The organism is Litchfieldia sinesaloumensis, assembly GCF_900156865.1.
Lineage (GTDB): Bacteria > Bacillota > Bacilli > Bacillales > Bacillaceae_L > Ferdinandcohnia > Ferdinandcohnia sinesaloumensis.
The window spans coordinates 1,796,764-1,912,106 of record NZ_LT732529.1; the positions used below are offsets into that span (position 1 = coordinate 1,796,764).

127 protein-coding genes, 1 pseudogene and 2 riboswitches (2 of these 130 only partly in view) are annotated in these 115,343 nt (G+C 37.3%); of the genes and pseudogenes, 12 read left to right on the forward strand and 116 right to left on the reverse strand.

Features of this window, described 5'->3' with window-relative positions:
* From CZ490_RS08905 to CZ490_RS08920, 4 genes are all read right to left on the reverse strand, one after another.
* On the reverse strand, positions 1 to 292 hold the 5' portion of the coding sequence (locus CZ490_RS08905; protein WP_077618557.1) for a YppG family protein. The gene continues 101 nt to the left of window position 1, outside the view; the window shows 292 of its 393 coding nt (coding positions 1-292); the start codon lies at positions 290 to 292; its stop codon lies off the left edge, out of view.
* Between the two features lie 110 nt (positions 293 to 402).
* Positions 403 to 765, reverse strand: coding sequence for a YppE family protein (locus CZ490_RS08910; protein ID WP_077618558.1), 363 nt, complete (start codon positions 763 to 765; stop codon positions 403 to 405).
* A gap of 29 nt (positions 766 to 794) precedes the next feature.
* Complete coding sequence (locus CZ490_RS08915) at positions 795 to 1,052, reverse strand: hypothetical protein (protein ID WP_077618559.1); 258 nt, start codon at positions 1,050 to 1,052, stop codon at positions 795 to 797.
* 332 nt (positions 1,053 to 1,384) lie between these two features.
* Complete coding sequence (locus tag CZ490_RS08920) at positions 1,385 to 2,410, reverse strand: DUF2515 domain-containing protein (protein ID WP_077618560.1); 1,026 nt, start codon at positions 2,408 to 2,410, stop codon at positions 1,385 to 1,387.
* Positions 2,411 to 2,598: 188 nt separating this feature from the next.
* Between CZ490_RS08920 and recU the strand changes: the two genes are divergently transcribed.
* Together recU and CZ490_RS08930 are read left to right on the forward strand one after the other, a co-directional pair.
* Positions 2,599 to 3,198 (forward strand): Holliday junction resolvase RecU, encoded by a 600-nt coding sequence (recU, locus tag CZ490_RS08925; protein ID WP_077618561.1) that lies wholly within the window; start codon positions 2,599 to 2,601, stop codon positions 3,196 to 3,198.
* 93 nt (positions 3,199 to 3,291) lie between these two features.
* Entirely contained in the window at positions 3,292 to 5,841 is a 2,550-nt protein-coding gene (locus CZ490_RS08930) for a transglycosylase domain-containing protein (RefSeq protein ID WP_234987210.1), read from the forward strand.
* Between the two features lie 29 nt (positions 5,842 to 5,870).
* On the opposite strand, the gene CZ490_RS08935 is transcribed toward CZ490_RS08930, so the two are convergent.
* The 17 genes from CZ490_RS08935 to CZ490_RS09020 all read right to left on the reverse strand — a co-directional run bounded on the left by CZ490_RS08935 (position 5,871) and on the right by CZ490_RS09020 (position 21,526).
* Positions 5,871 to 6,206, reverse strand: a complete 336-nt coding sequence (locus CZ490_RS08935; protein ID WP_077618562.1) for a YpoC family protein — start codon at positions 6,204 to 6,206, stop codon at positions 5,871 to 5,873.
* Positions 6,207 to 6,216: 10 nt separating this feature from the next.
* Positions 6,217 to 6,876 carry an endonuclease III gene (gene nth, locus CZ490_RS08940; protein WP_077618563.1) on the reverse strand — a complete coding sequence of 220 codons (660 nt, stop codon included), beginning with the start codon at positions 6,874 to 6,876 and terminating at the stop codon, positions 6,217 to 6,219.
* A 58-nt stretch (positions 6,877 to 6,934) separates the two neighbouring features.
* Positions 6,935 to 7,645, reverse strand: coding sequence for a DnaD domain-containing protein (locus CZ490_RS08945; RefSeq protein WP_077618564.1), 711 nt, complete (start codon positions 7,643 to 7,645; stop codon positions 6,935 to 6,937).
* A gap of 139 nt (positions 7,646 to 7,784) precedes the next feature.
* Positions 7,785 to 9,077: an asparagine--tRNA ligase gene (asnS, locus tag CZ490_RS08950; RefSeq protein ID WP_077618565.1), complete on the reverse strand. Its 1,293-nt coding sequence runs from the start codon at positions 9,075 to 9,077 to the stop codon at positions 7,785 to 7,787.
* Between the two features lie 134 nt (positions 9,078 to 9,211).
* Positions 9,212 to 10,393 (reverse strand): pyridoxal phosphate-dependent aminotransferase, encoded by a 1,182-nt coding sequence (locus CZ490_RS08955; RefSeq protein WP_077618566.1) that lies wholly within the window; start codon positions 10,391 to 10,393, stop codon positions 9,212 to 9,214.
* A gap of 16 nt (positions 10,394 to 10,409) precedes the next feature.
* Entirely contained in the window at positions 10,410 to 10,802 is a 393-nt protein-coding gene (locus CZ490_RS08960) for a cell wall elongation regulator TseB-like domain-containing protein (protein WP_077618567.1), read from the reverse strand.
* A 95-nt stretch (positions 10,803 to 10,897) separates the two neighbouring features.
* A complete protein-coding gene (locus CZ490_RS08965; protein ID WP_077618568.1) occupies positions 10,898 to 11,068 on the reverse strand; it encodes a YpmA family protein in 171 nt (56 codons plus the stop codon).
* A 296-nt stretch (positions 11,069 to 11,364) separates the two neighbouring features.
* Positions 11,365 to 14,142, reverse strand: coding sequence for an ATP-dependent DNA helicase DinG (gene dinG / locus CZ490_RS08970; protein WP_077618569.1), 2,778 nt, complete (start codon positions 14,140 to 14,142; stop codon positions 11,365 to 11,367).
* 51 nt (positions 14,143 to 14,193) lie between these two features.
* Positions 14,194 to 14,577, reverse strand: a complete 384-nt coding sequence (gene panD, locus CZ490_RS08975) for an aspartate 1-decarboxylase (RefSeq protein WP_077618570.1) — start codon at positions 14,575 to 14,577, stop codon at positions 14,194 to 14,196.
* Positions 14,578 to 14,615: 38 nt separating this feature from the next.
* The gene (gene panC / locus CZ490_RS08980) at positions 14,616 to 15,461 is read right to left on the reverse strand and encodes a pantoate--beta-alanine ligase (RefSeq protein ID WP_077618571.1); all 846 of its coding nucleotides are present in this window, start codon (positions 15,459 to 15,461) and stop codon (positions 14,616 to 14,618) included.
* Positions 15,462 to 15,463: 2 nt separating this feature from the next.
* Positions 15,464 to 16,297 (reverse strand): 3-methyl-2-oxobutanoate hydroxymethyltransferase, encoded by an 834-nt coding sequence (gene panB / locus CZ490_RS08985; RefSeq protein WP_077618572.1) that lies wholly within the window; start codon positions 16,295 to 16,297, stop codon positions 15,464 to 15,466.
* A gap of 315 nt (positions 16,298 to 16,612) precedes the next feature.
* The gene (locus CZ490_RS08995; protein WP_077618574.1) at positions 16,613 to 17,611 is read right to left on the reverse strand and encodes a biotin--[acetyl-CoA-carboxylase] ligase; all 999 of its coding nucleotides are present in this window, start codon (positions 17,609 to 17,611) and stop codon (positions 16,613 to 16,615) included.
* Positions 17,584 to 18,768, reverse strand: a complete 1,185-nt coding sequence (locus tag CZ490_RS09000; RefSeq protein ID WP_077618575.1) for a CCA tRNA nucleotidyltransferase — start codon at positions 18,766 to 18,768, stop codon at positions 17,584 to 17,586. Before CZ490_RS09000 ends, CZ490_RS08995 begins: the two co-directional genes overlap by 28 nt.
* Before the next feature lie 15 nt (positions 18,769 to 18,783).
* A complete protein-coding gene (gene bshA / locus CZ490_RS09005; RefSeq protein ID WP_077621011.1) occupies positions 18,784 to 19,917 on the reverse strand; it encodes an N-acetyl-alpha-D-glucosaminyl L-malate synthase BshA in 1,134 nt (377 codons plus the stop codon).
* 26 nt (positions 19,918 to 19,943) lie between these two features.
* On the reverse strand, positions 19,944 to 20,363 hold the full coding sequence (gene mgsA, locus CZ490_RS09010) for a methylglyoxal synthase (protein ID WP_077618576.1): 420 nt from the start codon (positions 20,361 to 20,363) through the stop codon (positions 19,944 to 19,946).
* A 14-nt stretch (positions 20,364 to 20,377) separates the two neighbouring features.
* The gene (dapB, locus tag CZ490_RS09015; RefSeq protein ID WP_077618577.1) at positions 20,378 to 21,178 is read right to left on the reverse strand and encodes a 4-hydroxy-tetrahydrodipicolinate reductase; all 801 of its coding nucleotides are present in this window, start codon (positions 21,176 to 21,178) and stop codon (positions 20,378 to 20,380) included.
* A gap of 12 nt (positions 21,179 to 21,190) precedes the next feature.
* Positions 21,191 to 21,526 (reverse strand): nucleotide pyrophosphohydrolase, encoded by a 336-nt coding sequence (locus tag CZ490_RS09020; protein WP_077618578.1) that lies wholly within the window; start codon positions 21,524 to 21,526, stop codon positions 21,191 to 21,193.
* Between the two features lie 148 nt (positions 21,527 to 21,674).
* Between CZ490_RS09020 and CZ490_RS09025 the strand changes: the two genes are divergently transcribed.
* A complete protein-coding gene (locus tag CZ490_RS09025; protein WP_077618579.1) occupies positions 21,675 to 22,541 on the forward strand; it encodes a YitT family protein in 867 nt (288 codons plus the stop codon).
* Between the two features lie 113 nt (positions 22,542 to 22,654).
* Here the strand turns inward: CZ490_RS09025 and CZ490_RS09030 are convergent, their stop codons facing one another.
* From CZ490_RS09030 to CZ490_RS09220, 38 genes are all read right to left on the reverse strand, one after another.
* The gene (locus CZ490_RS09030) at positions 22,655 to 23,332 is read right to left on the reverse strand and encodes a zinc metallopeptidase (RefSeq protein ID WP_077618580.1); all 678 of its coding nucleotides are present in this window, start codon (positions 23,330 to 23,332) and stop codon (positions 22,655 to 22,657) included.
* A 109-nt stretch (positions 23,333 to 23,441) separates the two neighbouring features.
* Positions 23,442 to 24,242 (reverse strand): sporulation protein YpjB, encoded by an 801-nt coding sequence (gene ypjB, locus CZ490_RS09035; RefSeq protein WP_142255358.1) that lies wholly within the window; start codon positions 24,240 to 24,242, stop codon positions 23,442 to 23,444.
* Between the two features lie 197 nt (positions 24,243 to 24,439).
* Positions 24,440 to 25,030, reverse strand: a complete 591-nt coding sequence (gene lhaT / locus CZ490_RS09045; RefSeq protein WP_077618583.1) for a lipoprotein heptaprenylglyceryl N-acetyltransferase LhaT — start codon at positions 25,028 to 25,030, stop codon at positions 24,440 to 24,442.
* A gap of 101 nt (positions 25,031 to 25,131) precedes the next feature.
* Positions 25,132 to 25,899 (reverse strand): menaquinol-cytochrome c reductase cytochrome b/c subunit, encoded by a 768-nt coding sequence (locus CZ490_RS09050; protein WP_077618584.1) that lies wholly within the window; start codon positions 25,897 to 25,899, stop codon positions 25,132 to 25,134.
* A 154-nt stretch (positions 25,900 to 26,053) separates the two neighbouring features.
* On the reverse strand, positions 26,054 to 26,728 hold the full coding sequence (gene qcrB / locus CZ490_RS09055) for a menaquinol-cytochrome c reductase cytochrome b subunit (protein WP_077618585.1): 675 nt from the start codon (positions 26,726 to 26,728) through the stop codon (positions 26,054 to 26,056).
* 4 nt (positions 26,729 to 26,732) lie between these two features.
* Entirely contained in the window at positions 26,733 to 27,242 is a 510-nt protein-coding gene (locus tag CZ490_RS09060; protein WP_077618586.1) for a QcrA and Rieske domain-containing protein, read from the reverse strand.
* A 194-nt stretch (positions 27,243 to 27,436) separates the two neighbouring features.
* Positions 27,437 to 27,895, reverse strand: coding sequence for a YpiF family protein (locus tag CZ490_RS09065; protein ID WP_077618587.1), 459 nt, complete (start codon positions 27,893 to 27,895; stop codon positions 27,437 to 27,439).
* A 141-nt stretch (positions 27,896 to 28,036) separates the two neighbouring features.
* Positions 28,037 to 28,573, reverse strand: a complete 537-nt coding sequence (locus tag CZ490_RS09070) for a ReoY family proteolytic degradation factor (protein WP_077618588.1) — start codon at positions 28,571 to 28,573, stop codon at positions 28,037 to 28,039.
* Positions 28,574 to 28,693: 120 nt separating this feature from the next.
* The gene (locus CZ490_RS09075) at positions 28,694 to 29,947 is read right to left on the reverse strand and encodes a tetratricopeptide repeat protein (RefSeq protein ID WP_077618589.1); all 1,254 of its coding nucleotides are present in this window, start codon (positions 29,945 to 29,947) and stop codon (positions 28,694 to 28,696) included.
* Positions 29,948 to 29,989: 42 nt separating this feature from the next.
* Positions 29,990 to 30,910, reverse strand: coding sequence for a hypothetical protein (locus tag CZ490_RS09080; RefSeq protein WP_077618590.1), 921 nt, complete (start codon positions 30,908 to 30,910; stop codon positions 29,990 to 29,992).
* 122 nt (positions 30,911 to 31,032) lie between these two features.
* Entirely contained in the window at positions 31,033 to 32,331 is a 1,299-nt protein-coding gene (aroA, locus tag CZ490_RS09085) for a 3-phosphoshikimate 1-carboxyvinyltransferase (RefSeq protein ID WP_077618591.1), read from the reverse strand.
* 55 nt (positions 32,332 to 32,386) lie between these two features.
* Positions 32,387 to 33,499: a prephenate dehydrogenase gene (locus CZ490_RS09090; protein WP_077618592.1), complete on the reverse strand. Its 1,113-nt coding sequence runs from the start codon at positions 33,497 to 33,499 to the stop codon at positions 32,387 to 32,389.
* 170 nt (positions 33,500 to 33,669) lie between these two features.
* Entirely contained in the window at positions 33,670 to 34,767 is a 1,098-nt protein-coding gene (hisC, locus tag CZ490_RS09095; protein ID WP_077618593.1) for a histidinol-phosphate transaminase, read from the reverse strand.
* Positions 34,768 to 34,783: 16 nt separating this feature from the next.
* Complete coding sequence (gene trpA / locus CZ490_RS09100) at positions 34,784 to 35,593, reverse strand: tryptophan synthase subunit alpha (protein WP_077618594.1); 810 nt, start codon at positions 35,591 to 35,593, stop codon at positions 34,784 to 34,786.
* Positions 35,556 to 36,788, reverse strand: coding sequence for a tryptophan synthase subunit beta (trpB, locus tag CZ490_RS09105; protein ID WP_077618595.1), 1,233 nt, complete (start codon positions 36,786 to 36,788; stop codon positions 35,556 to 35,558). The genes trpA and trpB overlap by 38 nt, the downstream gene beginning before the upstream one ends.
* Positions 36,772 to 37,425 (reverse strand): phosphoribosylanthranilate isomerase, encoded by a 654-nt coding sequence (locus tag CZ490_RS09110; RefSeq protein WP_077618596.1) that lies wholly within the window; start codon positions 37,423 to 37,425, stop codon positions 36,772 to 36,774. The genes trpB and CZ490_RS09110 overlap by 17 nt, the downstream gene beginning before the upstream one ends.
* A complete protein-coding gene (trpC, locus tag CZ490_RS09115) occupies positions 37,406 to 38,185 on the reverse strand; it encodes an indole-3-glycerol phosphate synthase TrpC (RefSeq protein WP_077618597.1) in 780 nt (259 codons plus the stop codon). Before trpC ends, CZ490_RS09110 begins: the two co-directional genes overlap by 20 nt.
* On the reverse strand, positions 38,175 to 39,200 hold the full coding sequence (gene trpD, locus CZ490_RS09120; RefSeq protein ID WP_077618598.1) for an anthranilate phosphoribosyltransferase: 1,026 nt from the start codon (positions 39,198 to 39,200) through the stop codon (positions 38,175 to 38,177). The genes trpC and trpD overlap by 11 nt, the downstream gene beginning before the upstream one ends.
* A complete protein-coding gene (gene trpE / locus CZ490_RS09125) occupies positions 39,193 to 40,710 on the reverse strand; it encodes an anthranilate synthase component I (protein WP_077618599.1) in 1,518 nt (505 codons plus the stop codon). Before trpE ends, trpD begins: the two co-directional genes overlap by 8 nt.
* A gap of 333 nt (positions 40,711 to 41,043) precedes the next feature.
* Positions 41,044 to 41,418 carry a chorismate mutase gene (aroH, locus tag CZ490_RS09130; RefSeq protein WP_077618600.1) on the reverse strand — a complete coding sequence of 125 codons (375 nt, stop codon included), beginning with the start codon at positions 41,416 to 41,418 and terminating at the stop codon, positions 41,044 to 41,046.
* Positions 41,419 to 41,448: 30 nt separating this feature from the next.
* Entirely contained in the window at positions 41,449 to 42,528 is a 1,080-nt protein-coding gene (aroB, locus tag CZ490_RS09135) for a 3-dehydroquinate synthase (protein ID WP_077618601.1), read from the reverse strand.
* A complete protein-coding gene (aroC, locus tag CZ490_RS09140) occupies positions 42,528 to 43,700 on the reverse strand; it encodes a chorismate synthase (protein ID WP_077618602.1) in 1,173 nt (390 codons plus the stop codon). The genes aroB and aroC overlap by 1 nt, the downstream gene beginning before the upstream one ends.
* Before the next feature lie 217 nt (positions 43,701 to 43,917).
* Positions 43,918 to 44,691, reverse strand: a complete 774-nt coding sequence (locus tag CZ490_RS09145; protein WP_077618603.1) for a CheR family methyltransferase — start codon at positions 44,689 to 44,691, stop codon at positions 43,918 to 43,920.
* Between the two features lie 76 nt (positions 44,692 to 44,767).
* Complete coding sequence (ndk, locus tag CZ490_RS09150; protein ID WP_077618604.1) at positions 44,768 to 45,214, reverse strand: nucleoside-diphosphate kinase; 447 nt, start codon at positions 45,212 to 45,214, stop codon at positions 44,768 to 44,770.
* A 125-nt stretch (positions 45,215 to 45,339) separates the two neighbouring features.
* A complete protein-coding gene (gene hepT / locus CZ490_RS09155; protein WP_077618605.1) occupies positions 45,340 to 46,302 on the reverse strand; it encodes a heptaprenyl diphosphate synthase component II in 963 nt (320 codons plus the stop codon).
* A gap of 40 nt (positions 46,303 to 46,342) precedes the next feature.
* Complete coding sequence (locus tag CZ490_RS09160; RefSeq protein WP_077618606.1) at positions 46,343 to 47,047, reverse strand: demethylmenaquinone methyltransferase; 705 nt, start codon at positions 47,045 to 47,047, stop codon at positions 46,343 to 46,345.
* 2 nt (positions 47,048 to 47,049) lie between these two features.
* Positions 47,050 to 47,841 carry a heptaprenyl diphosphate synthase component 1 gene (locus CZ490_RS09165; RefSeq protein ID WP_142255359.1) on the reverse strand — a complete coding sequence of 264 codons (792 nt, stop codon included), beginning with the start codon at positions 47,839 to 47,841 and terminating at the stop codon, positions 47,050 to 47,052.
* A gap of 164 nt (positions 47,842 to 48,005) precedes the next feature.
* Positions 48,006 to 48,236, reverse strand: a complete 231-nt coding sequence (gene mtrB, locus CZ490_RS09170) for a trp RNA-binding attenuation protein MtrB (RefSeq protein WP_077618608.1) — start codon at positions 48,234 to 48,236, stop codon at positions 48,006 to 48,008.
* 104 nt (positions 48,237 to 48,340) lie between these two features.
* On the reverse strand, positions 48,341 to 48,907 hold the full coding sequence (gene folE, locus CZ490_RS09175) for a GTP cyclohydrolase I FolE (RefSeq protein WP_077618609.1): 567 nt from the start codon (positions 48,905 to 48,907) through the stop codon (positions 48,341 to 48,343).
* A gap of 143 nt (positions 48,908 to 49,050) precedes the next feature.
* Positions 49,051 to 49,323: an HU family DNA-binding protein gene (locus tag CZ490_RS09180; RefSeq protein WP_077618610.1), complete on the reverse strand. Its 273-nt coding sequence runs from the start codon at positions 49,321 to 49,323 to the stop codon at positions 49,051 to 49,053.
* A gap of 298 nt (positions 49,324 to 49,621) precedes the next feature.
* The gene (gene spoIVA / locus CZ490_RS09185; RefSeq protein WP_077618611.1) at positions 49,622 to 51,100 is read right to left on the reverse strand and encodes a stage IV sporulation protein A; all 1,479 of its coding nucleotides are present in this window, start codon (positions 51,098 to 51,100) and stop codon (positions 49,622 to 49,624) included.
* A 260-nt stretch (positions 51,101 to 51,360) separates the two neighbouring features.
* On the reverse strand, positions 51,361 to 52,080 hold the full coding sequence (locus tag CZ490_RS09190; RefSeq protein ID WP_077618612.1) for a hypothetical protein: 720 nt from the start codon (positions 52,078 to 52,080) through the stop codon (positions 51,361 to 51,363).
* 27 nt (positions 52,081 to 52,107) lie between these two features.
* Positions 52,108 to 52,308 carry a DUF2768 domain-containing protein gene (locus CZ490_RS09195; RefSeq protein ID WP_077618613.1) on the reverse strand — a complete coding sequence of 67 codons (201 nt, stop codon included), beginning with the start codon at positions 52,306 to 52,308 and terminating at the stop codon, positions 52,108 to 52,110.
* 498 nt (positions 52,309 to 52,806) lie between these two features.
* Positions 52,807 to 53,847: an NAD(P)H-dependent glycerol-3-phosphate dehydrogenase gene (locus CZ490_RS09200; protein ID WP_077618614.1), complete on the reverse strand. Its 1,041-nt coding sequence runs from the start codon at positions 53,845 to 53,847 to the stop codon at positions 52,807 to 52,809.
* 15 nt (positions 53,848 to 53,862) lie between these two features.
* Entirely contained in the window at positions 53,863 to 55,173 is a 1,311-nt protein-coding gene (der, locus tag CZ490_RS09205; protein WP_077618615.1) for a ribosome biogenesis GTPase Der, read from the reverse strand.
* A gap of 279 nt (positions 55,174 to 55,452) precedes the next feature.
* The gene (locus CZ490_RS09210) at positions 55,453 to 55,644 is read right to left on the reverse strand and encodes a capping complex subunit for YIEGIA (RefSeq protein ID WP_077618616.1); all 192 of its coding nucleotides are present in this window, start codon (positions 55,642 to 55,644) and stop codon (positions 55,453 to 55,455) included.
* Positions 55,641 to 56,537 (reverse strand): YIEGIA family protein, encoded by an 897-nt coding sequence (locus tag CZ490_RS09215; protein WP_077618617.1) that lies wholly within the window; start codon positions 56,535 to 56,537, stop codon positions 55,641 to 55,643. The genes CZ490_RS09210 and CZ490_RS09215 overlap by 4 nt, the downstream gene beginning before the upstream one ends.
* Complete coding sequence (locus CZ490_RS09220; protein WP_419095751.1) at positions 56,538 to 57,161, reverse strand: YphA family membrane protein; 624 nt, start codon at positions 57,159 to 57,161, stop codon at positions 56,538 to 56,540.
* A gap of 149 nt (positions 57,162 to 57,310) precedes the next feature.
* Here CZ490_RS09220 and CZ490_RS09225 point away from each other — a divergent pair, with 149 nt between their 5' ends.
* Positions 57,311 to 57,454: a YpzI family protein gene (locus tag CZ490_RS09225; RefSeq protein ID WP_077618619.1), complete on the forward strand. Its 144-nt coding sequence runs from the start codon at positions 57,311 to 57,313 to the stop codon at positions 57,452 to 57,454.
* Between the two features lie 49 nt (positions 57,455 to 57,503).
* Here CZ490_RS09225 and rpsA read toward each other — a convergent pair whose 3' ends face one another.
* The 8 genes from rpsA to prsW form a co-directional block, all read right to left on the reverse strand.
* Positions 57,504 to 58,640 carry a 30S ribosomal protein S1 gene (rpsA, locus tag CZ490_RS09230; protein WP_077618620.1) on the reverse strand — a complete coding sequence of 379 codons (1,137 nt, stop codon included), beginning with the start codon at positions 58,638 to 58,640 and terminating at the stop codon, positions 57,504 to 57,506.
* A gap of 305 nt (positions 58,641 to 58,945) precedes the next feature.
* Positions 58,946 to 59,527, reverse strand: coding sequence for a lysophospholipid acyltransferase family protein (locus CZ490_RS09235; RefSeq protein WP_077621012.1), 582 nt, complete (start codon positions 59,525 to 59,527; stop codon positions 58,946 to 58,948).
* A gap of 5 nt (positions 59,528 to 59,532) precedes the next feature.
* Positions 59,533 to 60,204 (reverse strand): (d)CMP kinase, encoded by a 672-nt coding sequence (gene cmk / locus CZ490_RS09240; protein WP_077618621.1) that lies wholly within the window; start codon positions 60,202 to 60,204, stop codon positions 59,533 to 59,535.
* Positions 60,205 to 60,438: 234 nt separating this feature from the next.
* A complete protein-coding gene (locus tag CZ490_RS09245) occupies positions 60,439 to 60,621 on the reverse strand; it encodes a YpfB family protein (protein ID WP_077618622.1) in 183 nt (60 codons plus the stop codon).
* Between the two features lie 77 nt (positions 60,622 to 60,698).
* Entirely contained in the window at positions 60,699 to 61,370 is a 672-nt protein-coding gene (locus CZ490_RS09250; protein WP_077618623.1) for a flagellar brake protein, read from the reverse strand.
* Positions 61,371 to 61,488: 118 nt separating this feature from the next.
* The gene (ypeB, locus tag CZ490_RS09255) at positions 61,489 to 62,844 is read right to left on the reverse strand and encodes a germination protein YpeB (RefSeq protein WP_077618624.1); all 1,356 of its coding nucleotides are present in this window, start codon (positions 62,842 to 62,844) and stop codon (positions 61,489 to 61,491) included.
* Between the two features lie 18 nt (positions 62,845 to 62,862).
* Entirely contained in the window at positions 62,863 to 64,023 is a 1,161-nt protein-coding gene (locus CZ490_RS09260) for a cell wall hydrolase (protein WP_077618625.1), read from the reverse strand.
* 145 nt (positions 64,024 to 64,168) lie between these two features.
* Positions 64,169 to 64,804 (reverse strand): glutamic-type intramembrane protease PrsW, encoded by a 636-nt coding sequence (gene prsW / locus CZ490_RS09265; RefSeq protein WP_077618626.1) that lies wholly within the window; start codon positions 64,802 to 64,804, stop codon positions 64,169 to 64,171.
* Between the two features lie 138 nt (positions 64,805 to 64,942).
* Here prsW and CZ490_RS09270 point away from each other — a divergent pair, with 138 nt between their 5' ends.
* Positions 64,943 to 65,914 (forward strand): asparaginase, encoded by a 972-nt coding sequence (locus CZ490_RS09270; RefSeq protein WP_077618627.1) that lies wholly within the window; start codon positions 64,943 to 64,945, stop codon positions 65,912 to 65,914.
* 231 nt (positions 65,915 to 66,145) lie between these two features.
* Here CZ490_RS09270 and CZ490_RS09275 read toward each other — a convergent pair whose 3' ends face one another.
* The 4 genes from CZ490_RS09275 to CZ490_RS09290 all read right to left on the reverse strand — a co-directional run bounded on the left by CZ490_RS09275 (position 66,146) and on the right by CZ490_RS09290 (position 70,316).
* Entirely contained in the window at positions 66,146 to 67,111 is a 966-nt protein-coding gene (locus tag CZ490_RS09275; RefSeq protein ID WP_077618628.1) for a YpdA family putative bacillithiol disulfide reductase, read from the reverse strand.
* Between the two features lie 194 nt (positions 67,112 to 67,305).
* Entirely contained in the window at positions 67,306 to 68,586 is a 1,281-nt protein-coding gene (locus tag CZ490_RS09280; RefSeq protein WP_077618629.1) for a Glu/Leu/Phe/Val family dehydrogenase, read from the reverse strand.
* Between the two features lie 247 nt (positions 68,587 to 68,833).
* Entirely contained in the window at positions 68,834 to 69,424 is a 591-nt protein-coding gene (locus CZ490_RS09285; protein WP_077618630.1) for a genetic competence negative regulator, read from the reverse strand.
* A 118-nt stretch (positions 69,425 to 69,542) separates the two neighbouring features.
* Positions 69,543 to 70,316, reverse strand: coding sequence for a metallophosphoesterase (locus CZ490_RS09290; RefSeq protein WP_077621013.1), 774 nt, complete (start codon positions 70,314 to 70,316; stop codon positions 69,543 to 69,545).
* Positions 70,317 to 70,557: 241 nt separating this feature from the next.
* Between CZ490_RS09290 and CZ490_RS09295 the strand changes: the two genes are divergently transcribed.
* From CZ490_RS09295 to CZ490_RS09305, 3 genes are all read left to right on the forward strand, one after another.
* Positions 70,558 to 72,624 (forward strand): catalase, encoded by a 2,067-nt coding sequence (locus tag CZ490_RS09295; protein ID WP_077618631.1) that lies wholly within the window; start codon positions 70,558 to 70,560, stop codon positions 72,622 to 72,624.
* Between the two features lie 128 nt (positions 72,625 to 72,752).
* Positions 72,753 to 72,938, forward strand: a complete 186-nt coding sequence (locus tag CZ490_RS09300) for a hypothetical protein (protein WP_077618632.1) — start codon at positions 72,753 to 72,755, stop codon at positions 72,936 to 72,938.
* Positions 72,935 to 74,326, forward strand: coding sequence for an amidase (locus CZ490_RS09305; RefSeq protein ID WP_077618633.1), 1,392 nt, complete (start codon positions 72,935 to 72,937; stop codon positions 74,324 to 74,326). Before CZ490_RS09300 ends, CZ490_RS09305 begins: the two co-directional genes overlap by 4 nt.
* 108 nt (positions 74,327 to 74,434) lie before the next feature.
* On the opposite strand, the gene CZ490_RS09310 is transcribed toward CZ490_RS09305, so the two are convergent.
* The 5 genes from CZ490_RS09310 to CZ490_RS09330 form a co-directional block, all read right to left on the reverse strand.
* Positions 74,435 to 74,899 (reverse strand): YpbF family protein, encoded by a 465-nt coding sequence (locus tag CZ490_RS09310; RefSeq protein ID WP_234987211.1) that lies wholly within the window; start codon positions 74,897 to 74,899, stop codon positions 74,435 to 74,437.
* Between the two features lie 108 nt (positions 74,900 to 75,007).
* Positions 75,008 to 75,673, reverse strand: coding sequence for a LysM peptidoglycan-binding domain-containing protein (locus CZ490_RS09315; protein WP_077618634.1), 666 nt, complete (start codon positions 75,671 to 75,673; stop codon positions 75,008 to 75,010).
* Between the two features lie 2 nt (positions 75,674 to 75,675).
* Entirely contained in the window at positions 75,676 to 76,272 is a 597-nt protein-coding gene (locus CZ490_RS09320) for a CPBP family intramembrane glutamic endopeptidase (protein ID WP_077618635.1), read from the reverse strand.
* A gap of 6 nt (positions 76,273 to 76,278) precedes the next feature.
* The gene (locus CZ490_RS09325) at positions 76,279 to 77,790 is read right to left on the reverse strand and encodes a RecQ family ATP-dependent DNA helicase (protein ID WP_077618636.1); all 1,512 of its coding nucleotides are present in this window, start codon (positions 77,788 to 77,790) and stop codon (positions 76,279 to 76,281) included.
* Positions 77,777 to 78,853, reverse strand: a complete 1,077-nt coding sequence (locus tag CZ490_RS09330) for a YpbB family protein (protein WP_077618637.1) — start codon at positions 78,851 to 78,853, stop codon at positions 77,777 to 77,779. The genes CZ490_RS09325 and CZ490_RS09330 overlap by 14 nt, the downstream gene beginning before the upstream one ends.
* A gap of 295 nt (positions 78,854 to 79,148) precedes the next feature.
* On the opposite strand from CZ490_RS09330, the gene CZ490_RS09335 reads away from it, so the two are divergent.
* Entirely contained in the window at positions 79,149 to 79,397 is a 249-nt protein-coding gene (locus tag CZ490_RS09335; protein WP_077618638.1) for a 4Fe-4S domain-containing protein, read from the forward strand.
* 101 nt (positions 79,398 to 79,498) lie between these two features.
* Here CZ490_RS09335 and CZ490_RS09340 read toward each other — a convergent pair whose 3' ends face one another.
* The 19 genes from CZ490_RS09340 to CZ490_RS09430 form a co-directional block, all read right to left on the reverse strand.
* Positions 79,499 to 80,311, reverse strand: coding sequence for a histidinol-phosphatase (locus CZ490_RS09340; protein ID WP_077618639.1), 813 nt, complete (start codon positions 80,309 to 80,311; stop codon positions 79,499 to 79,501).
* Positions 80,312 to 80,421: 110 nt separating this feature from the next.
* Complete coding sequence (locus CZ490_RS22665; protein ID WP_077618640.1) at positions 80,422 to 81,114, reverse strand: peptidoglycan DD-metalloendopeptidase family protein; 693 nt, start codon at positions 81,112 to 81,114, stop codon at positions 80,422 to 80,424.
* Positions 81,115 to 81,320: 206 nt separating this feature from the next.
* Entirely contained in the window at positions 81,321 to 82,544 is a 1,224-nt protein-coding gene (locus CZ490_RS09350) for a hypothetical protein (protein ID WP_142255361.1), read from the reverse strand.
* On the reverse strand, positions 82,522 to 83,070 hold the full coding sequence (sigX, locus tag CZ490_RS09355) for an RNA polymerase sigma factor SigX (RefSeq protein ID WP_077618642.1): 549 nt from the start codon (positions 83,068 to 83,070) through the stop codon (positions 82,522 to 82,524). Before sigX ends, CZ490_RS09350 begins: the two co-directional genes overlap by 23 nt.
* A 109-nt stretch (positions 83,071 to 83,179) precedes the next feature.
* Positions 83,180 to 83,683 (reverse strand): ECF transporter S component, encoded by a 504-nt coding sequence (locus CZ490_RS09360; RefSeq protein ID WP_077618643.1) that lies wholly within the window; start codon positions 83,681 to 83,683, stop codon positions 83,180 to 83,182.
* Positions 83,683 to 84,102, reverse strand: coding sequence for a DUF4430 domain-containing protein (locus CZ490_RS09365; protein WP_234987212.1), 420 nt, complete (start codon positions 84,100 to 84,102; stop codon positions 83,683 to 83,685). Before CZ490_RS09365 ends, CZ490_RS09360 begins: the two co-directional genes overlap by 1 nt.
* Before the next feature lie 167 nt (positions 84,103 to 84,269).
* A riboswitch (cobalamin riboswitch) is annotated at positions 84,270 to 84,488 on the reverse strand.
* Positions 84,489 to 84,594: 106 nt separating this feature from the next.
* On the reverse strand, positions 84,595 to 86,376 hold the full coding sequence (locus CZ490_RS09370) for an ATP-binding protein (protein WP_077618645.1): 1,782 nt from the start codon (positions 86,374 to 86,376) through the stop codon (positions 84,595 to 84,597).
* On the reverse strand, positions 86,373 to 87,089 hold the full coding sequence (locus CZ490_RS09375; protein WP_077618646.1) for a response regulator transcription factor: 717 nt from the start codon (positions 87,087 to 87,089) through the stop codon (positions 86,373 to 86,375). The genes CZ490_RS09370 and CZ490_RS09375 overlap by 4 nt, the downstream gene beginning before the upstream one ends.
* Before the next feature lie 181 nt (positions 87,090 to 87,270).
* On the reverse strand, positions 87,271 to 88,443 hold the full coding sequence (gene ccsB / locus CZ490_RS09380) for a c-type cytochrome biogenesis protein CcsB (protein WP_077618647.1): 1,173 nt from the start codon (positions 88,441 to 88,443) through the stop codon (positions 87,271 to 87,273).
* Between the two features lie 2 nt (positions 88,444 to 88,445).
* Positions 88,446 to 90,107 carry a cytochrome c biogenesis protein ResB gene (gene resB / locus CZ490_RS09385; RefSeq protein WP_077618648.1) on the reverse strand — a complete coding sequence of 554 codons (1,662 nt, stop codon included), beginning with the start codon at positions 90,105 to 90,107 and terminating at the stop codon, positions 88,446 to 88,448.
* Between the two features lie 12 nt (positions 90,108 to 90,119).
* The gene (gene resA, locus CZ490_RS09390; RefSeq protein WP_077618649.1) at positions 90,120 to 90,650 is read right to left on the reverse strand and encodes a thiol-disulfide oxidoreductase ResA; all 531 of its coding nucleotides are present in this window, start codon (positions 90,648 to 90,650) and stop codon (positions 90,120 to 90,122) included.
* 217 nt (positions 90,651 to 90,867) lie between these two features.
* The gene (gene rluB / locus CZ490_RS09395) at positions 90,868 to 91,602 is read right to left on the reverse strand and encodes a 23S rRNA pseudouridine(2605) synthase RluB (protein ID WP_077618650.1); all 735 of its coding nucleotides are present in this window, start codon (positions 91,600 to 91,602) and stop codon (positions 90,868 to 90,870) included.
* A 127-nt stretch (positions 91,603 to 91,729) separates the two neighbouring features.
* Entirely contained in the window at positions 91,730 to 92,260 is a 531-nt protein-coding gene (locus CZ490_RS09400; protein WP_077618651.1) for a spore maturation protein, read from the reverse strand.
* Positions 92,257 to 92,856, reverse strand: coding sequence for a nucleoside recognition domain-containing protein (locus CZ490_RS09405; protein ID WP_077618652.1), 600 nt, complete (start codon positions 92,854 to 92,856; stop codon positions 92,257 to 92,259). The genes CZ490_RS09400 and CZ490_RS09405 overlap by 4 nt, the downstream gene beginning before the upstream one ends.
* A 2-nt stretch (positions 92,857 to 92,858) precedes the next feature.
* Positions 92,859 to 94,004: a D-alanyl-D-alanine carboxypeptidase family protein gene (locus CZ490_RS09410; RefSeq protein WP_077618653.1), complete on the reverse strand. Its 1,146-nt coding sequence runs from the start codon at positions 94,002 to 94,004 to the stop codon at positions 92,859 to 92,861.
* A 247-nt stretch (positions 94,005 to 94,251) separates the two neighbouring features.
* Positions 94,252 to 95,130 carry a superoxide dismutase gene (locus CZ490_RS09415; RefSeq protein WP_077618654.1) on the reverse strand — a complete coding sequence of 293 codons (879 nt, stop codon included), beginning with the start codon at positions 95,128 to 95,130 and terminating at the stop codon, positions 94,252 to 94,254.
* Positions 95,131 to 95,296: 166 nt separating this feature from the next.
* Entirely contained in the window at positions 95,297 to 95,713 is a 417-nt protein-coding gene (locus tag CZ490_RS09420; RefSeq protein WP_077618655.1) for a hypothetical protein, read from the reverse strand.
* 73 nt (positions 95,714 to 95,786) lie between these two features.
* Positions 95,787 to 96,377 carry an SMC-Scp complex subunit ScpB gene (gene scpB / locus CZ490_RS09425; protein ID WP_077618656.1) on the reverse strand — a complete coding sequence of 197 codons (591 nt, stop codon included), beginning with the start codon at positions 96,375 to 96,377 and terminating at the stop codon, positions 95,787 to 95,789.
* The gene (locus CZ490_RS09430) at positions 96,364 to 97,161 is read right to left on the reverse strand and encodes a segregation/condensation protein A (protein WP_327078407.1); all 798 of its coding nucleotides are present in this window, start codon (positions 97,159 to 97,161) and stop codon (positions 96,364 to 96,366) included. Before CZ490_RS09430 ends, scpB begins: the two co-directional genes overlap by 14 nt.
* Positions 97,162 to 97,357: 196 nt before the next feature.
* On the opposite strand from CZ490_RS09430, the gene CZ490_RS09435 reads away from it, so the two are divergent.
* Positions 97,358 to 97,447: a YjcZ family sporulation protein gene (locus CZ490_RS09435; protein WP_077618657.1), complete on the forward strand. Its 90-nt coding sequence runs from the start codon at positions 97,358 to 97,360 to the stop codon at positions 97,445 to 97,447.
* Positions 97,448 to 97,571: 124 nt separating this feature from the next.
* Positions 97,572 to 98,111, forward strand: a complete 540-nt coding sequence (locus tag CZ490_RS09440) for a DUF309 domain-containing protein (RefSeq protein WP_077618658.1) — start codon at positions 97,572 to 97,574, stop codon at positions 98,109 to 98,111.
* A gap of 11 nt (positions 98,112 to 98,122) precedes the next feature.
* On the opposite strand, the gene CZ490_RS09445 is transcribed toward CZ490_RS09440, so the two are convergent.
* The 6 genes and pseudogenes from CZ490_RS09445 to CZ490_RS09470 all read right to left on the reverse strand — a co-directional run bounded on the left by CZ490_RS09445 (position 98,123) and on the right by CZ490_RS09470 (position 102,695).
* Positions 98,123 to 98,500 carry a GNAT family N-acetyltransferase gene (locus CZ490_RS09445; RefSeq protein WP_077618659.1) on the reverse strand — a complete coding sequence of 126 codons (378 nt, stop codon included), beginning with the start codon at positions 98,498 to 98,500 and terminating at the stop codon, positions 98,123 to 98,125.
* A gap of 189 nt (positions 98,501 to 98,689) precedes the next feature.
* The gene (gene ribH / locus CZ490_RS09450) at positions 98,690 to 99,157 is read right to left on the reverse strand and encodes a 6,7-dimethyl-8-ribityllumazine synthase (RefSeq protein WP_077618660.1); all 468 of its coding nucleotides are present in this window, start codon (positions 99,155 to 99,157) and stop codon (positions 98,690 to 98,692) included.
* A 60-nt stretch (positions 99,158 to 99,217) separates the two neighbouring features.
* Positions 99,218 to 99,838, reverse strand: a pseudogene (gene ribB / locus CZ490_RS09455) (3,4-dihydroxy-2-butanone-4-phosphate synthase); the annotation flags it as partial.
* 16 nt (positions 99,839 to 99,854) lie between these two features.
* Positions 99,855 to 100,511, reverse strand: coding sequence for a riboflavin synthase (ribE, locus tag CZ490_RS09460; RefSeq protein WP_077618662.1), 657 nt, complete (start codon positions 100,509 to 100,511; stop codon positions 99,855 to 99,857).
* 4 nt (positions 100,512 to 100,515) lie between these two features.
* Positions 100,516 to 101,592: a bifunctional diaminohydroxyphosphoribosylaminopyrimidine deaminase/5-amino-6-(5-phosphoribosylamino)uracil reductase RibD gene (gene ribD / locus CZ490_RS09465; protein WP_077621016.1), complete on the reverse strand. Its 1,077-nt coding sequence runs from the start codon at positions 101,590 to 101,592 to the stop codon at positions 100,516 to 100,518.
* 199 nt (positions 101,593 to 101,791) lie between these two features.
* Positions 101,792 to 101,985, reverse strand: a riboswitch (FMN riboswitch).
* Between the two features lie 275 nt (positions 101,986 to 102,260).
* Positions 102,261 to 102,695 (reverse strand): peptidylprolyl isomerase, encoded by a 435-nt coding sequence (locus CZ490_RS09470; RefSeq protein ID WP_077618663.1) that lies wholly within the window; start codon positions 102,693 to 102,695, stop codon positions 102,261 to 102,263.
* A 190-nt stretch (positions 102,696 to 102,885) separates the two neighbouring features.
* Between CZ490_RS09470 and CZ490_RS09475 the strand changes: the two genes are divergently transcribed.
* Positions 102,886 to 103,755 (forward strand): DUF1002 domain-containing protein, encoded by an 870-nt coding sequence (locus CZ490_RS09475; protein WP_077618664.1) that lies wholly within the window; start codon positions 102,886 to 102,888, stop codon positions 103,753 to 103,755.
* Between the two features lie 54 nt (positions 103,756 to 103,809).
* Here the strand turns inward: CZ490_RS09475 and lysA are convergent, their stop codons facing one another.
* The 15 genes from lysA to deoB form a co-directional block, all read right to left on the reverse strand.
* Positions 103,810 to 105,129: a diaminopimelate decarboxylase gene (gene lysA, locus CZ490_RS09480; protein ID WP_077618665.1), complete on the reverse strand. Its 1,320-nt coding sequence runs from the start codon at positions 105,127 to 105,129 to the stop codon at positions 103,810 to 103,812.
* 176 nt (positions 105,130 to 105,305) lie between these two features.
* Positions 105,306 to 106,736, reverse strand: coding sequence for a spore germination protein (locus CZ490_RS09485; RefSeq protein ID WP_327078409.1), 1,431 nt, complete (start codon positions 106,734 to 106,736; stop codon positions 105,306 to 105,308).
* Positions 106,726 to 107,346: a stage V sporulation protein SpoVABEA gene (spoVAEA, locus tag CZ490_RS09490; protein WP_077618666.1), complete on the reverse strand. Its 621-nt coding sequence runs from the start codon at positions 107,344 to 107,346 to the stop codon at positions 106,726 to 106,728. Before spoVAEA ends, CZ490_RS09485 begins: the two co-directional genes overlap by 11 nt.
* A gap of 5 nt (positions 107,347 to 107,351) precedes the next feature.
* Complete coding sequence (gene spoVAE, locus CZ490_RS09495; protein WP_077618667.1) at positions 107,352 to 107,702, reverse strand: stage V sporulation protein AE; 351 nt, start codon at positions 107,700 to 107,702, stop codon at positions 107,352 to 107,354.
* A 2-nt stretch (positions 107,703 to 107,704) separates the two neighbouring features.
* Positions 107,705 to 108,721 (reverse strand): stage V sporulation protein AD, encoded by a 1,017-nt coding sequence (gene spoVAD / locus CZ490_RS09500; protein WP_077618668.1) that lies wholly within the window; start codon positions 108,719 to 108,721, stop codon positions 107,705 to 107,707.
* A gap of 22 nt (positions 108,722 to 108,743) precedes the next feature.
* On the reverse strand, positions 108,744 to 109,205 hold the full coding sequence (gene spoVAC / locus CZ490_RS09505; protein ID WP_077621018.1) for a stage V sporulation protein AC: 462 nt from the start codon (positions 109,203 to 109,205) through the stop codon (positions 108,744 to 108,746).
* 46 nt (positions 109,206 to 109,251) lie between these two features.
* A complete protein-coding gene (locus CZ490_RS09510) occupies positions 109,252 to 109,671 on the reverse strand; it encodes a stage V sporulation protein AB (RefSeq protein WP_077618669.1) in 420 nt (139 codons plus the stop codon).
* A complete protein-coding gene (locus CZ490_RS09515) occupies positions 109,661 to 110,281 on the reverse strand; it encodes a stage V sporulation protein AA (RefSeq protein WP_077618670.1) in 621 nt (206 codons plus the stop codon). The genes CZ490_RS09510 and CZ490_RS09515 overlap by 11 nt, the downstream gene beginning before the upstream one ends.
* Positions 110,282 to 110,293: 12 nt before the next feature.
* Positions 110,294 to 110,425 (reverse strand): hypothetical protein, encoded by a 132-nt coding sequence (locus CZ490_RS22910; RefSeq protein WP_268762070.1) that lies wholly within the window; start codon positions 110,423 to 110,425, stop codon positions 110,294 to 110,296.
* A gap of 102 nt (positions 110,426 to 110,527) precedes the next feature.
* On the reverse strand, positions 110,528 to 111,286 hold the full coding sequence (sigF, locus tag CZ490_RS09520) for an RNA polymerase sporulation sigma factor SigF (protein WP_077618671.1): 759 nt from the start codon (positions 111,284 to 111,286) through the stop codon (positions 110,528 to 110,530).
* A 12-nt stretch (positions 111,287 to 111,298) separates the two neighbouring features.
* Positions 111,299 to 111,739, reverse strand: coding sequence for an anti-sigma F factor (gene spoIIAB / locus CZ490_RS09525; protein WP_077618672.1), 441 nt, complete (start codon positions 111,737 to 111,739; stop codon positions 111,299 to 111,301).
* Entirely contained in the window at positions 111,739 to 112,089 is a 351-nt protein-coding gene (gene spoIIAA, locus CZ490_RS09530; RefSeq protein ID WP_077618673.1) for an anti-sigma F factor antagonist, read from the reverse strand. Before spoIIAA ends, spoIIAB begins: the two co-directional genes overlap by 1 nt.
* A gap of 343 nt (positions 112,090 to 112,432) precedes the next feature.
* Positions 112,433 to 113,596, reverse strand: coding sequence for a D-alanyl-D-alanine carboxypeptidase family protein (locus CZ490_RS09535; protein ID WP_077618674.1), 1,164 nt, complete (start codon positions 113,594 to 113,596; stop codon positions 112,433 to 112,435).
* 162 nt (positions 113,597 to 113,758) lie between these two features.
* Complete coding sequence (locus tag CZ490_RS09540) at positions 113,759 to 115,060, reverse strand: pyrimidine-nucleoside phosphorylase (RefSeq protein WP_077618675.1); 1,302 nt, start codon at positions 115,058 to 115,060, stop codon at positions 113,759 to 113,761.
* A gap of 38 nt (positions 115,061 to 115,098) precedes the next feature.
* A protein-coding gene (gene deoB / locus CZ490_RS09545) for a phosphopentomutase (RefSeq protein ID WP_077618676.1) crosses the window boundary here: on the reverse strand, positions 115,099 to 115,343 show its final stretch. The gene runs 946 nt beyond the window's last position; the window shows 245 of its 1,191 coding nt (coding positions 947-1,191); the start codon falls outside the window, past its right edge; it ends in the stop codon at positions 115,099 to 115,101.

A 115,343-nucleotide genomic window follows, 5' to 3' on the forward strand; every position in this document is an offset into this window, starting at 1 on the left:
AGGTTCCATCCTTGTTTTTAAACTGGGTTAGAATACTCCCCGCCCCTTTTTGTTTCATTTGACCCATACCGGTTGGATATGGCGTTGAATATGGCGGTTGCTGTCCATAGGGCTGGAAATTTGGGTAAGCATTTGGTGCAAATTGCTTGTGGGTATTTGGAGGGTACTGATTCCAGTTATAATGATATTGATTTCCTCCACCATAATATTGTTGATAGGAATGCTGACCATAGTAAGGCCACGGAGAGCCGAAGGGGCTAACAGCTTGGTTCCTTCGAAAATGTTGATACATGTGGAACAAACCTCCTGTGATGTTCTTTTTCTATAAGTTATGTAAAAATGGGGTTAGGTGTTCAAAAAAAAAGATACCTTTCTCTAAGGATATCTTTTAGTAGAGGGTTGTTATTTTGTTGTTACCTTTTCAAGGATACCATCAAGTACGTATTGGATTGATTCATACATATTCTTGAATCGCTTTACTTTTGTATCCTGATAAAAGCTTTGGATAGAAATCAATTGAATATTTTCATGAGTAGCATCAATTTGATTTGGATGAAGATTTTTAGGAAATTCTCGTTTAATCCAAGCTATCGCTAAATCTCTCCAACTGTCTGCTATTTCCATTGTATCATCCACAAATGGCTTTACTTCTTTGTAAAAATCAGCCTCATATGTTTCTCTCTGCTTCACATCCTCTAAACGACTCAATGATTGAACACAGAGCTCTTTAAGTAAATTTGTCTTTGCGAGTAGTTCCGTATACATTCTCTCACCTCTACAACTATCATACCGCTTTAATAGCTTAATGTTAAGTGATAGGAATGATTCTTTTCGCTAGTTTGTACTTCCTCGTGTTTTCTGTTTTGATACGCACTACGTATGGAGTTGATATCATTTTCAAGCTCTATTAAATGCTCTGTGGTCTGGTTCCCCACTTCTTGAATATGTTCCTCTATCTTAGATTCGACTTGTCTATCAATTTCGTTTAACGAAAAAAGCAACTGATCAAGATTTTCAAGAACATCTACTTTATTGGTAAGTCCATCCTTCATTATATCCATCCTCCCATACCTCTTTTTTATATAGATTCGTTGCCATACATTTTCCTCCTGCAAGCTTGACAAAACTAGTTTCTATTCGTCAAAGAAAGTGGAATTCCTCCACCATATGTCTCCTTATTCGACATCCATTTCATACATTTTTAGAATGGTTTTTAGGAAAATGCCAACACTACTAAGAGGAGGTGAATATTCCATGGCAAAGCAAGATAAAAAGAAGAATAAGCAAGAACGTAATGAAGAGAAGGCCCCTGGTTATGGAGACAAAAAACTAGAAGGTCCTGATCGACCATCAACATAATATAATACATACAAAGGCTGAAAGCTCAGCCTTTGTTTTTCAATAACTCCTCAATTAAAATTCCCGCCTGGATTTGCTTTTGTTTTTTCAAATACCATTTTGAAATTTCATATTGTTTTCCTAACTCAACATCCTCAAACCATCTAGCCTTCCTTTTTCCTCTATACCAATCATGTCCCCTACTTCTATCATGCTTGATAATAGGATAGGTTGTTCGTAAGAAGGGTGTATTTCGAAAACGTCTTTCAGATAAATAACGTTCATAATCAAACCGTGATCCTGTATGCTCCACTGTAACTGTAAACCTGAGGAATAAATCGTAATAATCCTTGTGAAATAATAAGGATGCAAGCTTCTTCCCAAGGTCAATCCTTTCGTCCAGTTTCGTAAATTTATGAACTGAAAATCCAAATAACCTTCCATCCATGGTCGGGAAAAGTACAGAGCTAAAATGCAAAAAATCCTGTAGATTGTAAAAATAACGTTGAAATACATTCTTTTTATAAAAAGGGTGTTCAATTACTGGCTTTTGAATTATATTTTGTTCATTTATGATTTGTGCCTTAATAAGACGATTTCCTTCACCGTATATCCAGTAATATTCCCACTCGGTTTCAATAAACCGTGACACCGAAAACATTCTTAAGAGATGAAACAATGGCCTTCCCAACCTTTTCGAATGTTCATACACTAACAACTGGGGGTAGGCATCTGCAAAAATTAGCCAATTTGCTCGTTCATACGTTTGAAATAACACGTTTCTTTCTTTTTTAGTTAGAAATTTCGGGTACCACTCCCCTTCTAAATCTGTCATATTCCATCCAGCATTTCGTGATACCATGCTTGCTAATAACGACCATCTTATCTCGTTATGTCGTTTATAATAGTTCGCGTAACTCTTTGTCCTTGAGATATTATCAAGATTTCCCTTATCGACTCTTAACTGGATCTCAGACAGTAATTCTTTTTCATCTATGGTCAATTGATAGTCCCCTTCTCTGCGCTCTTTTACAAAGGACTCTATTTTAGTAACTTTGGAAGACTTATTCATATTAACTACACCTCTTACCATATAGTGTGTCCAGCCATTTGCCCTACACGCCCCCAAAAGTATATATCCTGCCGAATAGTATGGTATAGTGAAATATAACTCTCTAGTTCTCTACACTTATGAAACAATTTCGTTAAACTTTTTATATGAAATTTTGATATAATAGGTTTCTTAAGGGGGATGAAAAAATGGAGTTGCGATATCCAAATGGGAAGGTGTATAAGCCCCAACAAGTAAAAAACACGCCACATCTCAAACAGAGAATATACGGGAATCGTGGAATGACACTAGAAGAGGACCTTAATGAGACAAATCTCTTTTACCTAGAACAGGAAATTGCGGTTATACATAAGAAACCAACACCTGTACAAGTTGTAAACGTAGATTATCCAAAAAGAAGTGCAGCAGTGATTAAAGAAGCATATTTTAAACAAGCATCTACTACGGATTACAATGGCATATACAAAGGCCGATATATTGATTTTGAAGCAAAGGAAACAAAAAACAAGACTTCTTTTCCGCTTCAAAACTTTCATGAACATCAAATTAAGCATATGTCCGATTGTATAAATCAGGAAGGCATTTGCTTTGTAATCCTTCGTTTTTCGACATTAGAGGAAGTGTATTTCCTTGATGCAAAACACTTGCTGACCTTCTGGAAACGTAAAAACACCGATGGACGAAAATCAATTACAAAACAAGAAATTGAAACTTACGGCCATCCATTAACTATTGGCTATCGCCCAAGAATTGACTATATTAAAATCATTGACAAGTTATATTTTTAACACAAGGATAATATGAAAATTCACTTACAATGAAACATTTCCTTATTATAATTCGTCAAATCGTTGGAAAGCATTTGAAAGGCAGGAAACAATATGTCTGAAAAATATCAATCACGTGAAGCGCGTAGAATGTCAAAACAAAAGAAAAAAAAGAGTAAAAAAACAAAAGGTTCAATTTTCAAACGTATCTTATTAATCTTCTTAATCATTGGAATTGTCGGGATGGTTGCGGGTGCAACTACATTTTTGGTACTTGCTAGCGGTGCTCCAGAACTAGATGAATCCTTATTGAAGGACCCACAATCCTCAAAGGTTTATGACATGAATGGTAATAAAATCTATGAATTCGGTGCTGAAAAACGGACATATGTCCCTCTCAGCGGTATTCCTGATGATTTAAAAAATGCCGTTTTAGCTGTTGAGGATGCCCGTTTCTACGAACACCATGGGTTGGATATCATTCGCCTCGGTGGAGCAGTTGTTGCCAATATAAAGGACGGATTCGGTGCTGAAGGTGCAAGTACTATCTCGCAGCAAGTAATCAAAAACTCATTCTTCGAAGAAGGACAGAAAAAAATTAAAAGAAAAGTACAAGAGCTTTGGTTAGCATTTCAATTGGAACGTGAGTATTCTAAAGATGAAATCCTTGAAATGTATTTAAATAAAATATACTACGGTGTCGGTAACACTTATGGTGTTTCAAAAGCCGCTGAATTATATTTTGATAAGTCACTCGACGAGCTTGAGCTTCATGAGGCTGCTTTTATTGCAGGTAGTGGACAAAATCCAGGTATCTACAACCCATTTGTCCACCCTGAAAGAGCAGAAAAGCGACGAAATGTTGTTTTGAACTTAATGGTTAGACATGAATTTATTACAAAAGAACAAGCAGAAGCTGCTAAAAAAATTCCAATTGAATCATCTATTGTAGAATCCAAAGAGCAATCTCAACCAATTGATTCTTTCATGGATCAAGTGAAATTGGAATTAAAAGAGTATGGAGATATTGATGTGCATGATGCAGGAGTAAAAATTTATACTACTTTTGATCCAGAAGCACAAGCACATATTGATTCACTATTAGCAAATCAAAACCCAGATATTCAGTTTCCAGACGACGAATTCCAGGCAGGAATTGCAGTTGTTGACACAAAAACTGGGGAAATTAGAGCATTGGGTGGCGGTCGAAACCAAGCTCAAAATAATCGCAGAAATTTCGCCCTTGAAACCGAAAACCAACCTGGTTCTACGATTAAGCCAATTTTTGATTATGGTCCAGCAGTTGAGTATTTAAAATGGTCAACATACCATCAAATTAAAGATGAACCATACACATACTCAGATGGTAAGCCCATTAATAACCATGACCGCAAACATATGGGACAAATGACAGCTAGACACGCATTAGCACTATCGAGAAATATTCCTGCCCTTAAAGCATTTCAAGCGGTTGGAACATCAAAAGTGAGGGAATTTTCCGAGCGACTTGGCATCCCACTGGAAGAGACAATAAGTGAACCTTATTCGATAGGTGGAATGGACGGCGGAGTTTCCCCTCTCCAAATGGCTGGCGCTTATGCAGCATTCGGAAACCAAGGAAATTATATAAAGCCACATGCCGTCAAGAAAATTGTCTTCCCTGATAATAGAGAAGTTGTTCTTGCTCCAGAACCTGAAGCTGCAATGTCTGAAGCAACAGCGTTCATGATAACAGATATGTTAAAATCCGTTATGGACTATGGGACAGGACGGAGATATGATGTTTCCGGATTACAGATTGCTGGTAAAACAGGTACAACAAATTACTCACCCGATGATTTGAAGAATTTTAATATTAAATCAGGTGTTCCAGATGTTTGGTACAGTGGCTATACACCAAGCTATTCTGTTGCAATTTGGACGGGATATAGTAGTAATCGTAATCCGATTAAATCTAATGAACAAAGCTTAGCCCTCAAACTGTTCCGTGACATTATTACCAAGCTATCTGAAGGAAAAGAGGCAGAGGATTTTGTCATGCCGAAAACAGTTGTTAAAGTAGGTGTTGAAAAAGGGTCTGACCCTGCAAAGCTCCCTAGTGAATATACACCGAAAGAGGAAATTGTGTATGAATATTTCATTAAGGGAACTGAACCAACTGAGGTTTCTGATAAATATGATAAGCTTACAACACCAACCAATCTAGATGTCATGTATGATCAAGTAACAAACCAAATCAATTTATCTTGGGCATATGCTGAAGGCGAAATAGAAGCAAACAGTTTTGAAATCAGTGTATCAATTGACGAAGGACCAGCTAAGGTGCTTACGACAACGAAAGAACTTAGCTATACAGTACCTGATGCGATTCCTGGAGCCATTTACAAATTTACTGTAACTGCAGTGAATGATAAGAATCCAGAAAAACGTAGTGAGCCTACATCAAATACAATTGAAATTCCGGAACCGGTAGAGGAGGAAATCGAAATTCCCCTACCACCTGGTAATGGTAATGGTAATGGTAATGGTAATGGTAATGGTAATGGTGGAGGTAATGGCAACGGGAATGATGGTGGAGAAGGAGATGGTCCTGGAGATGTTGAAGGCGATCCCGAAGCACCAGTCTTCCCTCCTATCCCTCCTGGCAGCGGAGATCGAGAATAGATATAAAAAATAACGCACAAAAATGTGCGTTATTTTTTATTCTTAAGTATCTTCATTTTTGCATAAATCTTTAAGAGTTCTTGATAAAGTTCGTTTAATTGGACGAATGAATGATATTGATGTGGTTTTTTTAAGATAAATTGAAATCGTTCATCTAGATTAATCGGCTTACAGCTCAACGAATTTGAGACTTTTTGGAATTCCTTCAAACTAGGATTGTCCTTTTCATTAACAAGAAATAAAACAGTCAGAAAATCATCGATAGCTTCGTTCATTGGGGCTTTAATTGCAGCTTTTTCACGATTTTTAAAAAGGCTGATGAGATATTCATTTCTAACATCCCATTTCTCCCTAATATCTGACAATAGCTCCTCATTAACCAACCTTATCTTTCGCTTTCATTCGTTTTTTACCTTCTCTACATACCTCTAATAGTGGACAAATTTCACACTGAGGATTTTGTGCCTTACAATGGTATCTTCCAAAAAAGATCATTCGGTGATGGGTTGCCGACCATTCATCCTCTGGTACCTTTTTCATTAATGTTTTTTCAACTTCTAAGACAGAATCTTTCCAACGGCAAAATCCTAGTCTTTTGCTGACTCTTTCTACATGTGTGTCCACCGCAATTGCAGGTATTCCAAATGCGACAGAGACCACGACATTAGCCGTTTTCCTACCAACACCAGGAAGTTTTGTTAATTCATCACGGTCTTGGGGAAGGATTCCACCATAGTCTTCAATCAACATTTGACATAATTTACGAATGTTTTTTGCTTTATTGCGAAACAGGCCTATAGAACGAATGTCATTTTGAAGTTCTTCAAGCGAAACGGCTAGATAATCTTCAGGTGTCTTATATTTCTCAAATAGAGATGCTGTTACTTTATTCACGAGCGCATCTGTACATTGCGCCGATAGAGAAACTGCAATGACGAGTTCAAACGGATTTCGATGGTTCAGTTCACAATGAGCATCTGGAAACATCTCCCCCATTGTATCAAGACATAATCTAATTTGTTGTTTATTTAGCATATATATCACCTTATTTTTAGTGAATGTTCACATATGAAGGATTCTCCTATTAGAACATTTAACTTTCTAACCAATTATAAAATGGAATAGTACGCTTGTACTCCCCTGGTTGTGTTTGATCAGTTTGTTTTTGTTTTTGTTGATATTGCCGGAATTTTTGTGAATGATTTTGAGCTTGGGCGATAGTGCGTATACCATTCTTTTTCCATTCAAATAAAATTCGATCAATATAGCGAAAATTAAGCTTTCCAGACATAACTGCTTCTCGTAATGCGGCCTTAATGATAGATGGGTCGTGGTGATCTTGATCGAGCCACATCGCTAAAGATTCGCATTCAAATGGAGAAAGGGGTCGTCCAAATTCATGTTCAAAAATGGTATATAAGTCTTTCTCGTGCTGTACTTCAACTTCCTTTTCTTCATCCATATTTTGTTGAACGACATACTTGAGCATTTTCTCCCAAAGTGGTCGTAAAGAATACTTTTCATAGATAAGTCGTTTTTCGTCGTTTCCTTCATTTATCTCTAAATAGCCACGTTGAATTAGTTGACGTAGGATATCCATGCATTTTTCTTCAGTTATTGTCATGCGATTTGAAATTTCGTTTGGTGTAGGAAAAGAGTTTCCACTATCCATAAAAGTTTGAATATGGAGGAGCACCATCATTTCCTCTTCGTTTAACTGTAGATGTCGATACGAGGACATTAACATTTTCGGAATAGAAATACTGCCTTGTTCGAATAAATCAATAAATTTATCCATTTTCATGTATAAACACCTCTTCATAGCTTAGTATAACATGAGAATACGCGAAGGAATAAGAAAGAAATATTTGGTTTTATGTTTTTAGATTAAATGAAAAGAGAACCTCCTCATTTATATGGAAGGTCCCCTTAGTAAGTGTTTATTAAGGATACAGACGGTTTAGTAAGCGTGGGAATGGTATTGATTCACGTACGTGTTCAACACCGCTAATCCATGCTACTGTTCTTTCAAGGCCTAGTCCAAAACCTGAATGTGGAACAGAACCATATTTACGTAATTCTAAGTACCACTGATAGGCATCGCTAGTTAGACCATGTGCCTCTAGTTGTTGTTTCATAAAGTCATAATCATGGATTCTTTCTGAACCACCAATGATCTCTCCGTAGCCTTCAGGAGCAATTAAATCTGCACATAGGACTACATCATCTCGGTCAGGTGCTGGCTGCATGTAAAACGGCTTAATATCTTTTGGATAATTCGTAATAAACACTGGCTTGTCAAAGCTTTCTGCAATAGCAGTTTCATGTGGAGCTCCGAAGTCATCTCCCCATTGTATATCGTCAAATCCTTTTTCATGTAAAAACTTTATAGCATCATCATACGAAATTCGTGGGAATGGTGCTTTTACATTCTCTAACTTAGTTGTGTCACGTCCCAATGTCTTTAATTCCAAATGACAGTTGTTCAAAACGGACTGTACAAGATGAGAAACATATTCCTCTTGTACTTTTAAGCTGTCTTCGTGCTCATAGAATGCCATTTCTGGTTCAATCATCCAAAATTCAATTAAATGACGTCTTGTTTTGGACTTTTCCGCACGGAAAGTTGGTCCAAAAGAGAATACTTTCCCTAAAGCCATTGCGGCAGCTTCCATGTATAACTGCCCACTTTGAGAGAGATACGCATCTTCATCAAAATATTTTGTGTGGAATAGTTCAGTTGTTCCTTCAGGAGCACTTCCTGTTAAAATAGGTGGATCAACTTTTACAAATCCATTATTATTAAAAAACTCATATGTAGCACGAATGATTTCATTACGGATTTTCATGACAGCATGCTGTCTTTTCGAACGAAGCCACAAATGGCGATGATCCATTAAAAACTCTGTACCATGTTCTTTTGGTGTGATCGGATAATCTACAGACTCATGAATCACTTCTATATTTGTTACCGTTAGCTCATAACCAAACGGTGATCTTTCATCTTCTCTTACAACACCCGTTACATATAGGGATGATTCTTGTGTAATTGATTTTGCTTTTTTGAAAACCTCTTCATCCACTTCAGCTTTAACAACAACGCCTTGGATAAAGCCTGTCCCATCTCGAAGCTGTAAAAAGGCAATCTTACCACTTGAACGTTTATTTGCTAACCAGGCACCGATTGTTACCTCTTCGCCTACATATTTATTAACCTCTGCAATAGTTGTTTTCACAATTGTCCCTCCAAAACCGTAAAACCTTCTTATGTAATTCAGACTTAATTATACATTTCTTGTCATAATGAAGCAAGAAAAGCATGAGGGACGTCCCATTCTGGTATAAAACCAAATAGAATCGCCCCACTTTCTCACATTTTTTCTTCAACAAATTTATGAATACGGTCTACTGCCTCTTCTAATTGTTCTAGTGACGTTGCATAAGATAGACGAATATTCTCAGGTGCACCAAAGCCAGAACCTGGGACTACCGCTACTAGAGCTTCCTCTAAAAGAGCAGTTGCAAAGTCATCCACATTGTTATATCCAGTTAATTCTGCACACTTCTTTGCATTTGGGAATAAATAGAATGCCCCTTGTGGCTTAATGCAGGAAATACCAGGAATGGTTATTAGCTTATCGTAAATTACATTTAGTCGCTGTTCAAATGCTTGCCTCATCGTTTCGACAGGATCTTGTGATCCTTCATATGCTGCAATCGCAGCATATTGCGCAATGGAAGTTGGATTTGAAATACTATGACTAGATAAGTCTGTCATGCTCTTGATAATGCCTTCAGGACCAGCAGCATAGCCAATTCTCCAACCAGTCATTGAATGCGATTTAGAAAGACCATTAATGATGATTGTTTTTGCTTTGACTTCATCACTAACCTGAGCAATTGATGAGTGTGTCTCCCCAAAATAAACAAGTTTCTCATAAATCTCATCTGATACAATCCAGATATTATGTTTTACACATAATTCTCCAATCGCCTGTAGTTCATCCTTCGAATAAAGCATGCCCGTTGGGTTACTTGGTGAATTGATGATTAGTGCAACAGTTTTGTCAGTGATAGCTGCTTCTAACTGCTCAACAGTCACCTTAAACTGGTTTTCTTCTTTCCCCTCAACATACACAGGTACTCCTTCAGCAAGTTTTACTTGCTCCGGATAACTGACCCAGTATGGTGTTGGAATAATAACCTCATCATCCTTATTTAAAAGTACTTGGAATAATGCATATAAAACAAATTTGGCACCAGTTCCCACTAATACTTCACTTGGTTTATATTCCAATTGTTGATCTGTTAAAAGCTTTTTACATATTGATTGTTTTAATGCTGGCAAACCAGCAGAAGGAGTATATTTTGTGTGTCCTTCTTTCATTGCAGTTATAGCTGCTTCAATTATATTATCAGGCGTATTAAAATCAGGTTCACCTGCACCAAGACCAATGACATTATGTCCCTGGGCTTTCAATTCTTTTGCTTTTGCTGTTATAGCGAGTGTTGAAGAAGGTGTTAAGGCCGCTACTCTGTTTGCTAATTTCATGATTTTCCCCCCATGATTATGGTTTGATTGAATTTCGATATTTTCCGTTTTCAAAATACAGTTTATGGTAAGTCAGTCGCTGATCACTACCCATATAAATAATTTCCCAAATCGGGATATTATCTTCAATTCCTAGTTTCACGGAACGTATTTCTTCTGGGTTCCGTTCATTATTTACGATAGCAAGCGCCTCTTTCTCGCTGATGCCATCTTTTTCAAATCGCGTTATGATTTCTCCCTTTTTTTCTGGAATCCATGCGATTAATCTCTGATCCTTATCGTTCTTCCCGATGACAACTTGGTAAGCGGTTGTTCCAAAATATGTATAGCTCTCTTCAATTGTTTCAATTGGTGTTTTTTCAAGGGCGATTTCATTTCCCTTTGCCTGAGCACTTTCTAGTGGCTCCATGGCGGATTGGTATATACTGATTCCTCTCCAACAAATCAACAAGAGGAAAAGGATGAGTATCCCTATTATCCATTTTTTCATTTTAATCAACTACTTTACGTACGATAAATTGTAAAAACTGCTTGATTTTCATCTTCTCGATCAAGTGCTAACCCAAACATGAGATCCTCATGTTTTAATGTTCGGTTTAATAAATCAACGATTTTATATAAATCAGAGGTATTTTGAATTTTAACTGTCGATAGAACCTCTATCTTACTTTCCAAGCAAGAGCGCTCCCTTCATTCATCACAAATTTTACTATTCATACGATTATCTATTACGGCAACAATAAGAGTACTACAACATTACAGTTGAAGTTGACTAACGTTACCTTACATCATTATAACAGGTGGAATACCATTCACAATACCATTTCGACAAAAAATTAACTCCTAATCCCATGCCTTAACCTGTCTTTTGACAGGTCTTTTTTAAGTCTATTAGAGCTACTGTTCTTCCGCTCCAATAATTAGGTTTGCACTGAAGACCAATCCCTAAATAAATGCAGCTTTCTTCTATTTTAGAGCCATTCTTCAATTTGTTCGACTAACTCGGTTAGTGGTTTGTGAATGAATTTCATATTCGGAATAGAGCGAATAAACATTTTCCCATAACGAGTTGTTATAATCCGTCGATCCAAAATGAATATAATGCCTTTATCTTGTTCCGAGCGGATTAACCTACCTATACCCTGTTTAAAACGAATAATTGCTTCGGGTAAAGAAAGATCCTTAAAAGAATCGCCCCCTTTAGCTTCTACTTCCTTCTTCCTCATTGCAAAAATTGGATCATTAGGAGGAGCAAATGGAAGTCTGACAATGACAAGTGCGGTTAAATCCTCACCAGGGATGTCCACACCTTCCCAAAAGCTACTAGTTCCTAGTAGGATAGCTTTGTCAAAGGCTTGAAAATTTTTAGTTAATTTTGCCCGACTACCACCACTTATACTCTGAGCAATTAATACAAATTGTTCAAGTTGCACCATGTTCTTTAAATTTACATACGTTTTTTGCAGCATCTCATAAGAAGTAAACAAAACAAGCATGCGACCTTTGGTTTTTTTCGCAATTTCAGCTATATGGATTGCAATGGAATCCACAAACTCATCAGGTGAGACCATATTTACCAACGGTACATCTGTTGGGACCATCATCGCTGCTTGTTGTTCAAAATCAAAAGGTGATGGAATCTGTAATGTAATAGGTTGAAAATCCAATAATCCCATTTTTTCAATCATATAGGTAAAGGAATCATCAACCGTTAATGTTGCAGAAGTTAAGACTACACTTTTCTTGAAGGTGAAAAATCGGTCTGCTAAATAATCAGATACTTCCATTGGTTCAGCATAAATAGTTGCGGAATTCACAGGTCCCTTTGGATCAACCTCTATCCAAGTAATTCGCTTTTCAAAAGTTTCATTATCAAATAAGGTGTTGATAACTGTACATTTCTCCATTAACAAATCAATGCTTAACACGTAATCATTAAATAAACCGAGTTGTAACGGCGTTAATAAGGATTTGTTTTGTAGGATAATTTGATTCTGATACTCAAGCTTATTGGAAAGCTCCTTAATTAAAACATTTATCTTGGCGAGCTGTTCGGTTGCTTCCCGCCAATATTCACTTGTCTCACGATTTGATTCAAATAAGTATTGAATCCTATTCGTTTCACCTTCAGGAAGCATATGAGTTAGAACATGACCTCGAACCATTCTGAAAAAGTCGCTAATCGATGCCTTCATATCCTTTAGGGTTTGATTTACACGCCCAAACGTATCATCTGTGTCGAACCCAATTCGTTTCATGAGATCAGCTGATTTTGATAATAAATCGTCAGACTCTAGGAGTCCTATTCTCGTTAAGACAGAATGAATCGCCAAATAATGAATACTTAAGCCGACTTGCCTTTTAGCTAATGCTTCAAAATGATGGGCTTCATCTATAATTAAATAATCGTATGATGGAAGTATTTCAAAATCATGATGTACATCCTGTAAGAGTAAAGCATGATTAATAATTAATATATCAGCATTTTCAGCAAGTTTCCTGGCTTTTTGATAAAAGCATCTAGATTCCCAAATTGAGTCATTGTATTCTATACTGTCATATGTGCTTTTTACACGCTCCCATAATAACTTTCCGCCCGATGGTAAGTTAATTTCATCAATGTCTCCTGTTTCTGTTTCCGTTAACCATACTAGAATCTGTGCTTTAGTTAGAACTTCATCATAGTTATCAGTGTCTTCATAAAGTGACTGTTCAAACTTTCTTAACGAAAGATAATTTCCTCTTCCCTTTAGAAGTGCCACTTCAAAATCAAATGGCAAAATTCTCCTAATTTTCTCAATATCACGTTCTACTAGCTGCTGCTGAAGCTGAAGTGTGTTCGTACTTATCATACACCTGCCCTTTGTCTTTGATATATAAATGGCTGGGAGTAAATAAGCAATCGATTTTCCGATTCCTGTACCCGCTTCAATTACAGCATGTTGATTTGTTTCCAGTGCATGTTGAATAGTTTGTACCATTTCAAGCTGCCCTTGTCTAAAAGGAAAATCTTGTATCACTGATTGAAACTCTTCTGTGTATGTATTTCTTTTTTTCGTTTGTTTTACATTTCGTTTGGATGCTTTGCGTAGTGCAATTCCACGATAAATATCAAACCCCACTTCCTTGTTCGCTTTACTTACTTTTTCATCAATCATCTCTCGCAATATTTCACGAATATCACTTTTGAAATAGGATGATAGGGAATAAAGCTTCTGTATCGTAACTAGCGGTAGCTGCTTCATTTTACGTATGATTTTCATGAGAATTTCAGCAGTAACCTCTGCATCGCTATCAGCCTGATGAGGATTTTCATGTGTTAGGGAAAGGGATTCAGCTAGTTGTCCAAGCTTGTAACTATCAGCAAGTGGGAGCATAACTCTCGATAATTCGACTGTATCGACCGTTAGGCAGTGGAAATTATCGTACCCACATTGAGCAAGCTCTTCCTGTAAAAAGGAATAATCAAAGGGGACATTGTGAGCAACAAAATATGAATCTTTAAACATTGAGATAATTTCAGGAGCCACAATTGAAAAATCAGGAGCATTTGCAACAACCTCATCTGAAATACCTGTAAATTGTTCGATAAAAACAGGGATGTCTTGTTTGGGATTAACGAAGGTCGCAAATCTTTCGATGATTTCTCCGTCCTCAATGACAACTGCTGCAAACTGTATAATTTTATCACCCTTTTTTGGAGAGTTTCCTGTTGTTTCTAAGTCTACTACGACAAAGCGTTTGTTCATATGGTGCACCTCCTAACACAAACGCCCCCAATTTGGGGGCGTTCCACATTTTTAAAGTACAGTTGCTGCTGGTTCTTCATGAATTAATTCTTTAATTTCATTATATTCATTCATAATGGCTACCTTTGGCTTGTGTTCTGCAAGTTTTTCCTCAGGTACAATTGCATATGAGATGACAATAATGACATCCCCTTGTTGGACAAGACGAGCGGCTGCACCGTTTAGACAGAAAACACCGCTTCCTCTTTCACCAGGAATAATATATGTTTCGAGACGAGCCCCATTGTTATTATTTACAATTTGTACTTTTTCATTAGCAACCATTCCGACTGCATCTAGAATATCTTCATCAATCGTTATACTTCCTACATAATTTAAGTTTGCTTCTGTTACACGGGCTCTATGGATTTTTGCATTCATCATTGTACGGAACATGATGATCCCCCTATAATCTGTAAGATTCAATAAAATATCTATACATCAAAAGTAATATTATCAATAAGTCTAACTTTTGTAAACTTGACTGCAATTGCAATAATGATTTTTCCAGTTAGCTCAGATAGTTCTTCAAGCTCTGGATAACGATACATTTCAACGTAATCGATTGTTCCTGATGTATGAGTTGTAATATGCGCTTGGATAAGGTCTTCAATCACTTTTGGGTTCCGTTGACCTTCGTCTATCTTTTGCTTTGCCATTTGAAGGCTTTCAAATAATCTTGGAGCTTCCGCTCGCTCTTTAGCGGTTAAGTTAATATTACGTGAGCTTTTCGCCAACCCATCCTCTTCTCGAACAATCTCAACCGGCACTAGGGTGATTGGAAAATTAAAGTCAGTTATTAGACCATCGACAACTGCAACTTGTTGAGCATCCTTCAATCCGAAGTATGCTCGGTCTGGTTGTACGATATTAAATAATTTAACAAGAACTGTTGCAACACCATCAAAATGTCCATTTCGTTGTCTCCCACACAGTACATCAATTCTTGAGTGAACATTGGCAGTCACCGACATTTTGTTGGGATACATTTCTTCAGTAGATGGGTGGAACACTACATCTACCCCATTATTTTCCGCAAGCATAAAATCTCGATTAAAATCTCTTGGATAAGAGTCAAAATCTTCGTTTGGACCAAATTGAAGTGGGTTCACGAAAATACTTACAGCTAAAACATCATTTTCGTTTCTAGCCTTATTCATTAACGTCAAGTGACCTTCATGAAGATACCCCATCGTTGGTACAAACCCAATTGTTTTACCTTCATTCTTTTGATTCTTAATGTATTTCTGCATTTCCTTAATCGATGTGATGACCTTCATTTTTATTTTCCCCCGTAAAGTCCAGCAAGTTCTTCTTCTTTCATCGTATATGAATGCTTTTCCTCGGGAAAGGCACGAGTTTTCACATCAGTTACATACGTTGAAAGTCCCTTTACGATTGGTTCATTCACAGATGCATACTGTTTAACAAACTTAGGAACACGGTCTACACCAAATGAAACGACGTCATGGAAGACAAGAACCTGTCCGTCTGTATGGTTACCAGCACCAATACCAATTGTAGGGATTGAAATATTTTTTGTGACCTCTTCTCCCAACTGTTTCGGCACACATTCTAATACTAAAGCGATTGCCCCTGCTTCCTCCACTTTTTTCGCATCCTCAATAAGCTGTCTTGCACTATCAGCATCTTTCCCTTGTACCTTATAACCACCTAAGACTCCAACAGTTTGCGGCGTTAACCCTAAATGTCCAACAACTGGTACCCCAGCATCTGTTAGAGATGCAATTGTATATATAACATCCTTTGCTCCTTCGACTTTAACAGCATTTGCACCCGATTCTTGCATAATTCGAGCGGCATTTGTTAAGGCTTGGGTGCGAGAGACATGGTAAGACATAAACGGCAAATCCGTCACAACAAACGTATTCTTGGCACCACGTTTTACGGCTTTTGTGTGATGAATCATATCATCCACTGTCACTGGAATCGTAGAATCATAGCCTAATACCACCATTCCTAGTGAATCACCGACAAGAATCATATCAACCCCCGACTCCTCTGCCAGTTTTGCAGTTGGATAATCATAGGCCGTTAACATAACGATTGGTTCCTTACTTTTTTTCATTTTCATGAAATCCGTTGTTTGTTTCATCCTTTTTCCTCCTTTTGGCTTTTAAACTCACCTTTACCAGGCTTTTTCTTGAGTTTTCCTAAAGAGGAGATGAAAGACCGATTCGTGGTTTGTTTTTCATAAATAAAGTAAAAAATCCCTCTTTCTATACAGAGAGAAAGAAGGATTAAAACATAAATGAGTTCGGCAAATTTCATCCCTCTGTCCCAGTCCATTGGATCAAGGCAGAATATAATTGTAAAAAACATAGGTAAAAATGTAGTGCATGGTGTAGTTCCAAAATGGATACCACCCATTACATTGAATTATATAAAAAATTCAATCTTATTTCTACATTTAATTTTTAGGCAGTTCAATATCCGCAGAATAAATATGATGTAATTGTCCTGTTGCATCCTCTAGAAGCAACACACCTTCTTCATTTATTCCAATTGCCTTCCCTTCCATCGAGCCTGAAATAGTTCTAGCAATGATTTGTTTTCCGATACTTGTCGCATAGCTTTCCCATAATAGTTTTACAACCTTAAAACCATGCTTTAAATATTCTTTATATAGCTTTTCGATTTTCAATAGAATTACCTGAATTAATTTTGCCCTGTCCACTTTTTCCCCTGTTTCAATCGCAAGTGAGCTAGCAATCGAATGTAAACTTTCAGGAAAATGGCTTAATTCCTGGTTCACATTAATGCCGATACCAATAATTACAGAATTGATACGATCGGTTTCTGCTTGAAGCTCTGTTAAAATACCTACGAGCTTCTTTTGATTTATTAGTATATCATTTGGCCATTTAATATCCGGCTCTAGACCTGTCACCTCTTGAATTGCTTGGACCACACCTACTGCCGCTAATAGCGTTAATTGTGGAGCTTGGGATGGTGGAATTTGCGGTCTCAAAATCATGCTCATCCAAATACCTGTATGTTTAGGCGAATACCAAGACCTGTCCAATCTCCCACGACCTGTTGTCTGTTCTTCAGCTACAACAAGCGTACCTTGTTCTGCTCCATCGTAAGCAAGACGATGTGCAATTTTTTGGGTTGAGGTAACCGTTTCTTCAAAATGAATATACCTACCCATAAATTCTGTCTCTAGTCCTAACTGTATTTCATTCCCACTTATTTTATCGGGCTTTGTTATAATTCGATATCCGAGTTTTCTAACAGCCTCTAGCTCATATCCTTCACTTCGCAAATCTTCAATATGCTTCCACACTGCAGTACGTGAGCAGCCCAGCTGATCACTTATTTTTTGCCCAGAGATAAACTCACCGTTAGCACTAGAGAAGACCTCCAACAATTTTTTTCTTATTTCGGATTGCAAGATAGAAGCCACTCCTTTATCATTTCCTGGTTATTTTCTACACTTTGTTCAAGAATGCCATTCTCAACTCTCTCAAAGGTCTCTGAGACCCATTTTCCTGGCTTTCTATCGTACCAACGTATTAAATCTGCACCGGTAATCATAATGTCAGAACGTTGTTTAATTGGTAGTTTATTGTACATTTCAGACAGCGATACTTCTTGGTATGTACCAAGAACACCCAAGACACGCTCCACTTGTTGGATACAATCTTTTCCACTATCATACAATAGCCGCTTATTCCATCCTTTTAATAGGATGGACTCCAAACATATCAAATTTTTTATGACCTGTTCAGTTATTTTATTAGGTAACTTCCATTGTCTTAGAAAACTCTTTATGTCTTGTTTGTCCAATAAATGACAAACTAGCGTCCAGTACTCAGATCTTCCTTTTAGTTGATTCCAGTTATATGTAGAAAAAGTTGCAAGACTTTTCGTTTCATTTTCAAATCCAGGTATGTATTGAACTAAATTTGTATCTACTAGAGTTGGAAAAGCTTCTTGGCAATTCGGCCCTGCTAGTATTTTTTCAAACTCAATTGTAATTCGCTCAACTGAAATTTTTTCTAATAGCTGTGCATTTTTTCTAATAGCTGACTGTGTGTCTTTACATAAGAAAAAGGATAATTGGCTTAAAAAACGAACAGCCCTCATCATCCTTAGTGCATCTTCACGAAAACGTTCGTTAGGGTCTCCTACTGTTTGGATTTTCTTCTCTTCAATCGCTTGCTTTCCATTAAATGGATCAATGATATCCCCATTAATTGTCATCGCAATCGCATTCATTGTAAAATCCCGTCTTTTAAGGTCTTCATGTAGTGATGTGACAAATTCTACATGTGAGGGTCTACGGTAATCCTCATACCCTTCCTCTGTCCGAAAAGTGGTCACTTCAAACTGCTCACCTTCATGTAATACAATCACTGTACCATGAACTGCTCCAACGTCTATTGTCTTAGGAAATACAGCCATTATTTGCCCTGGTAGTGCTGAGGTTGCAATATCGATATCGCCGATGGGCCGATCGAGGAGATGATCACGGACTGAACCACCCACAAAGTATGCTTCATATCCATTGTTATGTAGTTTCGTAAGAATTGCCTTCGCTTTTCTAAATGGTTCCTTCATCTCCATTATCCCCTATCAACGTTTATTCGAGAGAATAGAATAATATAAGTCCTCGTAATCATTAACAATTCGCTCTGAGTTAAACTTTAGTTGTACAGATTGAATCGCCTGTTTTGACATCGTTTTATGTAGTGTAGAATCGCTTAATAATTTAATTGCCTTGTTCGCAATATCAGGAATATCCCCAAGCTCACAAATAAAGCCATCCCTTCCTTCGTCAATTACCTCTGGAATGCCTCCGATATTTGTTCCAATTGTAGGAACCCCACAAGCCATGGCTTCAATAAGGACTAGGCCAAAGCTTTCTTTTTCAGATAATAGCAGACTTAAGTCACTTATGGAGTATAGTTCAGCAAGGTTCTCCTGCTTACCTAAGAGTAGTACTCGGTCCTCTATTCCCAATTCCTTTATTAGTTTACAGACAGTAGTTAACTCCGGACCATCTCCGACCAATAACAGTTTTGATTTTACTTTCTTTTGAATGAGTTCAAATGCTAGGACAACATCAGTGACACGCTTTACCTTTCGAAAATTCGAAACGTGAATGACGACTTTTTCATCCATTTCTATCCCATATTGCAGACGCAAATCCCTGACATCACGTTTGTAATAAATCTTCTCATCCACAAAATTATAAATAGTTTTGATCTCTTTTTTTGGCTCAATTAAATCGTAGGTTTGACTAACAAGTGATTGTGATACAGCTGTAACCGCATCTGATTGTTCAATTCCAAACCGAATCAAGTCTGTTAAAGACGGATCATAACCAAGAACCGTAATATCTGTTCCATGGAGGGTCGTTACAATTTTTACGTCCCCACCAACCATTTGCTTTGCCAGATAAGCACACGCTGCATGTGGAATAGCATAATGCACATGTAAAAGATCTAGCTTCTCCCGCTTTGTAACTTCAGCCATTTTACTTGCTAACGCTAGGTCATAAGGTGGATATTTGAAGACGGAATATTGATTGACTTCCACCTCATGGAAATAAATATTCGGATATATTTTATTAAGACGGAACGGAAGACTTGAAGAAATAAAATGAATTTCGTGTCCTTTTTCCGCTAGCAACTTCCCTAACTCTGTTGCTACGATACCCGAACCTCCAACTGAAGGGTAACAGGTAATCCCAATTTTTAGTTTCATTTTCGCATCTCCCATTATTGGTCCACTTATAAATTATTTCCTTCCTGTCTATCACGGATAATTTCACGCCATGAAATAAATCCTTGTTCTAATCCATGAATCAGAACCTCTGCAGTTCCCATATTTGTTGCTAATGGAACAGAGTACACATCACATAGTCTAATGAGTGCTGTAACATCTGGTTCATGTGGTTGAGCTGTAAGAGGATCCCTAAAAAAGATAACCATATCCATTAAATTATTTGCAATCATTGCACCAATTTCCTGGTCGCCACCTAATGGCCCAGATTGAAATCTGTGAATTTGGAGACCAGTAGCTTCACTAATGCGCGAGCCCGTTGTTCCTGTAGCAAATAATTCATGTCGTTCTAAAATACTTTTATAAGCCGTAGAAAATTGAACAAGATCTGTTTTCTTTTTGTCGTGAGCAATTAAAGCAATTTTCATAGTATCGTATCCCCTTATTCGATAATATTTTCTAATCCATATACTAAAACATCTAGGTTCATTACAGTGTCCACTGATAATTTCACACCAGACATGAAAGAAGCACGATTAAACGAGTCGTGGCGGATAGAAAGCATTTGACCATTGCCACCAAACATTACTTCTTGATGAGCTACTAACCCTGGCAGTCTTACGCTATGTATACGAATTCCATCGTACTCTGCACCACGGGCACCTTGAATTGTTTCTTTCTCATCAGGATGTCCTTGTTTCTTAGCTTCTCTAACTGTTGTTAAAAGCTCTGCGGTTTTTACAGCTGTCCCTGATGGAGCATCAAGTTTTTGATCATGGTGTAGCTCGATAATTTCGATATCTTGAAAATATTTAGCTGCCATTTGAGAGAACTTCATCATTAATACCGCTCCTACAGCAAAGTTAGGTGCAATAATAGCCCCAATTTTACGTTCCTCCGCTAGATTTGCCAATCGATCTAATTCTTCTTTAGTAAAACCTGTTGTTCCCACAACTGGGCGTACACCATGTTGTATAGCAACCTCAGTATGATATTTACCAGTTTCAGGTGTGGTCAAGTCAATCAACACATCTGGGTTTGTTTCTTTAAACGCTTCTCTAATATCCGTATAAATAGGAACATCTGCATTTGAAAAACCTTCAACCTCACTTAAGGTTTTTCCGTTATTTTTATGGTCAATTACGCCTACAAGGGAAAAATTCTCTGTTTCTTGTACAAGAGCAACAGCTTCCTTTCCCATTCTCCCTCTCGGCCCTGCGATTACAATTCTTATTGTCTTCATCTCGTTTCCTCCTCAGTTGTTTGTATCAATTCGAGTCCATCTGTCTTTATCTCTTGTATTAAATTTGTTCATAACTGTATTATGTGCGTCTTCAAGGTCAATGTTCAAGGAATTTGCAAGACAAATCAGAACAAACAACATGTCGCCTGTTTCTTCAGCAACCGTTTTTTGAGCTTCAGTCTCTTTCTTAGGTTTTTCACCGTGGTGGTGGTTCACTTCTCTGGCTAGTTCTCCTAATTCCTCAGTTAGTCTTGCTAGTAGTGCAAGAGGACTAAAATACCCTTCTTTAAATTGGCTTATGTATGCATCAACTTCCTGCTGAAGCTGTTTCATTGTTTTATCTGCCATATCTATCACCTCTTCATTTCTATTTCTTATGTTAGCTCAAATAATGGTATTTTGACAAACTTTTCTTTTACATGACATGATTTGTAAGTATTTTATCCATACTCTATAATAAGGTGGCAATAATTTCTATATTCGGGGGTAAATTACGTTGAAGTTATCAATTAAAAGTATCTTTTTTATTTTACTAGGTTCTGCAATTTTCTCTTTTGGGATTGTCCATTTTAATATGCAAAATAATCTTGCTGAGGGTGGATTCACCGGAATTACCCTATTGCTTTACTTTCTTTTTGAATTTGATCCATCCTACTCAAACTTAATTTTAAATATCCCACTGTTTATACTTGGATGGAAGCTACTTGGGCGTACTGCGTTCTATTATACACTTATCGGCACAATAAGTGTTTCCGTTTTCTTATGGATATTTCAACGGTATCAATTTGCAATTCCCCTTGATGGAGATTTAATGCTTGCAGCCTTGTTTGCGGGTGTTTTTATTGGAGTTGGGCTCGGAATTATCTTCCGCTATGGAGGTACAACTGGTGGAGTAGATATCATTGCTCGACTTGTCCGAAAGTACGTTGGTTGGTCGATGGGTAAGACTATGTTTTTATTCGATGCGGTTGTTATCACAGTCTCTCTCATATTTTATCTTTCACATAGAGAAGCCATGTACACATTGCTTGCCGTTTTTATTGGAGCAAGGGTGATTGATTTTATGCAGGAGGGTGCATATGCAGCAAGAGGTGCAATGATTATTTCTGAGCAAAATGATAAAATTGCAGAAAAAATCTTACATGAGATGGAACGTGGTGTCACAATATTAAAAGGTATGGGATCATACACAAAACAAGAGAAGCATATTTTATATTGTGTCGTGGGTAGAAGCGAGGTTGGCCGCTTAAAACAGGTTATCATTTCAGTAGACCCACATGCCTTTGTCTCTGTTAGTGATGTTCATGATGTACTAGGAGAAGGATTTACATTAGATGAAGAAAAAAAACCAATTGAAAGGTGAGAGATTAGCACCGTATTTACAGAAAAATTTGCTCATTGATATGAAGGTTTAAAACTCCCTTAAGTAAGCTGACAAAGAAAAACCAGTTATCTTTATCGATAACTGGTTTTTATCTATTCTTCTGAACGAGTCATTCCTGTGTACATTAAGATTAATCTTAATAGTTCAAGTACTGCTACTGCTGCTGCTGCCACATACGTTAGTGCCGCTGCGTTTAGAACCTTTTTCGTTTCACGCTCTTCATCGTTTCGGATAACACCTGCTGATACAATTTCATTCATTGCCCGTGACGAAGCATTAAATTCAACAGGTAGAGTTACTAACTGGAATAAAACTGCTGCCGCCATAAAGATAATTCCATATAGCATAAGGCTAGGTATTGTAAATATCATACCTGCAATGATTAAAATCCACGAAAAGTTTGAACCAATGTTAGCTACAGGAACTAACGCATGGCGGAAACGTAAAAATGCATAGTTTTGTTGATCCTGAATAGCATGCCCTACTTCATGGGCAGCTACTGCAGCACCCGCAACTGAGTTTCCGTAATAGTTTTCAGTTGAAAGTCGAACAACTTTTGATCTTGGGTCATAGTGGTCTGATAGCACACCAGGCGTTTCTTCGATTCTGACATCATACAAGCCATTTTGGTCAAGTATTCTTCTAGCTACTTCTGCACCTGACATACCTGATGAAGAAGGAATTTGTGAATACTTCTTATATGCGCTTTTCACTTTAATTTGCGCATAAATTGGAATGATAATGATCAAAGCAAAATATACAAGAATCATTCTTTAATCCTCCAAACTTTAATATACTTTAATTTTAGTGAGAGTCGTACGTAAAGTCAATTGTCTTGCTTACAAAAATCAAAAAAGAAAAAGTGGGTCTCACCCACCTCTACCGTTCCTCATAATCTCTTTGTTTCTGTCTTTTTTGTTTGTCGCCTTTATATTTTCTCCAACCGACGTAAATTAATGTGAGAATTATAGCACCTCCGGTGGAGATCATCACCCAAATAAGGGATGGATCGGCCTCATCCTCTTTCATACGCTCAAACAGGTTCTTAAGATCAAGTTCCATCTGATCAAGCTGTTGTATCCTAGTAGCTGTTTTTAGTTCTTCATTTCGATACTCATCTAAAAATGCAATATGTGAATCTATTTTTTGAACATCCACAGGTGTCATATCGACAGTAATGCTTGGATGAATCATATTATATTTTGATAGAAAGATAGTCAGGAGTTGATTAAAATTTTCGGTATCCCCTTCCTCTACCGTTTCTTTCATTTGACCAAATGTAGTCATGATTGAGTCTTCCAATTCCGTCCACATTGGCTGATGCTCGGATCTCATCGCGTCAATGACCAAACGAAATTGTGTCACTCGATTAATTCTCTCCTCAAAGCTAAGGGATGATGAATTAACAGCATCTAATGCTGTGTTATGAGTACTGGTGATAATACGTAGATCATCCATTGAAAATGATTGTTCCCTCTGACTCATTCGTAAAAATTCGTTAGAGAAATGTGTTAAAAATTGCTTAGCATCCTGGTATCTTTCTTGCTTCACCATTTGCAGGGCTTGATCGGAAATTTGATCAAGCTTATCCCAGTTTTCTTCGTTGGAGGCAGCTGCTATGGATATAGGATGGATCATAACTATAAAACAAATAATACATATCATTCTAGAAATTTTCATACTTGTCCCTCCTCAACATCTAGTAAAATGTATGATAGTTTGGACAAGAGTAGACCTACTTTTTATTTATATTAAGCAGAAGTATTTACTTCTGCTTAATATAAATAAAGCCTCCGGCGGATGCCACGATTTTTCAAAGGTGTTTTTCGAGCAGGCTCGAAAAAAAATCGGGCGCAAATACGCATATGCGTATTTGATTATAGTAGTTCTAATTTATACCGGTCTTTTTTAATACAAAGAAGATATGCGATTAGAATTGAGACGATACTCAACCAAAATGTAAAATAGCCGATTTGTGGTATATATTGATCCAAAACACTATATCTCGGCATCATAAAAAACACATAATCAATCACGTCATTATGTAAAGTCCATACAGCAGCAATAATTAAATGAATAGGCTTTATGCGATAATACGGGGCATAAAGCAATCCTTGAATCGCCATGCCTAAGTGAGACAGTATAAGCATGTATCCATAAATATCTAACCCATCAACAAAATAAGTAAGAATATTCATTACAACTGCCCAGATCCCATATTTAAAAAGAGTAACAATTGCGAGCGCTTCAATAAGAGGCCAATTTGTACGTAATAGAAACGCAATTAGCACAAAGCAAAAGAACAAGCTTGCTGTTGGACTATCCGGAACAAAGATTAAGTATTTTGGAGGTGTAACAGCTAACTGACTTTCATACCAAACATAGCCATAGATTGTTCCTGGAACATTTATGAGCAGAAGAATCAAAAGCACCCAACGTTGTCCCATTAAATAGGCAAACCATTTCATATATGTACCAACCTTCCATTTTTCTTACTTCAAGATTCTCTCACAGGGGTTGCTTTGTCAAGATTAAAAAAAGCTGACCCAAGAGTCAGCTTTTAGTTTGATTATTTAGAGGTTACACTTGAAATAAACTCTGCAAGTTTTTGTAATTCTTCGTCAGTTCCTTCGAATAAACCAGCAGGCATTTGCCCTTGACCATTCTTAGCGATGTCTTTAATTGCATCTGGTTCTAAACCATTATCAACTAAAGCTTTCCCTGCAGGTCCACCTTCTAGGCTACCTCCGTGACATCCGATACAACCTTTTTCTTGATAAAGCAAGTATCCTTCCGATTCTTTATCAATTTCTGCTTCTGCTACAATCTTAGAAGACTCAGCTCTTGCTTCCCAGTCTACTTGAGAAACAGATTCCCATGTTAAGTAAACTGTTGCAGCAATTGCTAATAGCATAAGACCAGTTGCAACTGGACGCTTTGCTGGTCTGCGCTCTGGACCACGATCTAGGAATGGAGCAAGTAAAAGTGCTCCAAAAGCAAGACCTGGAATTACGAGTGCACCAATTACAGTATAAGGTCCTGATGCATAAGAATACTTAAGCAATTGATATAAGAATAAGAAATACCAGTCTGGTAATGGAATATATCCTGCCGCAGTAGGGTCAGCGATTTTTTCCAAAGGTGATGGGTGTGCTGCTGTTAAACATAAAAAGCCCACTAGGAAAACAGAACCAACTAACCATTCTTTCAATAAGAAGTTTGGCCAGAACGCTTCTGTTTTTCCTGGATACTCGGAATAATCCTTGGGAATATGCTTTTTATTGCTCACAGGAACACGGGAGTCCCCAACAAATTTCATTCCTTTTCCGCGATGCATAATCGGTCCCCCTCCTTTTTAGAGAATTATCATTCAAAAGAGTTTGCACATATCTTTTCAAACAAGTTGAACAAATTCGAGTACTTTACCTCAAAGGTATTCATGTATGCTGTGCATTTAAAAGTCACTTACCATGAATGCACAGTCTTCAATCCTACAATGGACCTGAAATACCTTGACGGCGAATCATGATAAAGTGAGCAGCTAGTAAACCAAATAATGCTGCAGGTAAGAAGAATACATGAATCGCAAAGAAACGTGTTAGTGTTTGTGCACCAACAATTTCTGGATGTCCTGCTAATAGAGTCTTTAAATAAGGCCCTATAATAGGAGTAGCATCAACGATATCTAGTGTAACCTTTGTTGCGAATAACGCTTTCATGTCCCAAGGTAGTAGATACCCTGTTAAACCAAGTGCTAGCATAATAAAGAAAATTAAAACTCCAACAATCCAGTTAAGCTCACGAGGCTTTTTATATGCGCCTTGGAAAAATACACGAAGAGTATGTAAGAACATCATAACGATTACTAGACTTGCTCCCCAGTGATGCATTCCGCGGACAATTTGTCCAAACGCTACTTCATTTTGTAAATAATATACAGAATTCCACGCATTGATGATATCTGGCACGTAGTACATTGTTAAGAACATACCAGAAAGAACTTGGATGACGACGATAAAAAATGTTAGTCCTCCAAAGCAATAAACAAACGCACTAAAATGATGCGCTGGGTTTACATGCTCAGGAACCTCATGGTCCGCAATATCTGCCCAAAGAGGAGTAATATCAAGTCGTTCGTCAACCCAATCAAAAATCTTATTTAACATTTGATTACGCTCCTCCTCTTGGTTTCGCTTTTCCTAAATATAAATAACCATCTTTTACTTGACTTTCATAAACATCTAGTGGAGCCCTTGGTGGTGTACCAGGCACGTTTGTACCATCCTTTTCATATAAACCATAGTGACAAGGACAGAAGAAACGATTCGGGTTAGCTGGATCCTCAGCCCAAGATACTGCACACCCAAGATGCGTACATACTGGTGAAAGTGCTACGATGTCGCCGTTATCATTTTTAAATACCCATGCTGAAACTGAAACATCTGATTCATACCATGCATCAACTTGATTCACTTTGAAATCAAATTTTTGAGGCTCATTTGTAATCTTATCAACACTCACCACTTGTACCATGTCTTGATCTGCTGATGGCTGAAGTAATGGATCAACTGCAAAGCGGACCATTGGCATTAGCATCCCAGCTGCCATGAAACCACCTAAACCAGTTAGAGTATAGTTTAGAAATTGACGTCTTGAAACCCGTTGTTTATTCTCGCTCATTTTTTTCCCCCCTCTATGCTAAGCTAAGTCCACTCCGGACATAATTGTACACAATTAAAACTAGGACATTCTCATGATATATCAATATTTGGTGAAGGTCAATAATAGGATTTACCGAAACAATGGCAACTATGTGACTTTCTTAGGAAAAGTTAGGAATTTTTCATTATTATAGCCACATAATGTTGAAGAAATTATTTTTGCCAGATATTCGTAAATAATGTAACTAGTTGTTTCATCTGATCTTGTAGCATTGTTTGTTTATATTTTTCCTCAACATATTCTAGCGGTAATGTCGGTAGCCAAATAAGTGAGCCATTTAAATCTTGTTCTACTTGCTTCCAGCTGCTATCAGAAGTAATAAAAATGGTATGTTTCATTCCTCCATCACTAAATTCGCTTGTCCATTGATTCAAACGGGTTTTAGCCATTTGGAGTTCTTCACCAGTTGAATATGTAAAGGCCGGAAACAATATGATTCTTCCTTTAAACTGTCGTTCTACTTCATTTGAGAGGATGGTAATAAACTCTCCCATAGAAACTGTGTTTTTTAGGTTCCCTTCAAGCGAAACAGGAATTAGAGGAATAACAGCCGTGTCGACATATTCCTTCGCTTGTAAATATACGTCCATATCCTTTGTAACCCATTTCATTATGTAAGCTTCCTTTCCCATTGGCAATTTCTAACCCATCTATGTTCAGCTATTCTAGAGCTAAACTCCCAAACTACCATACCATATTTTGTACAAATAAAAAAGACTGACACGCTGTCAGCCTTAGAAAAGTAATATCTGTTATATTTGTTTAAGTTGCTCCGTTAGCCTCTTAAATTCTGTCTCGTCTTGTCTGTCGAGTGCCTCATCAATCCGTTTTAACAAATGTTCCTTCTGAAACATATGAATCGATTCCTCAAGAAACTTTTTAGCAAGCTCTTTATCTTGTTCATTCACCTGAAGATGTTTTGGCATATATGGGTTCTCTTCAAGAACAGCCACATAATTAGGAGAATGGAAGGAGGATCTGAAGTTCAGTTGGATATAGATTTCCTCATCTCTGTTTAAGCGAATATCATGAAAGGATTTTTCAGCATCCGTTGTCATGACATTTTCCTTATAAAAACGAAATGGTACATCATCTACACAATGAGTTGACATTATGATTCCTCGTGGACAGTATTGGGCTTGCTCTACAAAGTGTACATTTTTCATGAGCAGGTCATGGCTCATTAAATAGTTTAAAATCCAAACGCACTCTCTTCTCTTTAGCTGATAATTATTCAGAAACCAGCGAATGAAGTCTTTTTTCTCGTTGACAGATACAGGGGTAGTCATCGCATGCTTCCCTCCTCTGCTAGTATTGAGTATTAATGTACTGAATATACTTCAACATTCACATTAAAATATCCTTCAAAAGCATGTTAAAAAAAGTCCAGCGTTCACAAAACTTTACGATTATTCCTGTTCAGAAAGTAATTCCTCAATCTCGTACTTCATTGGGTCAAGCTTTAAGAGTTGCCTGAAAATATCAATCGCTTCTTGACGTTTACCGTCCTCCATTAAGAAATATCCAAACTCTTCTAAAAACTCTGGAGTTTCTTTAAAAGAAGTATATGCACGACGGTAATGGTTTAATGCATCCGAATATTGTTCTAATTTATTTTTTGCAAATGCAAGATCCCATTCAAATTGTTCATCAAACTCACCATAACTCATCACAGATTCAAGGGATTCCACAACATCCTCAAATCTCTCTTCACGAATCAAGTATTTTGAAAGCTGTAGAGTTGCTTCTACATAGCCTGGATCAATTGCTACAGCAGCCCGTAAGTATTTTTCCGCACTTTCTTTATCACCTAGCATCATTGAAAGTTTACCTGCGTTAAAGTTAAGTTCTTTATTTAACGAGTCTACCTCAAGTCCCTCCAATGATATCTTAAAACCTTCCTCGATCATACCTTCTTCTTCGTATGCTTTTGCAAGGTAAAGATAAAGAGAGCCGTAGTCCTGGTCAAGCTCTTTCAATCTAGTTAGGATTTCAATTGCTTTAGTAAAAAATTTAGCCTGAAAGGCAGTAACACCAAATCCAAATAGTGTATTACTATCTTCTTGTTTTTTGATGGCTTCTTCATAATAAGGAAGAGCCTCTTCAAACTTACCAATTGCACTAAAGCTTTCTGCTATTCGTGCATTCACATTTACACCTGCAATTTCATCGTTTTCTATTAGTACCTTCTCATAATAAGGAACGCTTTTCTTATATTCGCCGTGGCTTGAATACAATTCAGCTAAAGCAAAATCAATGATTGGTTCTTTATCTGTTTTTTCTTTTGCTAAAAGTAGCTTTTGTTCACTGACCTCGTGTAAACCCTGCATTTGGAATAAATCTGCTTGTAAAACAAGGGACTCCAAATAAACAGGATCATCTTCAGAAATCTGTTCCAATAACTGAATAGCCTCTTCTTCTTGATCAAGGTCAATCATCATTTCTGCTAAAAACACAAAAAGTTCACCTTCATCAGGGTAACGTGCTATTAATTCTTCTGCAATTTCCTTTGCATCCTCCACAAAGCCCCATTGATAATAGTTTTGAGCGATGGTGTACTTCTCATCATCAGTTGAGTATTCCCTGAGCTTTTTTATCGCTTTGAGACCTTCTTCAACTTTACCATCCTCAACAAGCTGTATAGCATCCTCTAATCTATTCATAAATGATTAACTCCTCTTACCTATCTCTCTTTTACCATTACATTACATCACATCGTAGGACGATACAAAAAAACCAGGCTTTTTTACTATACATTCATTTCCAAAGCCAGACCTGAAATATACTTTCTCGCCTACTTTAGTGAAATTCCCTTTATGCATGGTAATTGTCGGTATAAGATTATGATAATCGAGAGACGGCGTTTCATCAACTGAATAGCCTATAGAATCATGATCATATAGATTGTAATCCAATTCCCCTCCGACGCGTATATCCCCCTTATTCGGGTAAATTCCAATCTTTTTTAACATATCAATTGTCAGAGGCTCATCCTCATTCGGACGATCTACTATAGTAGGAATTCGATTTTCCTCCATAATTGTTTTCCAAATCTCATCTTTTCGCTTGCTGTTAAAAATCGCCTTTTCCTTTATTTTCCACTCAGGGATAATCGGTATTTGGTAGGAGTGGTAAGACTCCCTTATCCACCCCCACGGAATCTTATATAAGTCTTCCACCTTTTCTATCGTAACGATGATGACAGGTATCTTATTACGTCTACAGGTGACAAGGAATGGGGGCGTTAGGCTTTCAAGAGGAATACGAATCCCTAAATAATAGTCAATAGGGCTATTTAATAGATAATGCCTTGTATTTTTTAAAGTAGGAATAATTTCACGTTCGGTATTGACATCACTAATGACAAGCATGGTTGTACAGCCCTTCTTTAAGTAGTTCTCCGTTATTTCTGTTTTAAAGGATTGAAATGACTTTTTTTTCGAAAAAGTGTAGTTTACCATAACATGCCCTGGCGTTAATAAATAGTGTGACAAGTTCGTTTTCATAAAAGAAAGTCTTTTGAGGTTTTCTTGCATATAGTCGACACGTTTATTTTTAATTAGAATTGAACATGTGACAACTTTATTATTTTTCAAGACATTCGCTTTTTCTAATATATATGGCATCAAACCTCCCCTTTCAATACGAATCCCTTAAGACAAGCTATGCGATAAGTAGTGAATGTATGTTAGTTTTTATCCACATATGCAAAACCCCATGAAAACATAGTTTTCATGGGGTCTAATTATTAATTACCTTCAATTAACACATTAAGATGTTCAAAAAAACTTGGGTAAGAGACTGAAATTGATTCAGAATCCGTAAGGTTTACTTCACCGTTTGATATACAAGCAGCAACCGCAAGCATCATGCCAATTCGATGATCCCCGTGACTATGAACGTCGCCACCAGTTAATTGTTTCTTTTGACCTGAGATAATCATTCCGTCATCAGTCGGCTCAATGACAGCTCCTAGTTCTGAGAGTTCCCTAACGACTGTATCAATCCGGTTTGTTTCTTTTACCTTTAGCTCGCCAGCATCCTTAATGATCGTTTTTCCATCCGCTTGTGTTGCCAACAAGGCAATAACTGGGATTTCATCTATTAGTCGAGGAATAATATCGCCACCAATTTCGATTCCTTTTAAATTAGAAGTCTGTATGGTTAAGTCCGCAATCGGTTCATTATTTTCGACTCTTTCATTTTCGATTTCTAGACGTGCACCCATTTTTACCAAAACATCAATTATACCTGTTCTAGTTGGGTTCATTCCAACGTTTTTTAAAGTAATTCGACTATTTGGCACAATCGCTCCTGCAACAAGGAAAAATGCTGCAGATGAAATATCACCTGGGACCTGAATTGTTGTCCCTGTCAGTTTCTGGCCACCCTTAATCGTTACAGTTAGACCATTTTCTTCAACCTCAACACCAAAGGCACGCAGCATACGTTCAGTATGGTCTCTTGATTTATGGGGCTCTGTAACAGTTGTTGTACCTGTTGCATTTAAGCCCGCTAATAGGATAGAGGATTTTACTTGTGCACTAGCAACAGGTGATTGATAGTGAACTCCCTCTAAAGAGCCACCACGAATTGCGAGTGGTGTAAAATTCCCATCTTCTCTTCCATCGATTTTCGCGCCCATTTGTCGCAATGGTTCAGTAACCCGCTTCATTGGCCTTTTTGCGATTGATTCATCACCAATCATACATGAATGAATTGGAATACCAGAAAGAAGTCCTACCATTAATCTAGTAGTCGTTCCAGAATTTCCTGTATCTAGAACCTCAACAGGCTCACGCAGGCCATCAAATCCTACTCCTTCAATTTCAACATGATTATTATCTTGTGAAATTTTTACTCCTAATTTTTCAAAACAACTAATCGTACTTAAACAATCATCACCTAGTAAAAAATTATCCACAATCGTTTTCCCTTGTGCAATAGCACCCAGCATAATAGAACGATGGGATATTGATTTATCACCAGGAATATCAATCGATCCATTTAGTCCTGCAATATTTGTTTGTAGCTTTTGTGTATTCATAGTACCACTCCCTAATCAATTACGACCTTGGCGTTTGAAAATAAAAAAAATTAGGTCATCCATAAAATGTTTCATAATTCGTTTTGCTTTCAATACAAACCTTAGCTTTTCCACGGTCTTCTTCGCTTTGGAAGCTAATCCGTAACGCTCCATAGATTTCTTCTCTCGTCTCGATAATTCGAATATTGGTAATACTAATTCTTTCTCCTGCAAGAAGTCCAGTAATTTCTGAAACCACCCCAGGATAGTCTGGTATATCAACATATAAATCATAAAATGATGGAATTGCACCTTTTGTACGGTTTGGCAGCCCATCTCGGAAATTTTTGGCATCCATGAAATAGTTATAAATATCATCACCACTACCATTTGCCACATAATTTCGTATATATTCCATTTCGTCAATCCATTTATCAAAAAGGTCTAATAATACATTTCGATTTTGGATTAAAATATCTCTCCACATTGACGGATTACTAGAAGCGATTCTAGTAATATCACGAAATCCCCCTGCAGCTAAGGGACGAACTAACTCATTTTCATTGTCATACTTTTCAGCTTGATGAACTAAACTTGCCGCAACAATATGTGGAAAATGACTAATAACACCAGCAACACGATCATGTTCTTCAGGAGTCATAATCACAAAATTCGCTTTTGTACCACTCAATAGGCCTTTAAGTCGTTCGACACCATCCTTAGTGGACGATGTCTCTTCATGAGGCGTAAAGATATAAAAGGCATTTTCAAATAGATGTTCTTTTGCCGCAACTACCCCGCTTTTGTGAGATCCAGCCATTGGATGACCACCTATAAAAGTAACACCCAGATTACTAAAAATTGAGTCTGCAGTTTGAACAATTTGCTGCTTCGTACTACCTACATCAGTAACAATGACGTCCTCTTTAAGTTCATAGGAACTCAATTCGTGAATCATATCAACTGTTTGTTTGACAGGAACAGAAATAAAAATAAAATCACAAGTATGTATAACATCCTCTAACTTAACGACCACTTCGTCAATTACTTTTAAAGTTTTTGCGAGTGGCGGGATATCAGTATTTAGATCATAACCATAAATTGTAACATGAGGGTGTTCCTTTTTTATCGCAAGTGCAATTGAACCACCAATTAAACCAAGTCCAATTACTAAAACATTTCTTTCCATCTCATTTCACCACCGAATTTAGAAAAGCACAAGGCACATAGCTCTAGGCAACAAGAATTATGAGTAAAACCATCATTAACAGTTGTCTTAGACCTTTGAGCAAATGTCACCTTGCGCTAAACAATAGATCAAAAACACTTAATAGGGGTTGTGTTTGAACCCCCATAGTGTTAGTTCTTTTGATTTGATAGCATTTCTGTAAGTATTGCAATAAGTTCACTATTTTGATCCTCGGTACCAACTGTAATCCGTACGCTAGTTGGAAAACCAAGAGGATTACCTGAGCGAACAATAAAGCCACGCTCTAATAAATAGTGGAATACATTATCTCCAGGTTGTTCAAAGTCAATCAAAATGAAATTTCCAAACGATGGATAATAAGATAAATTGTTTTCCTCACAGAATCTATAAAATTGCTGTAAGCCTTGTTTATTTTTTTTAACATAAGAAGCAATGAAATCCTGGTCCTCTAATGCGGCGATTGCTGCTACCTGCCCAACTCGATTTGAATTAAACGGCTGCCTTACAGGTTCAATCTTATGAATAAAATCACGATTTCCAATTGCATAGCCGACGCGAAGTCCACCAAGTCCATATGCCTTCGAAAATGTTCTCAAAATAAGAAGGTTCGTATATTCATCTAGAAGCGCTACCGTGTTTGGATAATCTTTTTCATCGGCAGCGAACTCATAATATGCCTCATCCATTACGATTAAGACATGCTTTGGAACTCGTTTTAAGAAATGATGAAGACTATTAGAATCAACATACACTCCTGATGGATTGTTTGGAGAACAAACCCAAATAATTTCAGTATTTTCATCTATTCTCTGAAGCATTCCTTCAAGGTCATGATGTCCATCTATTAAATCTACTTCACGAACCTCCGCCCCCTCAATAACAGCATTATGCTTATACTGAGAGAATGAAGGATTGGCCATAACTGTGTTCTTACCAGGGGCCAGCAAGGCAGTTGTAATAATGTGAATGACGTCATCTGATCCATTTCCAAAAAGAAGTTGTGATCCATCCACACCTAAATGCTTTGCAAGCTTTTCCCGAAGCTCTGTAGCATAACCATCAGGGTATATCGCGAATGAATTTAGGCTGTTTTTCACTGCTTCTTTCGCTTTCTCTGAGCATCCATAAGGATTTTCATTTGATGCTAGTTTTACAATTTTTTCTAGTCCATATTCCTTTTTTACTTCCTCTATCGGTTTTCCTGGTTGATATGGTTTTAAATCCAATAGCTGTTCTTTGACATTCATCTGAAGCTACACCTCTTTATTTATTGATAGGATGCAATACATCACTAATGAAATTCTTAAAATGACATAAGGCGGTAGCTCTTGTTTCTTCATCCACTAATTCCGGTAGGTATTCTTCAATTTTTTGAATTAGGGCACTTCCCATAATTACACCATCACAGTGGTCTTTAAGTGCTTCTACTTGAGAGGAATTAGAGATACCAAACCCGACTGCTACCGGTATATTGCTATACCGTTTTACCTCTTGTAGAAATGAGTATACCTCTTTATTTAACGAATTTCGAACACCTGTAACACCGAGGGATGAAACGCAATATAAAAACCCTTGTGCATGTGTGGCAATCTTTTCAATTCGACTTGAAGATGTTGGAGCAACTAAGGAGATAAATTTTAATCCCTCGTTCTCACATTTCCTTCTTAGGTTTTCACTTTCTTCAAAGGGAAGGTCGGGAATGAGTAAACCGTCTATACCATTTTGTCGCGCTAAAGCGAAAAAGTTTTCTTCTCCTAATTGTAGCACAGGATTGTAATAGGTAAAGATAATTACAGGAATTTTTAGTCCTTTTTTTCTCATTATTGAAACAAGATTCATAGAATTCTTGAGTGTTACCCCATTTTTCAAAGCACGAGCGGAAGCTCTTTGAATAACAGGTCCATCAGCTAAAGGGTCAGAATACGGTATTCCTAGTTCTAGGATAGAAGCCCCTGCTTCTTGTAAGGAAAGCGCGATTTCTATTGTTACGTCAGGATGTGGGTCACCTGATACAATAAATGGGATAAATAGTTTATCAGTTTTGGGTAATCGGTTCGTAAACGTTGTGTTCATTTTTAGCTCCCCCTTCTTCTAAATGCGTCATTAGTGAATGAACATCTTTATCACCACGACCAGACAAGCATACTAGGATTGACTCCTCTGGTGACATTTCTTTGGCCATTTGAATTGCTTTTGCCATCGCATGTGCAGACTCAATCGCTGGAATTATCCCTTCAACCCGTGTTAGCATCTGTAACGCATCAAGGGCCTCTTTATCTGTAACACCCACATAGTTTACTCTTCCATTATTTGCAAGATAGGCATGTTCAGGTCCAACACCCGGGTAGTCAAGGCCTGCTGAAATAGAATAAGGTTCTGTAATCTGACCATGTTCGTCTTGCAGAAGATAGGTTAATGAACCATGGATGATTCCTCTTGTTCCCTTTGTAATTGTTGCAGCATGCAAGGATGTATCAACACCCTTCCCTGCTGCCTCTACCCCAACTAAACGGACGTCGTCATTTAAAAATGGATAGAACATACCCATTGCATTGCTTCCCCCACCTACACAGGCAACAATTGCAGAAGGTAGCTGACTTTCTGCTTTCAAGAATTGATCTCTTGCTTCATCACCAATAATTCGTTGAAAATCACGAACCATTTTCGGATATGGATGTGGTCCAACCACCGACCCAATCATATAATAGTGATCTTCACAATTTTGAACCCAGTATCGGATTGCCTCGTTCGTGGCATCCTTTAATGTTTGATTCCCACTAGTAGCAGGGATAACCTCGGCACCTAAAAGCTCCATTCGAAATACATTCAGCTTTTGTCTCTCGATATCCTCAACTCCCATAAACACCTTACATTCCAGTCCGAACTTTGCAGCTACTGTAGCAGCTGCTACCCCGTGCTGTCCTGCACCAGTTTCAGCGATGATCTTTTTCTTTCCCATTCTCTTTGCAAGGAGAGCTTGGCCAATCGCATTGTTGATTTTGTGTGCACCTGTATGGTTTAAATCCTCACGTTTTAAGAAGATTTTCGCTCCGCCTAACTCTTTCGTTAAGTGATCAGCATATGTAAGTGCTGTAGGTCGACCTGAATACTCTTTTAAAATACGAATATATTCATTATGAAATTGTTCATCTTGATATGCTTCTGCTAATGCCTTTTCTATTTCTTCTAATGGTTTCATTAATGTTTCTGGTACAAATTTTCCGCCAAAATCTCCAAATCTACCATTACCATTAGGTACGTTCAACATATTCATCCACCCGTTTCTGTATAGTGTGTATAATTGTCTGGTCTTTTTTTCCTTGGTGTTCAATACCGCTTGAAACATCAAAACCATCGATATTGTAACTTAGGAGCCGTTCAATATTTTTAGAGTCGATTCCTCCAGCAATAAAGCAAGGTACTCCTTGACTCCTCGCTTCCTGGTGGTATAGTGGAATAGCCTCCCAATTAAAAGAAACTCCAGAGCCACCCCACATATTTGCTACCTTTGTATCAACCACATACCCATCAACAATACCTGCAAATTCCTTCATTGTTTCCAAAGCTTGATCAGCATGATGGATAACCTTCCATACGTTCTTCATTGTTCGTTTTTTAACCTGTTTAATATAATCTACCGACTCTGTTCCATGGCATTGAATGATGGCTAGTGGAACGATTTCTAATACGGTTTCTATTTCTTCAAAGTTTGCATTAACAAAGATTCCTACCGTTTGTTTGCCATGTAAATCCACTTCTTGTAGCCATTGTTTCACTTCATCTGGATTAACTTTTCGTTTACTGTTAGCAAAAATAAACCCTATATAATCGGCTCTACTTTGGGAAACGACCTGTACATCCTCGCATGATTTATTTCCACAATATTTAATAAGTGGACGTTGCATTTGGAACCTCTCCAAACATTTGCTTTATTCCAATTCCAGGGGACTCTGCTCGCATGAATGCTTCTCCTATTAGAGCAGCATTTGCACCATATTTGATGATATCCTTAATATCCTGCGGAGTATGAATACCACTTTCACTTACAACTAGACTTTCGGAAGGAGCTTCCTTGGCAATCTCTTCTGTATGAATAATTGATGTCTCGAACACCTGTAAGTTCCGATTGTTAATACCCAGTATTTTAGGAGTAAATAGCTTACATACTTTTTCCAATATCTCTCGTGAATGTACTTCAACTAGACACTCCAAGCCTCGTTCATATGCCTCACAATAATATTCATGTAATTGGATAGGGTCTAACGCCTCACCAATTAATAAAATCGCATCCGCTCCGATCCTTTCACTCTGTACAATTTGCTTTGCATCAATGATAAAATCTTTACGCAGAACAGGAATGCTGACATTTTGTTTTATGTCCATTAGATATTCCATCGATCCTTGAAAAAAATTTTCATCTGTCAGTACAGAAATGGCATCCGCTTGTGCTTCCTCATATTCAGTTGCAATTGAAACAGGCTGAAAATCCTCACGTATGATTCCCTTTGAAGGTGAAGCCTTTTTCACTTCGGCAATAATCCCAAGCAAACGGTTCGGGCTAGTAAGAGCGTTGTATAAAGACTTACGTTCTACCTGACCATTTACTTCCGGGTATTGAATATTTGAAACTTCTATTTTCTTTTGCTCTAAAATTTTATTTAGCATGATACTCTACCTCACGATTTCTTAGTTGTTCAAAATGGCTTCTAGTTATCCCCATTACCATTGCTTCCCTAGCTAAATCTACACCTTCGCGAATACTGTTAACCTTTCCTGAAATATAAATAGCTGCTCCTGCATTTAGTAAAACAATATTCGTTGCACTCTGATTAGCCTTACCATATAAAACATCTCGTAGCAGGTTGGCACTTTCCAAAACAGAAGAAACTTGGATATCTTCCATATTTCCGCGTGGAAGGTCTACATCTTCAGGTGATAAAACAAATCTTCTAATCTCACCATCTTTTAATTCGACAATATCTGTTTCAGTTGTGATACTACATTCATCGAGTCCATCTCGCCCTGACACAAATAATACGTGATCTGAGCCAAGCTTTTGAAGTGCATGTGCCATCTTTTCTGCATACTCGGTTGAATACACACCCAAGACTTGTTTTTTGCACCTAGCTGGATTTGCCATTGGCCCTAAGAGGTTAAAAATCGTCCGAAAGCCGATTTCTTTTCTCGGCGTTACTGCATGCTTCATTGCTGCATGATAGATCGGTGCGAATAAGAAGCTCATATTTCGTTTATTTAACGCTTCCTTTGCTTCTTCTTGAGTTGATTGTATTTCCACACCTAAGTATTCCAAGACGTCAGCACTACCACTTTTTGAAGAAACCGCACGATTTCCATGCTTCGCAACCTTAATTCCCAAGGAAGACACGACAATCGCTGATGCAGTGGAAATATTAAAAGTCGAAGCACCATCTCCACCAGTTCCACATGTATCAATCACTTGTTCACTCTCATAATCTAGCTGCATCATATGGTCTCTCATTGCTCTTGCAAAACCGGTAATCTCATCGACCGTTTCTCCTCGGAATCGGAGGATTGATAGGAGACTAGCAATTTGACTTGCAGTAGCATTACCCGACATGATTTCATCCATCACTTGATAACTTTCTTCTTCTGTTAGAAGTGCACCATTTATACATTTATTTAAAAGTTGTTTAAACATGAATATCCTCCTTGTCGAAAGCTTCTTGTGCTAATTGAATGGTTTGAATTAATGCACTTGCCTTATTTACTGTTTCCATCCACTCATGCTCGGGAATAGAATCAGCAACGATACCTGCCCCTGCCTGAACATAAGCAATACCATCCTTAATAATTGCTGTTCGGATTGTAATACAAGAATCAATATTTCCATCAAACCCAATATAAGCAACAGTTCCCGCATATAAATTTCTTGCTGTTGGTTCAAGCTCAGAAATAATTTGCATGGCACGTATTTTGGGAGCACCTGATACTGTACCTGCTGGAAATGCAGCAAGTAACGCATCTAACGGGTCAATGTTCTCACCCAATTCACCTGTAACCTTCGATATTAGATGCATCACATGGGAGAAACGTCCAACTTCCATTAATACTGGTGTTTTTACAGAGCCAAATGTAGAAACCCTACCAATATCATTTCTTGCTAGGTCAACCAGCATATAGTGCTCTGCTTTTTCCTTTTCGTCCTGAAGCAATTCAGTTGCAAGCGCATCATCTTCTTCCTTAGACTTCCCTCTGCGTCTTGTGCCTGCAATTGGATGAATCTCTAGGTGTTTGTGGTGAATTTTAATTAACCGTTCAGGCGAGCTTCCTACAATCTCAATGTCATTTATTTTGATATAAAATAAATAAGGTGATGGATTTACCATCCGTAAAACGCGGTATAACTGGAACCCACTTACAGAGACCGGAATCTCAAAGCGCTGTGACAACACAGCCTGAAAGATATCTCCTGCGGTGATATATTCCTTAATTTTATCTACCGCATTAAGGAAATCCTGTCTCTCAAAGTTGGTTTTGATATCTGATACGTTTGGAATTTCATTTAATTTTGGAAGTAAAAGCATTTCACTCTGTTCTTTGTTTTGAATAATTCTCGATAAATACATATTAATTTTTGAATTGGCATGTTCAAATACAGCTTTTTTAATACGGTCATCCTCATCACCGTTCAGACGAATAAAATGGACGACAATCAATTCACGTGAATGATGATCTAAAGCTAAAATTGTTTCACAAAAGAAAAATTGGTAGCGCTCCATGTTTAAATCATTATTTTGATGCTCCTCGACCTTCTCGAAAGTGGATATGGCATCATAGCCAATATAACCAACTGCCCCGCCATAAAAAGGTATTTCAATATCAAGCGGCTTTAAAACAAGATACTCCTTAATCCAATTAAAGGCATCTTTTATGGTTTGCATTTTTGCCATGCTTTGCTGGTTTTCGTTCTTCACATAGAATTGGCCCTTGTTTTCATCTATAAATAGAAATGGCTTCAAACCAATAAATGAATAACGTGACCAATCTGATTCATGATCCTTACTTTCTAATAGAAAAGATGCTTCATTTTTTAAATTTTGGAAAATTTGAATAGGTGTTAACGTATCAACTAAGAAACGTTTAACAATCGGTATTGTCCTATAGTCCTTTGCATCGGACGCAAACGAGGAAAAATCATAATTATTCAATTGGCTCACTCCTCCATGTTATATGGAGAATGAGGATTTAGGAGGTGTGTTGTAAGATAGGAATCGCCTTTAATAAATAAAAAGCGATAAAAATAAACAACCCAAAGACACATCCGTATCTTTGGGTAGAAGTGTACAAATATAAACTCTGCTAACCTCAGCTAAACTCTCTCATTCTCATCTACCCTAAACTCTGCTCTAAACTATACTAATAAAACTCACTGAAAACTCACTAAACTCTAACTATAATAAATATTTAGTTTATCTTATCCTATGCCAAGTCGATTTGTCAATAAATACTTTATTAAGCTAAAAATCTATGGAAAATTTGATCTATTTTCCCTGGATTGTTGAAAGATCCGGTCTTAATACAATAGCTCCACCTTGATATACATGTTGTATTTCTTCTTGATTCGCGGTTGAATTTACAGTCATCATTACGCGAATGCACTTCGGGAGTGAGCCTGGAACAGGAATTTCTCTCATGCTCATAACTGGTACAAATGCCCAACCATCAATTTGTCTAGCAGCTGCAGCAGGAAAAGCTGCATCAATGTCCTCCGTTACCGAAAATAAGATTTGTGCAACGTCTGTTGCTTCAAGCTTATTTTCAGTAATCATATCACGCAACAGCTTTTCAGTGGCATTTAGTATCTCTTGTTTATCATTCTTATCAATCGTTGTCGCGCCACGAATCCCCCTAATCATCTATGCTCCTCCTTCCCTCTGTCTTTTTATTTAATGAAACTCATTCAAGAAACGCAGTAAGTTTGCATCATCTATATCTTGAATCGCCGTTTCTCCAATATCTTTTAATAAAACCATCCTTACCTTACCTGAAGTTGCCTTTTTATCATGTTTCATTCGTTCCAGTAATTTATTACGGTCTATTTCGTCTGGAATGCTTGTTGGGAATCCAAATAAGCTGAACCATTCTCGCAACTTCTCAGATGAAAGATTAATATTAAAAATATCCTCGCTGACCTTTAAAGCAAAAATCATACCTATCGCAACGCCATCACCGTGGGTTATTTTACCATATCCCGATTCGGCTTCAATGGCATGACCAAGGGTATGTCCAAAGTTTAAGATTGCACGTAACCCTTTTTCCTGTTCATCTTCAGAGACAACCTTAGCTTTGACAGATACACCTTTTAATACAGCATGTTGTAGCTTTTCACCTTGTAAGTCTTCTAAGGATGTAATCTCATTTGTCAACCAACGATAAAACTCAGGGTCCCAAATTAGCCCATGCTTAATTACCTCTGCAAAACCAGAACGAAGTTCAATCTCAGGCAATGTTTTCATCAAATCAATATCATATAAGACCGCATTGGGTTGATGGAATGCGCCAATCATGTTCTTTCCGAGTTCATGATTAATAGCAACTTTTCCTCCTACCGCACTGTCATGGGCAAGTAATGTAGTTGGAATTTGTATAAAAGGGATACCTCTCATAAAAGTTGCTGCAACAAAACCTGCTAAATCTCCCACTACGCCCCCACCTAAAGCAAGAATTACAGACGACCGGTCCAATCCTTTTTCTAGAGCAAAGGTTTGACACTCATAATACTTTTCAAAGGATTTAGCATTCTCACCAGCAGGAATAATAAAAGAAAGAGGTTTCTGAAAATGTAGGTTGAGTATGCCTAGCACCTTATCCAAATATAGTGATGCAACAGCTTTATCACTTATAACAAGTACCTTTGATACGGTTTTGCATGTATCCCTTATAACCTCGGGCAATTGATCAATTATTCCGGTTCCAATGTACATCGGATACGTTTTCGATTTTGTAGCAATGGTCAACTGGTCCATTAGAAGTCCCTCGAATACTCACGCATTTTCTCAACATTTTCTTTGATTGAATCTATTCTGTCTTGTCCAAATTGTTCAATAATTGCATTTGCAACTTCCCACGCTACAACGGCTTCTGCAACAACTGAAGCTGCTGGAACTGCACAACTGTCTGATCTTTCAATACTCGCTTCAAATACCTCTTTTGTTTCAATATCTACACTCTTTAATGGTTTATAGAGCGTAGGAATAGGCTTCATTACACCGCGAACAACAATTGGCATACCATTTGTCATTCCACCTTCAAAACCGCCTAAATTGTTAGTTCTTCTTTTGTATCCATTTTCTTTGTCCCAAATTATCTCATCATGAACTTTACTTCCTGGAATTCTTGCAGCATCAAATCCAATACCAAATTCAACACCTTTGAAAGCATTGATACTCATCACTGCAGCTGCAATCTTAGAATCAAGTTTTCTGTCATAATGAACATAGCTTCCGACACCTGCAGGTACACCCTCAACAATAACTTCAACAACCCCACCAATTGAGTCACCATTTTTCTTTGCCTCATCGATTGCATTCATCATTTGGATTCCAGCTTCCTCATCCAGGCAACGTACTGAAGATTCTTCGGTTTTTGTCTTTAACTCTTCTAATGTTGAATATGTAGCATCCTTTGCACGTACTCCACCAATTTCTAATACATGTCCAGCTACTTGGATTCCTAAAGTTGATAAAAACTTTTTAGCAACTGCCCCAGCCGCTACTCGTACGGTTGTTTCACGTGCTGAAGATCTCTCAAGAACATTTCTCATGTCACGATGACCGTATTTAATAGCTCCGTTTAAATCCGCATGTCCAGGTCGTGGACGTGTAATTTTACGTTTAATATCCTCTGCCTCTTCGTCAGTAATTGGCTCAATTCCCATAATTTTTGTCCAGTGCTTCCAATCGTTATTCTCTACAACTAATGCAATTGGAGAACCTAGGGTTTTACCATGTCTTACTCCACTAGCGATTTGAACTTGGTCTTTTTCAATTTGCATTCTTCTGCCTCGTCCATGTCCTTTCTGACGTCTAGCAAGTTCAAAGTTGATATCTTCTGTTGTAAGTTCTAGACCAGCAGGTACACCCTCAAGTATGGTTGTAAGCTGTGGTCCATGTGATTCACCAGCTGTTAAATATCTCATTAATGATCCTCCTTATATATAAAGTGAAATAACAATTTCACTTTCGTAATTTAAAGCGATTATGTATCAATATATCATAATCTTCGTATTTTCGGTGAAATTTTTTCAAAATTTTCTACGACTTTCTTGCCTAGAAAAAGAAAAAGAATTCACCCATCGGCAAATTCAATTACTTTATCCTAGCAAAAAGTCGAAGTTTTGTCATTAATCTTTCACTCTAACTTTTGCGATAAAAGAAGGTGTCCTCTGTTTCTAAGCCATAGGATCCAGGATTAAAAATTTGTTCAGTACTTCCTACAAACAAAATTCCGTTTTTTGCAAGAGCGTTACTGAATTTAGAATAGAGCATGTCCTTAGCTTCTTCTGTAAAATAGATTAATACATTTCTACACACTATTAAGTCAAAATTTGTTCCAAAGGAATCTGCTAATAGATTTTGTTTTTTAAATGTTACGGTTTTCTTTATATCTGGATGAAGCTTGTAGAAGGTTCCGTCTTCCGTAAAGAACCGTTTCCTCATGTCATTTGGCATTTCCTGAAGCGAGCGCTCAGGGTATATACCTAATCTTGCTCTAGCTAGAATATTTTCATCGATATCAGTTGCTACTATTTCTATTTTATCTAACGGCAAAAATTTTGATAGGATCATTGCAAGTGTATAGGGCTCCTCACCAGCTGAGCATGCTGCACTCCAAACTTTTAAACTGCGTTTGTCCTGAAGCAGTTTCGGTACTATTTTCTTTTCAAGAACCTCCCACCGCTTCGAATTACGGTAGAACTCTGATACATTAATTGTCATTCTATCTAAAAACTCATGCAAAAGCTCTTTATCACTTTCAATCCCTTTAAAATAGTCCTGGAAACTTGAAAAACCTCTCTTTTCATATAAAGATGTTAGCCTTCTGACCATTTGAGCCTCTTTATATAATCGTAAATCTATTCCCGTTTTTCTTTTTATAAGTTGGGTAAATGTAATATAATCGCTGTCCATAATTTCTCCTCTATGCAAATCGTTCTAAGTGGGGTGTCAAAGAAAAACCAGCCCTCAGTGAGCTGGTTTAACAGGATTAATAAATCCAGTTATTAATTAGCTTATCATATGTTACTAATTCTTCATCTTTAAAGAATAAGGAAATTTCACGCTCGGCACTTGTTGGTGAATCAGAACCGTGAATAACGTTTTTTCCAACTATTAAGCCAAAATCACCACGAATTGTACCAGGTGCTGCATCTTTTGGATTTGTTGTACCCATCATTTGACGAGCTGTCGCAATTACATTTTCACCTTGCCAAACCATTGCAAAAACTGGTCCTGACGTAATAAATTCAACTAGTTCCCCGAAAAATGGACGCTCTTTATGCTCACCATAATGTTCCTGTGCAAGCTCACTAGGAATAGCCATTAATTTAGCTCCAACTAATTGAAAGCCCTTTCTTTCAAAACGTGATATAATCTCACCAATAAGTTGACGTTGAACTCCATCAGGCTTAACCATTAAAAAAGTTTTTTCCATAATTCTCTCCACCCCACCAAAAAAGTATGTATAATAGTCTCATTTAGCGACCAATCAAAATAGTAACACTATTTTGATTGGTTTGCAACTTTATTCGGTAGGTGATTAAGTCACTAATGTATAGATTAAAATTTCCTTTTTCCAATGTATTTTGCAACATTGTAAAGTGTATTTCTAGCACGTCCTGTTGGTAATTCGTCCAAAACTTGAAATGCTTTTTCTAGATATCGCTTACTTAACTCCTCAGATTGTTTAATCGCATCTGATTGTTTTATAGATGTGATTAAAGGTCTGATTTCAGCTGGTGTAGTTTGTTCTGAAACCTGAACAATTTGCTGTTTGAGAACTTCATCCTGTAACGCATACAACACAGGCAATGTAATATTCCCTTGCAACAAGTCACTACCTGCAGGCTTACCCAATTGTTCATCTGTTCCAGTAAAATCCAAAATATCATCGGTAATTTGGAATGCCATTCCCACATAATAGCCATATAAAAATAATTTTTTATGAATTTCAGTTGGCACATCCGCCGCAACTGCTCCTAATTGACAACTACTAGCAATTAAGAGAGCAGTTTTCCGCCTGATACGTCGTAAGTAACAGCGGAGGTTTTGGTCGAAGCGGTATTTATCTTTGATTTGCTCAATTTCACCTAGGCAAACCTCTACAATTGTTCGTGCAAGAAGTTTGTGAATCAAAGGATTATCAAGTTTTGTTATAATTTCAAGAGAGCTTCCTAATATATAATCCCCCGCATACATTGCGATTTTATTGTCCCATTTAGCTTTGATTGTTGGTTTACCACGTCGAAGATCCGCGTCATCAATCACATCATCATGAACAAGTGAAGCTGTATGAATAAGTTCAAGGGTAACGGCAACATTTTTGATTACATCAATATTATAGTTTCCGAATTTGCCACCTAATAGAACAAAGACAGGGCGTAGTCGTTTTCCGCCGGATTGTAATAAATGCAGTCCAGCTTGTTGAAGAACTGGATGCTTTCCTTTTATGGAAACCTCAAGTTCTTTCTCTATAATTGCTAAATCTGTATTCAAATACGAATACATTAAAGATAATTTCATTAGTTTCACCTTAGTCTACAAAATATGACGCGAACAAATTCTATTTTTTATATCCTAAATGCATAGCAGCTACACCTAAAGTGTAAGGTTTAACTTCAATATCAGTTAATCCTGCTTCCCGAAACATGTTTGCAAGTTCTTTCATGCCCGGAAAATCACGTGCAGATTCTTGAAGCCATGAGTATTCCTGATAACTTTTTGCAAAAAGTTTACCGAAAACCGGCATAATAAAACGGAAATAAAAAAAATATAACTGTCGAAACCCTAACATTGTTGGCTGTGATGTTTCCAAACACACAACCTTACCACCAGGCTTAACTACTCTTTGCATTTCTTTTAGTACAGTTAGATAATCAGGAACATTGCGAAGACCGAATCCTATCGTGACATAGTCGAAGGAATTGTCCTCGAATGGCAGCTCCATCGCATTACCATGTATTAGTTCAACCTGATTTAAGCGTAGCTTGTCCACTTTCTCTTGTCCAATTTTCAACATGTTTTTACTAAAATCTAGACCAACTACCTTACCTGTTGACCCTACAGCATCAGCCAGTGCAATTGTCCAATCAGCAGTACCACAACAAAGGTCTAACGCAGATGCACCTTTTTGTACATCCATTCGTTTCATAGTATCCTTACGCCAAGCTTTATGTTGTTGGAAGCTGATTACAGAGTTCATTTGGTCATAATTTTTATATATTTTTTCAAAAACATGGTGTACACGTTGTTCTTTTGATTGTTCCATAATTACCCTTCTTCCGCGATTCTTTTCATTCCAAACGAAGTACTTTTAAAGAGTAAGTCATTTATACGATCACGTAACATACTATTTAGTTTCGGATTTGTCACTATGAACTGCTCTAGTTTTTCACTTACATACGTAAGTTGGTTGTTAAATTCAACCATGACCTCTGTATCTACTACTTGGTCTTGGTCTCCCTTAGAAAAAACGATCTTCTTAATGGATTTGAATAGTATCGAACTTCCACTATTTAAGTAGAGTTCTCTTTCATGTAATAATCGTTTTAACATTAAAAAATTAGCGACAAGTTCAACCCATTTATTTATATGAAAGCTTTTCACGATTTTTTGAAAAATAGCAGACTCAACAGTTGTCAAACATGAAAAAAGCTTATCTAATTGGTTATAATCCATTTGATACAAATGGATTTTCGCTTCATTTACTTCTTTAATTCCTTCAGCTAGAATTCGAATAAAAGTAATATCTGAAGCTTCAGCGAGAAGATAATAATATAACCCGCTAAAGTAGTCACCTGCTAAAACACTTAACTGTTGACTGCGCAAACGTTCATCTGAATAGGTAAGTCGATTGGGGACTGTTTCATGGGTATCTAATGCCTGTTGAACAAGCATAGTTGTTAATATATAGTTTTCCATTTGCTCCTTCGGTAGAAGCAAATCCTCATATATGGAGTATAATAATAATATCTTATCCTCATCTATGCTTGGTGTTTCCATATATCTTTGAAGGTATGAGTGTCTTGTTTTCAACTCAATAGATTCCTTAAGATTAGCCACTCTTTCAATGATGTCATGCAAATCAATCACCCTTGTTTCCCCAATTTAATCTATAGTTATGTTCATTATCATTAGTCTTTATAAAACAACGTTAATTATAACATACATCGCATAGTTTTTCCCTTAGTTTTATGTATTCAATAGAAAAAGCAGGATTTACCTGCTTATTTCTTTGGTTCTGATTCAATTTCTCCGTGACTTGTTTGAATAATGGCACGGCCTCTCACTTTTACTGCAGAAGTATGTTCTGTAAATTGGGCAATCATAACTTCACCTTTGTCCAGCTTTTCTGAATGATGAAAGCGTGTATCAGATCCTCTAGTTAATCCGATTACATTTACCCCGTCTTCTATTGCTTTAATAACAATAAACTCTGAGTTTGGATTTTTACTCATCCTTATTCACTCCTATGAACACTATATATAGAACCATACAACCCATCATTAACAAATGAGCGTATCTCTACCTTATTTTACTATCTCGTAATTTTTTTAGGTTGTCAATTCTTTATTAGTGATAATACTTCACTACGAGCAGCTGGGTCCCTTTGCAAAAGTCCCCGAACAGCAGATGTAATTGTCTTTGCTCCTGGCTTCTTTACTCCACGCATTGTCATACACATATGTTCAGCTTCTATTACCACCATCACACCGTGAGGATTGAGAGTTTCTACAATGGAATCTGCAATAGTTGAAGTAATTCTCTCTTGTAACTGAGGTCTTTTCGCCACGGCTTCAACAGCACGTGCTAGCTTACTTAATCCTGTGACCTTCCCACCTTTGGGTATATAGGCAACATGGGCGTGCCCATAAAATGGAACAAGATGATGTTCACACATTGAGTAAAATGGGATATCTTTTACTAGCACGAGTTCCTCATGTTCCTCACCGAATACAGTTTGAAAGTACTCTTTTGGATCTTCTTGAAGACCTGAAAAAACTTCTCCATACATTTTGGCAACACGCTTAGGTGTATCTACAAGACCCTCTCGCCCGGGGTCCTCCCCTATTGCTTCTAATATCATGTTTACGGCCAGTTCAATTTTCTTATAGTCAATAGAAGTCATTTTTGCCAACCCCTCCTCATTTTACATTCTAGTTAGTCCATTGATTCTAGCATAAGTATGTATATAAAACAAAAAAAGAGCCGTAAGAAACGACCCTTTTGGAACACGCATTTTGTGTCTTTCACATAGGTTCTATGTAAAAATTATTTTACTGCATCTTTAAGCGCCTTTCCTGGTTTAAATGCAGGAACTTTGCTAGCAGCAATCTCGATTTCTTCACCAGTTTGAGGGTTACGACCTTTACGAGCTGCACGCTCACGTACCTCAAAGTTACCAAATCCGATTAACTGAACTTTGTCTCCACCTTTAAGAGCTTCGAGAATAGAATCAAAAACTGCATCAACAGCCTTTGTAGCATCCTTCTTTGAAAGTTCAGCACTTTCAGCTACCGCGTTAACTAAATCTGTTTTGTTCATGACATTCACCTCCTCCCAAAATATGATTTCAACTCATATGATTGATCATTCATTGCTCTTCAAGCCACACGTCATATAGGTTCTTAACTTGTTGACTAGGTGCCAACATGCCTTATAATAAACGATAATTAGACATAATTCAATATATTTCAACGTAAATTTTACCTTTTAATGTATATTTCACCAAAAAGACTATATTTTTTTGTAAAAAGCTTATCATATTAACATTTAGATAGCAAACGCACCTTCATCTTATGCAATTTCGCAAAAAAAAAGACTCCCTAAAGGAGCCTTTATCCTATAATATGATAGCAATTAATCCGCCCGAACCCTCGTTAATGATTCGCTCAAGTGTTTCTTTTAGCTTGTAACGTGCATTTTCCGGCATTAATGATAATTTTGCCTGAATACCTTCACGCACAATTGAACTTAACGATCTACCGAAGATATCTGAATTCCAGATAGAAAGTGGATCATCTTCAAAGTCCTGCATCAAGTAACGGACTAATTCTTCACTTTGTTTTTCTGTTCCGATAATAGGCGCAAATTCAGATTCCACATCCACTTTAATCATGTGGATAGATGGTGCTACTGCCTTTAAGCGGACTCCGAACCTTGAGCCTTGGCGAATAATTTCTGGCTCATCTAAGCTCATATCAGATAAAGCTGGTGCCGCAATACCATATCCTGTTTGCTTCACCATTTTTAGTGCATCTGCTACTTGATCATACTCTGCTTTTGCATGAGCAAAGTCTTGCATTAGCTGTAAGAGATGATCTTTCCCACGAATCTCGACCCCAACAACTTCCTTAAGGATTTGATCGTACAAGTCATCTGGCGCGTATAAATCAATTTCAGCTACACCTTGCCCCATCTCAATACCCGCTAAGCTTGCTTGGTCAATAAAGTCATACTCACTAAATTGCCCAACCACGCGATCAACATCACGCAATCGTTTAATATCTTGGACAGTATCCTTTACAGCGTCCTGATAGCTTTCTCTTAACCAGTGATCTTCTCTTAAGACCATCACCCAGCTTGGAAGATTAACATTTACCTCAAGCACTGGGAACTCATATAGTGCTTCACGTAAAACATTAAATACATCCGCTTCACGCATACTTTCAACACTCATCGCTAAAACTGGAATATCATATTTTTCATTTAGTTCTTGGCGAAGAGCATCTGTTTCGGGATGGTGAGGATGTACAGTATTTATAACCATGATGAATGGTTTACCTACTTCTTTCAATTCCTCAATTACCCGTTCTTCTGCCTCAATATAATCTCTTCTTGGAATCTCTCCAATTGAGCCATCAGTTGTTACGACAACACCAATAGTCGAATGTTCCTGAATAACCTTTCTTGTGCCAATTTCTGCTGCTTCATGGAATGGAATTGGCTCTTCATACCAAGGCGTATTAATCATACGAGGACCATTTTCATCCTCATATCCCTTTGCACCTGGTACTGTGTAACCTACACAATCCACAAGGCGAATGTTTACATCAAGTCCTTCTTCTACATGCACCGAAACTGCTTGGTTTGGAACAAATTTTGGTTCTGTTGTCATGATTGTTCTTCCAGCAGCACTTTGTGGCAATTCATCTTGTGCGCGAGCCTTATCTGCCTCACTACCGATATTCGGTAAAACTACTAATTCCATGAACTTCTTTATGAAAGTAGATTTGCCTGTTCTGACTGCACCAACGACTCCTAAATATATATCGCCACCGGTGCGCTCAGCGATATCTTTAAAAATATCTACCTTTTCCAAGTGTGATCCCTCCCGATTTTACAGTTCTTGGGATAATTTTATCCGTTTACTACATATTCTAGGACATTATATTTGTATGACGTTGTCCTAATTAAATATGACTATTTCTAGAAAAAAATTCCCCCCATAATATGTAGCAGCAATGGTGAGTTCAAAAAGAAGGTCGTGTAATTCAACTAGCAAGCTATCTTTCTTACACTTTTTGAACAAAATGAAAAACCCTTCTCTTAGAGTTTATGTCTAAAAGAAGGGTTCATGACTTAATTTTCTAAAAAAATTGGTTCATTTTCATTATCAATCGTTATCGGAAGGGAATTGGTCGGAACAAACATCGAATTTTCAACTAAAAGATCCCGAACATCATCACCTGGCTTATAGGCATGCTCATACTTTTCTAAAAACTCATACACATCCATACGGTAGTCTACCACGATTTCATTTGTATTCGTTATCAACAGTGGTAAATTTTTTCCTGAAAACGGACTAACCACATAAGGCTTTTCTTCTAAGCCTAGCTTGGCATGATCCAATGTAAATATATTAGTTTGAATTTGCTCTTTAAATGGCGCAAAACCATTTGATTGTCGATAAAATTCCACTCGTAAATTCAGTTCACTTATTTTTTCAGAAATCCGTACATCTAAGAGCTTAACAGTAGGTTCCTCTTCAACATCTACTAATACATACAAATACACCCCACCCGTTTCATACGCATTTCCAGGAGGCTCTGCTATGTATTTAGGTGAAAGCCGGCTAAAATCAATTGGATACTTTTGATAAATAGGAGTCTCCATTTCCCTCGTTCGGATTGGTAGAAGGCCATTTGATTCCTCTCTAAATTGATCAACAGCCCTCTGAACAGAAGCTATTTGATCCTCATAAGGAATTTGATTTTGTGCAAGCTTATCTTTCGGATAAAGGCAACCTGTAAGTAGTGATAATGAAAAAACAATTACCAAAAGTTGAAACATAACTTTCATATTTATACCATCCTTATATTTGTATCTCTATTCACTAACAGGTCCGCTAAACACAACAAGGAATATAACTATTCCTGCTAGAATCATAAAAATATATGCAAGCGTGGCTACTATTCCTTTAAAGAAGCCTTTTAGTTTATAACGACTTAGATAAATCAATATAACAGCAATAAACATAAATGCTATTCCCGCAAACGATATCCACATTTTTAGTAATCCTGGTGTCACCTTACTCACTCCCTTGTCCAACTCATAACATACCGTCAAATATTATATCATAATACGTACCTTTAAACTAAGCTTGTTCACTAAGAAAACAAAAAAACTGAAGTAAAGAGGGGCGTCTTTACTTCAGCATCAATCATTTACACCTCGGCATAGTTGCGTCCAGGTTTCGTCAGACTCGTGATTACACAAGAATATCACCGAAAACTGTAACAAAAGCCCAAGGCTTTAACATTGTTAACAATGTTAAGAACTAAATATTACCTTATCCAATCGCTCAGACCCACAGTATACTACGTTGCATTTTATGCGAATTCAGCATGAAATGTATCGTCTAATGCCTATTTTCACAAGAAATGTACAAACGTTTTAGTCACTAGAATATTCTTGCTGTGCGAAATTGTTAGGAATCCCGCTAAAATGGTATTCTTCTTGACATCATATGCACGCAAAATAAAGACTGTGTGTTTACATCGAGCCCTTTTCTTTTAAATTACAACTTTATTCTGGCAGTCCTTGCTGAATAAAGTTATAGAGGTCGGCCATTTCGTTCGTCTTTCCTCTGGACATAAGCTTATCAACAGCTTCTTTTGGAGATTGATTATTAAATAAGACATCATAAAGAGCAAATGTTATCGGCATGGAGACATCCATTTTAGTTGCTAACTGATAGGCGGCCTTTGTTGTTCTAACTCCTTCAACGACCATCCCCATGTTATCAAGAACCTCATTTAAACTTTGACCTTTTCCTAGTAGGTTTCCAGCCCGCCAGTTCCTAGAATGTACACTGGTACACGTAACAATTAAATCACCAATCCCTGTTAGACCCGCAAAAGTCAAAGGGTTAGCTCCCATTTTACTACCTAGACGAGCAATTTCGGCTAATCCGCGGGTGATGAGCGCTGCCTTGGCATTGTCTCCATAGCCAAGCCCATCTGTAATTCCTGCCGCTAGCGCGATAATATTTTTAAGGGCGCCACCTATTTCAACGCCGACAATATCTGGGTTCGTATACACACGAAAATGCTGATTAATAAATAGATCTTGAACATATTCAGCACAATCCATATTTTTGGATGACACAGTAACAGTTGTTGGATGGCGTAGTACAACCTCTTCGGCATGACTTGGACCTGAAAGTACAACAACGTCTGTTAAAAGATTTGAAGGCATTTCTTCTTCAATCATTTCAGAGATTCGTTTTAATGTATCTGGCTCAATCCCCTTACTCACATGAATAATGGTTAAAGGTGTTGTAATAACCTGACTTATTTTTTGTAAAACCTCACGAATCGCCTTTGTTGGGACTGCAAGTACAATTGTTTTTACGTCTTCCAATGCTTCACTTAAGATTGAATAACCGGTGATTGTTTCAGGAAGTTCAATTGACGGCACATATTTTGAATTTGTATGCTTCGTGTTAATTTCATCAACCTGATCCTTACGATGTGACCAAATCCGAACCTCGTGGTCATTATCAGCAAGAACTAGCGCAAGTGCTGTTCCCCAACTACCAGCTCCAACAACCGTTACTTTCTCCATTACACTCTCCCCTTTCTATTTTCTAGCCCTTGCTAATACCTTAATAGGTGTTCCTTCAAAACCAAAAGCATCTCGTATACGGTTCTCTAAGAATCGTTCATATGAAAAGTGCATTAATTCTGGATCGTTTACAAATACCACAAATGTAGGGGGCTTAACAGCAACCTGTGTCACATAGTAAATACGCAAACGATTGCCTTTATCCGTTGGTGTTGGGTTCATTGCAACAGCATCCATGATGACATCATTCAGCACATTTGTTTGAACACGCATAGCATGATTTTCACTTGCCATATCAATCATCGGAATCATTGTATGAATCCGGCGCTTTGTTTTTGCTGATAAAAATACAATTGGCGCATAATCAAGGAATTGGAAATTGTCTCGTATTTTTCCTTCGAATTCCTTCATCGTTTTTTCATCTTTCTCAATAGCATCCCATTTATTGACGACTATCACAACAGCTCTACCTGCTTCATGGGCATAACCTGCTATTTTCTTATCCTGCTCGATGATTCCTTCCTCCGCATTTAATACCACGAGGACCACATCTGAACGTTCAATGGCCTTTAAGGCTCTTAAAACACTGTATTTCTCAGTACTTTCATAAACCTTTCCTTTTTTCCTCATTCCTGCTGTATCGATGATGACATATTCTTTACCATCAACCATGTATTTTGTGTCAATAGCATCTCTTGTAGTACCAGCAATGTCACTTACAATAACCCTTTCCTCACCTAACACTGCATTTACAAGGGATGACTTCCCTACATTCGGACGACCAATAAGAGAAAATTTAATAACATCCTCGTCGTAATCTTGATCTCCACCCTTTGGAAAATGCTTGATCACTTCATCAAGCAAATCACCGAGCCCAATTCCATGAGAGCCTGAAATAGCAATCGGTTCACCAAATCCTAAAGTATAAAAATCATAAATATCCGTTCTCATTTCAGGGTTGTCCACTTTGTTGACAGCTAATACTACAGGTGTTTTTGAACGATACAAGATTTTTGCAACCTCTTCATCCGCACTAGTCACACCTTCACGGCCACTGGTCATAAAAATAATGACATCTGCTTCGTCAATCGCAATTTCTGCTTGATGTCTAATTTGAGCTAGGAATGGCTCATCTCCAATATCAATACCTCCAGTATCGATAATGTTAAATTCTTGATTCAACCATTCTCCTGAACTATAAATACGGTCCCTGGTTACACCTGGAACATCTTCAACAATTGAAACCCTTTCTCCTACTATCCGATTAAAAATTGTTGATTTCCCAACGTTCGGTCGTCCAACAATTGCTACAATTGGTTTTACCACACACGCTCTTCCCTTCTTAACTTATCTCTTAACATATATCACATAAAATTCGAACAAAATCAATGTTATGTAATTTAGAAAAGCTCTATGCGCCAGTTCGTCGGCGACAAGCATAAGACGAGCGCTGACAGAAGGTGTATTTTACCTTCAGAAGCAAATGACCTAGACCCGAGATCCGATGGCGCATATAACTAGACACGAAAATTAATAAACCCTTCCAGTTAGAAGGGTCATGCTTTTTTATTCTATCAAAGATTAGAATGTACAACAATCAATTGTTTAGTGTTTTACGATTATATATACATTTTCACTTAATTCATGAGCAATTCCATCTAAGATTGCTTCTAAATTAGCAGCAACCGTCTCCATCTCAACCTTTGAGGTGCAAGAAAATACGGGTGTACCACCAGCTACATTCACTGTTGAAGATTCCATCTTAATCGCTGCTAAGATAAACTTTTCAATATTCATTTAAGTGGCCTTCCCTTCTTGTTAACATCCCTCTCCGTTGGCATTCTTATCGCATTCTCTAATGTTGGTACATTTCCAAGTACCCCAATTGCTTTTTCAATATCCTTTTCTTGAGGTAAAACAAATATCCCCACACGCCCGTCATTTAAATCTCTTTTGGCCAAAGGAACGAGAGCTGGCGTACCTGAATCTCTGGTTACCCCTAAAGCTGTTGAAATATCATGTAGGATTGCTTGACGTTGTCCAAGATTGGCAATTGTGGCCCTAGCATTGAATGTTTTAGGTTTTAAAATAAATCCCATACCGTACTTTAAAATCTCTTCTTGTCTTGCAGGGAGACCAATATTCATTATATAAATATCGTCAACGTGTAGACCCGCATCCTTAAAATGAGGTTCAACATATTCAATATCAACAATATCCTTAAGTTTACCTCCAGCCATTAATTTTTTACAGATTAGTAAACATACAATACCTACAACAATTCCTACCCACATATTGAAAGCAAGATAAGCAAAGGTAGAAAAAAAAGAAGTAAAAATCACCAAATAGTTACGACTTTCAAAGGCAACCGCGATTCCTTCAATATAGGTCTTTCCTCTTGGCACCAATTCAAAAGAATCAAGTTCTGTAAGGGTATTTCGTTCCATATTTCTCACATCACGAAATTGTGAAGCGGCAATCGTTAAGAAGGTAATCGCAGTGAAATCCTCCTCCATAATTGAAGGTACCGCTACAGTCCCCAACCCTGCTGCAATAAAGCCTAATGCAACATGAATGATTTTGCCATGTAAATATGTAGGATATTGCCGATAATCTGTACGCAACATGTACAGACGTATACCAACTCCGAAAATGACCCCAAACAATATTGGGTATGTATATTCATTCATTTAGCCGTGTTTCTCCTTCGTGTTTTTTTGGACGATTACATCAACATGACGTAAGAGTATTTCAAGTGTTGACCACACAAAAATAAAGCTGAAACTAACTGCTATTACATCTAAAAAGACAAATGAACCAATTTCATATGAAAAATTGACTTTATTAATAACGACTCCATAGAGAACATCACCTTGAACGGTACCAAGTAATAGCCCTGCCAATCGTTGGCGGAAGTCCTTTAATAACATTAAAGTAACGTATATTAAGGCAGCTCCTAGCATTAAATTCCGATTAAAAACTAGCCAGACCGGATCGTATAATTCAAACATTAAGAAACTACAGTATGCTAATGAGATTGTGAGGATACAAATCAATAGAAAAAGTACCGTCTTCTTTGGAAGTTTCGAAATTTCTCTCAGGCAATAAAAGAGAATTGGAAAAATACTGCAATTTAATTTAAACTGACCGATTACAACATAATATGGTGACAATATGATGATTACTAAAAACAAAACAGAAAGGATAAACCTCTCTCTACTTTTTTTCATTAAAAAAGTGCTACATACCCAGGCCATCCAACAAATCCAATAAAAAAGGGCACCGTCCACCTCTCCACCTCCCATTATTCCCATTATGTCTCGAATTGATGAATTTTAACCCAGTTGAATACCAATTTTCCTTTTAAGAAACAATAAAGAGAAACTTATTTTATAATAAATTTCCCTTACTTACAGTACCCAACTGATGGGAACTTATGTAGGGTTACAAGGAGGAGAGTTAAATGGGTAAGGATCGACAAGAAGGTAAGCAAAGAAAAGAACGCTTAACAGAATCTGATCGAGATCAGTCTATTGATTACCCGGGTGCAACAAGATTAGACACACCCGACGAAGCAAGAGATATAAACCGAATGAATCCAAAGTAAAAAGCCCTCACCCTATTGGGTGAGAGCTTTACTTTTAAGCATCCATTTATTATTTCAATTTATTTAGTTGGTCACCGATCATTTCTCCGAGTTGGAATCCAGTTGATTCCTCTTGTTGTTGGTATTGACTGTAGTCCTCTTCTACGTTTTCTTCAAGTTCCTTCATACTTAACGAAATGCGTTTGTCTGATTCGTTGACTTCAAGGACTTTCACGCTAACTTTTTGACCTTCTTTTAATACCTCATGTGGAGTAGCGATATGTTTGGATGAGATTTGAGAGATATGAACAAGTCCTTCTACACCTGGTAAAACCTCAACAAAAGCACCAAATGATACAAGTCTTCTTACCGTACCTTCAACTACATTTCCTACTGATAATTTGTCAGCGATATTCTCCCATGGTCCAGGTAATGTTTCTTTCACAGATAATGAAATTCTTTCATTATCACGGTCAACTGATAATACCTTCACCTTTAATACCTGACCTTCTTCAACAACATCTGAAGGTTTTGACACATGTTCATGAGAAAGTTGGGAAATGTGTACAAGGCCGTCGATACCACCGATATCAACAAAAGCACCAAAATCAGTTAATCGCTGAACAGTACCTTCAAGCACAGAGCCTACTTGTAAAGAATCAAGTACGTGTTGCTTTTTATTTTTTTCCTCTTCTTCTACAACAGCTCGATGTGATAAGATCACTCTATTTTTCTCAGCATCGAGTTCAACCACTTTTACAGTTAATGCCTTGTCCTTATAATCAGAGAAATCTTCCACATAATAGTTTTCAACTAATGAAGCTGGAATAAAGCCTCTTACTCCTAAGTCAACAACTAGTCCACCTTTTACAACATCTTTTACAATTGCTTCAAACACTTCACCCGTGTTGAATTTTTGTTCAAGATCGTCCCATGCTTTAGAAGCAAGTACAGCTTTTTTAGATAAAATTAAAGCCTCTTCTTCTACTTTTGTTACTGAAAGTTCTAGTTCTTCTCCTTCAGAAACAACGTCACTTGCCTTTTCTACATGTAGACTTGACAGCTCACTGATTGGAATGATTCCATCTAGCTTACTGTTCTCAACTGAAACAAATACTTGCTTCTCTTCTACTTTTGTAACCTTACCAGTGATAACATCACCTACTTGTAATTCCTTGACCTCTACTTGATTCATATCCTCCGTCATTCCAATTACCTCCTTAAATATCCAACACAAAAACTATTTATGTATATATAATTATATCAAATGCCCCTTGGCGTATGTGCGCCTGATTTTAGGCCCACAGGAAGTGGGTCACGAAGAGGTGCCACATGACGTCGCGTTTCTAGTCTTCGATCTTACTGCTCGAAAAGTTGCCCTTGAAAAATCATGGCATCCGCCGGAGGCTAACTTTATTCACTAGAGATTAATACACTAAAGAATAAAGTTAAAAATATTCTTTTAATTAACTTCTAATAAATAGAGTTATTTGTCAAGTATAAACTCTTAATCTATTTATATTTTTCCAATAACTCTCCAATTGCATCCATAATTTTTTCTGTTACTACATCAGCTGAGGTCTTTTCTGTTCTGTACGCTTCCATATTAATGGGTTCACCATAAACTACTCTTAATTTACCAAATAATCTATATGGACCAATAATCGCACATGGGACAACAACACAATCCGTCCGTAACGCAAAGAAGCCAACTCCTGATAATCCTTTTCCAAGCTTGCCATCTCTGCTTCGAGTACCTTCAGGAAAAATACCTAACACATTTCCCTCTTTTAAGACCTTTATAGCCGTTCTTAAGGCCTCACGGTCACTCATTCCTCGCTTTACCGGAAATGCATTTATTCTCGGCAATAAAGGTCCCAATAATGGTACCTTGAACAATTCCTCTTTTGCCATAAAGTGAATGGGCCTCGGTGACGTAACTCCTACTACAGGAGGGTCTAAATTATCGATGTGGTTTGAACATATCAAGACCCCACCCTGATTTGGAATATTCTCTTTTCCAATGATTTCGATACGGTATAGAGGTTTGATAATGGCTCCAACCAAACCTCTTGCAAAGGAATAAAGGTTCATTACGTTCAAATCCTTTCCTTCACAATATCCATAATTCGTGCAACAACTTCTTCAATACTTAATGAAGTTGTATCTATTTCAATTGCATCCTCTGCCTTACGCAATGGAGCAACCTCTCTTTCAGAATCTAATTTATCCCGAGCAGCAATTTCTGATTTTAATTGTTCTAAATCCGAATCATAGCCTTTTGAAAGATTCTCTTCATGACGACGGACAGCTCTCTCATCAACAGACGCAAGTAAGAATATTTTTACCTCTGCGTTTGGGAGTACATGGGTACCTATATCTCGTCCATCCATTACGACCCCACCATGTTTAGCCAAATCCTGCTGTCGCTTCACCATATTTTCGCGCACCTTACGATGTTTAGAAACAATTGATACTGAATTTGTTACATCATGCTCACGAATTTTTTCAGTAACATCTTTATCATCAATAAAAACCAGTTGTCCATTTTCACTTGGTTGAAGTTCTATTTTTGCATGTTGAAGGGCCTCGAGAAGCTGATCTTCACTTTCCAGGTCTAATGATTGTTGTAATGCTTTAAAGGTTAAAGCGCGATACATTGCACCTGTGTCAACATATATGTACGATAAATTGTTTGCGATAATCTTTGCAACCGTACTTTTTCCAGCAGCTGCCGGTCCGTCAATTGCAATTGAAATTTTTTTCTCCATAAACTATGTATGCCTCCTGTTAGATAAAGAAAAGCACAAGGCATGCGGCTTTATACGACAAGACAAACGACCATTAATCGGTGTCTATCTTAGACCTAAGAGACGACTGTGCCTGGAGCTAGACAAGATAATTAGAAATACTTTAAATAGCATGTTCACCTAAACTATATTATATATATTCAACTGAACTGTATTCCTTCCTACGAAAAAATGCAGGGAATCCCTGCATTTATTTTAATTGTTATTCAATAATGTTTCAATGGTTTTGGTCGAGTCTGATTTGTCGACACCTTCATATTCAATCATTCTGGTGATATAAGGAGTCAATGGACTGTATAAAATAACAGCCTGTGCCACAAGAAGAAATATAAATTGAATAATAGCAAGCTTGATTAAAATACGTTCGAAATTTCTCATTTTGCATACCAATCCTAAAATAAGTTTTTATACTAGTATGCGAAATGTTGTGTAAATTTATTCGATAAACAAAAAACTTATGATTCGCTAAACGTTATCCCTTTTTTCTTCATAAGCAATTGTCTCTCAAAACAGAATTTAATCAATTGTCGTCGCTCTTTTTCAGTTATATCTATGAATTTGATTGACGCTTTATTTTTTTCTCCATTTTTACCTTTAACAATTCGGATTACCTCACATCTGAAGGTCACATATTGATAGTCTTCAGAAAGGGCGGGAAGAACGAAATGTGTATTTATTTCAGTTCCCGGTATTAATTGTTTTGAAAAAGGTAGAATGATAGAAGCCCCACCAGCACTGATATCATGCGTAATTGATACAAACGGTAAAAATTCACCATTCAAGCTATGTATAGCTACATCTACTGGAGTTTCGACACGGACATATTGGCGCCGTTGTATTTTATACATGCGGTCTTCTCCAGGGAAAGAAAGTACAATCATTGGGATGTTCTGCTTTACCCTACCTAACACTACAGTATCAAAAAAATAAGCCGATGTACTGTCTCCTGATACAAAAGCCTTTAATTGCGCCCCATTTAATAAAAAGACGGTTTTTCCTGTTTTGTCATTTACCGGATAGTCTATATATATCTTATTGTCTATTCTTTCAACAACTCTGCAACGATATTTTTCATCATTAGAGTTAATTGTTGGTTCAAGATTTATCATATCCCCAATTTTCAACACGGATGTTCACTCTTTTCAAAAACAATCTGTATGCTCTTATTAAACCACGAACATAAAGGATTGTGCAAGAGACCCTGTTGTATAAAAAAAGGAAAGCAAGACTGCTTTCCTTAATGTATTATGATTTATTTATACCGCTATATACTGGCTCTGCATTTTTAAGTTTTTCAACCTTTTCTTCCATCCCATCTTCTGCGTTGATAAAGATACGGTATGTATCATTATCAATTGTACCTAAGAACTCATAACAAAGGACATCTTGATTGAGATCGTTCGTAATAATGGCTAGACGATTTTCCATGATTTGAAGGTTCGGATTTATTTTCCCCTTAGCTTCATCCATTGATATTTTCGGTTTGCTTTTCGGTACAATTTTACCTGCCATTAAAAAGTCTCTTGCTGAAAATCCAAGAATATTTCCATCATCAAGTGCTACCTTCATTTTAATGGAGTCTGAATATATTCTCACTCCATCAATTGAAGAAACGAAATTAAATATACCGACATTATCATATTGCGCACTTTCAAAGAGCTCCAGATTTTCAAATTTATTATCTTTTAAGAAAGTAAGAGCTCGATTGTAAGCATCATTAAGACTGATTGCACTTTTTGCAACTTCTCGGTTTCTAATTACCCAAATAGGGATACCTCCCTTTTTGGTTATATCCATGTAAGTATTCACTTTGGATTTAGGGTCATTTATTTCGATACTATAAAATCCATTTTGTGAACCTTCACCGTTTTCCGTAACTTTCATTTCAATATTCCCTTTTAATCCAAGAAACTTCTTTGCGACTTCCTTTGCTTTCTCCTCGTTGATTTCAGGTCCTTCTAGGTTTTGAAATTTTCCTCCATCTCTTTTAGTTGTTGTAAGAGTTACACCAAATTCAGCTTCAGAATAAGCCGAGACATTTTTTTCAACAGTTTTTAATCCGTCGATTATTGTATTATCTGCCTGCTTTTCCCCTGAAGCAAGTGCTAATTCAACGTCCATCCAGCGCAGATTATTTTCCATTGCTAAATGTTGGACCGTCCGAAGCTCTTTTTGAATATCTTCTGCATTTTTGTAAAGTTGTTGAAGGGTTTTATACTCTTCGTCAGATAGTGGTTCCTTTGATAAGTCTCGTACTGCCGTTCGATAACTAAAATCTCCGATATTACTCAGAAACTCTTCCGTTTTGTTAAAAGGCAAGAGTGCCAGAGGTAGCTGTCCAACATCTGATTGTGCTTCAGAAGTGATTCTCCACACATCTGCTAATGTTGGAGATAGTGAACTCCTTGAATTCATCGCCAGTGTCGTACCGATTTTGTCGTGTAATAGATCAATATGATAGGTTAAATCATGAAACGCCCGTTGATAATTGTTTTCTGCCTGAATTAAAATAGCATTTTTTTCTTGGTGCTCTTTATAGCCCCAATAACCTGTTCCGATTATTCCGATTGTAAGTACTCCAATTAATATTCCTCTTAGCATTCTATCTCACCTTCCAATCTATCTACAGAATATGTGACTGCCAATTTTCTTAATTTGCGGTCTACCCCAGATCCATTTACTTGTTGCGGTAGCTGGATTAAAGTAATAAACCGCCCCACCTGTTGGGTCCATTCCATTTATTGCATCAATTACTGCTTTTTTGGCTTGCTCATTTGGAGTCAACCATATTTGCCCATCAGCAACTGCTGTAAATGCAAGTGGTTCAAAAATAATTCCTGACACTGTGTCTGGGAATGTTGGGCTATCTAGACGATTTAAGATTACAGCTGCAACTGCTACTTGTCCTATATATGGCTCCCCACGAGCTTCACCATAAACAGCATTGGCCATAAGTTGAATATCATTTTGAGAAAATCCACCTGGCATATTTACAGCTGTTGGTCCTTGTGATTGTGTTTCAGCCTGTTCCTCTTGTGGCTGTTGAGGTTGTTGTGCCTCATCTTGACCACCTTGTGGCTGTTGTGGTTGCTGCGTCCCACCTTGTGGTTGTTTTGGCTGCTGTGCTCCACCTTGTGGCTGCTTAGGTTGTTGTGCCCCGCCTTGTGGTTGCTTTGGCTGCTGTGCTCCACCTTGTGGTTGCTTTGGCTGCTGTGCTCCACCTTGTGGTTGCTTGGGTTGTTGTGTCTCACCTTGACCTTGTGGCTGCTTTGGCTGCTGTGCTTCACCTTGCGGTTGCTTTGGGTCTGGTGTGTATTGCTTTTCTATCTCAATCCGTCTCGCCTCAGCAGTTGTTTTTGCTTTTTGAATAGTCTTTTCAGAAGGAGCAGATTGAATGCTCAATGGAACACCGCCGTAATGTGTAAATCGGTTTCCTTTGCGTAAATTATCATATACAAATTGCTTATTGTATTTGGTAAATCGGTTAATCATTTCTTTCGTTTTTTCTCCGACCAACCCATCTACTTCTTCAAGTCCAAATGCTTTTTGGAAGTTTCGGACAGCCCAGTAAGTGCTCCATCCGTATACCCCATCAATTGTTCCATGGTAATACCCGTTATACTGAAGTCTTGATTGTAATTCGATTACATCGTCTCCTGTTGCACCACGTTGAATAACCTGTCCAGAAAATGCGTTAACATTATTATTAGTTCCGCCAATGAACACACTTACAAACATGATAATGATGATGGGGAACATCAAATACCTTTTAAAGCTCATATCATTTACCTCCCTAACCATTTTCTATATATACTTACAATGTATTTTCTGTAGAAAATGGCATTTTATTCAGAAGGATTTCATTGTCGATGAGAATAAATATAAAAAAAACAAAAAACCTGCCCATAAGGACAGGTAACAACGGCTAAGATTTTGCTATTTTCACTTTTCTTAACCCGAACCACCACAAAAAAAACATGAATGGCACCATTATATAGATCCATTTATTCAATGAAAGAAGGATATAATCATAAATCCCATGTAACATAAAGGGAAATAAAAAAGAAACCAATATCCACTTTACCTTATCCCTCGGTGCAAATTTCGCCTTACCAAGATAAAACCCCATAATCACGCCAAATAACGCGTGACTAGAAACTGGTAACAAGGCTCTCCCCACTGCGAAATGGACCCCATTAGCAAGTAAATAGAGAATATTTTCCAATGTTGCGAAACCCAATGAAACAGCCGCACCATATACAATTCCGTCATATTGTTCATCAAATTCAACATGTTGGTAAACAGTATAAAAAAGAATAAACCACTTAAAAAACTCTTCCAACAAGGCAACTCTTAAAAAGGCCTGTAAAAAACTATGATTAAAAACCCCTTCGACCCCTAAAACATATTGGATAAACATGATTGGAAATACGAGGATAGCTCCAAAAATGAATATTCGAAAAACCATTGCAATTGGTTCTGCATCGTATTTATCTTTCAAATAAAAATAACTTAGTAACGCTAGTCCGGGTGCTAGCCCTGCGGTAATTACCGCTACCATAAGAATCCTCTTCCCCCTGATATGTAAAATATCTATTTGATAATTGAGAAACATTCACTTTTATCGTAACATGTAATTTGGTAAATGAAAATACGAAGGAACCAAGATTATTTTCAATATAGAAATGAGGCAAGTATTATGAAAAAAATCCTCGTTATACATACAGGCGGTACGATTTCAATGATGGAGGATAAAGAAACTGGAGCCGTACAGCAAAATCAACTAAATCCACTACTTCAACATTCTGATGCATTATCATCCATTGCTAACGTAAAGGTGGAAGAGTTATTCCAATTACCTTCGCCACATATAACGGAGAAGGAAATGTTTATTTTAAAAGAAAAAATTGAAAAAAGCATTAAAGAGGATCAAATTGAGGGTGTTGTAATTTCACACGGGACGGACACGCTTGAGGAGACAGCATATTTCTTAGATATAACTGTCCAATCTAATATACCTATTGTTGTGACAGGAGCCATGAGATCCAGTAATGAACTTGGAGCAGACGGTCCATATAATTTAATTTCAGCTGTACGCGTTGCTGCTTCTAATAGCGCAGTTGGAAAAGGAGTATTAGTTGTTCTGAACGATGAAATTCACACTGCGAAAAACGTAACAAAAACACATACAAGTAATATCGCAACTTTCCAAAGTCCACAATATGGACCTTTAGGAATTGTTAGCAAACGTAATATCACATTTCACCACGTACCAACCGTAAGAGAAACCTATAATATTGAAACTGTAAGCAAGAATGTCCTCCTTCTAAAAGCTTATGCTGGAATGGATGGATCAGTAATTAGAGCAATTCGAACTCTACAACCTGATGGATTAGTCATCGAAGCGTTGGGACAAGGAAATCTTCCCCCAATCATGGTACCTGAACTAAAAGCACTAATCACTAGTGGAATACCCGTCGTCTTAGTTTCCCGTTGCTTTAATGGGTATGTACAGGACGTATACAATTATGAGGGAGGCGGGCGCCAATTGAAAGAACTTGGTGTTATTTTTTCAAATGGTTTAAACGGGCAAAAAGCAAGACTTAAACTACTAGTCACATTAGAGGTTACAAATAAACACAACGAACTTCAGGAACTCTTTCTAAAATAAAAAACAGAGCTGTCCGAAAAGTCATTGAAAAGTGCCTTTAAGGAAAGTCCCTCATTTTTATATTTTGGGTTGTCAGTTACGAGTTTGGAATTGTGCCATTAGCCCACAATATACTGAAAGTAGCTGGCATCCGTCAGCTATTTTCCGAGAAAAGTCGAAAAACTCAAAAAGGCAAGGGAGAAGAACGAGACGTTTTTCTCCCTTGCCTTATTAGGACTTATCGGACAGCCCCTATTTCCTACCTAGAATCGCTTTTGCAATCATATCTCCGTGAAAACGCCCATTTTCTATGAATATTTCATTTGCATTATTACCAGCAGCGATTACACCTGAAATAAAAATACCCTCTATATTGGTTTCCATAGTGTCGGGGTTAAATGAAGGTCTTCCTGTTTCTTGATCGATTTCAACATGCATCTTCTCTAGAAAACCGTGGTCTGGATGATATCCCGTCATCGCAAACACAAAGTCATTTTTCACTTCTTTTTTCTCGTTTTCAACTTGATAAATTACTTTATTTTCCGTTATTTCAACTACATCCGCATTAAATTCCATTTGAATAAGACCATTTCGGACCATTGATTCAAATTCAGGTAAGATCCACGGTTTAATACTTGAAGAGTATTCGGAACCACGATACAGGACTGTTACTCTTGCATCTGCATTTGCAAGTTCGAGAGCTGCATCGACACTGGAATTTTTCCCACCGATTACAACTACATCCTTGTCAAAATAAGGATGTGGTTCTTTGAAATAATGAAATACTTTAGGGAGATTTTCCCCAGGAACATTCATATAGTTCGGATTATCGTAATAACCTGTTGCTATAATTAAGTATGTTGATCGGTACTCACCTTTAGAGCTTGTAATCTGAAACTGACCATTCACGAGTTTTCTAACCTCTGTTACTTTTTCAAAAGCATTTATCCTAATTTTCTTTCGTTTGGTTACTTCTCGGTAATATGCTAGTGCTTGATTTCGCTTTGGCTTACGTCCCTCAATAATAAATGGAACATTTCCTATCTCTAATTTTTCGCTTGAACTAAAGAACGTTTGGTGTGTTGGATAATGGTAGATTGAATTTACGATATTTCCTTTTTCGATTACCAAAGGATTAATTCCTATATCCTGCAGTGCAATTGCAGCTGCTAATCCGCAAGGGCCTCCCCCAATAATAATTACTTCTTCCGATTGCATGTATGTCACTCCTACTATCTTCAATACGTTTATTTTCAAAAAAATCTAACTTGTAATATTTTGCCCTTCTATCAATGAAAATGTGCTGTAAAACATACTAATAAAGGCAGTTTGTACCTTATCAACAGAAAATCTCCTACCAAGATGATAGGAGATTTCGATATGGCTTGCAAGTAATTAGTTCATGTATGTTTTTAAATCCAACCTCTAAAGCGTGACGCTTCTGCCATTTTTCTAACTCCAACCATGTAGGCAGCAAGTCTCATGTCAACACGTCTATTTTGAGCTGTTGTATAGATGTTTTCAAACGATTTAACCATTACTTTTTCAAGTTTTTCTTCCACTTCTTCTTCTGACCAGTAATAGCCCTGATTGTTTTGCACCCATTCGAAATAAGATACTGTCACTCCACCAGCACTTGCTAATACATCCGGTACGAGCAGGATTCCTCTGTCAGTTAAGATTTGTGTTGCCTCAAGTGTTGTCGGTCCGTTTGCAGCTTCCACAACAATACCCGCACGAATATTATGTGCGTTTTCTTCTGTAATTTGATTTTCAATCGCAGCAGGAACTAGAATATCACAATCAAGCTCCAGTAATTCCTTATTAGTTATTGTATCATTAAATAACTTCGTAACAGTTCCAAAGCTATCACGACGATCTAATAAATAATCAATATCTAAACCATTTGGATCGTATAGTCCACCATAGGCATCAGAAATACCAATCACTTTAGCACCTGCATCATGCATGAATTTAGATAAGAAACTACCTGCATTCCCAAAGCCTTGTACAACTACGCGAGCACCTTCTAAATTAATGCCTCGTTTCTTCGCTGCTTCACGAATACATATCGTAACTCCTTTAGCAGTGGCAGATTCACGACCATGTGACCCACCTAAGACAAGTGGTTTTCCTGTAATGAATCCAGGTGAGTTAAATTCATCTATTCGGCTATACTCATCCATCATCCAGGCCATAATTTGGGAATTCGTAAAAACATCTGGCGCTGGGATATCCTTTGTTGGACCTACAATTTGGCTAATTGCACGAACATATCCACGACTAAGTCGTTCCAGTTCGCGAAATGACATATCTCTAGGGTCACAAATGATACCGCCTTTTCCTCCACCATATGGTAAGTCTACGATACCACATTTTAAGCTCATCCAAATCGAAAGCGCTTTAACCTCTTTTTCTGTTACATTCGGATGGAAACGAATACCACCTTTAGTTGGACCGACAGCATCATTATGTTGTGCGCGGTAGCCTGTAAAGATTTTTACCGAGCCATCATCCATCCTTACTGGAATTTTTACGGTCATCATTCGAATCGGTTCTTTTAAGAGTTCGTACACTTCTTCAGGGTACCCTAATTTTTCTAAAGCTTTATGTATAACTGTTTGTGTAGATTTGAGGACATCCATTTTATTTTCATTCTGTTTGGTAATGTCCTTTTTGTTTTCGGCTACCATTTGTAAACCTCCCAAGATTTTTCACAGTTCCATTAGAGGATGTTCAAAAAGTGCGGTGAACATGACGTTCGAATTTCTATTATTGTCCACCTTTCCAGTCACTAGTATACACCTTCCATATGTTTATGCAAGAATAAAAAGAAAGAATCTTTATTTTTATTCTTAAATTAAGAACACTGATTTAGGACAGGTACAACTTACTTTTAAATACAAGGAAAAAAACCCCTAAACCTAATTTAGAGGTTTGTTATTTTTTTATAAAATACTTATATATTTCCTTTATTGCATCTTTGTTAAAAAGGATTTTTCCATACTCATGGACTCGATGTTTTGTGATTGTAGCTGGATTTCCAAATTCAGCTAAAATGGCTATGATGTTTTCAGTATTAAATTCCAAATTGTCTTCGAGTAAAAAATAAAAATAATCATTAAATGAATATAGTTTACCACCATCAATAGATAAATTGGTTAATCTTGTTGACAGTTGGATAACATCTTCAAACGAATGAAATTCATAAAATATATCTTTACTCTCATCAAGAGTGACCTGCATCTCAATATAATCTTCGTCCATAAATTCTTCATCTTCAAGGTCCCCTACCGAATTGGTTACTATAATTACCATTCCTTGTGCTTGTAGAGAATATACTTCTACAGCAATAGGGCCATCGGCTTCAAAGCCTAATTCTATATTTGCTTCTTCAATCATATCTCGAAATAATTGGTGGACCTTTAGCGAATCCGACAAAAGATCATCCTTAGTGAGGCCACGATCAACCAGATCATCGAATGTTAGAAATATCTTTATTTTATTATAAGTTAAGCGTTCAAGACGCATTAAAAACCCTCCCTCACCATCACACCTACAACAACCGTTTCTTTATTTTATGAAGGAACATCAATTATGTTCTTGATTTAGTATTGTTAGGGCATTTTTACGCACTGTTAATACTCCTTTAGCTTTTAGATGATTGTATAGTTATCAAATGCGTTTCTGCTGGTGCTCCAAGTCTCAACGGAACACCCGAAGTACCATAACCGTTGCTTACGAAAAGGGTAGTACCATTTTTAAACGTAACCCCACCTTTAGGATAGAGTCCAAATTTCCAAAACCGAATTTGTCCACCATGTGTATGTCCAGATAAGACAAGATTAATAGTATGGTTTGGTTGAATATCACTAATTATCGCGGGGTTGTGACTAACCAGTATTTTAAAACCCACCTCATCTCCTGCGTCTAATAGGGCAAGGTCTAGCCTGCTTCTTCCCTCTTTCAAATCATCAATTCCAAGAAGGGCAAGCTTCTCACCTTCTCCTGATTCAAAAAACATTGCTGTATTGTCAAGAATCTTAATTCCCATAGTTAATAGGAGAGAATCAAGTTCGTGATAATCAACTTCATAGTCATTATTGCCCCAAACAAAATAGGAAGGTCCAATCGTTTTCAGTAGCTGGAGATTTTTCTTAACTCGTTCAAAGGGTACACCTTTCTCTGTTAGATCCCCACCAATAATCACAATATCCGCTTTTCCTTTTGCTTCATTAATAATTTTTTCAGAGACTTCTCTTCTATGAATATCAGAAATAAAAAAAATGGTTATCTTACCGAAACTCTTTGGAAATTCCGTAAATGTGAGTGTTTTCGTCACAACACGTTCAAGTCTAGCTTCACGCCACATATAGAGTAGGAGAAGCAATCCAACTATTATAATAATGAAAAAAAACAACATAGTCATGGCCTACCTCTCTACAATGAGCATCAATTTTAATTTAGATATACCGCTATAATACCACAAATGCTTGAAAAGGCTAACAATTACCTGGATGCTTAGGGAATTAAATTAATAAAACTATCTAACAAATACACACTACTGTTTTCGTAGGTGAATTATAATACAATTTTAGAATATTTAGGATACTCGTTCATATATTATAAGGGCTAAATATTTAAACATAAGGTTGGGTGATAACATGGATGAAAAGACATCAAGAAATCTAAACCAAAACCAGAAGCCACCAGCTAAAGATGCCAAACAACGACAATTGGATCAGTACCGTGTACAAAATACTGGGAAGCCATTGACTACAAATGAAGGAAGAAAAATCGCAAATGATAGAAACACGCTAACTGCCGGTGTACGCGGTCCTACCTTGCACGAAGATTACTGGTACTTTGAAAAAATGACTCACTTCGTAAAGGAAGAACAACCTGAACGTGTGGTTCATGCAAGGGGATACAGTGCTCACGGGGAGTTTGAATGTTATCGGTCGATGAAGCATGTAACAAAAGCATGCTTATTTCAGGAACCTGGAAAAAAGACACCTCTGACAGTTCGATTTTCTACTGTACAAGGTCCCAAAGGTTCTTACGACACAGCTAGGGATTTACGTTGTAAGGGTGTTAAGTTTTATACTGAAGAAGGCAATTATGATTTGACTATGATTGCAATGCCTGTACTTATTAACCAAGACCCCATGAAATTTCCAGATGTCATTCACGCGTACCAAGCCAAGCAGGACGATGATATTCCAACAGCTACCGGAGCACATGATAGCTTTTGGGATTATGTAGCCAATAATCCTGAAGCAATTCATATGACGACTTGGGTAATGTCCGATCGAGGCATTCTTAGAAGTTACCGTATGATGGAATCGTGGTCTATTAATACGTACTTATTTGTCAACGATAAAAATGTTGCAACCTTTGTTCGATTTGTATGGAAGCCAGTTCTAGGTGTTCATTCACTGCTTCAGGATGAAGCAATTAAGCTCGGCGGGATAGACCCTGACTTCCACCGCAAGGATTTAAGAGAGGCAATTGACAAAGGCTTCTACCCTGAATATGAACTCGGTGTCCAATTAATACCTCTTGAAGATGAATTTAAATATGATTTTGATATACTTGACCCTGCTAAGTTTTGGCCAGAAGAGCTCATCCCCGTTCAAATCATCGGGAAGATGACTTTAAATAGAAACATTGATAACTACCATACAGAATCAGAACAGGTCGCATTTAACCCTGCAAATGTTGTTCCAGGAATTGATTTTTCTAATGATCCTGTGTTACAGGGAAGGTTAATTGCATATCAAGCAGCCCAATATCATCGTATTGGTGTAAACCATCAGGAGTTGCCTATTAACAAACCTATTTGTCCGTTTCACAACAATACACGCCGGGGTCCAATGAGATATCGCATTGATGTTGATGAGATTGATTACCATATGAATTCACTAGCTAATAATACACCACATGAGACTCCACCAGAACAGGGAGGATATGAGCATTATCCGAAAAGGGTCGAAGGACATGTAGTTCGTGCTCGGAGCGAATCCTTTAATGACTTCTTTTCGCAAACAAGAATCTTTTGGAATAGCTTAACACCTGTTGAAAAGCAACATACGATTGAAGCATTTAGCTATCAGCTAGGAAAGGTAAAGAGCGTATCTGTCCGTCAGCAAAATGTGAACTTATTAGTAAATGTAGACAAGGAATTGGCCACAATCGTCGCTGATAATATTGGCGTAGAGCGTCCAACAGGAACACATGTACCAGTCGATACTGCTTATCCTTCTTTAAGCCAATTCAGTACCCCTAAATATGCTGCTACACAAAAAGTAGGCATTATAATTGGTAATGGTTTTAATGGTCAAGAGGTTGCCAATGTACTTAACTTATTTAAACAAAATGGGGTTTTCTTCGTTATTATAAGTGATAAACTTGGTACTGTCGTAGGATCAGATGGCACACAACTAAAAGTCGATCAAACTTTTATTACTTCCAGCCCTTATTTAGTGGATGCTCTTTATGTTGTAGGCGGAAGTGAGAATAACCCGCATTTCTTTAAAAATATGAATAAATTTTTTGTTCGAGCTTATGAACAATACAAACCAATAGGAGTAGCTACAACTGGGCAGTCCTTTATTTCAACCTCAAAACACAATAATTTAGAGGGTGTTGTTTTTGCTGCAAACAATCCTAACTTCGGACCTGATTTTATTAATGCCGTGGCACAACAAAGATATTGGAATAGAGTTTAATAACTTTCAAGAGTCAAAGGAAATAGCATGAGTTATTTCCTTTGATTCATTTCTTTTTATTGTTGCTTTCTTGGTAGGAAGATGCACTCCCATTTTTTCACGACTCAACTTTTAGGGAGGTAAGCAAGATGAATAATTCAAACTTTATTAAGCAAAGTTTATATTTTCAAGGTTTACCAATTTACGAAACTGATATTCCGCATATACAGAGGATTCTTTTTACAGTTAATCAAGCACAAAGAAGCCTTTATGCTTTTCCTAATTTAAACTCAAAAGTTCCGATTACAATTGTCGATAAGAGGTTATTGCGATGACAAATCTAGCATACTTATCAGCTACTGAACTTGCACCCTTACTAAAGTCAAAGCAACTATCTCCTGTAGAGTTGACAACACAACTATTAAACCGCATTGATAAAATCGACCCAACCATCAAATCGTATATTACCCCACTTCATGACATTGCTCTTACACAAGCAAAAGAAGCTGAAAAGGATATTATGCAGGCCGGTTACAAAGGACCTCTTCACGGAATCCCAATCGGCATTAAGGATAATTTCTATACAAAAGGCATTCGAACAACAGCTGGTTCGAAACTTTTTAAAGATTTTGTCCCTAATAAGTCGTCTACTGTCGTTGATAAACTTCTTGCTGCAGGCGGTATCATGTTAGGAAAACTAAATATGCATGAACTTGCTCTCGGTTCATCTGGAACGAACCTTACCTTTGGTACCACACGAAACCCATGGAATCTTCACTATATGCCAGGTGGTTCGAGTGGTGGCAGTAGCGCTGCTTTGGCAGCTGGCCTGGCAACACTTGCAACTGGAACTGACACATTCGGCTCTATACGTCTACCGGCTGCTATGTGCGGAGTGTATGGGTTAAAACCTACATATGGTCTTGTTAGCACATATGGGGTCTTTCCGTCCGCTTGGTCATTAGATCATGCTGGTCCAATGGCTAGGTCCGTTGCAGATTTGGCACTGATGTTAAATGGAATGGCTGGCTATGACCCGAATGATCCAGCTAGCCTCAACGTGCCTATTCCTAACTACACGACTGATCTTACTAAAGGTATAAGTGGGATAAAGATTGGCATACCTATGTACTATCTCAAGGGATTAGATTCAGACGTTGAAAAGCTCTTTACAAACGCTTTATCCGTATTGAACAAATTAGGGGCGGAAATTATAGAACTCACCATTCCTGAATTAACAATGTCTACATTTGCCGGATATAGTATTGTCGGCAGTGAGTCATCAGCTTTTCATTATGATTATCTCAAAACCCGCTCAACAGATTATGCAGCAGATAACCGAATCTCCCTTCTCTCTGGGACATTAACAAATGCACCGAAGTACGTCAAAGCCCAACAAGCTCGAAGAAAAATGGTCGAAGCATTTCATAACAGCTTTAAAAAAGTTGATTTACTACTCGGTCCAACAATTCCTTTCACAACTCCTGCGTTCGCCCACAATTGGGTCGAGCAAAATTTAGAGGTGATTAGGCGTAGTTTACCTTTTACTGTTCCTGCAACCCTAACAGGAGTACCAACCTTATCCGTGCCAATGGGACTGGATCGAAACGGGCTCCCAGTCGGTATGCAATTCTTTGGTAATCATCTTAATGAGATATTATTGCTACAAGCAGGATTTGCATGGGAACAAGTTAACCCGTTTCAGTATAAAATTACCCAGTGATTGAAATGAAATTGTTAGTTTATATATATGGGTATTTTCGGATGCACTATTTCCAAGGCGTTTGAAAATACCCCTATTTCAATTCTGTCATTTTTGGGTCGAATCCCATTATTTGCTTTCATGATATAAATTTACATCAAATTCCTTTTTCATCATTTCAAATACCCGCTGCCGCTCCCGCCATTGTGTTGGTTCTTTCCATAAGTCCTTGCTTTTATCTATAATCTCACATCTTATTGCATGATACTTATCTTCTGCTTCGTCCTTCTTTTTGTCGAAATACCTGACTCCACCATATAATCCTCCAATTACAAATACAAAGAAGAAATAGATGGAGCCATCAAGAAATATACTAATCATCAGTTCAGTGGAGTGGCTGTATGGAAGTACAATCGTTTTATAGACATATACTAAAAAAATGGACAATAGAAACAGGACCGTTAATTTCATATAATAGGCTCTGGCCTTAAGCTTCTCAAATTTTCTCTTTTTCTCGACAGAATGTTGGAGCATTTGTTTTGTTACTTCATCTGTATAGTCATTTAACTCACTTATCTTCTTTTCGATTTTCAATCCCTCCAAACCTTCATTAAGACCTACTACTATAAAAATATGAGCTTGTACATGTGTATATGTCTGTCAAAAAAAATAACGCGATGATTCTCGCGTTATTTGCTAATCTTAATTTATTTTAATTGGAATTTGTAAAATCTGACCTTCGATTACCGTATTTCCGTCTAGGTTATTCCATTTCTTAATCAAATCCTCACCATTACGGCTATTATAATATTTCATTGAAATTCGATACAAATTTTCATCCGCTTGCACCTTGTGATACTTAACATCATAGCGATCATTTGGCTTTTCTTGCTTTTGTTCTGTTTGTTTTGTCTTTTCAGTTGTATCTTGTGTATTGTTTTCGACAACCACTTGTTCTGGTTCTTCATTAGGTGTATCTTCTTTATTTTCATCTTCCAGTTCTCTTCCCTCTTCTACCGGTGGTACTGGGTCTGGGTCTGTTTCTGGTTCTTGTTTAACAGGTTCAGGTTCCACAACTTCATCCTTTTCCTGAGGTTTGTTTTCCTTATTCTCATAGCTAATACTTTCAAAATTTGCACTCCGTTTAACAGGAGTAGTTTCAATCTGTTCCGGATTCGAATTAAATTTGTAACTGAGGATAACAACTGGAAGTAAAATAAATAAGAGAGCCAACATTCGTATAATCGGATATTTAACTTTAAACTTTGTCTTCTTTTTCTTCCTGTTATGAACTTCACTCCGAGATGGTAATTTCGAAGGCTTTTTTTCTAAATCCACTAAATTTTCTTCTCCATCTGGCTGTTTCAAGACTATACCTCCTCTTTTGGACTATTCACATAATCCAGCCTAAGCTTTACAGCAAGAATAAAATCAATCCAAAAATGAGCATATACCGTAATCCAAAGATTTTGATAGATCTCATATATATATCCTAATAAAAAACTTAAAAGAACGACAGAAGTCAATAGAACCCACTTATGCAAATAACGAACATGTAATAACGCAAATATGACACTTGCAATAATAAGTCCGAAGTGAGTTTGGATGACCCCTCGGAATAATATCTCTTCTGAAAATGAAATCAATACGCATAAAAGGAATATGTGTGGAATACTTCTTCTTTGAAAGATACGTTCATTTATTCCTCCATCATCGTACATCGCTTCTGGGAGCCATTTAATTAATAGCAAATCGATACAAACAACTGCGAGTGCAAACGCAGAACCTATAACGAGAATATTCCAGTCATCCCAAATCCATAACTTCAAAAATGAGGACCAATTTTCGAACAAGAAGTAACCAAGCCCGAAAGAAATTAGTAGCAAGATTCCTTGAGTTAGATAAAGATGAAAGACGATTTCTTTATCCTGCAAATTTTTGATAATGTCAGCTTGGCGCCTACCCATATTTTTTCACCCATTCCTGTGGAAGATACGATACAATTCTTGTCTCCAAGAGGGTATTTCAAGACCATCTCCCTCATTTTTTTCTTGTTTGTATATGTCCCAATCCACTCCGCACAAGTCACAACAAGACGATGGCTTCTTTTCTAATTCTTCATCGAAATAAGCTAGTACAGCTCGCCTTCTGCAATCTTGCGTTCGTAACCAATTCTCCATGAAATCCAATTTGTTTTTCTTGTAAACGTATCTCATATTCGCAGCTTTATCGATAATTTCAATTGTTTGTTGGATATCTAATGTAGAATTAACTACTGCCCCCAATTGTAAATAAAACTGGATAAATCGCCATTGTACTTCGTTGACACTAAATGCAGTAAAAAAATGCTCTTCAACTGCTTTTGTATTCGTAAACTTTCCTTTTGTTTGAATCTCATGATTCATATATTCGATTACAAGCCTAGTCTGATCCTTTGTTGGAAACTCATATTTAAGTAAACCTTGAGGAATTTCACGATCAACCTCACTATAAAGTAAAATGCCCACACTTGGTTGTCCATCCCTACCAGCGCGCCCAATCTCCTGTATATATGCTTCCATTTGAGATGGGAAATGGAAGTGAATAACGTATCGAATATCCGACTTATTTACTCCCATCCCGAAAGCATTCGTACAGCAAATGATTGAGAGTTGATTATTAATAAATTGTTCTTGAATGAGCATTCTCTTTTCCTGCTCCATCCCCCCGTGATAGTAGGCAACTTGTCCAAAGCCTTCTTCTTTAAGGTATTGAGCAATATTTTCCGCCCATAGTCGACTTGAAAAATAAATAATTCCTGGTCCTTTTAGCTCCTTGGCATACTTTAAAACCAATTCCTTCTTATCCTCTAACGAATCAACCTTTTTCACAGCGATGGCAATATTAGATCGGTCCATTGAATGAATGTGCATTTTCGGTTTTGCTAATTGTAAAGTACGGCGAATATCCTCGAGTACCTCTTTTGTTGCGGTTGCAGTCAATGCCAAACATGGTGGCGAACCCATTTCAAGACGGATGTTTCCCAATCGTGAGTAATCTGGACGAAAGTCATGTCCCCATTGAGAAATACAATGGGCTTCATCCACAACAAAAAGTGAAATATGGATGCCTTTTAACTGGTTTAAAATGTAACTCGACTGTAGAATTTCAGGTGATGCAAAAATATATTTATATTTGTATAGGTTCGGGATGACCTTACGTTTTTTCTCAAATGATAAAAAGCTATTTAAAGCAACTACCCTTTTTTCACCCATTTTCTTAATTTGTAACACCTGGTCTTCCATAAGAGCCACTAATGGAGAAATAATAAGAACACTTCCCTCAAGAAGTTGAGCCGGCAATTGATAACAAAGTGATTTTCCTCCACCAGTTGGCAAAAGTGCCATCACATCGTTTCCTGCTAAAATGTCTTCAATAATTTCCTTCTGTCCCTCACGGAACGAACTATGGTTAAATTTTTCTTTTAAAATATTAGTAAGATTCATGTTTACCACCAAATCTTGCGAGAACTAGTCTAATTTCAAAATACGATATACCATCCGGCAGTTTTTCCTTTAGAGGACGTAGCTGCTTCGTATGTAACTCCTTATACGCTGCTAAAATCAATTGTTGATGTTCGAGTGATACAAATGGTTCAATTGTAAAATTAGGCTGTTGATGTGTCACCTCAACAATATGGTCCTCTATTGTATTTCGTTTCAAGTTACGAACCAAAGCTATTTCCTCAATTGTTTTTCCCTCAATAATTAACTGATAGGTTTTTTGAGTTGATGTTGTAAGTAAAGCATCCTCATGGTGTGAGCCAATCATGGAAGCCAAAATCGGCAGATGTAACATATTTTTTTCAACATGTTGAATAATTGTATGTAAGGTATGGATAAACAGAACCTGACACCATACCTCATCCTCATCTAAAAAGGAACTTATTTGTTCAATTGTATAGCCAATCCTTGTTGAACTCGTTAGTCTCATGACAAATATGGATGCTTCAAGCTCTGAAACCCGTTCGAGGGACTGTAAAACCTCTTTATAAAGAGTATCAGCCAGCGTAAATCGATTATGTCCGTACCTCATCAAATAAGCTTTAACCCAATCAGATATTGATTCATCCTGCTGTATGGGAGTATAGCGTTTGTTCTCATCTATTAAATTTGACAATACTTGTATAAGCAACGAAAGTCTACGCCAAAGTAATTGGGATCTCTCATTGTATTTCCAACCATCTAAATGAATTGGAATAGGTCTCTTTTTGAGCTCTTTTGTTAAGATTAATTTTCCATTAGATGTTAAGGTAATCTTTTTACTTGATGGATCCATTTCTTTAATAAGCGCATTCTCTCGTAGGAATTTTATCTCTTTCTCAAAACAAGCTCTTTCTAATGGCCTGAGAATGCCAAACAAAAATGTAAGGTCAAAGAGATTAGCATCCCCAATTGTTTGAGAGGATTTTTTGCCATTCAGTAAGTGAAAAGTCCCATAAATAGTGCGTTCACCGTTCAGCTTTTGTATACAATATAAAATCAATATTGAACGATAGGTTAAGCTCACCTTCTTCTCTCCTCTCAATCGACAAACGGATGGAAAATTGTCGAATGAATGCTACCCTTATTTTATCAAATAATAACGGAGAGTGGGATGTTTTCATATGGAAATGTGATCGAGCCTTTCTCAGGTAAAAAAACCTATACAATAGGGGAACTCTAGATATTTTTATTGAAAAGTTTAGTGAACAGCTTTACAATGAATATGAGGAAGCTGTTTCCATCTTATGAGGAAGTAGGATGGAGAACTAATATAAATATATATGTATAATATGTTACGATTTTCGGGAGGTTTAATACACATGGCTAAGTATACCATTGTTGACAAAGAAACTTGTATCGCATGTGGTGCATGTGGTGCAGCTGCACCTGACATCTATGATTACGATGATGACGGTATTGCATTTGTTACACTTGATGATAACCAAGGAATTGTTGAAATTCCAGAAATATTAGAAGAAGATATGATCGATGCATTTGAAGGATGCCCTACTGACTCCATCAAAGTTGCAGACGAGCCATTTGATGGTGACCCTTTAAAATTTGAATAGTAATAAAATGAGAAGGATCCTTTGATATGAAAAGGGTTCTTTTTTTTTGAGTTATTGTGACACAAAAAAACAGGCTTATTAGAGCCTGTTTATTAATATCCTTAACCAAGTGGAACTTCCTTTCGTTCCCCTTTTTCAAATGTCATAAGCTTACTATAGCCTACACTTCTCGCTAATTCGATTGCTTGGTCAAAATCAGCCCCCACATCCTGCGGTCGATGTGCATCTGATGATAGTACAATAGGTATATTTTTATCAAAGCACATTTGTAAGAGTCGCGGATCTGGATAAAGCTTACCAATAGGCTTTCGTAAACCAGCTGTACTAATTTCGACGCATGTTTTTGAATTCGCTAACGCCGTTGTTGCACGATCAAATTGATGGAGTAAAAATTCCTCATCTTCAGGAATATACTTAAAAATCTTAACAAGATCAATATGACCGATAATATCAAACAAGTTTGATTCAGCTAGTGTAATCACCTGATTGTAATATTTCGTATATGTATCGTGTAGATCTCTTTTATCCCATTCTTCACGGAATTCCGCTAGGTCAATACCGAAATCATCCACCCAGTGAATTGAACCTATTACATAATCAAAATCATAAGATGAAATAAACTTTTCCATTTCAGCATGCTTTCCGGGAGTATAGTCCATCTCAATTGACATTTTTACATCGATATTATTTTTCCATGCAAGTTTAAATAAATCAACATAATCCTTCATGTCGTAATATCTTCTTGCATCTACCCATGGATTACGTAGAATATCTTTTGTTTGATAAAAATGATAGGCATGCTCGGAAATACCAAAATGATCAATCTTCTTTGCCTTTGCTTCATCGATAAACTTCATTAAATAATCTAGTTCAAGTGTGCCAAGCTCCAAATGATTGTGATAATCAGTACGCATAAGAATCCCCCTCGAAGTTTTTATCATTATACATGAATAATCCTTCTGAAGGGAATGGAAAAGCTCAAAATTTTAGAGAAAATTCAGGAAGGTCCGGTGAATACGTACTTTTAATACTTTTCGATAATTAAGATCTGGTCTGGGAAAATTAAATCATTTGTTAATTGATTAAGTACCTTGATTTCTTCAACTGTTGTCCCTACTTTACTTGCAATAACAGATAAGCAATCTCCAGTCTGAACAGTATAGGTTTCAATGTTTTTTGACACCTCTTCAGTTTCTTTTTTCATTAAAGCCGGAACGAGTATCTGTTCGTCTGTAAGAATGAACAATGGGTCAATAGCTTTGTTTTTCAAAGAATTCCATTCACCGTTATGTACTTCAAAATGCAAATGTGGACCTGTAGAATTACCTGTACTTCCAATATGGCCTATCAATTGGCCCTTTTCCACTTTTTCTCCTACTTGAACACTACGCTTACTTAGGTGTGCGTAGACTGTTTCGTATCCATTTGGATGCTCAATAAATATCACATGACCATAGGAGTCATTGTAAGATGAATTTTTAACAATCCCTTCCTCAACCGTATATATGTGATCTCCGAGCGGAGCAGCAATATCTAACCCTTTATGATTCCCCTGCCGAGTTCCAAACGTATCAGTGATCCTCCCTACGACCGGCCATGCCCACTCCTCGCTTATTTCTTCTGGAAGTTCTTGTGCATTGGCACTGTGTCCTCCGACTAAGAGTAATCCCAAACACGCTGCCAAAATAGCAGCAAATGAAAATCGTCTACCAAACATTGTTATCCTCCTCAAATAGTAAGAAAATGATCCTATATATATTCTAGTGTTCACCCTTGCTTGTTGAAAGAACACCTCCTCATTGATAAGCAAAAATGGACACCTACTTATTATTTGAAAATTTTTCTTGAATTATGTAAGTAATTCCATTCATCTATTTAAAACACAAAAAAGAGACAACTTAATGTCTCTTTAATGGAGTTATATTATAGTGGATTTGGTGCGAGCGGAACTCTTACTTGTTCTCCGAATCTCACCTGACCGATTTGATCTATATTCCCATAGAATGTTACTGTATCAAAATCAAACTCTTTTGCCGTTAACATAATAGCATTAAGCATTAGAATATAATTATCAGAATTCTCTAGAGCAGCATTATCATTAAAATGAACTTCTAAGTCAGTTCCATTTTGTTTAACTTCTTTTATATCCGATATGATAGTTTTATGAAGTATAAAGTCGCCCTGAATAGTGTCTTCTTTCATGGCTTCTAGTGCCTGCTCAATCGTATTAAAGTCTTCATAGGTTAGAGCCAACATTTTCTTATCTGATTGTTCATTTTTATAATATAAATATGCCTTTTTCGTATCTTTTTCAACATCGATATGGTTTTCAACAATACCACTCTGCCCGATTATAATACCTTGTTGATTATTTTGATAAAGTTCAACATGTTGAAAATCTTCTACCAGGTATCGGAAGGAACTAATTGTATGTGTAAACTCAGCGGTTTGAGCAGTCGCAAAGGACTCTGTATGAATTGTGTTATCTACTTCAACTTTAACAGCTTTCGCATTGTCTTTCGTTACAACTTCTGAGAAGTCTGAAAAGAAGGATATTGGAACCTCATCAATTCCCCAGCTAGGGTTTTCTCTAATCATCTCATTGACATAAGGAATATGTTTCTGCCATTGTTCAATAATATTTTCTCCGTCTGATTCGACTACTACTGATACGATAGAAGGAAACATGGCACCGCCTAGATATACACCATATGTTAAGAGAACTTCATTTTCTCCCACACTATTTACCACGTAGTTTTGGCTTGGTTGTTCCTCAACTGAAGAAATAGTGGCATCTTCATCGCGTTCTTGATCTTCAAACCTTTGTAACGTACTCATTTCTTCGTCATTCCGGGTCGATTCCTTGGCTTCCGAGTTACTTTCAAGTATAGTATTGTCTTTCGCCATATCAGCAGAATTAATTTCTGAGTTATTCATTTTGTTTACGAAAGAAGGAGCTAGGATGAATAACAGTAACACCGCTGCTACAGTTGCAAAAGAAGGAATAACCCAAACCCTTTTCTTTCTTTTTTTCATTTTACGGGTTACATTTTGATAAACCTCATGTGGATTACGGTGGTCCTTAACCTCTGGCATCTGTGATAGTATGTGTTCTAGCTGCTCATCACTCCACTCTGATTTTTTCATCATTTACACCCTCTTTCACACCTGATTCTTCCATATACGTCTTCAAAATCTTAAGACCCCTATGTTGTGTCGTTTTGACCTTACTCTCCGTCCACCCTAATGCTTGTGCAGTTTCTGCAATCGAAAGTGATTGTATATATCGTAGAATGAGAACCATACGCTGATCAGTTGTACAGCGATCCAAACAAGCGTACATTGTTTGAACTTGCTCATTTTGTAAAGCTACTTCTTCTGGAAGTGGAGCATAATCTTTTACCTCTTGACGGCTCCAATCAAAGGTTTCCAATATCCGTTGCTTCCAGCCTTTTTGTTTACGAAATGAATCAATTGCAACATGTCTTGCAATTGAAAATAACCATGTCTTTTCACTGCTCTTTCCTTCGAATCTATCATATGATTTTAAAACCCTTATATAAACTTCCTGAACGAGATCTTCAGCTAGTTCACGATTTTTTACCATATAAAACAAGAAGGAGAAGACATCGTGATGATACTTTTCATACAGTTCCTCAAACAAGGAATCCATAGCAATCCTCCCGTTCATTACATTAGTCGTACATTTTTTTAAAAAAGTTACACTCCCAATATAGTATGTTTTTATAAAAAAAGGAAGAATATTTTGGTAATATTCTTCCTTACTTTGCGATTGTTACATTTTTTAAGAATAATAGTCTCATGATTGGATATAGAATCAGAAAAAATATGCCATTACCAATTGCATGACTCATATCAAATGGCAATCCGGCGATATAGTACGCGAGAAACTTACCCGAGAACAAATAAAGTGGAATAGAGATAATTAGGCCATATAGAAAACCACAGAACACAGCGTAAATGGCAAGAATTACGACTGGAATTCGGTCACGGTACTTACGTATGGAACCACTAATCAAACCAATTAAGCCCCATGCTACGATTTGTCCAATTGTCCATAAACCCATACCCATTACCATATTCGACAAAACTGAACTTAACACAGCAACCAACACACCGTAAATTGGCCCTAAAAATAGACTCGTGATAATGATAATCGCAGTTGTGGGCTGGACATTTGGAATGAATGTAAATGTAATTCGACCTACAACTGACAATGCAATTAACATTGACAAGAGCGTCAAGTTTTTAACGGATAATTTCATTATTCATACTTCTGTAAATCGAATTCAATCTTGTCTTCAGGCTCCACTGTTAATTCGTTAGCTCCAACCATTGCTTCTTCACCATTTACAGAAAGATGCCAAAATGTTTTTTCTTCTTCACTTCCTGCTATCCCGTTAATGCTAGCAACAAAAGCACCATCAAATTGAGTTTCTATTTCAAAGTTTTCTTGCATAACATCCATTACGGTAATTTCTTTGCCTGCTTCAATTTCTATTTCTTTTTCTTCAATAATTTCTTCTCCGTTGTTTTTAGTAACAATAACTGTTACAATTTCTTCTTTTTCTTCTTGTTCAACCGCTTGTGAGTTATTATTTTTTTGCTTATCGTTTGTAGAAGTGTCATTACTACATCCAAATAATAATCCTAATGAGAGTAAAGCAACAAGTAATTTTTTCATCATTTTCGTTCCCCTTTTTGTTTGATATTGTGTAGTTTATGTAAAAGTGCTTTCGCATCAGATACCGAATCTAAAAAAGCCCATCCTTAAGGATGGGCTTTGATTAACAAAAAACAATGAACAACTGTATAGTTTTATTGTTAATTCCCACACCCCGAAGAATTAATAGACGATAATCGAATTAGGCAGGTCTACTGACTTAGGTTTCTCCCTACTATGAGTCCTTCCCATATAATGAACAGCATTTGCCATCCAATCATACAGTGGTTCTTCTCATTTCGTCCACCTTTACAGTTGCGGGGGCAGTCCTGGATTTTCACCAGATTCCCTTTTAAGTCTATTGAGAATACATGTATATTCTCATGACACCTAAAATTTCGATTTATTATTTAATTTTAATTTCATTTGACATCATTATATTACTAGATGAGTATTGCTTTTACAAGATAAATGTTTCGTATGGAACAAGAATCTTCGTCACATTTATTCATATTATTCGCTTTTTCGAGGGATTACGAACGTAAATGTCGTTCCTTCACCAATTTTACTATGGACCGAGATATTCCCATTGTGTGCAGAAATAATATTTTTTACGATAGCTAGTCCTAATCCAGTGCCCGACTTTCCTCTTGTTCTTGCTTTGTCTGCCTTATAAAAGCGTTCGAATACAAACGGTAAGTCTTCTTCAGGTATGCCAGAACCCGTATCGATAATGTCCACCTTAATTGATGATTCTTGTCCGGTTACACGTACCTCAACCTGACCATTCTCATCGGTATGTCTGATTGCATTATCAATCAAATTAGTAAAGACTTGCTCAATTCGATCGGGGTCTAAATTAACTTCTCCTATTTCCTCTCTTATCGAAGTCAAGGAGATTAGATTATCCTTTGCTAATCCCTGGAACTTGCGAACCACTCGGTCAAGCAGTAAGTCAAAGTCCACCATTTCTTTATTCAAGGTGATATTTCCGGATTGCATTCTCGCTAAATCCAATAACTCATTAACTAGTCGACCCATTCGTAACGATTCATCATAGATAACCTTAATGATTTCTTTTCGCTCTTCTTCTGTACTTGCAATATCGTCCATAATCGCTTCACTATAGCCTTGAAGCATGGCAATCGGTGTTCGTAACTCGTGAGACACATTCGCAATAAAATCTTCACGTAGTTGATCTAAACGCCTTTCTTCAGTCATGTCACGCAGAACAGCTACTGCACCTCTAATATATGTCTGATTATAAAGCGGACTCATTAATATAACCCAGGTTCTTCCTTGAAGACTAATTTCAATTATCTGCTCCTTTTCAAAGGATACGGAACGCTGAAATAATTCCCTTACCTGTGGCGGAAGTTCTTCTCCGACATCCTGATACATTCCTTGTTGATAGTACCAAGCTTGTAAAAATCGTTCTGCAGGTGGGTTTGTTACTAGAATCGTTCCATCACGGTTTAATGTGATAACTCCATCCGCCATACTATTTAAAATACTTGCAAGCTGTTCCTTTTCCTGATTTAACGCGTTCATATTGTATTTTAACTGTCTACCCATCTGATTAAGCGCCATTCCTAAAGCACCTATCTCATCATGGGTAAGAATTGGCACCTTCGTATCAAACTTACCTCTCGCTACTTCAAATGCTGCTTCTCTCATTTTACGTAGAGGAGCCGTAATACGGGTAAGTAGGAAGAAGGCAAAGACAGTCGTAAGGACGATACCAATACCGGCTGCTAAAAAGATAAACTGCGTTGTATGTTGTGTTGTACTTTTTACAACATCCAATGATTGATAAAGAAATACAGCACCCTTTTGGTCATTTTCAATATGAAGTGGAGCTCCCACTACAAAAAGTTCTTGCGATTGCTTATTCACATCATATTCAACAGGTAAGTCTATTTTTTTACTTTTATTTTGATCATTTGTAATAACCTGCTTTAGGTATGGGTCCTCTATAATGAGAGCAGCAGGTATGTTTGCAACTAGTTCCCGATCAGGGGACACCCAGAAAGTGTCTTCATCTGCAGCAATAATAACTTTTGTTTCGTCATTAACGAGTTCCCATGCAATTGATCTCGCAATTTCTTTATCTTCGTGCTGCTCCATAATTACAGCAATATTTGACGCAAGCTGTGTTAAGTTTCTTTCGGCTTCTTGAATATGATAATTCTCAAAATACTCCATAAAAAGAATGGTTAAAACAAATAATACGAAGGAAAACAGTAACAGAATGGTCGCCCATAGTTTTCCTACAACACTTCGCCAAAATTTCATTCCTGGCCGACCTCAAATTTATATCCCACGCCCCAAACAGTGACTATCATTTTCGCTGCATCCTGAGATACTTTGTTTAATTTTTCACGCAAACGTTTCACATGAGTGTCTACAGTACGTAAATCACCAAAGAATTCATAATGCCAAACGTCTTTTAACAACTGTTCACGATCAAACACCTTGTCAGGAGATTTAGCTAGGAAACATAATAGTTCATACTCCTTTGGCGTTAAACTTACTTCTTTCCCGTCTGCAAGTACTCGGTGTGCATCGTTGTCGATTGTTAGATGTGGAAAAACAATAACATCCTTTGCAGTTGTTTCCGTTTGCAGGTAAGTTGTAAGAGATGATCTTCTCAATAACGCCTTTACCCGAAGAACGACTTCTCTTGGACTAAAAGGTTTTACAATATAGTCATCTGTTCCTACTTCAAATCCTTGTACTCGATTAACCTCTTCACCTTTGGCAGTAAGCATAATAATAGGAGTTGATTTCTTCTCACGTAGCTCACGGCAAACTTCCATTCCATCTTTTCCAGGCATCATGAGATCTAATAAAATGAGATCATACTCATTTTTCAAAGCCTTTTCTAACGCGATATCTCCATTGTCTGCTTCTTCAATTACATAATTTTCACGTTCTAAATACATTTTAAGTAAACGACGAATTCTTTCCTCGTCATCAACAATCAAAATTCTTGCTTCAGTTTCCATTTTCTTATTCCTCCATTTTCTATTCGAAAGAATATTTTCTATCTACTCATATCGTACATAAAAAAGTCATAATTAGCTATAACATATATCACACTAGTATTCCCTACGTTAGTAAAAGTCAAAAATTCGACACAAAAATTGTAAAAAAACCTTCATCTAGATGATGAAGGCTGCACAATAGTTATGCGTATGAATGTAAACCTGCAATAACTAGGTTTACGAAAATGGTATTAAACATAATGATAAAGAACCCTATAACTGCAAGCCATGCAGATTTTTTACCATGCCAGCCTTTTGAAAGCCTTAGGTGAAGAAACGCTGCATAGAAGAGCCAGGTAATAAGAGCCCAAACCTCTTTTGGATCCCAGCCCCAGAATCGAGTCCAAGCAATTTGTGCCCAAATCATTGCAAATATTAATGCACCTAATGTAAAGATTGGAAATCCAATTGCAACCGAACGATAACCAATTTCATCAGTGAGGTCTAGATTTAATCTTTTCGTTAGAGGTTGCAATGCTGCACCTACACGTTTCCGTAAAATCAAACGCAATAATCCATATAGAATTGATCCTGCTATTATTGACCAAAGAACAGTATTTACTTTTCTAGCACTTAGGATTGCCGGTAATTCAACCCCGCTTGAAAACTTGCCGTCAGTTAATAATTCTCCTTCATTCGGTACAACCAATGCGGGTAAAGTATATACCATCTCAGCTTCTATTCCTTCTTTATCTACCCACGAGAATACTGATTCATATTTCATTGCACCGAACGTTGTAGAAACAGCAACGAATCCTACAACCACAACTAGTATATACATAACGAATTCTAACCAAAACGTTTCTTTGCTCTTAACAGATTGATCCACACCCTTTAATAGATAGAGGATTCCAGCAACAAAGCTAATGGAAAGAATAGCTTGGCCTAGTGCTGCTGTCGTAACATGAATATGAAGCCAGTCACTTTGCAAAGCTGGTATGAGTGGAGAAATTTCTCTTGAAAACATACTTCCATATGCAATAATTAAGAGTGCAACTGGTAATGTAAATAGTCCTAAAATGCTAGTTTTGTATATAAAATAAATGATGATAAACGCTAGAACTAACATCATCCCAAAGAACGTAATAAACTCAAATAGGTTACTTACTGGTGCATGTCCTGCTGCAATCCAGCGTGTAATAAAATATCCTGCCTGTGCAACAAATCCAATTATAGTGATGACAATCCCAATATGTGACCATCGGTTATAGCCATTCATGCTTTTTTTATCACGAATTGCGCCACCAAAGATAAATGTTGCTACAAGATAGAGAATAAAAGCAGCGTAAAGAAGATTTGAACTTAATTCAGCCATTTTTATCCCTCCTTATTTTCCTTATTTTTAGCATCAACTTGATCAACAGGTTCAGCGATTCCAGTGTCTGCTATAACAAATCGTATTTCATTTTTCAGACCAAACCAGTTTTTATTGGTATGACCCGCAATAATAACTTCATTATCTTTTCTCTGAATCCAAATCCGACGATGATGCCAATAAGACCCTTGGATAACCCCAATCATAAAGATAGCACCACCTAGAGCTAGTATCCATAATGTAAAGTCTCGTCTAACCGTTAAGCCGGATACATTCTTCATATCAACACCAGCAAAAGCCATTTTATACTTATTATCACCAAGTGGTTCTATGTTTTGCTGAATTGCTACGAAACTAATTTCTCCTTCTGGTTTATCTGGAGCATACATCTTAAATACAAATGCTGGGTTATTTGGGATCTTTGTTTTAGTAGCTGGCTCGCCCTTATCATTAAAAAAGAAGTCTGGAAAATAACTTGCGAGCTCAATAGAATACCCGTTACCTAAATCATATTTTTCTTGTGGGTCCATTAAATTAATCGTAACTAATCCCAAGTCCTCGTTCGTCTCTTTGTCTACCATATTGAATGACATTGAACTAAATTCATTCAATTTGTAATCAACCTGATAGACTGCATAATGATCATGCTTTAAAGGTTCGTTCACTCGAATTTCATGAGATTTGACTTCTTTTAATTCTGGTTCAACCCCAGGTATGATTTCATCTGTACGTTCGTATAAGGTTACATCAGTTTGGAAGTTTTTTACAACCATAGAATTTCCAGCAATGTCAATTGCCTCATCGAAAACTTCCTTTTCTTTGCCTTTCTCATACACTTCTACTATGAATCGTTCACTCTCTAGATAGTATTTTCCATCCGTACCAGGAACACTAGCAGTTTCACCTTCACGAAGCCAAAGAACCTCGTCTATATACATTCCCGGAACAAAACGAAGCATGGCACCAATCAGGAACAGGATGAGACCGCAATGATTTACATATGGGCCCCACCTTGAGAAACGACCTTTTTCAGCTAAGATATTACCATTTTCTTCACGAACAGAATAACGTTTTTTCTTTAGTTTTTCTTTTACTATTTCAAAGTCAGTATCTATATTCTCAACAGTATTTTTCCCATAGACACGCTGTCTCTTTAAGAAGCTCTCATGACGTGTAACACCTTGTTTCTTTAACGCCTTATATAAAGGAACAACGCGGTCTATACTACAGATAATTAAAGAAATACCGAGCATTGCAATAAGAATCATGTACCACCATGATCCGTAGAGGTTGTGGAAACCTAATTGGTAGTATAATCTTCCCGTTATTCCGTATTCTTGTTCATAGAAGTCAGCTGGGCTCATCGCTGGAGGTATGTATAATTCCTGAGGGTAAATCGTCCCAAGTGCTGAAGCCACTAATAGTATAACGATTATCCATATGCCAACTTTAACAGATGAAAAGAAGTTCCATATTTTATCAACGATGGATTTATTATAGGTTTGAGAGCGTCTTGCACTTCCCTCATACCTCATATCTAGTAATTGCTTTTTGTCCTTACTATCCTGACTTTCTTCTTCGCTTTGGACAGGTTTACCACAAGCCTCACAAAAAATTGTACCGTGTGGATTCACATGTCCGCATTCGCATTTTACATTTTCCATAAAAATAACTCCCTATGGCTTTATTTGCTCCATATAATCTTTTACCATCTTGCTTGTCATCTCACCAGTGATTATTTTAACAACTTTCCCATCTTCATCAATTAATAAAGTTGTTGGTAATGGGTCAATTCCATAGGCATTTAACAACTGATTTCCCTTATCAATAACTACAGGAAATGATAATTCATATTTTTTAATAAAATTATTAACGCTGAATTTCGGTTCACCGACATTTATTGCGATGACCTCCACTCCTTGATCCTTGTATTCCTGATAATATGTATCAATGTATGGGAATTCTCGTTGACAAGGCTCACACCATGTACCCCAGAAGTTCAAAAACACACCTTTTTCCCCTCTATATTCTGACAAATGGTGTTCCTTCCCATCTAAATCCGTAACAACAAAATCAGGTGCCATATCCCCAACTACAACCTTTTCCTTGCTCGTAAAAAAATTGATATACAAGGTATACACTAGTGCAGCGGCGAGAAGTGATAAAATGATTGTCCGAATTACTAATCGTCGCTTTTTCTTGTTCATGGTGATCTCCCTTTTTTATTAGATTAGATGTGTGCATCCCATGCCATTATAGCACTATATAAGAAACCTTCATCGCCAAGAATTTGAAGGTTATGTGACAATTGAGAATCATTATTGACGAGCTACCAAAACATAGGTTTCATGAAACTTTAGCAGAACGTTTCCTTCAGCTAAAGTTTCATATATTTTTGTTTTTGTTATCTAATTACAATTCCCTTTATAAACGGTTATCCTTTGTACTAGCTAAAGCCCTTAATTGTTTTACCTCATGTGGTAGTAATTCTCTAAATTCACCCGTATGTAAACCTTGAAGTGTTAAAAAGCCAAATCTTTCTCTTTTTAGCTTCATTACCTGGTGACCGATTGCTTCAAACATTCTCTTGACCTGTCTGTTTCTACCTTCATGAATGCTGATTTCAATAATCGAGGTTTGTTTGCGCTTGTCCATTGAAATTAGCTTAACCCTTGCAGGGGCAGTCTTTCCATCCTCCAGCATGATGCCTCTTTCTAATTGACGCAGCTTTTCCTTAGGAGGAATTCCCTTTATTTTTGCAACATACACTTTTTCCATCTCATATTTTGGATGCGTTAATATGTTTGCAAACTCACCATCATTCGTTAGTAACAGCAAGCCAGACGTATCATAATCAAGTCTTCCAACTGGATAAATACGTGCTTTAACTTCTGGAAAAAAGTCCGTTACAACCTTTCTCCCTTTATCGTCACTCACACTCGAAATCACAGAACGTGGTTTATAAAATAAATAATAAACAGGCTCTTCCCTCTCAAGTGGAATGCCGCTTACCTCGATTTTATCATTTGAGCCGACCTTAATCCCAAGCTCCTTCACAACTTTTCCATTTACTTTAACATGGCCTGCAGTAATTAGTTCTTCTGCCTTTCTCCGTGAAGCTACACCTGCATGTGCAATTACCTTCTGTAAACGTTCCATCTATGCTCACCCCTTAAACATCTTACTTGTTTCTTTGTGTTTGTACAAGATAAAAACACTAACTAGTATGCCCATCCCAGAACTTTCCTAAATAAAAAAAGGAAAACACGCTTATCACATGTTTTCCTTAACCAAATATTAATGTAACAACAACTATACTTGCAATGATACCGACTAAATCTGCTAAGAGTCCTACCTTTAGTGCATCTCCCATTTTCTTAATACCTACTGCTCCAAAATATACAGTTAAAATATACAGTGTTGTATCCGTACTACCTTGCATGGTAGCAGCCAATCTTCCGATAAAAGAATCCGGACCATATGTAGCAATTAAGTCAGTAGTCATTCCTAAAGCTGCTGTCCCCGAAATTGGCCTTATAATTGCAAGCGGCGCAACCTCTGCTGGAAACCCAACAAATTCGAGAGCTGGTCGGATTAAATTAATGAAAAACTCCATTGCACCAGAAGCTCTGAAAATAGAAATGGATACTAACATCCCAACTAAGAACGGTATGATAGAAAAGGATATTTTAATTCCTTCCTTTCCTCCCTCAACAAACGTTTCATACGTTGGAATCCTTTTAAAGGTTCCATATAAAAGGATAAATCCTATAATCACAGGTATAAGCCAAAGAGATATAGAGTTTATTATCGTCATTCTGGCCCTCCACCCTTCTTCACTCGTCGATAATGGAAATACCGATCGATTAATATCGCCGCTATTGTTGAAAACATCGTTGCTATCAGAGTTGTTCCAACAATCTCAGTTGGATTTGTAGATTCATAAGTCATCCTGATCGCAATTACAGTTGTAGGAATCAGTGTTAGACTCGACGTGTTAATTGCTAGAAACGTGATCATTGAACGACTAGCAGAACTACTCCCACCATTAAGTTCTCTTAACTGTTCCATCGCTTTAATTCCCATAGGTGTGGCTGCATTGCCCAATCCAAACATATTTGCAATCATATTTGAAAGAATATAGCCCATTGCCGGATGTTCTACCGGAACCTCGGGAAATAAACGTCTAACTAATGGACGAAATAATTTTGATAGCTTATCTAACAATCCAGCTTCTTGCGCAATTCTCATCAAGCCTAGCCAAAATACGAGGACACTAATTAAGCCAATACAAATGGTGACAGCTTCTGATGCCCCTTTAAAGATAGCCTCATTTACCTCACTAATTGTTCCATTAACTATAGCAAAGATTATTCCGATAATTGTCATTGCAACCCATATAATATTGACCATCGTTATCTAACCCCTAGAATTACTAGAAAAATACTTCTGAGAGTTTCCCAGAATGTTTCCTTAGGCTTGTTGGAGTTACCGTTATCAAAATATATTGGCATTTCTTCAATCGTCTTATCACCAAGATTTACAGTAAGTGTCCCTACTATATCGGGAACATTTTCTGGTTTACGCCACTTCTTATTATCAGGTTCTAGGAAACTTATATCGAGCCTTACATCTTCCTTCTCTTTTTCTGTGAGTGGGTACTTAAACTCGTGATCTACAAAAACTTTACCTCTGTAAAAACTATGGTCCGTTTGTAATTCTCCATCATCAACGACTTCTACTAAATCATACGATTTAAACGCATGATTAAATAGATTCATATGGTCATTCCAGTCATCCGAAGCGTTTATCGTTACAGCAATTAACTCAGTTCCATCCTTTGCTGCTGTCGAAACTAAAGTACGTTTTGCTCGTTTGGTGTATCCTGTTTTACCGCCTGTACTATACTTATACAGCTGTGTCAGTAACTTATTTTTATTTCTCCAAACACGATCCCATTTTTCATTCGGATTTGGCGCCCGATAGACCTTTGTCCCAGATATCTCCCTAAATTTTTCATTTGTCATTGCATATCGCGTTAATATAGCCATATCATATGCAGATGAAAAATGGTTTTCATGGTCATCTAGGCCGTGAGGATTCGCAAATTCAGTATTTTGCATCCCTATCTCCGCAGCTTTTTGATTCATTAGAAATACAAAGCCCTCTAGACTCCCTCCCACATGTTCAGCAATAGCTACCGCAGAATCATTACCAGAACGAAGCATCAATCCATAAACTAAATGTTCGAGTTTAATTTCTTCGTTTGGCTGCAAATATAAGGAGGAGCCTTCGGTACCTACAGCTTTGTTACTTACCTTCACCATATCCTCGAGTTTCCCAGATTCAATGGCAATAATAGCGGTCATTATTTTTGTTATACTTGCGATTCTCATCCGTTGATGAGCATTTTTTTCATACAATATCCTACCTGACTCTTGTTCTATTAAGATGGCACCTTTTGCGCTAACAGAAAGTGCACTCGTCTTTTGTGGTAATAAACCTATGAGAACCATAGCTATAATGAGTAGTGTCAAAACTTTTCTGCGAAAAAATGTCATTCGATCCCCGTCCCTTTAGCTGTTTTGTAAAAGTGTATGCACTACATGTCCAACTATATGAATAAAATATGTACAAACTACGAAAATCGTAAGGTGTCTGCTATCGGCGACAAACACAAGAAATGCGCTACAGAAGGCGTTATTTGCATTCTAAAGCGATTTGCTTGTATTCTCGACCCTATGGTGCCTGAAGATAGACACCAAAAACAACAAAAAAACTGACCAAGACTTGGTCAGTATTGTCATGTTAATATTGCTTCCATTGTAATTTGGATGCTTCTCGATAACGATGATCAACTTCGTCCCAATTTACGATATTCCACCAATTTTTCACATAATCTGCACGAACATTTTTATATTGTAGATAATAGGCATGTTCCCAAACATCCAATACGAGTAAAGGAATTGTATCCCATTGTGTCAGTAGCTGATGACGTTCTGATTGCAGAATCTCCAAGCGTCCGGCTCTTGGTGACCAGACAAGAATCGCCCACCCTACACCTTCCACCTTATTTGCCGCTTCACTGAAATGTCTCTTAAACACTTCAAAGCTACCAAAATCTCGATTAATCTGACGAAGGAGGTCACGCCCTGGCATCCCCCCACCTTTCGGTTTCATTACATTCCAAAAAATAGTGTGTAAATAATGACCTGAACCATGAAAAGCAGCTTCTCTCTCCCAATGCTTTAGTAAATCATAATCCCCTGTGTCACGTGCCTTTTCCATCATTTTCTCCGCCTTGTTTAAACCCTCAACGTAGCTTTTATGGTGTTTGTCATGGTGGAGCCTCATAATTTCTTCAGAAATGTAAGGTTCTAATGCATCATAGTCATAGGGCAGAGGTGGTAAAGTATGTTGGCCAATACCAACCCTTCTTATCTCTTGGTATAATTCGGTTCCTCCCACTTCTTCTGCAAAGCGAACTCCTGTATCATATAGTTTCTTTACTTGTTCATGTAATGCTAATAGATCAGTAGATATTCGTTCTTTATCTCGGGAATCAAGAAATTCCGCAAAACTGGAAATTTTTGTTTGAAGCTCTTTATTATTTACATGTTTAAATTGCTTTTTAAACTCTCCAAACCATTGTTTAACATCTTCTATATATCTCTCTGAATGACCCATTGTAGTCCTCCCTCAGCTTTAATCGTCACTATCCTATGCGTGTTACCGATATTCGTGACATAAAGTTGTTGAAAGCTCAGCCTTTTTTCATTTCTTCGTCCACAATATGATGAAACAATGAAAAAAGGAACCCAATTGTGTTACACATTACAATTGGGTTCCTCTTTTATGTCTGTTCAGTATTTACAAAAGGTGATTTCACTTCAAAGCTTTTTTTGTGATGGAGATGTGTAAATATTTCTTTTAGTCTATCCAGTTGAATACCTTTAAACTGTTCTTCAAATTGCTTTTGATCATTGATATATAGACGTTTACGGTTCCGGAAACTGGGGTTCTTTAGCAAGCAAACGATCGCAACAAGGTCTTTAAAGTGCACTTCATTCGTATCAATTGTATAGACTGGATCTTCAGTGAAAGGAGTAAACGTTGTAAATTGTTCCTCAAAATAACGCAAGTAAAGAACTTGGAACCTCTTTTCTTCCCCATCTTCAACAAAAACGACTTCAGATTGGTTAAAAAAATCCTCGAACGTGTTTTTTAGTGTTTTTTCAAGCTCAAATCCGCTACAATTTTTAATTAACACATTTCCACCCCACTAACCACCATTTTCCAACTTGATAACTACATATTACCATAGGAAACGTTAGATGGGCGAATTATTTTGAATCTTCTATCGTTTCTTGAAACCGTTCAAAAAAGAGGTCAGCTTCCTCTTGTACATATTCTTCATCAATTTTTTCAGGAAGCGGAGGTAGTTCTTTCAATGTCTTTAGTCCAAAATACTCTAAGAACTCCTTTGTTGTACCATATAAAATAGCTCTTCCAGTACCTTCGACACGTCCAACTTCCTTAATTAAAGCTTTCGCTATTAATGTTTGAATCGGTCTTTCCGTCTTAACCCCACGAATTTCTTCAACTTCCGCTCGAGTTATTGGTTGGCGATAGGCAATTATCGCAAGAGTTTCTAAAGCGGCCTGTGAGAGCGAAGTAGTTGTAGGTGATTCTACAAGCTTTTTGAGATAAGCAGCATGTTCTTTTTTTGTTGTAAGTTGATAAGTACCTGCTACTTCGGTTAAATTAATGCCTCTTCCTACCTGGGTGTAATCATCCTTTAACTCATTGATGATATCAAGTGCGGTGCTCTCATCTATTTCTAAAACGATTGCCACCTGTTTTAAGGTTAAACCTTCATCGCCAGCAGCAAATAATAGCCCTTCGACAATCGCCTTCCAATCAATTAATTTCATTCTTAACATCCCTTTCCAAGCTCGAAATATAGATTTCTGAAAAATTATTCTGTTGCTCAATTAACACAGCATTATTTTTCATTAATTCAAGAAGCGCGAGGAATGTAACAACAATATGGTTTTTATCATGGAACGGAAACAACTCTGTGAATTTCTTTTTCCCGCGAATACCTCTTAGTTCTTTGATGATTTCTTCCATCCTTTTTTCGATGGGAATTTCCTGTCGTGTTATTCTTGTTGCTAATGGTTTCTGTAATTTTTTTCGGCGTAGTAGCTTTTGAAATGCTCCTAACATGTCGTAAATATTAACATCTAATGAATAGTTAACGGGAACATCCTTAGTGAAGTCACTTAAATCACTTGGAGGCTTTGTAAACAATTGAGATCGTTCTTCTTCTAAGTGCTTTAAATCTTCTGCAGCATTTTTATATTTGCGATATTCAATTAACCGATTCATTAAATCTTCACGCGGGTCCTCTTCCATTTCAAATTCGGACTCGCCTTCAAATAGCTCTTCTTCTTGCTTTGGAAGCAACATTTTACTTTTAATAGCCAAGAGAGTCGCAGCCATGACTAGATATTCACTTGCAATATCTAGCTGTAATTCTTTCATTGCATGTATATATACTAAGTATTGTTCCGTAATTTCAGCTACCGGTATATCATATATATCAATTTCTAAACGATTAATTAAATGTAAAAGAAGGTCTAAAGGACCCTCAAAAGAGTCAATTTTTACGTTGTAATGTAAATCCACGCTCATCCCACCAAAAATACCCTTCATGACAATTTCATATTTTTATATTTTAACACAATCTTTAGTATAGAACATATTTAACATTCAAGCTATATAAGGTTTATGGATATTTGTCCCACAAATAATTTTAAAAAATATGGTGGATATAGACACTCGCCCACACAAGAAGTAGTAAAAGTCATACTATAACTGTGTACCAAGAAAAATTAAGGAGGTAATATAAATGGGAGACGGATATAACTTCGGAGGCGGTTTTGCCTTAATCGTAGTATTGTTTATTCTATTAATTATTGTTGGAGCTGCTTGGTTCTAAAATAAAAAAAAACGGTGATTAATAAAGTGTTCGGCTAGCTGCTGAACACTTTATTTTTCCATGTTTTGGTTACATAATTATGTTAAACTACACATACATAGTGATAAAGGAGATGTTATGCCACTTGTACCCACAAGCATTTATTGACTATTTACTTCACTTTCACTGTGACCGTGACTATTTTGAATGCCATGAGGTCTTAGAGGAGCATTGGAAAAAAAAGCCTATCCCTGAGCGAAGCATATTCTGGGTTGGATTAATTCAGATTGCCGTGTCCCTTTATCATCACCGTCGTGGTAACTTACCAGGTGCCTTACGCATGATGAAAAGTGCATGGTCCATATGTAAAGATCAAAAGGACGAATTGGCTCGGCTTGGTTTCCAGGTTGATAAGTTGGTTGTGTTGCTAGATAAAAAAGTTCACGACATCAAAAGAGGTGAACCATACGAAAGCATCAATTTACCACTTGAAAACAATTTACTTACAACTTGTTCTAATCTTGCTTCACAATCGGGATTGTCGTGGGGTGTAGCTAGTGATTTATCCAATAAACAATTAGTCCATAAGCATAAATTACGTGACAGAAGCGATATCATTGCCGAAAGAGAGGAACAAATTAGACATAAAAGAAAGCTTAGACAGATTCAAAAGCCTCCAAATTAAAAAGGACAGTCCTAAGACTGTCCCTCTATACATTTCTCATCCTCTGAAAAATCGCATTTTTCAAAAAAGGCTGCGGTATTTTCATTTGGCTTTAATTCACGTTCTGGAAAATGCTCTTTTAATGCCTTCACCATCTTTTTCCCTATGCCTTGAAATCGATGGGATGGGTTTACACATATGTGTTGAATTTCCACAAGATTCCCGTCATGGATTGTTGTTCCGATAATTCCTACAATATCTTCTTCTTTCCATAAGAATAACTGCTGTGTATCATCTTCTTCATATTGCTTCATAGTTGCTTGCAGATTCTTAAGGTCCTTTTCGGTCGGCATGAATGAAAGAAGCCCCATTGCGATTTTCTCATAATTCTTTTTATAACGAATTAACATATAAATCCCTCATTATCGAAAAACTTTCCAACTAGTATATCTCACAGTGATCTATACTACTATTGGACTAACCCCTAATACATTTATTAAGAGTATCATTTTCCATCTTATTTTTCCAGTGTCTTTTTGGAATACCCTTAAATTTAAATTATATCCAAAACCTTCCAAATCTATTCAATCGTAATCTTATTACTCAAATGAACGCGAAAGATTTGCCATTTCAATCGCAGAAACAGCAGAATCCCACCCCTTATTTCCGGCTTTTGTCCCTGCTCTTTCGATTGCTTGTTCAATTGTTTCAGTTGTTAATACCCCAAACATCACAGGTTTTCCTGTTTCAAGTGTTATTTTCGATAACCCCTTCGCTACTTCGTTACAAACATAATCATAATGAGTCGTTGATCCTCTAATAACTGTGCCCAATGCGATTACTGCATCATATTTGCTCGATTCAGCCATTTTTTTTGCAATTAAAGGAATTTCAAAAGCCCCAGGTACCCAGGCAATTTCAACATCTTCATCAGCCACACCATGCCTCTTCAATCCATCCAACGCTCCGCTTAAAAGCTTCGCCGTAATAAATTCATTAAAACGTGCTACAACAACCCCTATTCGTAATCCTGTGCCAACTAAGTGTCCTTCATAAATTTTATTCATAATCATCCTCCTATGTTATCGGGTATTTTCTTCATTTTTAAAAAAATGTTTCATTGCCTATTCATTAAATGTAAGATACTCATATTGTTTGCGATATCGGATTAATTCCTCAACAGTAATCATTTTAAGATTATGGTCACTTGCTATTTTTTGCAGGTCAGGAACTCTTGCCATCGTTCCGTCTTCTTTTACTATTTCACAAATAACTCCAGCAGGTTTAGCTCCACAAAGAATAGCTAAGTCAACTGCTGCTTCTGTATGTCCAGCTCGACTAAGGACCCCACCATCTTTTGCGATTAAAGGAAAGACGTGCCCTGGTCTCTTAAAGCTAGATGCAGTTGATTCTGGGTTTAGCAACTCCCTAATGGTCGTGGCTCGTTCAAATGCACTAATTCCAGTCGTTGTACTTTCATGGTCGATACTGACTGTAAAAGCCGTACCGTGTGGGTCCGTATTTTCGGATACCATTGGATTAAGATTCAATTTTTCAGCTAAGGACTTCGTAATTGGTGTGCAAACAAGCCCACGACCATGTGTAATCATAAAATTTATGCTTTCTGGTGCAATATTCTCGGCCAGAGCGATGAAATCTCCTTCGTTTTCACGATTTTCATCATCGCTTACGATTATTATTTTGCCTTGCTTCAAATCTAAAAGTGCATCTTCAATTGAGTTAAACATTGCAAATCCCCCTTCCTTATTTAAATCCGTGTTCTTCTAAAAAACTTGAGGTTATGGTTGATTTCATTGTTTTTTTATTTTCAAATGTTCGTTGCATATATTGGTTTATATATTTTCCAAGCATGTCACACTCAACATTCACGATGTCACCAACACCTTTATTACGAAGGATTGTTTCTGATAACGTATGGGGAATTAGTGAGAGAGTAAATGATTTTTCAGTAAGTCCAAAAATCGTTAAACTCGTTCCATCAACTGCTACTGAACCTTTATATATCAGATATTGTACAATCTCCTCAGAAACCTTAATCTCATAATAAATTGCATTCCCTCTTGGCTGTTTTCTACTAATTTTTCCGACCCCATCAACATGTCCAGAAACAATATGACCTCCAAAGCGTCCGCCCGCAGCCATTGCCCTCTCCAGATTAACAGCAGAATTTACTTGTAAATCACGTAACGATGTTGACTCCACCGTTTCTGGCATTACATCTACCGTGAATCCATCGGCTGTAAATTCAGTTACTGTTAAGCAAACCCCATTAACCGCTATACTGTCACCGAGGTGGACATCCTCTAGTATCTTTTTTGCTTGAATCACCATCTCTACCGATTCCTGAGATCCATTTATCGCCTTAATTTGCCCAATTTCCTCAACTATTCCTGTAAACATGTATTCACCTCTGTTTCGGTTCAGCTACAACTTTTATGTCGTTACCGACTAGTTCCACAGATTTAATGTTTAATTGTAGTGCTTCATTAATTGATTGGATTCCAGCTCCACCAATAGCTGTAGGTGCTTGCTTGCCCCCAATTAGTTTTGGTGCAAGATATAGAATTACTTGATTAATGGCTTTTTCCTTTAGAAAGCTACCATTCACTTCTGCCCCACCTTCAACAAAAACGGAGGAAATACCTTCTTCAGCAAGTAGTGTAAGCACCGAACTAATCGATAGGCTGGACTCTTGTAACTGAAGGACCCTTACACCTTTTTTATCTAAAAATGAATTAATTCTCTCTTTACCCACTTTATTTGTTACGACAATCCATGTCTCGGCCATACCATCATTCACAACCTGTGAATCTAATGGTGTCCTTAAAGTCGAGTCTAAGATTATCCGAATAGGGTTTTTTCCTGTACCATTTGGAAGTCTAGTTGTTAAACTTGGGTTATCCACAAGCACTGTATTAACCCCGACGAGAATGGCGTCGTGGATACTTCGATATAAATGCACATCACTTCTTGCAGCCTCACCTGTAATCCATTTGCTCTCACCACTCACAGTGGCAATCTTTCCATCCAAAGTAGTCGCAGATTTTAAAGTAACATAAGGAACTTTTTTATCCAGGTAATGATAGAATACAGCGTTTAACTCATCTGCTTGTTCCTTGCATACACCAACCTCTACTTCAATCCCCGCTGCTTTTAATTTTGCAATACCATTTCCAGCAACCAAGGGGTTTGGATCTGTTGTCGCAATAACCACTCGTTTGACTTGATTATTTACCAATAAATCCGCACATGGTGGGGTTTTACCATGGTGACTACAAGGCTCCAAGGTAACATAGACCGTTGCGTTATGTGCTTTATCACCGGCCATACGTATAGCATGGACCTCAGCATGAGGTTCTCCTGCTTTTAAGTGTGCGCCAATGCCGACAACTCGTCCTTCATTCACAACAACTGCACCCACAACTGGGTTTGGTGTTGTTTGACCAACACCAGCACTTGCCACATTTATCGCTAAATTCATGTAATCCTGATCTCTCACTAATAACACTCCTTTCTCTTATCATGTACTTGTAGCGTGTTTCCAATCTTCGTTTGTAAAAAGAAAAAGACCTCGGATAATCATTCCGGGGTCTTTGTGGATGTAATTAAAGTATCAAAATATGTATTTTTGCCCAACTCAAATAAAGGTATCATGGACAATTTTTTTCACATACCGTACTAAAATCCTTCTCCCATCCAGACTTTAACTGTCGGCCTTGGATTCTCACCAAAGTCCACCATTTTAACTAAAATCAAAGTTTTATGACTACATTGAGCCTATCAACATCAAAAGTTGATATTAAAATGGGTCACGGGCTTAGAACAATTGTTCATCACCGTCGGTAAGGAATTTCACCTAACCCCGAAGGAAACATATTTAATTAGTTTAGCGATTTAGAACAGTATAATATACTACTTGTATTTTGTCGAATTATTCACTTTCCCATACTATTAAGAAAACGTCATTGATTTATATTTAAACAATAAAAATCCAATAAATGAATCCCCATGCCAAAGATAGTATAAGGAGCATGAAAAGTACAATCCATCTTCCTTTTCCCATTTAGTCTCACCTCATGCACTATTATAGGACAAAAAAAGAAAAAGACACAACAGAAGACTTGTTGTGTCTTGTATCTTACTATCTAATTATTCTTCCCAAACTTTAACTTCTTTCATAACGTCACCTTGTTTAATCCGGTAAACTGATTCCAACCCTTCTATTACTTGACCGAATACTGTATGTACTCCATCTAGATGAGGTTGTGGCTCATGGACGATGAAAAATTGACTTCCACCAGTGTCTTTTCCAGCATGTGCCATGGATAATGCTCCTGCTACATGCTTATGTGGATTTCCTTCAGTTTCGCATTTTATAGAATATCCTGGTCCACCAGTACCGTTACCACGTGGGCAACCACCTTGGGCAACAAAACCTGGGATTACTCGGTGAAATGTTAAACCATTATAAAACCCTTCGGTAGCAAGCTTTTCAAAGTTTTCTACAGTCCCAGGTGCTTCATTTGGATATAGCTCAATTACAATTTTTTCTCCGTTTTCAAATTCGATGCTAGCTTTTTTCATTTGAAACCTCCGCTCATTTTCTTTCGTCCATATGTATAGACGAGTTCATTTTACTATAAATGATTCGAATAATCCAACCTGAAAGGAAGTGTTTTCCTCTAAAGACAGACAAAAAGATATATTTGGTTAAGAATAATGTATAATAAGTACGATGAAGTACCTGTTTTGAAAATTAAAGGAGGAAATAATTTTGAGATATAAAATTATACTCACGTTTTTACTCGTATTTTCACTCATTTTTCCATCACTCAGTTTCGCAGACGCTGCACCAGGAGATGTGATTATTACACTTGGCGAAAACCTGACAGAATCACAGAAAGAGGCCATTTTAAAAGAAATGAATGCGCCAGAGAACCCTCAAATTGTCATTGTTACAAACGAGGAAGAGCATCAGTATCTCGGTAACTACATACCCAAGGCTAAGATTGGGACACGAGCATTATCTTCAGCTTCTATCACAATTGGAGAAGAAGGATCTGGATTAGATGTTACTGTTACTAAAAATATCACAACAATTACAGAAGAAATGTATGCTAATGCACTAATTACTGCTGGTGTAAAGGATGCTAAAATTTTCGTAACGGCACCTGGTAATGTTTCAGGAACAGCCGCTCTAACAGGATTAATTAAGGCCTATGAAATTTCGTCCGACATCGTAATTCCCGAAGATGTAAAGCAAGCCGCCAATGAAGAAATGGTAGAAACGACGAAATTAAGTGAGAAATTCGGTGCTGAAGATGCCGCAGCTTTAATGGCAAAAATTAAGGATGAAATCGCAAAAAACGCACCAAAAAATGATGAAGAACTTCGCACAATTATTATTAATGCAGCTAATGATTTAGGCATTACACTTACAGATGCAGACATAGCACGTCTAATGGATTTATTTAATAAGTTAATGGAACTAAATATTGACTGGAACCAAGTTGGAGAACAGTTGCATCTAGCTAAGGAAAAGTTAACAAACTTCCTTGGTTCAGAAGAGGGCCAAAACTTTTTAGATAAGCTTAAAGAATTCTTTGTCAACCTTATTGACGCAATTAAAAATTTCTTCAAATAATGAATTAGTAAAAACCCACGAATTTATTTTCGTGGGTTTTATGGGTATTACTACTTATTCTGTTACTTTTGATTTTAAAGGAATGTCTAATCTTACAAGATCCTCATAATTTTCTCGTTGAACAACAAGCTGTGCTTCCCCATTTTCTACAAATACAACTGCAGGTCTTGGGATTCGATTATAGTTGTTAGCCATTGAGTAACCATATGCACCTGTACAGAAAACAGCTAACATGTCATCTGAGTTTGCTTTTGGTAATGGTAAATCCCAAATAAGCATATCCCCAGATTCGCAACATTTCCCAGCAACTGATACAGTTTCTTCAATCGGATCCTTAACTCGATTAGCTAAGACTGCCTCATATTTTGCTTGATATAATGCAGGTCTAATATTATCTGTCATACCTCCATCGATTGCAAGATAGTGGCGGATGTTAGGTACTTCTTTACGAGAACCTACTGAATAAATGGTTGTTCCAGCATCTCCGACAATTGATCTACCTGGCTCGATCCAGATTTCAGGAATGTCAATGGAGAGCTCATCAGCAAGTTTCTTAACTTCACCAATAATAGCTTCAACATATTCGGAAGCTGGAAGTGGTTTATCCTCTTCCGTATAGCGGATACCAAAGCCTCCACCTAAATTTAATACCTTAGGTACAAAATTAAAACGTTCATTCCAATTCTTTAGTTTAGCAAACATCTTCTGAGCAGCAAGTAAAAATCCTGTTGTCTCAAAAATTTGCGAGCCGATATGAGAATGAATCCCTAACAAGTTTAAAGATTCTGAATGTAGAGCTTGTTCAACAGCTTGGTCGGCCTGTCCATTCTCTAATCCAAATCCAAACTTAGAATCTTCTTGTCCAGTCGTTATATAATCATGGGTATGTGCTTCAACTCCAGGAGTTACGCGCAATAAGACTTTAGCATTTGCATTGTTCTCGAGACAAACTTGTTCTAATAATGATAGTTCATAAAAGTTATCAACAACAATACAGCCCACTTTATTTTTAATCGCCATATCTAATTCTTCATAACTTTTGTTGTTTCCATGAAAATGAATACGCTCTACTGGGAATCCAGCTTGTAGTGCTGTATATAATTCTCCTCCCGAAACAACATCGAGTGAGAGTCCTTCCTCTTCCGCTAATTGAATCATTGCAATTGTTGAAAAGGCTTTACTTGCGTATGCTACTTGAGCTGAGACATTTAGTCTTTTAAACGTTTCGCGAAAACCTCTTGCACGTTCTCTGATAAGTGCTACGTCGTACACATATAAAGGTGTGCCATATTGTTTCGCTAATTCTACTGTGTCTACTCCACCAATTTCTAAGTGGTTTTTTTCGTTTACTTTGCTTGTTCCATGCAAATACATAAATTCCCCTCGTTCCTTCAAAGTGTGTACTCATCAGAGCCCTATATAAGGTACCTTTTTCAAAACGTACCTATTGCTAAAAGAAAGACAGCCGATACATATAGTCATCAGCTGTCTTTATCTTTTTAACGCTGTGCTATGAAAAATAGATTAACACATCGTTTTATATGGTGCAACTATTGTTTGAACGGTTTTTGAGGGTGTACAATACTTGGTCTTAACTTCGCTCCAGGTACAGAACTACGTATTAATATTTGCATAAGCGCTTTTCCATTAAACGGTAAAAACGGCCATAAATATGGAGTATTTAGGGACCTAATGCTTGCTAATAACAAGACGTAAACTGTACAACCAATAATAAATCCTGGTACCTTAAAAATAGCAACAAGCACTAATAAAAATAATCTTGCAATTTTATTTGCAGCACTTAATTCATAACTAGGCGTAGCAAATGTACCGACGGCTGCAACGGCTACATATAGGATGACCTCGGGACCGAACAATCCAACATCAATAGCAATTTGACCTATTAGTGCCGCTGCAATTAAACCCATTGCAGTTGATAACGGTGTAGGCGTATGTATAGCCGCCATCCTTAAAAATTCTATCCCCATATCCGCAAGAAAGATCTGGACGACAATTGGGATATTTGATTTCTCGTTAGGGCCAATATAATCAATTGCTTTTGGAATCATATCTGGCTCTAGTACTAATAAGAACCAGAGCGGTAGCAGAAAGATTGAAGCTAATATTCCGAGAAACCTTATCCACCGTAATAAGGTACCAACAGCAGGGGCTTGTCTGTATTCTTCTGCATGTTGTACATGATGAAACATCGTAGTCGGGGTAATGATTACACTAGGTGATGTATCTACCATTATAACTACGTGACCCTCCAGTAAATGGGTAGCTGCAACATCTGGGCGTTCTGTATATCTCACTAATGGGTACGGATTATAACCTTGATTTACAATAAACTCCTCAATTGTCTTATCAGCCATTGTTAAACCATCAACATTTATTGAATTCAGCTCTTTTTTAATAATGTCAACTAAATCTGGGTTGGCTACATCTTGAATATAGGATATACAAATATCTGTTTTTGACCGTTCTCCAACTTGAATGATTTCATTTCTAAGTCTCTCATCGCGTATCCTTCTTCTAGTCAATGCAGTATTTACAATTAAATTTTCAACATATCCATCACGTGCGCCACGAATCACTTTTTCCGTATCTGGTTCTTCCGGTTGTCTACCCGGATAGCTTCGAACATCAACGGCTATTCCGGAATCTTCCCCTTCTACTAAAAAGAGGATGAGTCCTGAAAGGATTGTATCTACTGCTTCATCTAGATTTTTAATTGTAGACACTTGTTGATGAACAAGTCGATTCTCAATAATACGAAATGCTTGATCAGAACTGTATTCATTATCATTTATATTTACAAGTTCCTCTAAAATTTCAATAATAAATGAAGTATCACATAACCCATTTAAAAAATAGAGATGAACTTCTTTCTTTAAAAGCTTGATTTTTCTAACACCGATGTCAAAATTTCCAGAACCTAAACCTAGTCGTGATTCGAAAAACGTATGGTTACTTTCCAAATCTGGAGAGATTGGAGTCTTTGTTATATTCCTTCCTTTTCCGATCGTAACCACTCCTTTCGAGTATTAGATCCACCGCTTTTCTAGTAATGGGTGCACCCATTTTAATATCATCCTTACGTGCCATTTTTCCAATATCACCAATACCTACAATTATTGGTACATCTAATTCATCTAAGCAATACACAGTATCGCCATTAATACGACCAATATCATATTCTGCTATCCCACTTTTATCGACACCATACTCGGTTAAGTTTCCGTCCCGGTCAATACTTATATCCACCTTGGCCCATTCTGTTTGATGCGTCTTTGAAGCTACTGCTATAATACCGAGTACTTCAATTTTTGAATGCGTCGCCACATACTTTAATGCATGCTCACCCGCTCCTTCGCCTAAATACCCGCTGTCATCAAACATCACAAATACAGGTTCTTGATTAGTTTGGAGAATATATTCAACCATTTGCTTCCCCGATAGAGTTGTCGGGTTTCCTTGGGATTTGGATATACAGCGTCCTCCGACTTCTTTTGCAATAAATTCTAATGTCTTTTGTGCGTATTCATCACCATCTGTTACTAGAATAACTCTTTTTCTAGGTTCATCCATACATTCTATCCTTTCGCTCTGAAAATCAGTGCCACTATGAATGAGAATAATATAGCAGAGGATATACCTGCAGATGTTAATTCAAAGATCCCCATTCCAATTCCAATAAAACCATGTTCTTTCGCACTTTGCATTGCACCATGTAAAAGTGAATGACCGAAACTTGTAATAGGTACAGTCGCTCCGGCACCCGCGAATCTAATTAGGTTGTCATATAAATCAAAACCGTCTAAAATGGTTCCTGCTACAACAAATACACTCATCACATGAGCTGGGGTTAATTTAGCAAAATCAAGTAAAAGCTGTCCAACCAAACAAATTGTTCCACCGACTAAAAATGCATATAAATATTCCATTTTTACTCACCACCTTGAACACGTTCCAAAACTACACCATGTGCTATCGTAGGAATTGTTTCCTTTTGTTGTATCATTGTTGGATTCAGAAGTGCACCTGTTGCAACAATAAATACTTTGTTTAAATTGCCACTAATCAACTCTTTTACAATGTGTCCATATGTAACAATCGCTGAACACGCACATCCACTTCCTCCTGCAAACACTTCCTGATTAGAATGATAGAGCATAAGCCCACAATCATTATGTTTGTTACCTAAATCATATCCTTCTTCTTTAACCAATTCCTTTAATATTGGGCTTCCTACACCGGATAAATCGCCAGTAGCTATTAAGTCATACTCATCTGGTGTCATATTCAAATCCTTAAAATGTCGTACAATTGTATCCGCTGCAGCCGGAGCCATTGCAGAACCCATATCAAAAGGATTTGTAATCCCTAAGTCCGTTACCCTTCCAATTGTTGCTGACGTTATACGAATTGGACCTTTTTCTTTACTCACCAATGCAGTTCCAGCACCAGTTGCGGTATAAGTAGCTGTATCGGGTTTTTGCCCGCCATATTCTGTTGGGTAACGAAATTGTCTTTCAGCTGTCGCATTATGGCTACTTGTTGATGCTAAGATTCTGTTTGCAAATCCAGCGTCAACCAGTGCCGAACCAACTGCCAAAGTTTCCATCGAAGTTGAACATGCACCAAACATACAAAGTAACGGAATTTGATGATGTCTTGCTGCATAATTTGTTGTAATATTTTGATTTAGTAAATCACCCGCTAAAAACAGATCGATATCTTCATTTTTAAGATTGACCTTTTGCAAGCATGTTTCAATTGATTCCTCCATTAATCTGCGTTCTGCAAACTCCCAGGAGTCCTCTCCACAGTGTAATTCCTCATGCTTTGTATCAAAGGTTGAACCTAGTGGACCCTCACTCTCCTTAGGTCCTACAGCAGTGCCAGTCGATTTTAAATAGATTTGATTTTCAAATACCCAAGTTTGTTTACCAACTAACCTCATCAAAGTCCACTCCCTTAATCATTCAAGAAATTGTGAGACTAAAGAAATAACGAATCATCCCAACAATATAAGCAGAAACTGCTCCGAACACAATAACACTACCTGCTAATTTAAACATATTGGTTGCAATCCCTAGCACGATACCCTCACTTTTATATTCCATCGCAGCACTTGTCATTGAATTTGCAAACCCAGTTACTGGTACTGCCGATCCTGCACCTGCAAACTGTCCGAGCTTGTCATAGAGCCCGAGACCCGTTAACAAGGAGGAAATTAGGATAAGGGTTGCAACTGTTGGATTCCCTGCATCTTTTTCAGAGAAATCAAGAACTGTAATATAAAAATTTTGGATTCCTTGCCCTACACAGCAAATAGCTCCCCCGACTAGAAATGCTTTAAGGCAATTAAGGAAATATTTAGGTTTCGGGTGATACTTTTTTACACTATTTTTATAATCGTCTTTTATTTTTTTCTTAGTAGCCACTTCTGTGTTCACTCCTTCAAATATAAATCGGTTTAACTGAATGGTGTTATCTAACAAAGTACATCCATTGGAATAAGGAACCTGCTATTTTCCCAAAAACGATTGCCATTACCAAGATGACAATTTTACCTTCAATTCCAATTCTCTTAGCTAAAATCGGAAAAACATTCAAGACTTCTGTAAGGGCCGCAGCCAACATTCCAACAAAGATACCACTTGCCAAACCCACAGGAATTACTAAGTAATCCCATAGATAAAAAATATGATCATTAAGAGTAAACCAGCCACCAAAAACAGCGCCAAACACGACACTCCACTCGTATAAGCGGATGTATTTCATTGTTTTTGTTAATTGGGTTAGCCGCGGTATTATCCCTAAAACCGCTAAAAAGGCTACAAAGCCACCACCAACTGCAAGTCCACTTCCTAAGCCGATAAAAATGATGAAAAGTACTTTAATTGTCATCGATGTGTTTCATACTTTCTTTATTTTCTGTAAGAATCAGATAATTATCTAAATCCTGTTGGTAATTAAACATTTCTACTTCAAGTGGACTTGGTTCTTCATTCAAGCGTTTACGAAAAAAATGATTAAAAAACAGTATCATCCCTAAACCTAATCCAATTGAATAGGGAATTTGAAACAGCAAGGGTTTTGGGTCTTCGTCACCAGTTATCATGGTGTAGATGCGTAGATGAACTTCCCTCATTGACACATCCTCATGAAAATTCATCATGGTAAGTGCTGCACCCACAAATAACAAAAACCAAACTGCTACAAATAAAGCTGGGGCAAATCGTCTTTTCTTTATTGCTACTTCTATGATGGTTTGAGCAGGTCCGACTGTTTGTATGTCAGTTTGTGAAAACCTTTTCCTGATCTGCTCAATCACCTTCATTACATCAATAACAATGATATTTTTATCTCTTTTGCTGACTCGATGAATGACAATATTCTTAATTTCTTCTGCAATTTGTTCGTCAGCACTAATCTGAATAATTTGTCCAATTGTTACGGTTGCATTGGGTTGTACCAGTACGCGATGGCGCATTCGAACATAGATAGTTTTTTCCATCACTCTCACACCCTACACATTGTTTTCCTTATATATGTAGTATGTTAAATCTTTATTTTCTAATGCGATTGCACCGGAAACTCCAGTAATTACCACGACAAAATATTCAAATGCGGAAACGCCTTGAACAGCCCCGACAAGCACAAGTCGAGCTGGCTAGAAAGTTGCTCTTTGACTTTCTTGACAGATTGACTTGTGACCTCGAGGGGCTAGGCGTTAGAGCTAGACGCAAAAAAACCGAATGGATTATACATCCATTCGGTCCTTCATTTGTTGTAGTATTTTTTTCTCTAGCCTTGATACCTGTACTTGAGATATACCAAGTCTTGTCGCAACTTCTGATTGCGTTTGATCCTTATAATAACGAAGAAAGACAATTAACCTTTCCCGTTCATCAAGCTCGCGAATTGCTTCTTTTAATGCAATTTTATCAAACCACTTTGTTTCATTATTATCCGCTATTTGATCAAGCAACGTTATTGGATCGCCATCATTTTCATACACAGTTTCATGAATCGAGGAAGGGGCTCGACTTGCCTCTTGGGCTAAAACAACATCCTCAGGAGTAATTTCTAAGTACTCTGCTATCTCAACAATTGTTGGAACTCTTCCGAACTGTTTTGACAACTCATCCTTAGCCTTCCGGATTTTATTACCGGTCTCCTTTAAAGAGCGACTCACTTTTACCGTACCATCGTCTCGTATAAAACGCTGGATTTCACCAATAATCATGGGTACAGCATAAGTTGAAAATTTCACGTCATATGTTAAATCAAATTTATCAACAGATTTCAAAAGTCCAATGCAGCCGATTTGAAATAAATCATCTGGTTCATAGCCACGATTTAAAAATCGTTGTACAACAGACCAAACTAACCTCATATTCTTCTGAACGATAAGATCACGAGCTTCTTGTCGTCCTTCTTGGCTAAGTTTGATTAAATTCTTAACCTCACTGTCTTTTAAATACGTTTCACTTTTGTTGTTCTTGACCTCCACATCCATTGGCAAGTCTCCTTAATTGCATAACGCTTTACTCTTTGATAAATGCTTGATAAGCCGTAAAGTTGTACCTCTAGCTGAACCTGTTTCTACTTCAAACTCATCCATGAAATTCTCCATGATTGTAAAGCCCATACCTGATCTCTCAAGTTCTGGCTTTGTTGTAAATAATGGCTGCCTTGCTTCCTCTAGATTGTTAATTCCAATTCCTTCATCTCTAATGGTGATATAAACAGTACTGTCTTCAATCTTGCATGAAATATAGACAATCCCACTTGGATCACTTTCATATCCATGAATAATTGAGTTTGTTACGGCTTCAGACACAACTGTCTTGATTTCAGTAAGTTCATCTAAGGTTGGATCTAGTTGTGTAATAAATGATGCTACAGCAACACGAGCAAATGACTCATTTTGGCTTAGCGCAGAGAATTGAAGGTGCATCTCGTTTTTCATTACGCCACCCCCAATGACTGAAGCGCAAAAGACTCATCACGCTCTAACCGAATGATTTTGAAAAGTCCTGACATCTCAAATAGACGTTCTACCTGCGAAGAAATGGAGCAAACAACCATTTCCCCACCTAGATTTTTAATTTGCTTATATCTTCCTAAAATAACCCCTAATCCTGAGCTATCCATAAATGAAAGCTTTTCAAGATTCAATAAAATATGATTGATTTTATTACTTTCAATTGTATCCGTAACCTTTAATCGCAATTCCTCAGCTGTATGATGGTCTAGCTCACCTATTAGCCGAATGCACAACACATTGTTTTTTACCTCAAGTTCAATTCCAAGACTCACTTCACAATGCCTCCTTAAAATCGTATAGTGAGTCTTTTCTCTATTCACATAACAGAATCCTTCTTGATGACAAAACTAGTGTTCATTCGTCAAAAAAAGCTGAAAAGCGCAAGCGCTGTAGTGGAACATCGACTAAAAACTGCCACGTCCTGTGGCAAACGTCGATGCCATGCTTTGCATTTTCTTCGTGCGATGTTAATGCTCTCGAAGCCTTCCTTGTCCTGTGCAAGTCCGACAAGCACAAGAAAAGCTGGCTAGAAGGTTGTTCTTTGACCTTCTTGACAGATTGGCTTGTGACCTCGAGGGGCTAGGCGCTGGAGCTAGCCATCAGACAATTCGAAAATTACGGAGTCTTATTAAAAGAACCCATTGTTCTCTTAAACAATTTCCACCAACTTGCAGCGTCTATATCCTTCGCAGCTACAAGTGGGCTTTCACTTAGCACTTTTCCGTCCTTTTTAAGCACTAATTTCCCAATTTCATCACCTTTTTTAATTGGTGCATTAATCTTTTCATCTACAATAATTTCTTTTTGCACATCATCCACTTTTTCTCCTTTTTTCGTAAGGAGAGATATAGGTTCTGACGTTAAAAGTTTTATTTTCTTATCACTACCCTTACTAACCTTTGCTTCTGCAACTTCCTGATTTCTTTCATATAATGGGTGTGATTTATACTGACTAAATCCAAAGTCAAGCATCTTTGTAACTTGTGCGTTTCGCTCCTTCGGTGTTGGTGCTCCGAAGATTACAGATATTAAACGCATATCCTCTTTTTCAGCAGTAGCTGTTAGACAATATTTCGCCTCAGTTGTAAAGCCTGTTTTTAATCCATCAACACCAGGATAGAATCGAACTAAGCGATTCGTGTTTACAAGCCAAAATTTATTTTCGGAGTTTTCACGTAAATAATCTTCATATTGACCTGTGAATTTAGTAATATCTTCGTATTTCAATAACTCTTTTGACATGATGGCCATATCGTGTGCAGAGCTATAATGGTTATCTGCAGGGAGGCCAGTTGGATTCTGAAACAATGTATTTTTCAGGCCTAATTCTTCTACCTTATTATTCATCATTTCAACGAAAGCTTCTTCTGAACCCGCTATCTTTTCTGCCATGGCAACTGATGCATCATTGCCCGAACCGATTGCAATACCTTTTAACATTTCTTCGACTGTCATTTCTTCGCCTGGCTCAAGGAAAATCTGTGAGCCACCCATTGATGCTGCATGTTCACTTGTTCTAACTTTCTCAGAATAGGTAATACTACCTTTATCAAGGGCTTCCATGATTAACAGCATTGTCATGATTTTCGTCATGCTTGCTGGGGGAAGTTTTTCATCACTGTTTTTCTCGTAAAGAATCTTCCCTGTATCACGTTCAATTAAAATTGCAGATTTTGCATTATTCGCTAGATCAACAGTTGATTCCTGTGCAGAAGCGAAAGGGCTAAAAGTAAAGATCATGATTGTTGAAATTAACACACTAACAAAAAAGCGTTTCATCTCCAAACCCTCCATTCTTTATACCTTCCCATTTTTTCCAACAAATCAAATATTATACATAAAAAGTTATAGACATAAAGTTCTATACGTACCCTGTATCTAAAGCGGGGAGGATCAACTCAACAAAAAAAAATCCGAGGATTTTTTCTCCTCGGATTTTTTTTATGTTAATTTATCTAAGATTAAAGTTGGTGGTGTTACTTTATCTGTGGATATCGAAATGCTATCAGATAGCTTTCTTTTTATCTCAGTAACATCCTCAAAATTACTGTGAATTGTAACAAGACTTTCGCCTTTTGATACTTTGTCACCTATCTTTTTCCTTAGTACCAGACCAACTGCCAAATCGATAGTCGATTCTTTCGTTGCTCTTCCCGCACCAAGAAGCATTGCTGCCGTTCCTATTGAGTCTGCAACAATCTCTGAAACATAACCATCTTTTTCCGCCTCAAATTCAAATTGATATTTTGCTCTCGGGAGGTTTTCTGGAGAATCCACAACTGAAGCATCTCCACCTTGCGATGATAAAAATGTTTTAAAGGTTTCTAGAGCTTTTCCGTTTTTAATCGATTCTTCCAATAAGCCTCTTGCTTCTTCAAGAGAATTTGCTTTTTTAGCAAGTAAGACCATTTGACTTCCTAAAACGAGACAAAGCTCCTCCAAATCTGCCGGTCCTTCGCCTCTTAATGTATCAATTGCTTCTTTTACTTCAAGGCCATTACCAATTGCAAATCCTAGTGGTTGGCTCATATCTGAAATAATCGCCATCGTATTTCTTCCGACATTATTTCCAATGTCGACCATTGTCTTAGCTAATTCTTTCGCATCGTCTAAATCCTTCATAAAAGCTCCTGCACCTGTTTTAACATCCAAAACAATAGCGTCTGCTCCTGCTGCTATTTTTTTACTCATAATAGAGCTCGCAATCAACGGTATGCTGTTAACAGTCGCCGTAACATCTCTTAATGCATATAGTTTCTTATCCGCAGGTGTTAAATTTCCACTCTGTCCAATGACAGCGACCTTATTTTGATTTACAAGGCGAATGAATTCATCATTATTAATTTCGACATGAAAACCTGAAACAGACTCGAGTTTGTCAATCGTCCCACCAGTATGACCAAGCCCTCTTCCTGACATTTTCGCAACAGGTACACCAACTGAAGCAACAAGTGGTGCTAAGACCAGTGTTGTTGTATCACCAACACCACCAGTGCTATGCTTATCAACCTTAATACCTTCAATACCAGAAAGATCAATGGTATCACCTGACTGTACCATTGCCATTGTAAAATCGGCTTGTTCTGGTTTAGTCATTCCTTTAAAATAGACCGCCATTGTAAAAGCACTCATTTGATAATCAGGTATATCACCTTTTGTATATCCATTCACAAGAAAGTTAATTTCCTCAGCCGTCAATTCTAATCCGTCTCGTTTTTTTTCAATCAGATCAACCATTCTCATCGTTTCATCACCTTTTCTTCCTCATTAATCGACCACTATTATCCTTTATTGATTTCTGAAAGAAAGCTACTTCCATGTTTAGGCAAGGTTACATTGAAATTATCTGCTACAGTCGCACCTATATCTGCAAAAGTTGATCGTAATGGTAACTCCTTACCACTATCCATCTTCTTGTTATAAGCCAATAAAGGTACATATTCACGAGTATGATCTGTTCCAGTATGTGTTGGGTCATTTCCATGATCTGCCGTTATGATTAATAAATCATCTTCTTTAAGTTTTT

What these genes read in the sequence shown, in the direction of transcription:
- CZ490_RS08910 (WP_077618558.1), bottom strand. Translation starts at nt 765, where the DNA reads ATGTATACGGAACTACTCGCAAAGACAAATTTACTTAAAGAGCTCTGT.
- CZ490_RS08915 (WP_077618559.1), bottom strand. Translation starts at nt 1,052, where the DNA reads ATGAAGGATGGACTTACCAATAAAGTAGATGTTCTTGAAAATCTTGAT.
- CZ490_RS08920 (WP_077618560.1), bottom strand. Translation starts at nt 2,410, where the DNA reads ATGAATAAGTCTTCCAAAGTTACTAAAATAGAGTCCTTTGTAAAAGAG.
- recU (WP_077618561.1), top strand. Translation starts at nt 2,599, where the DNA reads ATGGAGTTGCGATATCCAAATGGGAAGGTGTATAAGCCCCAACAAGTA.
- CZ490_RS08930 (WP_234987210.1), top strand. Translation starts at nt 3,292, where the DNA reads ATGTCTGAAAAATATCAATCACGTGAAGCGCGTAGAATGTCAAAACAA.
- nth (WP_077618563.1), bottom strand. Translation starts at nt 6,876, where the DNA reads ATGCTAAATAAACAACAAATTAGATTATGTCTTGATACAATGGGGGAG.
- CZ490_RS08945 (WP_077618564.1), bottom strand. Translation starts at nt 7,645, where the DNA reads ATGAAAATGGATAAATTTATTGATTTATTCGAACAAGGCAGTATTTCT.
- CZ490_RS08955 (WP_077618566.1), bottom strand. Translation starts at nt 10,393, where the DNA reads ATGAAATTAGCAAACAGAGTAGCGGCCTTAACACCTTCTTCAACACTC.
- CZ490_RS08960 (WP_077618567.1), bottom strand. Translation starts at nt 10,802, where the DNA reads ATGGAGCCACTAGAAAGTGCTCAGGCAAAGGGAAATGAAATCGCCCTT.
- dinG (WP_077618569.1), bottom strand. Translation starts at nt 14,142, where the DNA reads ATGAACAAACGCTTTGTCGTAGTAGACTTAGAAACAACAGGAAACTCT.
- panD (WP_077618570.1), bottom strand. Translation starts at nt 14,577, where the DNA reads ATGTTCCGTACAATGATGAATGCAAAAATCCATAGAGCCCGTGTAACA.
- panC (WP_077618571.1), bottom strand. Translation starts at nt 15,461, where the DNA reads ATGAAGGTCATCACATCGATTAAGGAAATGCAGAAATACATTAAGAAT.
- panB (WP_077618572.1), bottom strand. Translation starts at nt 16,297, where the DNA reads ATGAAACAAACAACGGATTTCATGAAAATGAAAAAAAGTAAGGAACCA.
- CZ490_RS09000 (WP_077618575.1), bottom strand. Translation starts at nt 18,768, where the DNA reads ATGAAGGAACCATTTAGAAAAGCGAAGGCAATTCTTACGAAACTACAT.
- bshA (WP_077621011.1), bottom strand. Translation starts at nt 19,917, where the DNA reads ATGAAACTAAAAATTGGGATTACCTGTTACCCTTCAGTTGGAGGTTCG.
- mgsA (WP_077618576.1), bottom strand. Translation starts at nt 20,363, where the DNA reads ATGAAAATTGCTTTAATTGCTCACGACAAAAAGAAAACAGATCTTGTT.
- dapB (WP_077618577.1), bottom strand. Translation starts at nt 21,178, where the DNA reads ATGAAGACAATAAGAATTGTAATCGCAGGGCCGAGAGGGAGAATGGGA.
- CZ490_RS09020 (WP_077618578.1), bottom strand. Translation starts at nt 21,526, where the DNA reads ATGGCAGATAAAACAATGAAACAGCTTCAGCAGGAAGTTGATGCATAC.
- CZ490_RS09030 (WP_077618580.1), bottom strand. Translation starts at nt 23,332, where the DNA reads ATGATTCTTGTATATTTTGCTTTGATCATTATCATTCCAATTTATGCG.
- ypjB (WP_142255358.1), bottom strand. Translation starts at nt 24,242, where the DNA reads ATGAAAATTTCTAGAATGATATGTATTATTTGTTTTATAGTTATGATC.
- lhaT (WP_077618583.1), bottom strand. Translation starts at nt 25,030, where the DNA reads ATGAAATGGTTTGCCTATTTAATGGGACAACGTTGGGTGCTTTTGATT.
- CZ490_RS09050 (WP_077618584.1), bottom strand. Translation starts at nt 25,899, where the DNA reads ATGCATCGCGGAAAAGGAATGAAATTTGTTGGGGACTCCCGTGTTCCT.
- qcrB (WP_077618585.1), bottom strand. Translation starts at nt 26,728, where the DNA reads ATGTTAAATAAGATTTTTGATTGGGTTGACGAACGACTTGATATTACT.
- CZ490_RS09060 (WP_077618586.1), bottom strand. Translation starts at nt 27,242, where the DNA reads ATGAGCGAGAATAAACAACGGGTTTCAAGACGTCAATTTCTAAACTAT.
- CZ490_RS09065 (WP_077618587.1), bottom strand. Translation starts at nt 27,895, where the DNA reads ATGAAATGGGTTACAAAGGATATGGACGTATATTTACAAGCGAAGGAA.
- CZ490_RS09070 (WP_077618588.1), bottom strand. Translation starts at nt 28,573, where the DNA reads ATGACTACCCCTGTATCTGTCAACGAGAAAAAAGACTTCATTCGCTGG.
- CZ490_RS09075 (WP_077618589.1), bottom strand. Translation starts at nt 29,947, where the DNA reads ATGAATAGATTAGAGGATGCTATACAGCTTGTTGAGGATGGTAAAGTT.
- CZ490_RS09080 (WP_077618590.1), bottom strand. Translation starts at nt 30,910, where the DNA reads ATGCCATATATATTAGAAAAAGCGAATGTCTTGAAAAATAATAAAGTT.
- aroA (WP_077618591.1), bottom strand. Translation starts at nt 32,331, where the DNA reads ATGAATACACAAAAGCTACAAACAAATATTGCAGGACTAAATGGATCG.
- CZ490_RS09090 (WP_077618592.1), bottom strand. Translation starts at nt 33,499, where the DNA reads ATGGAAAGAAATGTTTTAGTAATTGGACTTGGTTTAATTGGTGGTTCA.
- hisC (WP_077618593.1), bottom strand. Translation starts at nt 34,767, where the DNA reads ATGAATGTCAAAGAACAGCTATTGGATTTAAAACCATATCAACCAGGA.
- trpA (WP_077618594.1), bottom strand. Translation starts at nt 35,593, where the DNA reads ATGAACACAACGTTTACGAACCGATTACCCAAAACTGATAAACTATTT.
- trpB (WP_077618595.1), bottom strand. Translation starts at nt 36,788, where the DNA reads ATGTTGAACGTACCTAATGGTAATGGTAGATTTGGAGATTTTGGCGGA.
- CZ490_RS09110 (WP_077618596.1), bottom strand. Translation starts at nt 37,425, where the DNA reads ATGCAACGTCCACTTATTAAATATTGTGGAAATAAATCATGCGAGGAT.
- trpC (WP_077618597.1), bottom strand. Translation starts at nt 38,185, where the DNA reads ATGCTAAATAAAATTTTAGAGCAAAAGAAAATAGAAGTTTCAAATATT.
- trpD (WP_077618598.1), bottom strand. Translation starts at nt 39,200, where the DNA reads ATGTTTAAACAACTTTTAAATAAATGTATAAATGGTGCACTTCTAACA.
- aroH (WP_077618600.1), bottom strand. Translation starts at nt 41,418, where the DNA reads ATGATTAGGGGGATTCGTGGCGCGACAACGATTGATAAGAATGATAAA.
- aroB (WP_077618601.1), bottom strand. Translation starts at nt 42,528, where the DNA reads ATGGACCAGTTGACCATTGCTACAAAATCGAAAACGTATCCGATGTAC.
- aroC (WP_077618602.1), bottom strand. Translation starts at nt 43,700, where the DNA reads ATGAGATATTTAACAGCTGGTGAATCACATGGACCACAGCTTACAACC.
- CZ490_RS09145 (WP_077618603.1), bottom strand. Translation starts at nt 44,691, where the DNA reads ATGGACAGCGATTATATTACATTTACCCAACTTATAAAAAGAAAAACG.
- ndk (WP_077618604.1), bottom strand. Translation starts at nt 45,214, where the DNA reads ATGGAAAAAACTTTTTTAATGGTTAAGCCTGATGGAGTTCAACGTCAA.
- hepT (WP_077618605.1), bottom strand. Translation starts at nt 46,302, where the DNA reads ATGAAATTATCTTTAATGTATTCGTATTTGAATACAGATTTAGCAATT.
- CZ490_RS09160 (WP_077618606.1), bottom strand. Translation starts at nt 47,047, where the DNA reads ATGGAACAATCAAAAGAACAACGTGTACACCATGTTTTTGAAAAAATA.
- mtrB (WP_077618608.1), bottom strand. Translation starts at nt 48,236, where the DNA reads ATGAGTAAAAATCCAAACTCAGAGTTTATTGTTATTAAAGCAATAGAA.
- folE (WP_077618609.1), bottom strand. Translation starts at nt 48,907, where the DNA reads ATGACTTCTATTGACTATAAGAAAATTGAACTGGCCGTAAACATGATA.
- CZ490_RS09180 (WP_077618610.1), bottom strand. Translation starts at nt 49,323, where the DNA reads ATGAACAAAACAGATTTAGTTAACGCGGTAGCTGAAAGTGCTGAACTT.
- CZ490_RS09190 (WP_077618612.1), bottom strand. Translation starts at nt 52,080, where the DNA reads ATGAAAGTTATGTTTCAACTTTTGGTAATTGTTTTTTCATTATCACTA.
- CZ490_RS09200 (WP_077618614.1), bottom strand. Translation starts at nt 53,847, where the DNA reads ATGGAGAAAGTAACGGTTGTTGGAGCTGGTAGTTGGGGAACAGCACTT.
- CZ490_RS09210 (WP_077618616.1), bottom strand. Translation starts at nt 55,644, where the DNA reads ATGAATATTGAAAAGTTTATCTTAGCAGCGATTAAGATGGAATCTTCA.
- CZ490_RS09215 (WP_077618617.1), bottom strand. Translation starts at nt 56,537, where the DNA reads ATGAATGAATATACATACCCAATATTGTTTGGGGTCATTTTCGGAGTT.
- CZ490_RS09220 (WP_419095751.1), bottom strand. Translation starts at nt 57,161, where the DNA reads ATGGGAATAATGGGAGGTGGAGAGGTGGACGGTGCCCTTTTTTATTGG.
- CZ490_RS09225 (WP_077618619.1), top strand. Translation starts at nt 57,311, where the DNA reads ATGGGTAAGGATCGACAAGAAGGTAAGCAAAGAAAAGAACGCTTAACA.
- rpsA (WP_077618620.1), bottom strand. Translation starts at nt 58,640, where the DNA reads ATGACGGAGGATATGAATCAAGTAGAGGTCAAGGAATTACAAGTAGGT.
- CZ490_RS09235 (WP_077621012.1), bottom strand. Translation starts at nt 59,527, where the DNA reads ATGAACCTTTATTCCTTTGCAAGAGGTTTGGTTGGAGCCATTATCAAA.
- cmk (WP_077618621.1), bottom strand. Translation starts at nt 60,204, where the DNA reads ATGGAGAAAAAAATTTCAATTGCAATTGACGGACCGGCAGCTGCTGGA.
- CZ490_RS09245 (WP_077618622.1), bottom strand. Translation starts at nt 60,621, where the DNA reads ATGAGAAATTTCGAACGTATTTTAATCAAGCTTGCTATTATTCAATTT.
- ypeB (WP_077618624.1), bottom strand. Translation starts at nt 62,844, where the DNA reads ATGCTAAGAGGAATATTAATTGGAGTACTTACAATCGGAATAATCGGA.
- CZ490_RS09260 (WP_077618625.1), bottom strand. Translation starts at nt 64,023, where the DNA reads ATGAGCTTTAAAAGGTATTTGATGTTCCCCATCATCATTATCATGTTT.
- prsW (WP_077618626.1), bottom strand. Translation starts at nt 64,804, where the DNA reads ATGGTAGCGGTAATTACCGCAGGGCTAGCACCCGGACTAGCGTTACTA.
- CZ490_RS09270 (WP_077618627.1), top strand. Translation starts at nt 64,943, where the DNA reads ATGAAAAAAATCCTCGTTATACATACAGGCGGTACGATTTCAATGATG.
- CZ490_RS09275 (WP_077618628.1), bottom strand. Translation starts at nt 67,111, where the DNA reads ATGCAATCGGAAGAAGTAATTATTATTGGGGGAGGCCCTTGCGGATTA.
- CZ490_RS09280 (WP_077618629.1), bottom strand. Translation starts at nt 68,586, where the DNA reads ATGGTAGCCGAAAACAAAAAGGACATTACCAAACAGAATGAAAATAAA.
- CZ490_RS09285 (WP_077618630.1), bottom strand. Translation starts at nt 69,424, where the DNA reads ATGCGTCTTGAACGCTTAACTTATAATAAAATAAAGATATTTCTAACA.
- CZ490_RS09290 (WP_077621013.1), bottom strand. Translation starts at nt 70,316, where the DNA reads ATGTTGTTTTTTTTCATTATTATAATAGTTGGATTGCTTCTCCTACTC.
- CZ490_RS09295 (WP_077618631.1), top strand. Translation starts at nt 70,558, where the DNA reads ATGGATGAAAAGACATCAAGAAATCTAAACCAAAACCAGAAGCCACCA.
- CZ490_RS09300 (WP_077618632.1), top strand. Translation starts at nt 72,753, where the DNA reads ATGAATAATTCAAACTTTATTAAGCAAAGTTTATATTTTCAAGGTTTA.
- CZ490_RS09305 (WP_077618633.1), top strand. Translation starts at nt 72,935, where the DNA reads ATGACAAATCTAGCATACTTATCAGCTACTGAACTTGCACCCTTACTA.
- CZ490_RS09320 (WP_077618635.1), bottom strand. Translation starts at nt 76,272, where the DNA reads ATGGGTAGGCGCCAAGCTGACATTATCAAAAATTTGCAGGATAAAGAA.
- CZ490_RS09325 (WP_077618636.1), bottom strand. Translation starts at nt 77,790, where the DNA reads ATGAATCTTACTAATATTTTAAAAGAAAAATTTAACCATAGTTCGTTC.
- CZ490_RS09335 (WP_077618638.1), top strand. Translation starts at nt 79,149, where the DNA reads ATGGCTAAGTATACCATTGTTGACAAAGAAACTTGTATCGCATGTGGT.
- CZ490_RS09340 (WP_077618639.1), bottom strand. Translation starts at nt 80,311, where the DNA reads ATGCGTACTGATTATCACAATCATTTGGAGCTTGGCACACTTGAACTA.
- CZ490_RS22665 (WP_077618640.1), bottom strand. Translation starts at nt 81,114, where the DNA reads ATGTTTGGTAGACGATTTTCATTTGCTGCTATTTTGGCAGCGTGTTTG.
- CZ490_RS09350 (WP_142255361.1), bottom strand. Translation starts at nt 82,544, where the DNA reads ATGAAAAAATCAGAGTGGAGTGATGAGCAGCTAGAACACATACTATCA.
- sigX (WP_077618642.1), bottom strand. Translation starts at nt 83,070, where the DNA reads ATGGATTCCTTGTTTGAGGAACTGTATGAAAAGTATCATCACGATGTC.
- CZ490_RS09360 (WP_077618643.1), bottom strand. Translation starts at nt 83,683, where the DNA reads ATGAAATTATCCGTTAAAAACTTGACGCTCTTGTCAATGTTAATTGCA.
- CZ490_RS09365 (WP_234987212.1), bottom strand. Translation starts at nt 84,102, where the DNA reads ATGAAAAAATTACTTGTTGCTTTACTCTCATTAGGATTATTATTTGGA.
- CZ490_RS09370 (WP_077618645.1), bottom strand. Translation starts at nt 86,376, where the DNA reads ATGAAATTTTGGCGAAGTGTTGTAGGAAAACTATGGGCGACCATTCTG.
- CZ490_RS09375 (WP_077618646.1), bottom strand. Translation starts at nt 87,089, where the DNA reads ATGGAAACTGAAGCAAGAATTTTGATTGTTGATGACGAGGAAAGAATT.
- ccsB (WP_077618647.1), bottom strand. Translation starts at nt 88,443, where the DNA reads ATGGCTGAATTAAGTTCAAATCTTCTTTACGCTGCTTTTATTCTCTAT.
- resB (WP_077618648.1), bottom strand. Translation starts at nt 90,107, where the DNA reads ATGGAAAATGTAAAATGCGAATGCGGACATGTGAATCCACACGGTACA.
- resA (WP_077618649.1), bottom strand. Translation starts at nt 90,650, where the DNA reads ATGAACAAGAAAAAGCGACGATTAGTAATTCGGACAATCATTTTATCA.
- rluB (WP_077618650.1), bottom strand. Translation starts at nt 91,602, where the DNA reads ATGGAACGTTTACAGAAGGTAATTGCACATGCAGGTGTAGCTTCACGG.
- CZ490_RS09400 (WP_077618651.1), bottom strand. Translation starts at nt 92,260, where the DNA reads ATGACGATAATAAACTCTATATCTCTTTGGCTTATACCTGTGATTATA.
- CZ490_RS09405 (WP_077618652.1), bottom strand. Translation starts at nt 92,856, where the DNA reads ATGGTCAATATTATATGGGTTGCAATGACAATTATCGGAATAATCTTT.
- CZ490_RS09410 (WP_077618653.1), bottom strand. Translation starts at nt 94,004, where the DNA reads ATGACATTTTTTCGCAGAAAAGTTTTGACACTACTCATTATAGCTATG.
- CZ490_RS09415 (WP_077618654.1), bottom strand. Translation starts at nt 95,130, where the DNA reads ATGGGTCATTCAGAGAGATATATAGAAGATGTTAAACAATGGTTTGGA.
- scpB (WP_077618656.1), bottom strand. Translation starts at nt 96,377, where the DNA reads ATGAAATTAATTGATTGGAAGGCGATTGTCGAAGGGCTATTATTTGCT.
- CZ490_RS09430 (WP_327078407.1), bottom strand. Translation starts at nt 97,161, where the DNA reads ATGAAGGGTATTTTTGGTGGGATGAGCGTGGATTTACATTACAACGTA.
- CZ490_RS09435 (WP_077618657.1), top strand. Translation starts at nt 97,358, where the DNA reads ATGGGAGACGGATATAACTTCGGAGGCGGTTTTGCCTTAATCGTAGTA.
- CZ490_RS09445 (WP_077618659.1), bottom strand. Translation starts at nt 98,500, where the DNA reads ATGTTAATTCGTTATAAAAAGAATTATGAGAAAATCGCAATGGGGCTT.
- ribH (WP_077618660.1), bottom strand. Translation starts at nt 99,157, where the DNA reads ATGAATAAAATTTATGAAGGACACTTAGTTGGCACAGGATTACGAATA.
- ribE (WP_077618662.1), bottom strand. Translation starts at nt 100,511, where the DNA reads ATGTTTACAGGAATAGTTGAGGAAATTGGGCAAATTAAGGCGATAAAT.
- ribD (WP_077621016.1), bottom strand. Translation starts at nt 101,592, where the DNA reads ATGAATTTAGCGATAAATGTGGCAAGTGCTGGTGTTGGTCAAACAACA.
- CZ490_RS09470 (WP_077618663.1), bottom strand. Translation starts at nt 102,695, where the DNA reads ATGAAAAAAGCTAGCATCGAATTTGAAAACGGAGAAAAAATTGTAATT.
- lysA (WP_077618665.1), bottom strand. Translation starts at nt 105,129, where the DNA reads ATGTATTTGCATGGAACAAGCAAAGTAAACGAAAAAAACCACTTAGAA.
- spoVAEA (WP_077618666.1), bottom strand. Translation starts at nt 107,346, where the DNA reads ATGGATGAACCTAGAAAAAGAGTTATTCTAGTAACAGATGGTGATGAA.
- spoVAE (WP_077618667.1), bottom strand. Translation starts at nt 107,702, where the DNA reads ATGGAATATTTATATGCATTTTTAGTCGGTGGAACAATTTGTTTGGTT.
- spoVAD (WP_077618668.1), bottom strand. Translation starts at nt 108,721, where the DNA reads ATGAGGTTAGTTGGTAAACAAACTTGGGTATTTGAAAATCAAATCTAT.
- CZ490_RS09510 (WP_077618669.1), bottom strand. Translation starts at nt 109,671, where the DNA reads ATGACAATTAAAGTACTTTTCATCATTTTTATCGGCTTAGGAAGTGGA.
- CZ490_RS09515 (WP_077618670.1), bottom strand. Translation starts at nt 110,281, where the DNA reads ATGGAAAAAACTATCTATGTTCGAATGCGCCATCGCGTACTGGTACAA.
- sigF (WP_077618671.1), bottom strand. Translation starts at nt 111,286, where the DNA reads ATGGATGTGGAGGTCAAGAACAACAAAAGTGAAACGTATTTAAAAGAC.
- spoIIAB (WP_077618672.1), bottom strand. Translation starts at nt 111,739, where the DNA reads ATGAAAAACGAGATGCACCTTCAATTCTCTGCGCTAAGCCAAAATGAG.
- CZ490_RS09535 (WP_077618674.1), bottom strand. Translation starts at nt 113,596, where the DNA reads ATGAAACGCTTTTTTGTTAGTGTGTTAATTTCAACAATCATGATCTTT.
- CZ490_RS09540 (WP_077618675.1), bottom strand. Translation starts at nt 115,060, where the DNA reads ATGAGAATGGTTGATCTGATTGAAAAAAAACGAGACGGATTAGAATTG.